The 113,156-nt window shown below is 49.8% G+C and carries 135 protein-coding genes, 2 tRNA genes, 3 pseudogenes and 1 CRISPR repeat array (2 of these 141 cut by a window edge); of the genes and pseudogenes, 114 read left to right on the plus strand and 26 right to left on the minus strand.

From position 1 onward, the window contains the following. Positions 1–1,325, minus strand: partial view of an alpha-glycosidase gene (locus tag QMK20_RS01890; RefSeq protein WP_283654343.1) — the 5' portion only. It extends 439 nt beyond the left edge of the window; only the first 1,325 of its 1,764 coding nucleotides appear in the window; its start codon is at positions 1,323–1,325; its stop codon lies beyond the left edge, outside the window. A 150-nt stretch (positions 1,326–1,475) separates the two neighbouring features. Between QMK20_RS01890 and QMK20_RS01895 the strand changes: the two genes are divergently transcribed. The 5 genes and pseudogenes from QMK20_RS01895 (at position 1,476) to QMK20_RS01915 (ending at position 5,960) form a co-directional block, all read left to right on the plus strand. Next, positions 1,476–2,150, plus strand: a complete 675-nt coding sequence (locus QMK20_RS01895) for a response regulator transcription factor (RefSeq protein WP_283654344.1) — start codon at positions 1,476–1,478, stop codon at positions 2,148–2,150. Beyond that, positions 2,150–3,542, plus strand: a pseudogene (locus QMK20_RS01900) (sensor histidine kinase). The gene QMK20_RS01895 and the pseudogene QMK20_RS01900 overlap by 1 nt, the downstream one beginning before the upstream one ends. A gap of 59 nt (positions 3,543–3,601) precedes the next feature. After that, a complete protein-coding gene (locus QMK20_RS01905; protein ID WP_283654345.1) occupies positions 3,602–4,519 on the plus strand; it encodes an ABC transporter ATP-binding protein in 918 nt (305 codons plus the stop codon). Continuing rightward, a complete protein-coding gene (locus QMK20_RS01910; protein ID WP_283654346.1) occupies positions 4,516–5,232 on the plus strand; it encodes an ABC transporter permease in 717 nt (238 codons plus the stop codon). The genes QMK20_RS01905 and QMK20_RS01910 overlap by 4 nt, the downstream gene beginning before the upstream one ends. Next, positions 5,232–5,960 (plus strand): ABC transporter permease, encoded by a 729-nt coding sequence (locus QMK20_RS01915; RefSeq protein WP_283654347.1) that lies wholly within the window; start codon positions 5,232–5,234, stop codon positions 5,958–5,960. The genes QMK20_RS01910 and QMK20_RS01915 overlap by 1 nt, the downstream gene beginning before the upstream one ends. A 728-nt stretch (positions 5,961–6,688) precedes the next feature. On the opposite strand, the gene QMK20_RS01920 is transcribed toward QMK20_RS01915, so the two are convergent. After that, on the minus strand, positions 6,689–6,940 hold the full coding sequence (locus tag QMK20_RS01920) for a hypothetical protein (RefSeq protein ID WP_283654348.1): 252 nt from the start codon (positions 6,938–6,940) through the stop codon (positions 6,689–6,691). Positions 6,941–7,087: 147 nt separating this feature from the next. On the opposite strand from QMK20_RS01920, the gene QMK20_RS27505 reads away from it, so the two are divergent. Continuing rightward, the gene (locus QMK20_RS27505; RefSeq protein ID WP_481857737.1) at positions 7,088–7,255 is read left to right on the plus strand and encodes a GHKL domain-containing protein; all 168 of its coding nucleotides are present in this window, start codon (positions 7,088–7,090) and stop codon (positions 7,253–7,255) included. A gap of 96 nt (positions 7,256–7,351) precedes the next feature. Here the strand turns inward: QMK20_RS27505 and QMK20_RS01925 are convergent, their stop codons facing one another. Then, complete coding sequence (locus tag QMK20_RS01925; protein ID WP_283654349.1) at positions 7,352–8,308, minus strand: L-lactate dehydrogenase; 957 nt, start codon at positions 8,306–8,308, stop codon at positions 7,352–7,354. 592 nt (positions 8,309–8,900) lie between these two features. On the opposite strand from QMK20_RS01925, the gene QMK20_RS01930 reads away from it, so the two are divergent. From QMK20_RS01930 to QMK20_RS01940, 3 genes are all read left to right on the plus strand, one after another. After that, positions 8,901–9,722: a MerR family transcriptional regulator gene (locus QMK20_RS01930; protein ID WP_283654350.1), complete on the plus strand. Its 822-nt coding sequence runs from the start codon at positions 8,901–8,903 to the stop codon at positions 9,720–9,722. Positions 9,723–9,894: 172 nt separating this feature from the next. Beyond that, positions 9,895–10,710: a serine/threonine protein kinase gene (locus tag QMK20_RS01935; protein ID WP_283654351.1), complete on the plus strand. Its 816-nt coding sequence runs from the start codon at positions 9,895–9,897 to the stop codon at positions 10,708–10,710. A gap of 140 nt (positions 10,711–10,850) precedes the next feature. Next, positions 10,851–10,949: a YjcZ family sporulation protein gene (locus QMK20_RS01940; RefSeq protein ID WP_412177974.1), complete on the plus strand. Its 99-nt coding sequence runs from the start codon at positions 10,851–10,853 to the stop codon at positions 10,947–10,949. Between the two features lie 169 nt (positions 10,950–11,118). Here the strand turns inward: QMK20_RS01940 and QMK20_RS01945 are convergent, their stop codons facing one another. From QMK20_RS01945 to QMK20_RS01960, 4 genes are all read right to left on the minus strand, one after another. Next, positions 11,119–11,301 carry a hypothetical protein gene (locus QMK20_RS01945; RefSeq protein WP_044646279.1) on the minus strand — a complete coding sequence of 61 codons (183 nt, stop codon included), beginning with the start codon at positions 11,299–11,301 and terminating at the stop codon, positions 11,119–11,121. 106 nt (positions 11,302–11,407) lie between these two features. Further along, positions 11,408–12,961: a gluconokinase gene (gntK, locus tag QMK20_RS01950; RefSeq protein ID WP_283654352.1), complete on the minus strand. Its 1,554-nt coding sequence runs from the start codon at positions 12,959–12,961 to the stop codon at positions 11,408–11,410. Between the two features lie 41 nt (positions 12,962–13,002). After that, positions 13,003–14,364, minus strand: coding sequence for a GntP family permease (locus tag QMK20_RS01955; RefSeq protein WP_283654353.1), 1,362 nt, complete (start codon positions 14,362–14,364; stop codon positions 13,003–13,005). A gap of 130 nt (positions 14,365–14,494) precedes the next feature. Then, a complete protein-coding gene (locus tag QMK20_RS01960; RefSeq protein ID WP_283654354.1) occupies positions 14,495–15,190 on the minus strand; it encodes a GntR family transcriptional regulator in 696 nt (231 codons plus the stop codon). A 215-nt stretch (positions 15,191–15,405) separates the two neighbouring features. On the opposite strand from QMK20_RS01960, the gene map reads away from it, so the two are divergent. Then, complete coding sequence (gene map / locus QMK20_RS01965; RefSeq protein ID WP_137061384.1) at positions 15,406–16,152, plus strand: type I methionyl aminopeptidase; 747 nt, start codon at positions 15,406–15,408, stop codon at positions 16,150–16,152. A gap of 488 nt (positions 16,153–16,640) precedes the next feature. Here map and QMK20_RS01970 read toward each other — a convergent pair whose 3' ends face one another. Both QMK20_RS01970 and QMK20_RS01975 read right to left on the minus strand, forming a co-directional pair. After that, positions 16,641–17,138, minus strand: a complete 498-nt coding sequence (locus QMK20_RS01970) for a CcdC family protein (RefSeq protein ID WP_283654355.1) — start codon at positions 17,136–17,138, stop codon at positions 16,641–16,643. 168 nt (positions 17,139–17,306) lie between these two features. Continuing rightward, complete coding sequence (locus QMK20_RS01975; RefSeq protein ID WP_283654356.1) at positions 17,307–17,783, minus strand: disulfide oxidoreductase; 477 nt, start codon at positions 17,781–17,783, stop codon at positions 17,307–17,309. A 239-nt stretch (positions 17,784–18,022) separates the two neighbouring features. Between QMK20_RS01975 and QMK20_RS01980 the strand changes: the two genes are divergently transcribed. Beyond that, positions 18,023–18,649, plus strand: a complete 627-nt coding sequence (locus QMK20_RS01980) for a nitroreductase family protein (protein ID WP_283654357.1) — start codon at positions 18,023–18,025, stop codon at positions 18,647–18,649. 93 nt (positions 18,650–18,742) lie between these two features. On the opposite strand, the gene mprF is transcribed toward QMK20_RS01980, so the two are convergent. Continuing rightward, positions 18,743–21,385 carry a bifunctional lysylphosphatidylglycerol flippase/synthetase MprF gene (gene mprF, locus QMK20_RS01985; RefSeq protein ID WP_283654358.1) on the minus strand — a complete coding sequence of 881 codons (2,643 nt, stop codon included), beginning with the start codon at positions 21,383–21,385 and terminating at the stop codon, positions 18,743–18,745. 213 nt (positions 21,386–21,598) lie between these two features. Here mprF and QMK20_RS01990 point away from each other — a divergent pair, with 213 nt between their 5' ends. From QMK20_RS01990 to QMK20_RS02000, 3 genes are all read left to right on the plus strand, one after another. Next, positions 21,599–22,360: an AAA family ATPase gene (locus QMK20_RS01990; protein ID WP_283654359.1), complete on the plus strand. Its 762-nt coding sequence runs from the start codon at positions 21,599–21,601 to the stop codon at positions 22,358–22,360. 393 nt (positions 22,361–22,753) lie between these two features. Further along, positions 22,754–23,129: direct repeats of the CRISPR family, unit length 32 nt; unit sequence GTCGCACTCTATATGAGTGCGTGGATTGAAAT. 444 nt (positions 23,130–23,573) lie between these two features. Next, a complete protein-coding gene (locus tag QMK20_RS01995; protein ID WP_283654360.1) occupies positions 23,574–24,773 on the plus strand; it encodes an MFS transporter in 1,200 nt (399 codons plus the stop codon). A gap of 220 nt (positions 24,774–24,993) precedes the next feature. Beyond that, complete coding sequence (locus tag QMK20_RS02000; RefSeq protein WP_283654361.1) at positions 24,994–26,052, plus strand: lactonase family protein; 1,059 nt, start codon at positions 24,994–24,996, stop codon at positions 26,050–26,052. A 121-nt stretch (positions 26,053–26,173) separates the two neighbouring features. Here QMK20_RS02000 and QMK20_RS02005 read toward each other — a convergent pair whose 3' ends face one another. Beyond that, positions 26,174–27,130, minus strand: a complete 957-nt coding sequence (locus tag QMK20_RS02005; protein ID WP_014279496.1) for an ArsR/SmtB family transcription factor — start codon at positions 27,128–27,130, stop codon at positions 26,174–26,176. A gap of 274 nt (positions 27,131–27,404) precedes the next feature. Then, complete coding sequence (locus tag QMK20_RS02010; protein WP_283654362.1) at positions 27,405–28,373, minus strand: flagellar export protein FliJ; 969 nt, start codon at positions 28,371–28,373, stop codon at positions 27,405–27,407. 144 nt (positions 28,374–28,517) lie between these two features. On the opposite strand from QMK20_RS02010, the gene QMK20_RS02015 reads away from it, so the two are divergent. The 3 genes and pseudogenes from QMK20_RS02015 to QMK20_RS02025 all read left to right on the plus strand — a co-directional run bounded on the left by QMK20_RS02015 (position 28,518) and on the right by QMK20_RS02025 (position 31,481). Beyond that, on the plus strand, positions 28,518–28,991 hold the full coding sequence (locus QMK20_RS02015) for a GNAT family N-acetyltransferase (protein WP_283654363.1): 474 nt from the start codon (positions 28,518–28,520) through the stop codon (positions 28,989–28,991). A 77-nt stretch (positions 28,992–29,068) separates the two neighbouring features. After that, positions 29,069–29,701, plus strand: a complete 633-nt coding sequence (locus QMK20_RS02020; RefSeq protein ID WP_283654364.1) for an NAD(P)-dependent oxidoreductase — start codon at positions 29,069–29,071, stop codon at positions 29,699–29,701. A 32-nt stretch (positions 29,702–29,733) separates the two neighbouring features. Then, positions 29,734–31,481, plus strand: a pseudogene (locus QMK20_RS02025) (NAD(P)H-hydrate dehydratase). On the opposite strand, the gene QMK20_RS02030 reads toward QMK20_RS02025, so the two are convergent. Beyond that, entirely contained in the window at positions 31,465–31,974 is a 510-nt protein-coding gene (locus QMK20_RS02030; protein WP_283654365.1) for a hypothetical protein, read from the minus strand. The pseudogene QMK20_RS02025 and the gene QMK20_RS02030 overlap by 17 nt on opposite strands. Positions 31,975–32,151: 177 nt before the next feature. Between QMK20_RS02030 and QMK20_RS02035 the strand changes: the two genes are divergently transcribed. Continuing rightward, positions 32,152–32,988, plus strand: coding sequence for an HAD hydrolase-like protein (locus QMK20_RS02035; RefSeq protein WP_283654366.1), 837 nt, complete (start codon positions 32,152–32,154; stop codon positions 32,986–32,988). A gap of 443 nt (positions 32,989–33,431) precedes the next feature. Here QMK20_RS02035 and QMK20_RS02040 read toward each other — a convergent pair whose 3' ends face one another. Next, positions 33,432–34,382: a beta-ketoacyl-ACP synthase III gene (locus QMK20_RS02040; RefSeq protein ID WP_283654367.1), complete on the minus strand. Its 951-nt coding sequence runs from the start codon at positions 34,380–34,382 to the stop codon at positions 33,432–33,434. Positions 34,383–34,628: 246 nt separating this feature from the next. On the opposite strand from QMK20_RS02040, the gene QMK20_RS02045 reads away from it, so the two are divergent. Together QMK20_RS02045 and QMK20_RS02050 are read left to right on the plus strand one after the other, a co-directional pair. Next, positions 34,629–35,309, plus strand: a complete 681-nt coding sequence (locus QMK20_RS02045) for a MarR family transcriptional regulator (protein WP_283654368.1) — start codon at positions 34,629–34,631, stop codon at positions 35,307–35,309. Positions 35,310–35,421: 112 nt separating this feature from the next. Continuing rightward, entirely contained in the window at positions 35,422–36,228 is an 807-nt protein-coding gene (locus tag QMK20_RS02050) for a patatin-like phospholipase family protein (protein WP_283654369.1), read from the plus strand. A gap of 83 nt (positions 36,229–36,311) precedes the next feature. Here the strand turns inward: QMK20_RS02050 and QMK20_RS02055 are convergent, their stop codons facing one another. Together QMK20_RS02055 and QMK20_RS02060 are read right to left on the minus strand one after the other, a co-directional pair. Beyond that, positions 36,312–37,343, minus strand: a complete 1,032-nt coding sequence (locus QMK20_RS02055) for a ribonucleotide-diphosphate reductase subunit beta (protein WP_134911418.1) — start codon at positions 37,341–37,343, stop codon at positions 36,312–36,314. Positions 37,344–37,366: 23 nt separating this feature from the next. Beyond that, a complete protein-coding gene (locus QMK20_RS02060; RefSeq protein ID WP_283654370.1) occupies positions 37,367–39,700 on the minus strand; it encodes a ribonucleoside-diphosphate reductase subunit alpha in 2,334 nt (777 codons plus the stop codon). Between the two features lie 529 nt (positions 39,701–40,229). Between QMK20_RS02060 and QMK20_RS02065 the strand changes: the two genes are divergently transcribed. The 14 genes from QMK20_RS02065 to QMK20_RS02130 all read left to right on the plus strand — a co-directional run bounded on the left by QMK20_RS02065 (position 40,230) and on the right by QMK20_RS02130 (position 51,588). Further along, complete coding sequence (locus QMK20_RS02065; RefSeq protein ID WP_283654371.1) at positions 40,230–40,577, plus strand: MTH1187 family thiamine-binding protein; 348 nt, start codon at positions 40,230–40,232, stop codon at positions 40,575–40,577. Positions 40,578–40,650: 73 nt separating this feature from the next. Further along, a tRNA-Thr gene (locus QMK20_RS02070) sits at positions 40,651–40,722 on the plus strand. 167 nt (positions 40,723–40,889) lie between these two features. Beyond that, complete coding sequence (locus QMK20_RS02075) at positions 40,890–41,948, plus strand: tyrosine-type recombinase/integrase (protein WP_283654372.1); 1,059 nt, start codon at positions 40,890–40,892, stop codon at positions 41,946–41,948. Between the two features lie 158 nt (positions 41,949–42,106). Next, the gene (locus QMK20_RS02080; protein WP_283654373.1) at positions 42,107–43,015 is read left to right on the plus strand and encodes a hypothetical protein; all 909 of its coding nucleotides are present in this window, start codon (positions 42,107–42,109) and stop codon (positions 43,013–43,015) included. Next, positions 43,012–43,431: a helix-turn-helix domain-containing protein gene (locus QMK20_RS02085; protein WP_283654374.1), complete on the plus strand. Its 420-nt coding sequence runs from the start codon at positions 43,012–43,014 to the stop codon at positions 43,429–43,431. Before QMK20_RS02080 ends, QMK20_RS02085 begins: the two co-directional genes overlap by 4 nt. Before the next feature lie 657 nt (positions 43,432–44,088). Further along, the gene (locus QMK20_RS02090; protein WP_283654375.1) at positions 44,089–44,952 is read left to right on the plus strand and encodes a DUF3102 domain-containing protein; all 864 of its coding nucleotides are present in this window, start codon (positions 44,089–44,091) and stop codon (positions 44,950–44,952) included. 1 nt (position 44,953) lies between these two features. After that, positions 44,954–45,586, plus strand: a complete 633-nt coding sequence (locus QMK20_RS02095; protein ID WP_283654376.1) for a hypothetical protein — start codon at positions 44,954–44,956, stop codon at positions 45,584–45,586. A gap of 131 nt (positions 45,587–45,717) precedes the next feature. Continuing rightward, positions 45,718–46,062: a hypothetical protein gene (locus tag QMK20_RS02100; RefSeq protein WP_283654377.1), complete on the plus strand. Its 345-nt coding sequence runs from the start codon at positions 45,718–45,720 to the stop codon at positions 46,060–46,062. A gap of 68 nt (positions 46,063–46,130) precedes the next feature. Further along, positions 46,131–46,310, plus strand: coding sequence for a hypothetical protein (locus tag QMK20_RS02105; RefSeq protein WP_283654378.1), 180 nt, complete (start codon positions 46,131–46,133; stop codon positions 46,308–46,310). 194 nt (positions 46,311–46,504) lie between these two features. Then, complete coding sequence (locus tag QMK20_RS02110) at positions 46,505–46,936, plus strand: hypothetical protein (protein WP_283654379.1); 432 nt, start codon at positions 46,505–46,507, stop codon at positions 46,934–46,936. 108 nt (positions 46,937–47,044) lie between these two features. Then, entirely contained in the window at positions 47,045–47,422 is a 378-nt protein-coding gene (locus QMK20_RS02115) for a hypothetical protein (RefSeq protein ID WP_283654380.1), read from the plus strand. Positions 47,423–48,731: 1,309 nt separating this feature from the next. After that, positions 48,732–49,142 carry a hypothetical protein gene (locus tag QMK20_RS02120; protein ID WP_283654381.1) on the plus strand — a complete coding sequence of 137 codons (411 nt, stop codon included), beginning with the start codon at positions 48,732–48,734 and terminating at the stop codon, positions 49,140–49,142. A gap of 98 nt (positions 49,143–49,240) precedes the next feature. Further along, positions 49,241–50,023 (plus strand): P-loop NTPase family protein, encoded by a 783-nt coding sequence (locus tag QMK20_RS02125; RefSeq protein ID WP_283654382.1) that lies wholly within the window; start codon positions 49,241–49,243, stop codon positions 50,021–50,023. A gap of 209 nt (positions 50,024–50,232) precedes the next feature. Beyond that, positions 50,233–51,588 (plus strand): DNA helicase, encoded by a 1,356-nt coding sequence (locus QMK20_RS02130; RefSeq protein WP_283654383.1) that lies wholly within the window; start codon positions 50,233–50,235, stop codon positions 51,586–51,588. 3 nt (positions 51,589–51,591) lie between these two features. Here QMK20_RS02130 and QMK20_RS27510 read toward each other — a convergent pair whose 3' ends face one another. Beyond that, positions 51,592–51,843 carry a helix-turn-helix domain-containing protein gene (locus QMK20_RS27510; protein WP_404580109.1) on the minus strand — a complete coding sequence of 84 codons (252 nt, stop codon included), beginning with the start codon at positions 51,841–51,843 and terminating at the stop codon, positions 51,592–51,594. Between the two features lie 94 nt (positions 51,844–51,937). Between QMK20_RS27510 and QMK20_RS02135 the strand changes: the two genes are divergently transcribed. Beyond that, positions 51,938–52,903, plus strand: coding sequence for a toprim domain-containing protein (locus QMK20_RS02135; protein ID WP_283654384.1), 966 nt, complete (start codon positions 51,938–51,940; stop codon positions 52,901–52,903). Between the two features lie 73 nt (positions 52,904–52,976). Here the strand turns inward: QMK20_RS02135 and QMK20_RS02140 are convergent, their stop codons facing one another. Further along, the gene (locus tag QMK20_RS02140) at positions 52,977–53,222 is read right to left on the minus strand and encodes a helix-turn-helix domain-containing protein (RefSeq protein ID WP_283654385.1); all 246 of its coding nucleotides are present in this window, start codon (positions 53,220–53,222) and stop codon (positions 52,977–52,979) included. Positions 53,223–53,323: 101 nt separating this feature from the next. On the opposite strand from QMK20_RS02140, the gene QMK20_RS02145 reads away from it, so the two are divergent. From QMK20_RS02145 to QMK20_RS02275, 28 genes are all read left to right on the plus strand, one after another. Beyond that, positions 53,324–53,926, plus strand: a complete 603-nt coding sequence (locus tag QMK20_RS02145) for an RNA polymerase sigma factor (protein WP_283654386.1) — start codon at positions 53,324–53,326, stop codon at positions 53,924–53,926. Positions 53,927–54,118: 192 nt separating this feature from the next. Continuing rightward, positions 54,119–54,280 (plus strand): hypothetical protein, encoded by a 162-nt coding sequence (locus QMK20_RS02150; RefSeq protein WP_283654387.1) that lies wholly within the window; start codon positions 54,119–54,121, stop codon positions 54,278–54,280. Next, positions 54,277–54,801, plus strand: a complete 525-nt coding sequence (locus QMK20_RS02155) for a hypothetical protein (RefSeq protein WP_283654388.1) — start codon at positions 54,277–54,279, stop codon at positions 54,799–54,801. Before QMK20_RS02150 ends, QMK20_RS02155 begins: the two co-directional genes overlap by 4 nt. A gap of 149 nt (positions 54,802–54,950) precedes the next feature. After that, on the plus strand, positions 54,951–55,748 hold the full coding sequence (locus tag QMK20_RS02160) for a hypothetical protein (protein ID WP_283654389.1): 798 nt from the start codon (positions 54,951–54,953) through the stop codon (positions 55,746–55,748). Positions 55,749–55,768: 20 nt separating this feature from the next. Then, positions 55,769–55,975, plus strand: coding sequence for a hypothetical protein (locus tag QMK20_RS02165; protein WP_283654390.1), 207 nt, complete (start codon positions 55,769–55,771; stop codon positions 55,973–55,975). Beyond that, on the plus strand, positions 55,965–56,162 hold the full coding sequence (locus QMK20_RS02170; RefSeq protein WP_283654391.1) for a hypothetical protein: 198 nt from the start codon (positions 55,965–55,967) through the stop codon (positions 56,160–56,162). The genes QMK20_RS02165 and QMK20_RS02170 overlap by 11 nt, the downstream gene beginning before the upstream one ends. A gap of 316 nt (positions 56,163–56,478) precedes the next feature. Then, the gene (locus tag QMK20_RS02175; RefSeq protein ID WP_283654392.1) at positions 56,479–56,619 is read left to right on the plus strand and encodes a hypothetical protein; all 141 of its coding nucleotides are present in this window, start codon (positions 56,479–56,481) and stop codon (positions 56,617–56,619) included. A gap of 71 nt (positions 56,620–56,690) precedes the next feature. Beyond that, positions 56,691–58,463, plus strand: coding sequence for a hypothetical protein (locus QMK20_RS02180; protein ID WP_283654393.1), 1,773 nt, complete (start codon positions 56,691–56,693; stop codon positions 58,461–58,463). A gap of 15 nt (positions 58,464–58,478) precedes the next feature. Then, the gene (locus QMK20_RS02185; RefSeq protein ID WP_283654394.1) at positions 58,479–60,302 is read left to right on the plus strand and encodes a DNA polymerase; all 1,824 of its coding nucleotides are present in this window, start codon (positions 58,479–58,481) and stop codon (positions 60,300–60,302) included. A gap of 92 nt (positions 60,303–60,394) precedes the next feature. Next, a complete protein-coding gene (locus QMK20_RS27515) occupies positions 60,395–60,580 on the plus strand; it encodes a DUF6440 family protein (protein ID WP_404580111.1) in 186 nt (61 codons plus the stop codon). Further along, positions 60,564–61,655: a DNA polymerase gene (locus QMK20_RS02190; protein WP_283654395.1), complete on the plus strand. Its 1,092-nt coding sequence runs from the start codon at positions 60,564–60,566 to the stop codon at positions 61,653–61,655. Before QMK20_RS27515 ends, QMK20_RS02190 begins: the two co-directional genes overlap by 17 nt. Continuing rightward, positions 61,656–62,003: a hypothetical protein gene (locus QMK20_RS02195; RefSeq protein ID WP_283654396.1), complete on the plus strand. Its 348-nt coding sequence runs from the start codon at positions 61,656–61,658 to the stop codon at positions 62,001–62,003. Beyond that, positions 62,004–62,333: a hypothetical protein gene (locus tag QMK20_RS02200; protein WP_283654397.1), complete on the plus strand. Its 330-nt coding sequence runs from the start codon at positions 62,004–62,006 to the stop codon at positions 62,331–62,333. Continuing rightward, complete coding sequence (locus tag QMK20_RS02205) at positions 62,334–62,951, plus strand: 3'-5' exonuclease (protein ID WP_283654398.1); 618 nt, start codon at positions 62,334–62,336, stop codon at positions 62,949–62,951. 222 nt (positions 62,952–63,173) lie between these two features. Beyond that, positions 63,174–63,983, plus strand: coding sequence for a hypothetical protein (locus QMK20_RS02210; protein ID WP_283654399.1), 810 nt, complete (start codon positions 63,174–63,176; stop codon positions 63,981–63,983). Further along, positions 63,984–64,286 (plus strand): hypothetical protein, encoded by a 303-nt coding sequence (locus QMK20_RS02215; RefSeq protein ID WP_283654400.1) that lies wholly within the window; start codon positions 63,984–63,986, stop codon positions 64,284–64,286. A gap of 12 nt (positions 64,287–64,298) precedes the next feature. Beyond that, a complete protein-coding gene (locus tag QMK20_RS02220; RefSeq protein WP_283654401.1) occupies positions 64,299–64,808 on the plus strand; it encodes a hypothetical protein in 510 nt (169 codons plus the stop codon). Beyond that, positions 64,786–65,331 (plus strand): crossover junction endodeoxyribonuclease RuvC, encoded by a 546-nt coding sequence (locus tag QMK20_RS02225; protein WP_283654402.1) that lies wholly within the window; start codon positions 64,786–64,788, stop codon positions 65,329–65,331. The genes QMK20_RS02220 and QMK20_RS02225 overlap by 23 nt, the downstream gene beginning before the upstream one ends. Continuing rightward, positions 65,328–65,543: a hypothetical protein gene (locus QMK20_RS02230; RefSeq protein ID WP_283654403.1), complete on the plus strand. Its 216-nt coding sequence runs from the start codon at positions 65,328–65,330 to the stop codon at positions 65,541–65,543. The genes QMK20_RS02225 and QMK20_RS02230 overlap by 4 nt, the downstream gene beginning before the upstream one ends. After that, on the plus strand, positions 65,540–65,770 hold the full coding sequence (locus QMK20_RS02235; RefSeq protein ID WP_283654404.1) for a hypothetical protein: 231 nt from the start codon (positions 65,540–65,542) through the stop codon (positions 65,768–65,770). Before QMK20_RS02230 ends, QMK20_RS02235 begins: the two co-directional genes overlap by 4 nt. Continuing rightward, positions 65,767–65,943 carry a hypothetical protein gene (locus tag QMK20_RS02240; protein WP_283654405.1) on the plus strand — a complete coding sequence of 59 codons (177 nt, stop codon included), beginning with the start codon at positions 65,767–65,769 and terminating at the stop codon, positions 65,941–65,943. The genes QMK20_RS02235 and QMK20_RS02240 overlap by 4 nt, the downstream gene beginning before the upstream one ends. Position 65,944: 1 nt before the next feature. Further along, entirely contained in the window at positions 65,945–68,224 is a 2,280-nt protein-coding gene (nrdJ, locus tag QMK20_RS02245; RefSeq protein WP_283654406.1) for a ribonucleoside-triphosphate reductase, adenosylcobalamin-dependent, read from the plus strand. Positions 68,225–68,238: 14 nt separating this feature from the next. Beyond that, a complete protein-coding gene (locus tag QMK20_RS02250) occupies positions 68,239–68,400 on the plus strand; it encodes a hypothetical protein (protein ID WP_283654407.1) in 162 nt (53 codons plus the stop codon). A 199-nt stretch (positions 68,401–68,599) separates the two neighbouring features. Further along, a complete protein-coding gene (locus QMK20_RS02255; protein WP_283654408.1) occupies positions 68,600–69,457 on the plus strand; it encodes a hypothetical protein in 858 nt (285 codons plus the stop codon). Then, positions 69,457–69,618: a hypothetical protein gene (locus tag QMK20_RS02260; protein ID WP_283654409.1), complete on the plus strand. Its 162-nt coding sequence runs from the start codon at positions 69,457–69,459 to the stop codon at positions 69,616–69,618. Before QMK20_RS02255 ends, QMK20_RS02260 begins: the two co-directional genes overlap by 1 nt. After that, positions 69,619–70,173, plus strand: coding sequence for a dUTP diphosphatase (locus QMK20_RS02265; RefSeq protein WP_283654410.1), 555 nt, complete (start codon positions 69,619–69,621; stop codon positions 70,171–70,173). Further along, complete coding sequence (locus QMK20_RS02270; protein WP_283654411.1) at positions 70,166–70,423, plus strand: hypothetical protein; 258 nt, start codon at positions 70,166–70,168, stop codon at positions 70,421–70,423. Before QMK20_RS02265 ends, QMK20_RS02270 begins: the two co-directional genes overlap by 8 nt. Positions 70,424–70,943: 520 nt before the next feature. Next, complete coding sequence (locus tag QMK20_RS02275; RefSeq protein WP_283654412.1) at positions 70,944–71,438, plus strand: hypothetical protein; 495 nt, start codon at positions 70,944–70,946, stop codon at positions 71,436–71,438. Between the two features lie 310 nt (positions 71,439–71,748). Here QMK20_RS02275 and QMK20_RS02280 read toward each other — a convergent pair whose 3' ends face one another. After that, the gene (locus QMK20_RS02280) at positions 71,749–72,165 is read right to left on the minus strand and encodes a hypothetical protein (protein ID WP_283654413.1); all 417 of its coding nucleotides are present in this window, start codon (positions 72,163–72,165) and stop codon (positions 71,749–71,751) included. A 50-nt stretch (positions 72,166–72,215) separates the two neighbouring features. On the opposite strand from QMK20_RS02280, the gene QMK20_RS02285 reads away from it, so the two are divergent. From QMK20_RS02285 to QMK20_RS02330, 10 genes are all read left to right on the plus strand, one after another. After that, positions 72,216–73,748, plus strand: coding sequence for a hypothetical protein (locus QMK20_RS02285; protein WP_283654414.1), 1,533 nt, complete (start codon positions 72,216–72,218; stop codon positions 73,746–73,748). 1 nt (position 73,749) lies between these two features. Next, on the plus strand, positions 73,750–73,965 hold the full coding sequence (locus QMK20_RS02290) for a hypothetical protein (protein WP_283654415.1): 216 nt from the start codon (positions 73,750–73,752) through the stop codon (positions 73,963–73,965). Then, positions 73,958–74,164 (plus strand): hypothetical protein, encoded by a 207-nt coding sequence (locus tag QMK20_RS02295; protein ID WP_283654416.1) that lies wholly within the window; start codon positions 73,958–73,960, stop codon positions 74,162–74,164. The genes QMK20_RS02290 and QMK20_RS02295 overlap by 8 nt, the downstream gene beginning before the upstream one ends. After that, entirely contained in the window at positions 74,161–74,784 is a 624-nt protein-coding gene (locus QMK20_RS02300; RefSeq protein WP_283654417.1) for a nucleoside/nucleotide kinase family protein, read from the plus strand. Before QMK20_RS02295 ends, QMK20_RS02300 begins: the two co-directional genes overlap by 4 nt. Next, a complete protein-coding gene (locus tag QMK20_RS02305) occupies positions 74,781–74,963 on the plus strand; it encodes a hypothetical protein (RefSeq protein WP_283654418.1) in 183 nt (60 codons plus the stop codon). The genes QMK20_RS02300 and QMK20_RS02305 overlap by 4 nt, the downstream gene beginning before the upstream one ends. Next, a complete protein-coding gene (locus QMK20_RS02310; protein WP_283654419.1) occupies positions 74,920–75,141 on the plus strand; it encodes a hypothetical protein in 222 nt (73 codons plus the stop codon). Before QMK20_RS02305 ends, QMK20_RS02310 begins: the two co-directional genes overlap by 44 nt. A gap of 168 nt (positions 75,142–75,309) precedes the next feature. Continuing rightward, the gene (locus QMK20_RS02315) at positions 75,310–76,515 is read left to right on the plus strand and encodes an HsdM family class I SAM-dependent methyltransferase (protein ID WP_283654420.1); all 1,206 of its coding nucleotides are present in this window, start codon (positions 75,310–75,312) and stop codon (positions 76,513–76,515) included. A 133-nt stretch (positions 76,516–76,648) separates the two neighbouring features. Next, on the plus strand, positions 76,649–77,677 hold the full coding sequence (locus QMK20_RS02320) for a phosphoadenosine phosphosulfate reductase family protein (protein ID WP_283656175.1): 1,029 nt from the start codon (positions 76,649–76,651) through the stop codon (positions 77,675–77,677). A 16-nt stretch (positions 77,678–77,693) separates the two neighbouring features. Continuing rightward, entirely contained in the window at positions 77,694–78,086 is a 393-nt protein-coding gene (locus QMK20_RS02325; protein ID WP_283654421.1) for a sigma factor-like helix-turn-helix DNA-binding protein, read from the plus strand. Between the two features lie 523 nt (positions 78,087–78,609). Continuing rightward, complete coding sequence (locus QMK20_RS02330) at positions 78,610–78,933, plus strand: hypothetical protein (protein WP_283654422.1); 324 nt, start codon at positions 78,610–78,612, stop codon at positions 78,931–78,933. A 43-nt stretch (positions 78,934–78,976) separates the two neighbouring features. Here QMK20_RS02330 and QMK20_RS02335 read toward each other — a convergent pair whose 3' ends face one another. Both QMK20_RS02335 and QMK20_RS02340 read right to left on the minus strand, forming a co-directional pair. Next, positions 78,977–79,195, minus strand: a complete 219-nt coding sequence (locus tag QMK20_RS02335; protein WP_149093404.1) for a hypothetical protein — start codon at positions 79,193–79,195, stop codon at positions 78,977–78,979. A gap of 81 nt (positions 79,196–79,276) precedes the next feature. After that, positions 79,277–79,471, minus strand: a complete 195-nt coding sequence (locus QMK20_RS02340; RefSeq protein WP_262384591.1) for a helix-turn-helix domain-containing protein — start codon at positions 79,469–79,471, stop codon at positions 79,277–79,279. Positions 79,472–79,629: 158 nt separating this feature from the next. Here QMK20_RS02340 and QMK20_RS02345 point away from each other — a divergent pair, with 158 nt between their 5' ends. Both QMK20_RS02345 and QMK20_RS02350 read left to right on the plus strand, forming a co-directional pair. Further along, positions 79,630–79,758: a hypothetical protein gene (locus QMK20_RS02345; RefSeq protein WP_283654423.1), complete on the plus strand. Its 129-nt coding sequence runs from the start codon at positions 79,630–79,632 to the stop codon at positions 79,756–79,758. Between the two features lie 110 nt (positions 79,759–79,868). After that, the gene (locus QMK20_RS02350; RefSeq protein ID WP_283654424.1) at positions 79,869–80,057 is read left to right on the plus strand and encodes a hypothetical protein; all 189 of its coding nucleotides are present in this window, start codon (positions 79,869–79,871) and stop codon (positions 80,055–80,057) included. A 253-nt stretch (positions 80,058–80,310) separates the two neighbouring features. Here the strand turns inward: QMK20_RS02350 and QMK20_RS02355 are convergent, their stop codons facing one another. After that, positions 80,311–80,517 (minus strand): hypothetical protein, encoded by a 207-nt coding sequence (locus tag QMK20_RS02355; RefSeq protein WP_283654425.1) that lies wholly within the window; start codon positions 80,515–80,517, stop codon positions 80,311–80,313. Between the two features lie 156 nt (positions 80,518–80,673). Here QMK20_RS02355 and QMK20_RS02360 point away from each other — a divergent pair, with 156 nt between their 5' ends. From QMK20_RS02360 to terL, 4 genes are all read left to right on the plus strand, one after another. After that, on the plus strand, positions 80,674–81,495 hold the full coding sequence (locus tag QMK20_RS02360) for a hypothetical protein (RefSeq protein ID WP_283654426.1): 822 nt from the start codon (positions 80,674–80,676) through the stop codon (positions 81,493–81,495). 636 nt (positions 81,496–82,131) lie between these two features. Then, on the plus strand, positions 82,132–82,533 hold the full coding sequence (locus QMK20_RS02365) for a phBC6A51 family helix-turn-helix protein (protein ID WP_283654427.1): 402 nt from the start codon (positions 82,132–82,134) through the stop codon (positions 82,531–82,533). Between the two features lie 605 nt (positions 82,534–83,138). Continuing rightward, entirely contained in the window at positions 83,139–83,381 is a 243-nt protein-coding gene (locus QMK20_RS02370) for a hypothetical protein (RefSeq protein ID WP_283654428.1), read from the plus strand. Between the two features lie 294 nt (positions 83,382–83,675). Continuing rightward, positions 83,676–85,256 (plus strand): phage terminase large subunit, encoded by a 1,581-nt coding sequence (gene terL / locus QMK20_RS02375; RefSeq protein ID WP_349361905.1) that lies wholly within the window; start codon positions 83,676–83,678, stop codon positions 85,254–85,256. Position 85,257: 1 nt separating this feature from the next. Here the strand turns inward: terL and QMK20_RS02380 are convergent, their stop codons facing one another. After that, on the minus strand, positions 85,258–85,578 hold the full coding sequence (locus QMK20_RS02380) for a hypothetical protein (protein ID WP_025365274.1): 321 nt from the start codon (positions 85,576–85,578) through the stop codon (positions 85,258–85,260). Between the two features lie 53 nt (positions 85,579–85,631). Between QMK20_RS02380 and QMK20_RS02385 the strand changes: the two genes are divergently transcribed. The 29 genes and pseudogenes from QMK20_RS02385 to QMK20_RS02520 all read left to right on the plus strand — a co-directional run bounded on the left by QMK20_RS02385 (position 85,632) and on the right by QMK20_RS02520 (position 107,805). Further along, a complete protein-coding gene (locus QMK20_RS02385; protein WP_283654429.1) occupies positions 85,632–87,227 on the plus strand; it encodes a phage portal protein in 1,596 nt (531 codons plus the stop codon). Then, on the plus strand, positions 87,227–88,042 hold the full coding sequence (locus tag QMK20_RS02390; protein WP_283654430.1) for a phage minor capsid protein: 816 nt from the start codon (positions 87,227–87,229) through the stop codon (positions 88,040–88,042). The genes QMK20_RS02385 and QMK20_RS02390 overlap by 1 nt, the downstream gene beginning before the upstream one ends. A gap of 72 nt (positions 88,043–88,114) precedes the next feature. Further along, positions 88,115–88,792, plus strand: a complete 678-nt coding sequence (locus QMK20_RS02395; protein ID WP_283654431.1) for a phage scaffolding protein — start codon at positions 88,115–88,117, stop codon at positions 88,790–88,792. Between the two features lie 57 nt (positions 88,793–88,849). Next, positions 88,850–89,968, plus strand: coding sequence for an SU10 major capsid protein (locus QMK20_RS02400; RefSeq protein WP_283654432.1), 1,119 nt, complete (start codon positions 88,850–88,852; stop codon positions 89,966–89,968). Positions 89,969–90,016: 48 nt separating this feature from the next. Continuing rightward, positions 90,017–90,223: a hypothetical protein gene (locus QMK20_RS02405; RefSeq protein WP_283654433.1), complete on the plus strand. Its 207-nt coding sequence runs from the start codon at positions 90,017–90,019 to the stop codon at positions 90,221–90,223. A gap of 14 nt (positions 90,224–90,237) precedes the next feature. Then, positions 90,238–90,636: a hypothetical protein gene (locus QMK20_RS02410; RefSeq protein ID WP_283654434.1), complete on the plus strand. Its 399-nt coding sequence runs from the start codon at positions 90,238–90,240 to the stop codon at positions 90,634–90,636. A 16-nt stretch (positions 90,637–90,652) separates the two neighbouring features. Continuing rightward, a complete protein-coding gene (locus tag QMK20_RS02415; protein ID WP_283654435.1) occupies positions 90,653–90,955 on the plus strand; it encodes a hypothetical protein in 303 nt (100 codons plus the stop codon). Further along, positions 90,956–91,429 carry an HK97 gp10 family phage protein gene (locus tag QMK20_RS02420; protein WP_283654436.1) on the plus strand — a complete coding sequence of 158 codons (474 nt, stop codon included), beginning with the start codon at positions 90,956–90,958 and terminating at the stop codon, positions 91,427–91,429. It abuts the gene before it with no gap. A 1-nt stretch (position 91,430) separates the two neighbouring features. Then, the gene (locus tag QMK20_RS02425) at positions 91,431–91,859 is read left to right on the plus strand and encodes a hypothetical protein (protein ID WP_283654437.1); all 429 of its coding nucleotides are present in this window, start codon (positions 91,431–91,433) and stop codon (positions 91,857–91,859) included. Between the two features lie 50 nt (positions 91,860–91,909). Then, the gene (locus QMK20_RS02430) at positions 91,910–92,956 is read left to right on the plus strand and encodes a phage tail sheath subtilisin-like domain-containing protein (protein WP_283654438.1); all 1,047 of its coding nucleotides are present in this window, start codon (positions 91,910–91,912) and stop codon (positions 92,954–92,956) included. Positions 92,957–92,973: 17 nt separating this feature from the next. Continuing rightward, complete coding sequence (locus QMK20_RS02435; RefSeq protein ID WP_283654439.1) at positions 92,974–93,414, plus strand: phage tail tube protein; 441 nt, start codon at positions 92,974–92,976, stop codon at positions 93,412–93,414. Between the two features lie 58 nt (positions 93,415–93,472). Then, entirely contained in the window at positions 93,473–93,847 is a 375-nt protein-coding gene (locus tag QMK20_RS02440) for a phage tail assembly chaperone (protein ID WP_283654440.1), read from the plus strand. A 256-nt stretch (positions 93,848–94,103) separates the two neighbouring features. After that, positions 94,104–96,080 carry a phage tail tape measure protein gene (locus QMK20_RS02445; protein WP_283654441.1) on the plus strand — a complete coding sequence of 659 codons (1,977 nt, stop codon included), beginning with the start codon at positions 94,104–94,106 and terminating at the stop codon, positions 96,078–96,080. 11 nt (positions 96,081–96,091) lie between these two features. Then, on the plus strand, positions 96,092–96,766 hold the full coding sequence (locus QMK20_RS02450) for a LysM peptidoglycan-binding domain-containing protein (protein ID WP_283654442.1): 675 nt from the start codon (positions 96,092–96,094) through the stop codon (positions 96,764–96,766). Beyond that, a complete protein-coding gene (locus tag QMK20_RS02455; RefSeq protein WP_283654443.1) occupies positions 96,766–97,896 on the plus strand; it encodes an XkdQ/YqbQ family protein in 1,131 nt (376 codons plus the stop codon). The genes QMK20_RS02450 and QMK20_RS02455 overlap by 1 nt, the downstream gene beginning before the upstream one ends. Next, complete coding sequence (locus tag QMK20_RS02460) at positions 97,893–98,357, plus strand: DUF2577 domain-containing protein (protein ID WP_283654444.1); 465 nt, start codon at positions 97,893–97,895, stop codon at positions 98,355–98,357. The genes QMK20_RS02455 and QMK20_RS02460 overlap by 4 nt, the downstream gene beginning before the upstream one ends. Further along, on the plus strand, positions 98,347–98,772 hold the full coding sequence (locus QMK20_RS02465) for a DUF2634 domain-containing protein (RefSeq protein ID WP_283654445.1): 426 nt from the start codon (positions 98,347–98,349) through the stop codon (positions 98,770–98,772). Before QMK20_RS02460 ends, QMK20_RS02465 begins: the two co-directional genes overlap by 11 nt. Further along, positions 98,772–99,848: a baseplate J/gp47 family protein gene (locus QMK20_RS02470; protein WP_283654446.1), complete on the plus strand. Its 1,077-nt coding sequence runs from the start codon at positions 98,772–98,774 to the stop codon at positions 99,846–99,848. The genes QMK20_RS02465 and QMK20_RS02470 overlap by 1 nt, the downstream gene beginning before the upstream one ends. After that, positions 99,845–100,417 (plus strand): putative phage tail protein, encoded by a 573-nt coding sequence (locus tag QMK20_RS02475; protein ID WP_283654447.1) that lies wholly within the window; start codon positions 99,845–99,847, stop codon positions 100,415–100,417. Before QMK20_RS02470 ends, QMK20_RS02475 begins: the two co-directional genes overlap by 4 nt. 3 nt (positions 100,418–100,420) lie before the next feature. After that, positions 100,421–101,749 (plus strand): pyocin knob domain-containing protein, encoded by a 1,329-nt coding sequence (locus QMK20_RS02480; RefSeq protein ID WP_283654448.1) that lies wholly within the window; start codon positions 100,421–100,423, stop codon positions 101,747–101,749. A gap of 18 nt (positions 101,750–101,767) precedes the next feature. Beyond that, complete coding sequence (locus QMK20_RS02485) at positions 101,768–102,076, plus strand: BhlA/UviB family holin-like peptide (protein WP_149093431.1); 309 nt, start codon at positions 101,768–101,770, stop codon at positions 102,074–102,076. A gap of 6 nt (positions 102,077–102,082) precedes the next feature. After that, positions 102,083–102,859 (plus strand): M15 family metallopeptidase, encoded by a 777-nt coding sequence (locus tag QMK20_RS02490; RefSeq protein ID WP_283654449.1) that lies wholly within the window; start codon positions 102,083–102,085, stop codon positions 102,857–102,859. 2 nt (positions 102,860–102,861) lie between these two features. Next, positions 102,862–103,047 carry a hypothetical protein gene (locus tag QMK20_RS02495; protein WP_283654450.1) on the plus strand — a complete coding sequence of 62 codons (186 nt, stop codon included), beginning with the start codon at positions 102,862–102,864 and terminating at the stop codon, positions 103,045–103,047. Between the two features lie 276 nt (positions 103,048–103,323). Continuing rightward, complete coding sequence (locus QMK20_RS02500) at positions 103,324–104,007, plus strand: hypothetical protein (protein WP_283654451.1); 684 nt, start codon at positions 103,324–103,326, stop codon at positions 104,005–104,007. A gap of 116 nt (positions 104,008–104,123) precedes the next feature. Further along, positions 104,124–104,327, plus strand: a complete 204-nt coding sequence (locus QMK20_RS02505; protein ID WP_283654452.1) for a hypothetical protein — start codon at positions 104,124–104,126, stop codon at positions 104,325–104,327. 171 nt (positions 104,328–104,498) lie between these two features. Continuing rightward, positions 104,499–104,556, plus strand: a tRNA-OTHER gene (locus QMK20_RS02510). 179 nt (positions 104,557–104,735) lie between these two features. Then, complete coding sequence (locus QMK20_RS27520; RefSeq protein WP_404519804.1) at positions 104,736–104,849, plus strand: DNA cytosine methyltransferase; 114 nt, start codon at positions 104,736–104,738, stop codon at positions 104,847–104,849. Positions 104,850–105,306: 457 nt separating this feature from the next. Continuing rightward, complete coding sequence (locus QMK20_RS02515) at positions 105,307–106,317, plus strand: collagen-like protein (protein WP_283654453.1); 1,011 nt, start codon at positions 105,307–105,309, stop codon at positions 106,315–106,317. A 461-nt stretch (positions 106,318–106,778) separates the two neighbouring features. After that, positions 106,779–107,805 (plus strand): annotated as a pseudogene (locus tag QMK20_RS02520) (IS630 family transposase). Between the two features lie 205 nt (positions 107,806–108,010). Here QMK20_RS02520 and QMK20_RS02525 read toward each other — a convergent pair. Further along, entirely contained in the window at positions 108,011–109,150 is a 1,140-nt protein-coding gene (locus QMK20_RS02525) for an IS4 family transposase (protein ID WP_283654454.1), read from the minus strand. A 219-nt stretch (positions 109,151–109,369) separates the two neighbouring features. On the opposite strand from QMK20_RS02525, the gene QMK20_RS02530 reads away from it, so the two are divergent. Both QMK20_RS02530 and QMK20_RS02535 read left to right on the plus strand, forming a co-directional pair. Then, on the plus strand, positions 109,370–109,654 hold the full coding sequence (locus tag QMK20_RS02530) for a DUF4183 domain-containing protein (RefSeq protein ID WP_283654455.1): 285 nt from the start codon (positions 109,370–109,372) through the stop codon (positions 109,652–109,654). Positions 109,655–109,786: 132 nt separating this feature from the next. Beyond that, a complete protein-coding gene (locus tag QMK20_RS02535) occupies positions 109,787–110,236 on the plus strand; it encodes a BclA C-terminal domain-containing protein (RefSeq protein WP_283654456.1) in 450 nt (149 codons plus the stop codon). Between the two features lie 139 nt (positions 110,237–110,375). Here QMK20_RS02535 and QMK20_RS02540 read toward each other — a convergent pair whose 3' ends face one another. After that, on the minus strand, positions 110,376–110,621 hold the full coding sequence (locus QMK20_RS02540; RefSeq protein ID WP_283654457.1) for a helix-turn-helix domain-containing protein: 246 nt from the start codon (positions 110,619–110,621) through the stop codon (positions 110,376–110,378). 426 nt (positions 110,622–111,047) lie between these two features. Here QMK20_RS02540 and QMK20_RS02545 point away from each other — a divergent pair, with 426 nt between their 5' ends. From QMK20_RS02545 to QMK20_RS02555, 3 genes are all read left to right on the plus strand, one after another. Continuing rightward, the gene (locus QMK20_RS02545) at positions 111,048–111,422 is read left to right on the plus strand and encodes a hypothetical protein (protein WP_283654458.1); all 375 of its coding nucleotides are present in this window, start codon (positions 111,048–111,050) and stop codon (positions 111,420–111,422) included. A gap of 72 nt (positions 111,423–111,494) precedes the next feature. Next, positions 111,495–111,728, plus strand: coding sequence for a hypothetical protein (locus QMK20_RS02550; protein ID WP_283654459.1), 234 nt, complete (start codon positions 111,495–111,497; stop codon positions 111,726–111,728). Beyond that, positions 111,721–111,855 (plus strand): hypothetical protein, encoded by a 135-nt coding sequence (locus QMK20_RS02555; RefSeq protein WP_283654460.1) that lies wholly within the window; start codon positions 111,721–111,723, stop codon positions 111,853–111,855. Before QMK20_RS02550 ends, QMK20_RS02555 begins: the two co-directional genes overlap by 8 nt. Positions 111,856–111,931: 76 nt before the next feature. Here the strand turns inward: QMK20_RS02555 and QMK20_RS02560 are convergent, their stop codons facing one another. Then, positions 111,932–112,585 (minus strand): acetylglutamate kinase, encoded by a 654-nt coding sequence (locus QMK20_RS02560; protein WP_404519800.1) that lies wholly within the window; start codon positions 112,583–112,585, stop codon positions 111,932–111,934. Between the two features lie 240 nt (positions 112,586–112,825). Between QMK20_RS02560 and QMK20_RS02565 the strand changes: the two genes are divergently transcribed. Beyond that, positions 112,826–113,156, plus strand: the 5' end (the start) of a protein-coding gene (locus QMK20_RS02565; RefSeq protein ID WP_283654461.1) for a DUF2935 domain-containing protein. Its footprint extends 485 nt past the window's final position; the window shows 331 of its 816 coding nt (coding positions 1–331); it begins with the start codon at positions 112,826–112,828; its stop codon lies off the right edge, out of view.

Here is a 113,156-nt window from a genome sequence, read left to right on the forward strand (position 1 = left end):
TGGAACAGAGCGGCCAGCCGCATCAGCCGCTTGTCATCGCCACACAGCGTCAGGAGGCGTGGCGTGTCGTGGCTATCCAGCAGATTGAAGGCCACTTCAGAGGCCTGCTGCGGATAGCGGGCCAGCTGCCGTCCGATGGCAAAGGCGAAGCTTTGGGCATCGGACTCTTTTTTGACGAAAAAATCATTCACCGCATAAGTGAACGGATAATTCATCGTCGCATCGAACTGGTCACCCTGTAGCCATTCAGACGATTCATTCCACATTTCACCCAGAATGTACGCATCCGGGTTGGCCTGCTTGACCGTAGTGCGGAACTCTCGCCAAAAGGCGTGATCCACCTCGTCTGCCACATCCAGCCGCCACCCGTCGATGCCAATCTCATCGATCCAATATTTTGCCACCTTCAGCAGGTACTTCTTCACCTCAGGATGCTCAGTGTTCAGCTTGGGCATCATCGGCTCCAGCCCGAAGGTATCGTAGGTCGGTGTATCATCCACCACTTCCAGCGGGAAGCTATGTACGTGGAACCAGTCCTTGTAAGGGGAGGCTTCGCCTTTTTCCAGTACGTCCACGAACGGCTTAAAGGTACGTCCCGAATGATTGAACACTGCATCGAACAGTACCCGGATTCCCCGGTCGTGGCAGGTGTCTACCAGTTTTTTTAACGTCTCCTTGTCCCCAAAATGCGGGTCCACCTCCATATAATCCTCGGTATCGTATTTATGGTTGGTCGTCGCCTTGAAGACAGGCGTTATATACAGGGCGCTAATCCCCAGCTCGTTCAGGTGGTCCAGATGATCTAGGATCCCCTGTAGATCGCCACCAAAAAAATTGTCGGTCCGCGGCGTGTCCCCCCATGTCTCGGCACCTTCCGGGCTTATAGAGGGGTCACCGTTCGCAAAGCGTTCCGGGAAAATCTGATAAAAAACCGCATCCTTCACCCATGCAGGTGGTTTGAGAATATCAATTGGATTCAAAAACGGGTATTGGAACAGGCCGTCTGCATTTTGAGGTTCTTGGGTGGTAAAGTCGTTCTCGTTCATCCATAATTGTTCTTCTTCGTCTTCCAGAAAAAATCCATATTTCAGTCGGCGGTGAGTGGGCTTTACGGTACATTGGTAGTAATCAAATCTGCCGTCGGTGGCGAATTTGGACATCGGAATGAGCTGTCGGGTACGATCCCAGTCGTATTTGTCCCCGGTGAGAGCGTGCACAGCGGTCAGGTCATTTTTCTTCACACGAAGCCGTAAAAATAGGGTTGCATCATCATAACCAAAAGCCCAATTGCGCTTCGGATGGTGGTATATCGCTTCCAGCAGCATATGGCATTCCTCCTTTTTGCGAGCCGTAGAATTTGAAATCATATAGCATATGTCGTATAAGGTAGTTATTAACCTTTTTACGCGGGTTATGTATCATAAATGCTATAATGCCCATTACATAAAAGAAAAACGATAAGTAGGTGTGTGTCAATGAAAACAAATGTGTTATATATCGAGGACGATCAGGATATCGGCGCTTGGATGCATCAGTATTTGGAAGAGCGGAATTACGCTGTGGTGTGGCTGCGCAGCGGGGATGGAGCTGTGGAAGCATCCCATACATGCCAGCTTGTGATTCTGGATGTGATGCTACCTGGTCTGGATGGATTTACGATTGGAAAACGGCTCAAGAAGGAGCGGCCGGAGCTTCCGATTCTTATGCTGTCAGCCCGAACCTCCATTGACGATAAGCTGCAAGGGCTGGATTTTGCCGACGATTATGTGACGAAGCCCTTTCATCCGGACGAGCTGATTGCACGTATGGAGGTTTTGCTGCGTCGTTCAGGTACGGTGCCCGAGGAATCCTTGCAGTTGGGACATCTGACAGTGTACCCTCCCGATAACCGTATTATGAACCGTGATACCGGGGAAGAAATTACGCTGACAGGCAAGCAATATCATATTTTTGCTTATTTGCTGCGCCATTTGGGCCAGATTATGACGAAGGAGCAAATGTATGAAGCCGTGTGGGGCGATCCATATATCGACGGGGACAAAACCCTAATGGTCCACATCCGGCATCTGCGTGAAAAGCTGGAGGTTGATCCCGCTACTCCCCGCATCATTGAGACGATCCGTGGTGTAGGCTATCGGGTGAAGGCATAATGAACGGACTGCGAAAGGGAACACGTTTCCGAAATTCGCTGTTGTTCCGTTATCTGATCATTATTGTGGTTGCCATGATGCTGTTGCCGATCATGTTGCCTACTATGATAATTGTAAGTAGTGTCTTGTCTGGTTGGGTTACGGATATGAAGCCTGCAAATCCACATTATCCCTCCAGTTCCCGGACCGAAGATAGCTGGCATCGTGAAGCCGTAGCCTTAAAAGAAGCCACACCGGAGCAAATTTCAATCCATTTACGCAAAATACAGGGAGATACTTTTCCCGATTCACAGATATTTTGGGTGGATGCAGCGGGGGAAAACAAGGCTGGAGCTCCCCGCACAACCTGACGTTCCAAAGCAATGGGATGCGACGCAGGCTGTTGTATTTATGAAGCAAGCCATGAATTCAGACTTATTTACTGTAGTTTCATTTATTGGCGATGGTCAGAAGAACGCCAATCAGGGCTATATGGTATTAAAAATTCCTCGCTCGTTCTTTGATCAGCAGCGTACGGACAATAGCATGATGCTGTACTACCTCTTTTTTATTTTACTGATACTTGCAGCTTTTATATTCGTATCTCTCCTGTTTTTTGGAGGCATTCGGCGCAGACTGGTGCGGCTTCAGGTAGCTATGTCACAACGGGGAGAGGATGGGTTGCCCATTCTTGTCAGCACTGGACGGCCGGATGAAATCGGCAAGCTGGAGGAAGCGTTCAATCAGATGGTCGAGCAACTGGCCGAGAGCCGGGGACGTGAGCGCCAAGAGGAAGAACTGCGAAAAAGGCTGGTCGCTGATCTGTCACACGATATTCGGACGCCGCTTACGGTCGTGCGTAGCCACCTGTACACATTGGAAGACGAAAACCTGAGTGGCAGGGGAAAACAGTCTATTTCATTGATGGAAAACAAGCTAAAAGACCTCGGAAGTCTGATCGACAACCTGCTCGCCTATAATCTTCTCTCCAGCGGCAAATACACGTTGAATAACGAATCGCGTGATATCCTGCGGCTGGTGCGGGAGTGTGCGGCCAGCTGGTATCCGGTTTGGGAAAAGGAAGGCTTTGAGATGGATATCGATTTGCCTGAGCATAGTATCGTGTGGAAGGTGGATGAGCAGGGCTTCCGTCGTTTGCTGGACAACCTCTTTCAAAATGTAGTTCGCCACGCCGCCTCAGGCCGATATATCGGTATCCATATAGAGGAACATAACGGGAAAGAGGCATTAGTCATTACGGATAAAGGACCGGGAATGGGGCAGCGATCCAGTGGACAAGGAGCCGGGATTGGCTTGGCGATTACTGAATTGCTGGCCCGTGAAATGAATCTGGAGAGGGACATTGTCAGTTCATCCGCCGGGACACAAATCCGTTTTTTAAACAAAACTTAAACTAAGAGTTCCCTTGGTCTTAAACTTGGCACGTTACGATAGGTGTCGAGGTGAGGAACTTGAACGAATACATTATTGAAACGAACGGTCTCAGCAAATTATACAAAGGACGTCCTGCGGTTAACCAGCTGGATCTGAAAATAGGGCGGGAAGATATTTACGGCTTTCTCGGCCCAAATGGAGCGGGGAAAACGACAACCATCCGTATGCTGCTCGGACTCATTCGCCCGACTAGAGGAACGATCCGCATATTCGGTAAGGATATCCGCAAACATAAGTTGGATATTTTGCGTAAAGTCGGCTCGCTGGTCGAATACCCTTCGTATTACGGTCATTTGAACGCAGTGGAAAATCTGGAGGCTATTCGTCGCATTTTAAATGTGCCCAAGGAGAACATTGCGGACGTGCTGGAAGTCGTTCGACTGACCAAGCATGCCAAACGCCCGGTCAAGGGCTACTCGCTGGGCATGAAGCAACGGCTTGGTATCGCCGCCGCGCTGCTAGGCAATCCGGAATTGCTTATTTTGGACGAGCCTACCAATGGTTTGGACCCGGAGGGCATTCAGGAAATGCGTGCATTGATTCAGGCGATGCCCAAGGAACGAGGAATCACCGTGCTGGTATCCAGCCATCTGCTAAGCGAAGTGGAGCATATGGCGAATACGGTGGGAATTATCCGCGAAGGAGAACTGGTTTTCCAGAATACGATTCACAATCTCCGTCAGGAATCCACAGGGGGGATTCGTATTGTGACGTCGGACCCTGAAACAGCCCAGCTCATTGCACGTGAGCAGGGTTATCATTCGGTGAGGGACGGGGCTGCTCTGGATTTTGAAAACATGAATGATGCGGCTGTAGCGCTGCTGGTCAGAAGGCTGGTCGAAAATACGCATGCTATATACCGGGTAGAGGAACGCCGAAAATCCCTGGAGGATATGTTCATGCAGGTCGTCGGCAAAGGAGGGACTTCCCTATGATGCTGCGAGCGCTGACTGCGGATCTGCTCAAAGCGCGCAGGAAGGGGATCTGGTTTCTGGTGTTCCTTGGCCCCCTTGGGCTGGTGGCGATGCAGGCGCTGAATTTCGGGCTTCGTTATGATTATCTGATTCCGCGCAGCAAGGGTCATCTGTGGGAAGCCTTGATGGATAACATCGCTGTTTTTGTTCCCATTGCACTGGTGTTAGGGGCCGCGATGGTCGCTTCCATGCTGGCGAATGTGGAGCATTCGTCCAACTCATGGAAGCAACTGCTGGCCTTGCCGATCTCCAGATTCAGCGTCTATATGGCCAAGCTGACGCTGGCTATCGGGATGCTGTGTGTATCCTGCCTGCTACTTACCGTTGGAACGTGGGGACTGGGCATGATACTTGGCTTCGGGGGAGAGCCTGCTCCGATAGGAGAATTGCTGCGGCTCGGGTTCTGGCCCTTGGGAGGTACACTGCCCATTCTCGTACTACTGTTGTGGCTAACAGTCACGTTTCATAATCAGGCACTGCCTGTAACACTGGGCATTACGCTAGGCATCGGCAGCTTGTTTGCTTCCCAGCTATCTGGGTATTTTCCGCTGGCTTGGCCCCGATTCGCATGGGCTGCACCTCAAGCGTGGATGTTTGCGTCCATTGGCTGCGGAATGGGTGCGCTTCTCAGTCTGCTGACGGCGGCTCATTTTAGCAGAAAGGATGTGGCGTAATGCTCGGAGGATATGTACGACTGCTTTCTGTCGAACGTTTGAAAATAGCCAAGTCGCCCGTCTGGTTGCTTGCGCTCGTCAGCCCGGCGATTGCCGTTCTGATCGGACTACTGTCGACCCCCGGAGGGAATTGGCTGGCATTGTTATCTAGCATGCTCACAGTGCATGCGCTGCTGTTCATGCCGATGCTGACCGCCGTATTTGCATCCATGGTCTGCCGATTCGAGCATGGGGGCGGCGGCTGGAAGCAACTGCTGTCGCTGCCATTATCCCGCACCAGTCTCTACGTAGCCAAGCTGACGATGATTATGGCTTTGGTAGGGCTGACTCAGCTATTGTTCGGGGGAGCGCTGCTGGGTGTCGGAGCTGTGCAGGACATGAACGGGCCGATCCCTTGGGCAATCATTGCCCAAAGTCTGCTCGCAGGCTGGGTAGCCTGTCTGCCGCTGGCTGCGTTACAGCTGATGGTGTCTTTCCTGTGGTCCAGCTTTGCCGCGCCGCTCGCTTTGAACTTTGTTTTCACAGTGCCCAATATTCTGGTCGCCAACTCACAGACTTACGGTCCGTACTATCCGTGGGTACAGCCTGTGCTGGCGATGATGCCTGCCGGAAGAGACAGCTTCGGGGCATTCATCGTACCAGCCGATACGCTGATTACGGTTGTCCTGGGCAGCTTTGCTGTGTTTGGGATTGCGGGCCTGACGGTATTCCGTCGTAAAGAAATATAGGACGGAATATGAGGGTTCAGCTCTATCTGTTTTTTCAAGGGCTCTATTAAAACAAATGACCCTCTTATGGGTCATTTGTTTTAAAGTTATCATTCTTCCGGGTCACATTTCAGCATGGGTACATAAAGATCAGTCAACTTCTAGCTCGGGAAGTTATTCTAAATGCGGCATAGGTCGTCAGGGCATAAATAATACCGTACATCGCCCATGCGTCCAGGTTAGATTTAAAGGTAGCAATATTTGTTGTGATAAACAGGAGGGGAAGTAAAAGAGCTACACCTACAGCCAGTAGAACCCTCGAATGGAGAATTGCGCACATAATTCCAATTATAATGGCGATTAGAGGGCAGATGAGCAGAGTGGGGACAAGGGGGTTCAGTTGGTGAAAAACTAAATAAATCATAAATACACCTCGCCTTGAAGGAGTGTGGCAACTTCGTAGCTAATTTGTGCCCAAAAAACGAACCATTTCTTTATCGGAATGATAGCTCAAGGGAATGACAGCCTCCTCGGAACCTGTCTCTAAACTGTAGCGTCGTATTTCTCTGACTCGGTCCAAAGGTTTTTTCTTAACAAAGTCATATAATATATCAATTGAATTTCCAGAAATATGTGTACCTGATATATATCCTCTTTCAGTCTCTTTTTTTTGAATAAAATCTTTACTCTGTTTTAATAGAATTTTTTTAACGTTTTGTAAGGAATCATCCCATACCATAATTTTATTATTATATGACAGGCCGATCCTGAATACCCGGACGATTTCCATCCAGCATGACGATTAAACGATTATGAAACCATTGAAGGGACGATCCGTTATTTTGCCCCACTGGATAATATGCTTGCTCCTGAGACTTATGATTTGGAACAGAATAATTATGAAGCAAACTATTTGTGTTTAGATCAATTACATAAATACCAACGTTTTCTCCATTCCCGTCTATGTATAGTACATAAGCCTTATTATCTTTTTCTACCACAGATTGGAAATATCCTGGCAACATTATGTGATGAAGTGTCGAATTATCGGTCTTTGAGTATACCAACTCATTAGAATATACCTTTGGCGAATATTGTGGATTGTTACCCACATTCATTGAGAAAAATTTATGAATGTTATTAACACGATGAAGAATTTCACATGTGGTTTTCGCACGAAGAAACAAGAGCCTGATTTTCACGGAAACGGATTAGCTAACATTCGAAGGGTTACGGAGAAATACGATGGAAATATACGTATTGAGGCTATGAACCACAGATTCAATATCATGGTCTCTCTACAGCTTTTAGAATGAAGATAGTGTATTGGATAAGTGGATTTTTTTTGAAGTACAAATCGCGCCGGATTGATAAAATATGATAATACATCTCAATCCGGCGTATGACACATTTTATACTAAGCCCGACATGGCACGGATATTATCGCTGATGAAGCGGCAGGAGGCGTCGAACTTGGCTTGTTCTTCCGGGCTTAGCTCCAGCTCGATGACCTCCTGAATTCCTTTGCTGCCGATGATCGCCGGAACACCTGTGCAGACATTCGTGTGCCCGTACTCGCCATCCAATACGGCAGAAACCGCTATAATTTTACCGTCATCATTTAAAATGGACCGGGTAATATACGCCAGCGCATTGGCAATACCGAAATAAGTAGCACCTTTGCGAGTGAAAATCTCCCAGCCTGCATCCTTCGTTTTGCGGGCGATGTCATCCAGATCGACGTGGCTGAACCGCTCCTGATGCTGACGCAGGATGTGCAGGATTGGCTTGCCGCCAATGGTAACGTGTGACCATGCAACGAATTGGGAATCGCCGTGCTCGCCAAGAGCATACCCCTGTACGCTGCGCGGATCTATGGAAAACACCTCGGAAAGTAGCGTTTTAAGCCGGGACGAGTCAATGGAGGTGCCCGTGCCGATCACCTTGTTGCGTGGCAGACCGGATATGCTTTGTACAAGATAGGTCACAATATCGACAGGATTAGCGGCAATGACGAAAATGCCGTCAAAGCCGCTCTCCATAATCGCCGTTACAATTTCGCGCGTAATGATCACCGCATCATCCAGTACGGACAGACGATCTTGACCTGGTTTGGGGTTAGCTCCAGCCGTAATAATGACAACGTCCATATCCGTGCAATCTGCATATGTTCCTGCATGTACCTTGGTACGTGTGGACGTAAAATCCATACAATGAGACAGATCCAGTGCATGGGCCAAAGCCCGGTCATATGTGCGGTCAATCATCATAATTTCGTCACAAATGGACTGATTGACCATTGAGTAGGCACAGCTCGAACCGACCATACCCGCGCCGACAATAGCTACTTTCCTTGCCTTCCCCTTCATTTATGTTTCCTCCTCGTTCCAGCGAACGTTAATGTGCTATAAATTATGTCTGAAACCCATTTTACGTTACATAACATAACATATTGCTGGGCTTTTGGAAATATCCATTGTTTTGCCTTCATTCCGAAAAATATAAAAACAACTATGACCAGAGGCACATATATATGCTGAAATATAGAGAATACGTGGAATACGCAGTGTTTTTGCAGGTGTGGATTGCAGGGAGTGAGTAGCTTCTCTTGAGGTGGTATCCGCATTGTTTGTACTTTGCGACGCATTGATGATAGGAATTATGCCATAGGATCATGTGAAGTGTGACATTTATGTGACGGTTCTAGAAAGACGCCCTATTGAATGGGGACTAGGCGAGGTACCACGTACTTTGTCATATTTTATGTTCAGCTGGTTTATCCGACTGTATATGGTTGATTTGAAGTCGCTTCTTGCATTTTTATAAAATATTCGCTTATGACAAAGGTTCCTAGCAGTCCGCAATATTAGAACATTTTTGCCAAAGGGTTTCCATTTGATTCCGCGAATTGTACATATACAAGCTTATTTCTTTCCATACCATCCGGGGAGGTAATGATCAATGGAAGAAAGCAGATCGACGACGGAAGCGGCAAAGCAGTTGGGAATCGGGGCCAGTACCCTTCGTAAATATGCGGCAGCGCTGGAGGAGCAGGGCTATGTGTTCCCGCGTTCCGCCAATCAATCGAGAATGTTCAGTCCAGAGGATGTAGAGTGCTTGAAGCTGATGCGAGGGGCGTTGCGTGAGGAACATTTGACGATGGAGCAGGCGGTTCAAGTGGTGCTTGAGAGGGTAACCGCACCCTTCCAGATCGAGGATGCAGGTGTCCGCTTGCCACCCGTATCGGATGGTGAGTCGCTGGCTGCAACCTGGGAGGAAATATTGGCTGCCGCAGAGGGCAGGGATGAGTCTGTAATGCAGGCGCAAGCCGCTGCTACTCTTGAATCGGCAGGATTAGAGGATGAAGTGAGCGTGCAGGAACAACAGATGCATACCTTGGCGCTAACGATTGAGCACAGGCTGGAGCAAACAAGGGAGAGGGAAAAAGAAGAACTGGAACAAACACCAGTGCAGATACAAACGCAGGAGCCTATAGAGTCCCAAGCACTGACGGAGATGCAGATTATGGTGCAGAGTGCTCTACTGGAGATGCGAAGTCGTTTGGAAGAGCTGGAAACTGAGCATAGCCGTTTGGTGGAAAAGAACATCAACCTTTCCAATCAGTTGGAGGACCAAAAGCGCTGGATGAAAGAACGGGTGGAAGAGGAACGGGATCGACAGTTAATTACCAATTTGCGCACCTATCAGGGCAGACAGCGTAAGTCCCGCGGTTCGCTGCTGTCCTGGCTCGGTTTGGCACCACGCAGACGTAGAGAGGCATAGATCATCCACAATAAGACCATCAGACCTTCCCGGTTCTGGTGGTCTTATTGTGGATGGTATAATAGCGGAACAGACCGGAGTGAATGGATTTAGGGCACCTGGCGCATACAAGAAGACTAGAGCAAGCCACATATATAACATGCCGCAGGGTGAATAGGAAAGGGTTATTAGAATGTTTACTTGGTTACGGAATGCTTACGAATCTTGGATAGATTACCCGAAACAGCCTGGCGATCTGCTGGGTGGACGTTATCATATTCTTTCGCTGCTGGGTATGGGAAGCTATGGTCTGACCTACCTCTGTCTGGACAAGCATAATGGGCAGGAAGTAGCGGTCAAGCTACCCAGACCGAGCAAGCGGGCGAAAGGTGTTCAACTGTTGCAGCGTGAGGCCGACATTATGCGACAAATGGAACATCCCTATATCCCGAGGCTGCTCGAAAGTGCGGAGCATCGGAATGAACTGTACTTGGTCATGGAATATATCTCCGGTATGACGCTGGAGGAGCTTATATTTGAACAGGGGCGTTCTTTTACCGAACAGGAATGTATCGTCTACACCCTGGAGCTAATGGAGCGGGTTCTGCATGTGCATGAACAGGGCTACATCCATCGGGATATCCGCATTCCCAATGTGATCCACCGCGAAGGGAAACCGTACCTGATCGACTTTGGCCTTGCACTGGCGATGGGCGAGCAGCAGGAGGATGTATTTACCCAATCTATGCTGGAAAAGCGTGCACCCGAACGACAGGATGTCGCCATCTACAGCGATTTGTACGATGTCGGGCATTTGATGCTTTTTATGCTGTATAGCAGTTACGAGCCTCAACCGGATCAACCGCCGGGAAGCTGGCAGGAAGAATTGAAGCTGAGTCCACCTGTACGCCATCTGCTGGAACGTCTTTTTCAGATTGGCCCAAGGTATGAACATAGTCGCCAGTTTATGCTGGAGCTGGAGAAGGCGTTGGTGCAGCAGGAAGGCTAGTCCATAAAGATCATCCATAAAAATAACGGGCATTCGCCGTAAAAATGGGGTAATGCCCCCCTTACGCATCTGACCGTATCTACATACAATGATCCTGTAAATGAGCGAAAGGAGTGTTGTAAATGAGTCATATGTGTGGGATGGGCGGTATGGGGTACGGCGGAGCCTGGACCTCTGTAGGAGCGATTCTGGTTCTGTTTATTTTGCTGGTAATCATATCCAAAACTCTGTTTCTGTAATTTTGTTAATAGACGATTTCTTGTAAAATGCACAGATGTTGCCCTGCATAACGCCGGGCGCACAACAATAAAGCGAAGGCCCTTGATGAGAAGGGTCTTCGCTTTATAAGGTTTGAAGGAGCCACTGGCTTCCTTCCTATGCCTGGTTTCATTCGTCGCAGCTCTTTACTTACGAACTGGAGTAATGACGGCGTTTGTCCTTATAATATTGGTGCCCGTTATGGCTGTTCTTGTATCCTAAATCGGATGAAGAGCGGCGTTTACGTTCGTAATAACGGTCCGAGCTGCTGTATTTCCGCTTATGAGAATGAGAGGTGGAATGTAGCAGGCGGTGCAGTAATTTTTTGAGCATCGTCTAATCCTCCTTCTTATCCTGTCCAACTGATTTTTAGATCGTTTTCTGACATAGACAGGTTCTTATGAAACGGTAATACGCAGCGGTGTTGGGACGGGTTCCACTATTTTAAAGGTTTTAAGGATTTGGCCTGAAACTCGGCAATATCCTTGAACTCATCTTCAAATTTACGCGAAATACGGATATAGATCGGCAGTAAATCACGGTAAATATCCACATGCTCTGCCACGGGCTTATGCTGGTGAGTGGTGCCGATCATACCGGATACAGCGTCCAGCGAATCAATCCGTCCCAGTGCGTACAAGCCCAAAATAGCTGCGCCAAGGCAGGAGCTTTCCAGACTTTCCGGGATAATGACCTCCTGATCGAAGATATCCGCCATGAGCTGTCGCCACAGCTCCGAGCGTGCGAATCCGCCAGTGGCGTGAATGACCGAAGGTCTGTCGATGACCTCTTCCATGGCCAGCATAACCGTATACAGGTTGAACAGCACACCCTCCAGAGCGGCGCGGATCATATGCTCTTTTTTGTGACGCAGGGACAAGCCGAAGAAGGAGCCGCGGGCATTCGGGTCCCACAGGGGCGCACGTTCACCGGACAGATACGGGAGAAAGAGCAGGCCGTCCGAGCCGGGGCGTACCTGTTCCGCAATTTGGGTCAGCACATGGTACGGATCAAGCCCCAGTCGTTTGGCGGTTTCCACCTCGGAGGCTGCAAATTCATCGCGAATCCAGCGGAACACAATGCCGCCATTGTTCACCGGGCCGCCGATCACCCACAGCTTTTCGGTCAATGCGTAGCAGAAAAAACGTCCCTTGGCATCGGTCAACGGCTTATCGACCACGGTACGGATGGCTCCGCTGGTACCGATCGTGACAGCGACAACCCCCGGTTTGATGGCATTCACACCAAGGTTGGACAAGACACCGTCACTGGCTCCGATGACAAAAGGAGTCCTCTCCAGCAAGCCCATATCATGTGCACAGGTAGCGTCCAGTCCCTTCAGGACATGAGTTGTCGGCACCAGCTCAGACAACTGCTCCTTCGTCACACCGGCAATACGCAGTGCTTCCTCGTCCCAATCCAGTTGCTCCAAATTCATGAGGCCGGTAGCGGATGCAATCGAATGATCCACGACATATTGCTGGAACAATTGGACAAATACGTATTCCTTGATAGAAATATATTTGTACGTTTGTGCAGCAATATCCGGCAAATCCCGTGTAATCCACATCAGCTTCGTCAGCGGCGACATGGGATGAACGGGGGTCCCGGTGCGCAAGTAAATGTCATGTCCGTTGTATTCATGCTTGAGCGCTTCAGCCCACTTGGCGCTGCGGTTATCTGCCCACGTGATGGAGGCGGTCAGCGGCTTGCCGTTCTTATCCACCGCCAGAACGCTGTGCATGGCCGAACTGAAGGAGACAAACAGCACATGCTCGGCTGCTACTCCGCTTTGTTTCATGACCTCCTGCACCGTTGTCACGACGGCTTTGAAAATATCCTCCGGGTCCTGTTCCGCCGCATCCGGCTCAGGTGTGTGCAGCGGATAGCCTACATGATGCTGGGCAGCAATATTGCCGTTTTCTTCGAAAAGTACCGCCTTGGTACTGGTCGTACCGATATCAACGCCGATCATATACCGAGTGTCTTTCATATTCAATCTCCCCTTCACTTACCGTTATTAGCTCATTATCGTTAAATTAACACACTCAGCAGCATAATCAAACCGAAGGCGACCAGGGAGAGGATGGTTTCCATCGCGGTCCATGATTTGAGCGTCTGCGGAACCGTCATGTTGAAAAATTCTTTGATCATCCAAAAACCGGCGTCATTCACATGCGAAAGGATCAGCGATCCCGCCCCTGTAGCAAGGACAACCAGCTCGACATTCACGCCGGGTGTAAGTGCCAGCACAGGTGCGACAATACCGGAGCCTGTCGTCATCGCGACCGTAGCGGACCCGGTGGCTACACGAATGAGCGCAGCGACCAGAAAAGCAAACACGATTACATTCATATGCGCCCCCGTAGCCACCGCTGCAATGGCCTGACCTACGCCGCTGTCGATCAATACCGTTTTAAATGCACCGCCGCTCCCGATAATTAAGATAATAGAGGCTGTGGGTGCCAGACATTCACTGGTAAAACGGGACAAATCCTCTTTCTTTAAACCACGTGCATAGCCTAGCGAGAAAAAAGAAAACACAGCCGCAATCAATAACGCCATGACCTCATCACCGATGAATTTGAAAAATACCGTAAGTGAATGCATATTGGACGGGTCCACAATTTCAGCGACCGATCCGCTGAGCATCAGGATAACAGGCAGCAAAATCGTAAACAATGTGATCCCAAAAGGTGGCAGCGGCCGTCCTGTTGTATTTGTAAACTGCTCGTCCAGCTTCTCGGAGGGTCTGACCATAATTTTTTTGCCAATCCAGGCACCGAAGACCGGACCTGCAATAATAGCGGAAGGAATACCGACGATGAGCGCATACCCTATCGTGCGTCCGATATTGGCGTTAAAGGCTTCAATCGCGATCATCGGAGCCGGATGGGGCGGCAAAAGTCCATGTACCGTCGATAGCCCCGCCAGCATCGGAATACCGATTTTCAGCAGAGACATATTCATTTTACGGGCGACCGTGAACAGAATCGGAATTAATAAAATAATGCCAACTTCGAAAAATACCGGAATACCCACGATAAAGCCTACGATCATCATGGCCCAATGGACACGTTTTTCACCAAACCGGTCCATAAGTGTGGTGGCAATACGCTCGGCACCGCCGGATTCTGCCATCATTTTACCGAGCATGGTGCCCAGCCCGATGACGATGGCGATGGACCCAAGCGTGCTGCCAAGGCCCTTGGTGATGGAGGCAGTAACTTCATGTCCCGGCATCCCGTTAACCAGCCCGAGAAATACGGAGGAAAGCAGTAGTGAAACAAAGGGATTCCATTTAAACTTGGCAATCAGCAAAATCAAAAGAATGATGGTAATTAGCGCCCACGTAAGTAGTGAAGCGTTATGGCTCAAGCCGAATAGGGTGTTCATGAAGTAGTGCCTCCTTATGCGTTAATGTGTAGTACATGTATACTTGTCGACAACTTTAGTCTAAAAGGAACTGCGCCAGCTTAGAACACATAAAGCGTGGTGCAGCGGCTCTTTTTATACCTTTTGCAGATTAGGACAGACTCTTGCGGTAAGGGGACAGAACGCTGTCGTTTACCGCGTTGCGGGTGTCCCGGTAATGATCCTCGATAAATTCGGACAGCTCCTGAGCGCTCCCTTGGTTTAAAGCGTTTGCAAAGGTACGATGTTTGTGAATCGTGACTTGGGATTCTTCAATCTTGGACGTAAAGCGTTGTTCTGTGGCAGCCAGCATGACCGTCAGGATCAACTGCCTCATTCCGTTCCAGGTGTGGAGAATACGAGTATGGCCTGCTTCCAGCACCAGAGTCTCATGAAAATTGAAGTCCTGAAGAGAAAATTCAACGACGTCTCTGTGCTTGAGAGCGACTTCCATTTTATCAATCATCCGGTTTAAAGCGGTCACCAACCCTGCATTGTCTCTATGTACAAATCTTTGTACAACAAAATGCTCAATCAGCATTCGCACATCGAAAAGCTCCTCCATATCAGCGGGCGTCATGCCTATGACAATCGCTCCCATGCGTTCCAAGCGAAGCAATCCTTCACTGGAGAGCACTTTTAACGCTTCACGAACAGGAGAACGGCTGGTGCCAAAATCGGCAGCAATCTGATTTTCAGATAATACCGTGCCGGGTGCCTGCATACCACGGATAATCTGAAGTCGAAGCTCACAAGCAATCCTTTCACCAAGCGATGCACCCTGTAGCCAGACTGACGGATATTTCATGTGCATACTCCTATCTGGAAATTTCGGTTGCCTCTTTCGGGCATACTTGTATACAAGTTATGAAGTATTATATACCCCGTAAAAGATACTTGTAAACGGTGTCAATGGACATCGGTTCCATTTCAATGCTTTTAGCGTTACAATAGAGGCAGAAAAGAAGCAGAAAAAAGCAGCAGTGAAAGTGGAACGAACACGGAAAAGAAGGAGACCGTTTAATGATTATTATTAAAACCAAAGAACAAATTGAAAATATGAAGAAAGCTGGCGAAATTTTAGCTGCTTGCCACCGGGAAATTGCCAAAATGATCAAGCCGGGTATTACAACATTGGAAATTGATGCCTTCGCGGAATCGTTTATGAAAAAGCATGGCGCAACGCCGGAACAAAAGGGGTACAACGGTTACCAGTTTGCGACTTGTGGATCGCCTAACGATGTCATTTGCCACGGTTTCCCGAACAAGACACCGTTGAAGGACGGGGACATTGTGACGATTGACATGGTTGTAAACCTGAACGGCTGGCTGGCGGATTCCGCCTGGTCGTATGCAGTGGGTAATGTTTCCGAGCAGGCACAAAAGCTGCTGGACGTTACCAAGGAATCCCTGTACAGAGGGATTGAGCAGGCTGTAATCGGTAACCGGATCGGCGATATTTCCCATGCGATCCAAACCTATGCGGAAGCGGAAGGCTTCTCGGTTGTACGCGAATTCATCGGTCACGGCATCGGAGAAGATATGCATGAACAACCGCAGGTGCCGCATTATGGACCACCGCATCGCGGACCGCGCTTGAAGGAAGGCATGGTCATTACAATTGAGCCGATGCTGAATACGGGCACCTACCGCAGCAAAGTGGATGCGGATGGTTGGACGGCGCGTACAATGGACGGCGGTTTGTCGGCGCAATACGAGCATACGCTGGCGATTACAGCGGACGGCCCGATCATTTTGACACAGCAATAAACCAGGTAGGCGTATTACAGAAAAGGGGCTGTCCAAAGGGCAGTCTCTTTTAGCATAGGCACCTCGCTGTTATGTATATTCGCCTTTTCTCGCCTTGTTTAAGGGAGATCATTTGGGCAAGGTGCTAGTCAAAGTAAGTGATGCTGATATGTAACTCTCCGAGCGTCAGAGTCAGTGCGAAGAGCTGATCGAGCAGGCGGATCGGATGCTGTATACTGCGAAGACGGAAGGGCGCAATCGGGAAGCTTTTTCCGGGCAGGTGTGATGCAGCTCTATAACAAGCCCAAAAGACACGACTCCTGTTGGAAGATCGTGTCTTTTGGGTTCAGCATTTTGTAACATTCGATTCCCAACGCTCGAAAGTACAATAGATAGACGAACTAAACCGTTTCGATCTATACATTGCTGATTTGAAATCGCTCTTGGGATTGTTGCAAAATGCTCGGGTGTATGCAACAACATGCTTGCAGCACGCGAGTATCTGTTTGTCAGATTCGGACTTCTGCCTCATTCGGATTAAGCTGACGATATTGAAAATACATACGAAGTCGCCAGTGCAGCAATGTCCCGAAGGCGAGGATGAAAAATAGCCCCGCCGTCTGTGGAATGGTAATGTAGCGCTGGATAAACTCATGCAGCAGCAGGCGAACGATCAGCAGACTGATCAGGATAAAAAAGAAGGTGCGTGAGCGTTGTACAAAAACTTGTCCTTCTTGCATCTCAAACTTGGTGCTGCGGATCAGCGGATACGAGAAAATAAACCAGCCGACCAGAAAAGCACCCATTGCCCAAAGCCAGGGAACTCGTACCTCTGGCACGATAAACATCATAAAGCCAGTGCTCATACCGAGCGGAGGGATGATAATCTTTTTGGCATTAACCGGGCGATGACCTGTCTTCATACGGATGAAAATAGCCGAAACAGCGATCAAGATCATGCCGAAGGTTGCGCCATATTGCAGAATTGGGGTGCTGATATGAATCATGGACTGGGCCCCCTCTATAAGAAATGTAAGCGTTATTGGCCAGACTGCAAATCTTGTTCATTATACCACATATGTAATGGATATATTTAGTTACAGTCTTTCCTCCGGCAAGCGGATTATACGCTCGATTGTGGTGACTGACCCCACGTCCTTGGGCCTCTATCATACTTATGCAAGATTCTCTGCTTGTACCTCTCCTTGCGCCGATTTTTTCTCCTGACGCATGATATACCCCATGGCTGCAATAATAAGGATAAAAGCGATGAGTGCGAGAAAAGGAATGGTAATAAAATCAAACCAGTTCAGATAATCCTGTTCACAGGATACTCTGCCACAGGAGGTTGAAGCCTGCGTAGCCGCTTTGGCGGCTGCATGGATACGCTGAATCGTAAAGTGATAGGCCGAAATGGCGCCTCCAATAATAGCCAGCGGCATGACATAACGACGTATTCCCGTATCTCCCCGAAAATAAGCGATTCCGAGCAAAAGGATTAGGGGATACATCAGAATGCGTTGAAACCAGCACAGCTTGCAAGGCTCGTACCCCAAAATCTCGCTGAGATACAGACTGCCTAATGTGGCCACACAAGCCACAACCCAGGCGGCAAACAAAGCTATATCTGTTTTTTTAAACGATCCAATCATAGTAACGCTCCTTTTTGGATTCAAATAAGAACAAAATGAACTCACCGTGTCTTGTCCGATCAGCAGGCATCTGCTGATATGGATGTCTTATCCATATTGTACTGTATTTTGAGTGCAGGGTCATACTTAAACATATTGACATCATTCACTATCGTTTTTATAATTACAATAGTTTGGGAAGTTAATAAGGATTCAAGATCAGATATATATAATATGAGAAACTTGGGAGTGTGTCCAGAATGTCGAGTATCCAAAAAAACGAAACTCTGTCTGTCATTAGTGAAAGACATGCGGTAAAAAGTTATGTTAAGGATTTTAAATTGCCAGAGGAAGACCTGGAAGCTATTTTGACAGCTGCGATAGAAGCTCCTTCTGCCTGGAATCTTCAACACTGGAAATTCCTCGTGATTGAAACCGAAGCTGACAAGCAAAAGTTGCTGCCTATCGCTTACAATCAGGGGCAAGTAGTGGAAAGCTCTGTGACCATTGCCGTTTTGGGTGATCTGGAAGCGAACCGTAACGCTGTGATTTATGATCAAGCGGTAGACGCTGGTACAATGCCCGCGGAAATCCGTGACGCATTGGTAGGTCAAATCAACGGTGCTTACCAAAACGCACAAGTAGCTCGCGATGCAGCGGTCCTGAACTCTGCTTTTGCGGCACAAAACATTATGCTGGCTGCTAGATCGCTTGGTTATGACACTTGCGCTATGGGTGGTTTCATTCCTGCGCAATTGATCGAGCAATTCAACATTCCTGCACGTTACCTGCCAACCATACTTATTTCTGTAGGTAAAGCACAAGTACCAGCACGTCCATCAGGACGCTTCCCATTATCTGAAGTTGTTGTAAAAGGGAGCTTCTAAGAAGAATTTTTAACATAAAAAGGGTGTTCCTGCAACCGTCGTGGTTGGGGGAACACCCTTTTGTTATGCTTTCGTTGCAAGAAATGCTTCTACCTAATCCGAGCGTTTGGAGACCATATATACCAGCTCCAGCGTCAGAATAGGCAAAAAGACAGAAGCTGGATAGGCCAGATAGCGTGGCTCCCATTGCGGCTTGAACTTATCCTTGAAGCGGCGAAGCCCTTGAAAGCCGTAAAAATGTCCTCCGTATTGAAAAACGAGCCGGGCCAGTTTTTCCTCGCGCAACGCTTTTTCGCTTTGTCCTACTTGGGACAGCGGAGCCATGCCCAGATTGAATGTTGTATACCCGCTGTCTTTGGCCCACTCGATCACTCGTGTGAACAAGTAGTCCATCGTGCCATTCGGTGTATCGGGCAGATGACGCATCAGGTCTATGGAGACCGTCTGTCCACGGTCATAGGCAGGGGCCATCGTCGCGAAGGCGATGATCTTTCCTTCAGTGTCCTTTAATAGCGCAATCGGGGCTAACTGAAGATAAGGCTCCTTGAACCAGCCAAGCGAATAGCCCTTCTCCTTCCGTCCATCCAGCCAGATATTCGAAATGTGACGAAGCTCCTCAATTAATGCTCCATCCAAAGGCGGTTGGATCATCTCGAACGTGTACCCCTCGCGGTCAAAGCGGTTTTTGGCGCTGCGCAGCACCTGATTGCTTTTACCTGTCAGTGTAAAGGACACCAGCGACACCAGCGCTTCCTCGCCCAGCTTGAAAAACCGATAGCCGTTCTCATGGTAGATGGACAAATACTCTGGTGATGCCTGATAAAATACAGCCGTTAACGCATATCGGTCTGCGAAGCGCTGAAATTCCTGAATCGCTTCGCTCACACGTTCCTTCGGACCGAGGGGGTCACCTAACACAATCAGTTTGTCCCGGCTGCGGGCATAGGGAATAACCACTTGTTCGTTCTTGGTCCAATACAGATATTTATCGCCGAGAAAGAGCATATGAGAAACCAAATTGCCGCCCTGCTTTGCCAGAAATTCTTTTAGCTTATCCAGCTCTTGCGAGTCAGGTAGATTGCCGATTCCACGCTGGGGACGGAGGAAGAAATACACCGTCAGGAACACCCACGCCAAAATCAGACTGAACACCGCTGTAACCCCGTAATCGCTGCGATTCATAAAAAAGTCCAGATGGACCTTGGCGTGCAGATTGCGCATAAACGCAGTATTGGAGCCTGCCCCAATCATAAAGTAAGCACCGGTCACGAGCAGAGACAATCCGCCCCAGATTAAAATATTGTGCCGATTCAGCGGCGCACTAACCCGATAAAACCGAGAGCGCGAGATCCACAGCATCAGCGCTACGAACAACAGGAATAGAGCTTCCTCGAAATCCAGACCTTTAATGAAGGTGAAAATGGCCCCTGCAAGCAGCAGTACCAGCGTCAGCCGCAGGGCTCTGCGAATGCGCAGGGATATTCCGTGAGACAGCACCATGAGCATAATTCCGATGATGACGGAGATTTCATGCGACAGGCGCATGACGGGCAGACTGAGCAAATGCTCGGCAAAACGCAGCCGATATAGCAGACCAGGCGTAGCCGCCGACAGAAGGAGCACTACACCGGAGATGAGTACCAGCTTGCCAAGTGCCCATACCCCCAGGTCGGCCAGAAAGCGGAATTGACCAGGCCAGCCCCATACCTTTTGCCAAGCGTTGAGAGAGGTTTCCCAACTTGTCTCTGCCAGTTGACTCAGGCGTTCGCTGCGCGGAATCATTTCCAGCGCAGCCAGCACGAGGCCGATCAACCACGGAATGATGTAATAAAAGACGCGAAAGGCCAGTAGCACAGCCAATGCTCGATCCGAGTTGGCGCCTGCCATTTGCAGCCCGAGCAGGGCAATAATATCGAAGGCACCGACTCCTCCCGGCGCGAGACTGATCAGCCCGGCAATCGCGGCAATTACATAAATGCCGAACACGGCATTCATCGGCAGCTCATGCAACAAGTGCGAGCCGATCCATGCAAAGGTAAGGCCAGCCAGCAGCCATTCCAGCAGCGAAGCGCCGATGGAGGCGGAGATGGTGAACCAGGAAAGCTGGCCTGCTCCCTTGTTGAACCATGTGGCGTACCGTTTGGATCGCTGCATAATCAGGAACAGTGGCAGGTACAGCGCCATTCCCCATAACGCCCAATGAAGCCACGGATGAGCATCCAGCACGGGCTGTACCGGATATAGATGGGCAATCCCGCCCCAGGCCAGCAAAGAAAGCCCGGTAATGACTACAGGCGAAAGGAACACCACCGCAGAGGTGATGATTCCCAGCGGCACGCCGCTTTTTTTGTACAGCACCGTGCGCAATCCCGCTCCTGTAAAGCCAGCGAAGCCAAAGACGTTATTGAAGGTGTTCGAAATCCAGGCGTACCGGAATGTCGCTGCGGGCTTGACCTGTAGCTTGAAATGATGCCTGATCACGTAATCGTATGCGCTCATGGCGGCCACGGCTATCAGTGAGAACAAGCCGATTTCGATGAGAAAGGTAGCATCCATTCGCCGCAGCTCATGAAGCATACGTGCCAGATTGAAGCTTTTCAGCTCACGTCCGGCCTCCCATATAATAAAAGCCAATACAGCCAGCGGAAGCAAAATACGTGTCAGCCGCTGCCTGTAGATGGTCATCATGAACTGTACGATTTTAAAGGATTGGATCGGTTTGTGATTTGAATTCATAGATTCACCTGCCTGAAAAATAATGAAATAGATTCTGAATGATACACGGAGATATCATGCCCATGAACAGGCTACTATATATTATACCTGTATTAAACGCTTGAATAACAACAGAAGGGTTACGAAAGCTGGATTTTGGATTGATTGCCGTAAATAATTCCAATATAATGATGGAAAACCTAGTCATTTACTTGGTAATGGAGCTGAACGGAAATGAGTATGTGGGATCGTGATCTTTTTGTACGTCGATTGGAGCTGATGTGGCCGCAGGATGCTGACGAAAGCCGGTATCCATTTAACTTAAAAGCCATGCATCAATGGAATGAGCTGAAATTTCACCCGTCTGTTACCTATATTGTTGGAGAAAACGGTGTGGGTAAATCAACGCTTATGGAAGCGATAGCGGTCGCGTGGGGATTCAATCCGGAGGGCGGCACCAAAAATTTTAATTTCTCTACACAGGCCACGCATTCCTCGCTGCATGAGTATGTCCGGCTGGTGAGAGGGGCCCGCAAGCCGCGGGACGGTTTCTTTTTCCGTGCAGAAAGCTACTACAATCTGGCGACTCATATCGACGAGCTGGATCGGGAAGGAGGGGGCCGGCCCATCCGAGACTCCTATGGAGGAAAATCGTTGCATGAGCAGTCGCATGGCGAGTCTTTTTTTGCCGCATTTTTGCATCGGTTTGGAGGTCAGGGGCTGTATATTCTGGATGAGCCAGAGGCTGCGTTATCGCCCCTGCGCCAGATGGCCATGCTTGCACGTATCCACGAGCTGGTACAGCAGGGCTCGCAGTTCATCATTTCTACGCATTCCCCGATTTTGATGGCCTATCCCGACTCCGTCCTGTACCACCTGACACATGAAGGAATAGACACCCGGACGCTGGAGGAAACCGATCATTTCATCATCATGAAACAATTTCTGAACAACAAGGAAAAGATGATGCAGGAGCTATTCGAAGATCCCCAATAAGGAATGGGTGAACCTCAAGAGAGCTATCCATACTCGTACAACTTAGACTTTAGCTACAAGAAGGTGACCTATACGTTGGTCCAAGCAGATGAGATTGAAGTTTTGTCTTTTTGCTCAAATATTCACCGGATCTGCACCTTATTATTGGTTATCATGCTCATTTATGGTATATGTATAAGGGAAAATAAAATGAGTATACTGCTCTTTTGATGAGGTGCGAATGTGAAGCTCACATAAAAACCCCGGATCCTTCGCACCTCGAAATTTGTCGAAAAACATTAAATTAGTTTTCTTCAGTAGAAGTCAATGGTTGATTCAAGCCTTTTTGGCATCGTTTTTTGCTAAAATGTATGGAATTTATATCATTAAGGTATGAATTACTGCATTTTCGCTGTCGCACTCTATATGAGTGCGTGGATTGAAATATCTTAGCGCTACCGTGTTCATGCACCCCTGCAATCAGTCGCACTCTATATGAGTGCGTGGATTGAAATCGTGTCAGGATGGTTTGCCCGGTGCATCGCGATAGCTGGTCGCACTCTATATGAGTGCGTGGATTGAAATGTATGTGCGTAATAGTAATTGTTAAGGTCTATAGACAGTCGCACTCTATATGAGTGCGTGGATTGAAATGGGTTAGGTCGAGACAAGGCAGAAACGGAACGAGGTCGCACTCTATATGAGTGCGTGGATTGAAATTTTGACTGCATCCCCGACTTTATCAAGCTGAAAGGCCCGTCGCACTCTATATGAGTGCGTGGATTGAAATGCCAAGTGGAACTAAAAAGAATGGAATGCCTGTAGTCATAGTCAAATATGTAAGCTGAATTAAAAAATGTACATGGAAAACTTAATGGACGGAATGGCACGATAGGTAACTTTTACGAATTGCATATAGCAGATTGGGATCAAGCGCCTTTGCATGAAATTTAAAATTAGGGTTCTTCCAGTATTATCCTGGTAGTTCCTTTTTTTGTGCATTGTATATAGAACGCATGTTTGTATATAATTAATGCAGAAGAGTTATCTACCTGCTCCACGATGCCAAATGCAAGCTGCTAAGACTATTTCAGATTATTGATAATATTTAAGTGTGATTTATGATTGTTATTTGCTCGTGGGTCTATTAATATAGTGAAGAGTTTTGAACTAATAGTTGCAAAATAAGATTTTCGTATGCGAAATAAATAACCTTAGGAGGACAACACGCAACATGTCAGAATCACAATTGAAAATGGGGCCGTTGGTCATTTTAATGATTAATATGTTTATTGCCATGCTGGGAATTGGCCTCATCATTCCGATCCTCCCCAAATTCATGGGTTCCCTCGGAGGCACTGGTGAAACGGGAGGCTACCTGGTTGCCGTATTCGGCTTGACCCAGTTTCTGTTTTCACCGTTGGCTGGTGAATGGTCCGATAAATATGGACGCAAAAAAATGATCATTATCGGTTTGGTGATCATGACGATTTCTTCAGTATTATTTGCCATAGGGCATTCGTTGACGATGCTGTATATATCCCGTTTGCTCGGAGGCGCAGGGGCTGCCTTTATGATTCCTCCGATGATGGCTTATATTGCCGACATTACGACGGTACACAATCGCGGTCGGGGAATGGGTTTGTTGGGCGCGGCCATGTCTCTCGGGTTTGTTATCGGTCCTGGTGTGGGCGGCTTGCTGGCAGATATTTCGATACGCACGCCTTTGTACGTTTCGGCTGGAGTATCGGGTGTAGCTGCCCTGGTTTCGTTGATTTTGCTGCCCGAAACCTTGTCGATGGAGAAACAGTTGAAATTCCGGAATGCCAAAGTCAAACGCGACAATGTCATTAAGCAGTTTGCACTTTCTTTTCGCAAGCCGTACTTCATGCTGTTGATTATGATTTTCACCCTAACCTTTGGGCTGACGCATTTTGAAACGATGTTTCCTTTCTTCGTGACAGGCAAGTTTCATTACAATGAGCGCGATATTGCTATCATTATTACGGTAGGGGCACTGGTCGGAACGATAATTCAGGCGGTTGTGATCAGTCCGTTGTTGAATCGTTTTGGCGAAAAAGGTGTTATTATCGGCTCTTTTCTGTTTTCCGCGATTTCTCTTGTGCTTATGCTGCTCTCTGGCAACTTTTATTATGTACTCGGGGTATCGCTCATCTTCTTTACTGCAACGTCGCTGCTGCGACCAGCCATTAATACGGCTTTATCCAAAATGGCCGGGGATGAACAGGGAGTTGCAGCCGGGATGAATAATGCCTATATGAGTATCGGTAACATTTTGGGACCTGCGCTGGCGGGTACGTTGTTTGAGGTGCATATCAATCTGCCGTACATTTTCGGGGCGGTTATTCTCATCCTTAGTTTGGGACTGGCTGTAAAATGGAACAGCAAAGGTACACAAACGACAGCGGTTTAATGTTATTTTTCCTGTAAACATAGTCTCTTTTGGTGCGATCTGTGACGTTCTTGTGAACCACGGGTCGCGCCGAAGGAGACTATTTTTGGTATACATAGAGAAATGGTTAATGAAACGACTGCTTCGTGGGTAATAATGCATGGTAAGTTTACAAGGAAGACACAGAAATGAGATATAGCTCGAAAAAATCTGGGCAACAGCCCAAAGGAGACGAGAGCCGATGAAAGAGTGGAATGAACAGCTATTTTATACAGGAACTTATGCGCCTCGCCATGAGAGAGGAATTTATGTATGCGCTTTACATGTTGAAAACGGTGATTTGCGTATCATTGGAGGCGTGGAAGGAATCGAGCGGCCTTCATTTCTGGCGTTGCACCCGGATGGGACCAAGCTGTATGCCGCCAGCGAGACAGAGGAAGGCGAGCTGTATGCATATCAGGTACATGCGCAGACGGGAGAGTTGCACCCATTGGATCGAAAAGGGAGCGGAGGGGCGCACACTTGCTATGTCTCAGTGACAGCGGATGGACGGTATGTGCTGGCTTCCAATTATTCAGGCGGCAATGCCGTGGTATTCCCGGTGACGGAAGCTGGCGGGTTGGCGGAAATGTCGGGGCAGGTCCAGCATACCGGCTCAGGTATTCGCCAGGACCGTCAGGATGCGGCACATCCGCATTCGATTATTCCTGATCCTTCAGGGCAGTACGCAATGGTATGTGATTTGGGGCTGGATCAGATTGTGGTATACCGTTTGACGGAAGACGGGAAGCTGGTGACCCATCGTGAGGCAGAGTTGCCGCCCGGTTCCGGTCCGCGTCATCTGGTTTTTCATCCTTCGCGTCCCTATGCCTTTGTGGCTAACGAGCTGAATAATACTGCCGCTGTATTTAGCTACAACGAACGCAACGGGGAGCTTCAATTGCTGCAAAGCTTGTCCACGCTGCCGGAAGGCATCATAGATGTGGAAAATACAGCCGCAGACATTCGGATTACGCCTTGTGGACGCTATCTGTATGTGTCAAACCGAGGGCATAACAGCATCGTGCTGTACCATGTCGATCTGGACAGCGGCAAGCTGGAGACGGTTGAATGGGTGGAGACTTTTGGCAGCACGCCGCGTAACTTCAACATCCTGTCCGGGTATCTGGTTGTCGCGAATCAGGACGGAAATAACATCGTATCCTTTGCTATTCATAGCGAAGACGGACGATTGACTCGAACAGGATATGTGCTGGAAGTTCCTTCACCCGTGTGTATTGAGCCTGTGCGGCAGTCATAGCGTATGGCAAAAAGGCACGTTAGAAGAAGATAAAAAAATAAAAACACGGCGCTTTGCTTGCCATGAACGCATGGGGCAAAGGGCAGTGTTTTAGGGTCTGAGAAGAACAGGCTCTGAAAGTTTATTTGCTGCTGTCGCCAGCTTCTACTGTTGCTGTTTTCGTATGGTTTTCCGCAGGCTTGTAGTACAAGCGGAACAGAATGTCCTGATTGTAGTTACCGAATCCAGTACCGAACAGGGTAACTCCTCCAACATGCTGGGCATCATCCAGAATGGCAATTCGGAATTTCCATTGCTTCTGGTCAATCAGCAGCTGGCTTAAGGTCACATCGGATATTTGCTTGCCGTCCATAAAGGTACCCTTAGACGTAACGCGAAGTCTTTTGAGCAGACCGTATTGGTTGATAAAATCAGGCCACCATGCAGGTGTGTATTTCCCACGGTTATCGCCGAAATCTCCCGGGCTGGTCCAAGTCCCCAGATTCACATCGTTCAGGAAAAAGGTAATGTCCGAAGGCCAGTTGTCGTTGGTAAAAGGGGCCTCGGACGATAGTTCCATCGAAATTTCCAGCTCCTCGGCCTTTTGGCTGGACAGGAGGAAATTTGGTACTTTATAATCCATATATCCTTGACTAAACCACAGAATTTTGGAATTGAAGCGCTCAGGGTCCAGGAACGAACGAGGCTCGTCGAATTCTCCGATAATTTTCTCGACGGTAGCCAGCCCGCAGGTCGGCTGAATTTCAAAATCCGTAAAGTGCCCGACGGAAATCTCCGTCTGATGAAATTGCCGTACATCCTGCTGATAGCGGGGCATAGCTATTTCAATTTTGTCCGTAGCCAGTGAGCATACTTTCTGAACGCCACCGCGCCCGGGCAGCATTTTGGTCGAAATAATGGACGCTCTCTCCAGCTTTTTGACATGCATGGTCATGATGGCACTGCTTAGTCCCAGTGCTTCCGCCAGCTCGCGTATATTCATAGGCTTCTCCGCAAGCAGAACAATCATGTTCAGCCGAACCTCACTGGCCAGCGCTTCATATACGGGAAGTGATTTTTCAGAAATGTCCAGTTGCATAGTTCCTCCAATTCTAACGCACATCAACAATTGATGATAGTTTAACATATATGGATTTTTTTCAAATATTCATACATAAAAAACGATATGATTTACATTTATATAAACAATATACCCTTTCCTTGATTGCTGGCACAAGCTTAACCCTTCAAAAAGTCTAAAATTGTTCAAAAAACAGGACACCCCATAAAACCATTCGGTGTCTGTCGGGATGTCCTGTGATGGGATGTGGTTTTAACGTTCATGCTGTAAACGATCTTGCATCGCTTGCCGTCTAGGAACGGCTATGTTCCTCCGCCAAAGAAGAGTCGGACGTGTTGTCTTTGTCTGTCGTGTGCATTTCCTGATGTTGAGAAGGATCGGCCTTCATCAAGCCAGGATGACCGGCATAAGGGCGATCACTCCGTGAGCGGCCCCGGGTGAGCCGGAAGCCGATCAAAAACAAGACAAGCTGCACAGCCAGTATGTAGGGAGAAGCTTCCGGTCCGATCCATTGAAACAGGGCAACGGCGGCGATCACCATGGACAACAGGCTCGTTGGAAAATGGGATGCCGTCACATCCAGATCATTTTGTCTGCGCAGGGTCATCAACCGATATACGTACAGCAGGGCGATCAAGCCGGAAACAAATCTCATCCATGTACACCCTATGAGCCATGAGGCAGATGGCACGGCTTCGGGCAGACCAGGATAGATAGTACTATACGACATTAGTTCCACAATCAGCCGTGAGATTAGCCACACTATACCCGCCAGCGCCAACGGCCCGGCTGCGGGACGCAGCAGCTTCCATAAAGCCGTACCCCAGCCCGGAGCATGCGATTCCAGCAGAACAAGCCGACGTTCGTCGATCAATTTGCTCATTTCGCGCTCCAGTGATTTGAGAAGCAACTCCCTGCGGAATGCGTCACATTCTCTTAGAGATGCCTGAACCTGTTCCTGAAGGTGAGGGGTTAAATAGGGAGCAGCCTTCGCTTCCTGAAGGGCATGAATCAGTCCACTCTGATGCTGGCGTGTTTCGTTGCTGCTTAAGCTGTACTGAGTAGAGGTTTGGAGATAGCCTGCCAACCGTCCGTAGATACGTAGCGATTCCTGTAATTCATTCAGCCGCTGCTGACGCGAATTTCGAAGCTGGGCTGCGCTGTGAACATACAGCCATACCAGCAAAGCCAATGCCAGCAGGACGGCAATCAGACCGGGTGAGATATATGCGGCCAATGCCGCGAAGTCCGTCGGGGACACCCGCAATCCCTCCTTCCATTGTTCTTTCTACACTATTGCACAGACTACACAGGCATTTCAAGGGCTTGGTCACGTCTGACAGAGATATATGAAGTATTTTTTGGTAAAATAGACAAGATTACAAGCAGGGAGGGGAGATTCAGCATGAACGAGTATATAGAAAATACCGCAGAACAACATAGAGGATCGAATCACCCGGACGGACAGCTTCGCGTGGAGTACGTCATTCCATCTGTAGAGGAGTATCGGGCACTGCGAAAGGAGGCGGGTCTGACGCAGATTACGGAAGCAGCAGCAGCCAAGGGCCTGCCGAACAGCCTGTTTGCGGTGACGCTGCGGATCGGGCAGGAATTGATCGGCATGGGCCGGGTGAGCGGTGATGGCGGTGTTTTCTTTCTGGTTACGGATATTGCAGTCAAGCCCTCCCATCAGGGAAAAGGTTACGGGCGTATGCTTATGGAAGAGGTTATGTCCTATTTGAAACGTGAGGTTCCGGCGGGTAGCTTTGCGACGCTGATCGCAGACAAGCCAGCCGACCGCTTGTATGCGCAATATGGCTTCCAGTTGGTCAGTCCTGGATCGGAAGGAATGTACTGGCGGCAGCCGGGCGGGCTGTAAGAGAAGCAGGTTTAAGCTGAGGCTAAAGCGGATAAGTAATAGTAAGTAAATCATAGACAGGAAGAAGGCAAGGACAGATGAAAGTCATTATTTTTGGAGCAACAGGAACCATTGGTCAAGCATTGGTGAAGGAGGCCATCAAGCGCAAGTACCAGGTGACGGCGGCGGTGCGTGATCCGCAGCGTGTAACGGATCAAAGTGAGTATTTGAAGGTTGTTCAAGCGGATATTCTGAATCCTGATTCCGTAACAGCCGTGGCCAAAGGACATGATGCCATGATCAGCGCTTATGGTCCCAAGTTTGGAGCTGAGGAAGAATTGCTCGAAGCAACCCGTTCTTTACTGGAAGGAACCCGGCGTTCCGGCGCAGAGCGCATACTGGTGGTTGGCGGAGCCGGTAGCCTGAAAACGGAAAACGGTGAACGTCTGATGGATACCGCCGAGTTTCCGGAGGAAGTCAAGCCACTGGCAGCCGCACATGCCGATGCACTGGAGCTGTATTGTGCTGCGGATGTGGACTGGACATATTGCAGTCCTGCCGCAATCATTGAGCCGGGACGGCGTACAGGGCAGTTTCGCATTGGCTTGGACCATGTAGTTGTTGATGAATTGGGTCACAGCCGCATCTCGGTTGAGGATTATGCAGTAGCCCTGATTGATGAGCTGGTAGAAGGGGAATTTGTAAATTCTCGTTTTACGGTTGGATATTAAAAAAAGGATGGCACTACGGGAGGCGAAGAAGTATGTATATTGTGACCGCCGAAGAAATGCGGCAACTGGATCGGTATACGATTGACAAGCTGGGCATCCCGGCCCTTACCTTGATGGAAAATGCCGGGCGTGCGGTAGCTGACGAGGTATTGAAGCTCTACGCTCTGGAAAGTGGATGGAGCCATAAGGGCTTCTCGGAAAGCCACGTGGATTCAGCATACGGTATGGAACGCAGATATATAGTGGGGCAAGATGCTGCCAAGCAAGGATATGATGAAGGTCCAGCCTATGGTGAACAGGTCGCCCACTCAGGTCCTGGGGATACGCCGGGACATGGTGGTGTTATTCGGACGGAGCCTTGGAGCCACGGGCGACATGCCGTGTGGGAACGGGAGCATTGGTATATTCTCGTAGGCAAAGGCAACAACGGCGGTGACGGACTGGTGGCGGCCCGTCATTTGACGGATGCGGGTCTGCGCGTCACCGTCGTGTACGCCGAGTCGCCGGACACGCTGCGCAGCGAAGCAGCAGCGCAACGCGATACCATCGCGGCTCTGCACATCCCGGTCCTTGTCTACGGCCGGGATGCCTTCGACCTGCGCGACGCCTCCGGCATCGTCGATGCCCTGCTGGGCACGGGCACACAAGGCCCGCCGCGCGAACCCTACGCCTCGCTGATTCGCGAGGCCAATGCCAGCGGCGTGCCGCTTGTGTCGGTAGATGTGCCCAGCGGCCTCGATGCCGACACAGGTGCACTGTACGAGCCGTGCATTCGCGCACGCGTCACCGTATGCCTCGCCTGCCTGAAGTGTGGGCTCGTCCAATACCCGGGCGCCGAGGCCGCAGGCGATGTAACGGTACGCTACATCGGCGTTCCGCCCGGGCTTGCCCGTGAGCGCGGCGTACAGCTACGGCTCCTGACCGCGACATGCTGCGCGAAGCGCTGGGCGTGGACGTGAGCCGCAGCCGCGTGCCGGACGGGCACAAGGGCACCTACGGGCACGTTCTCGTCGCCGCGGGAAGCCTGCGCATGAGCGGCGCGGGCCTGCTGGCCGCACGTGCCGCCCTGCGCATCGGCAGCGGCCTAGTGACGTGGGCGGTGCCCGAGGCGCTGCTGCCGCGACTCATCGGAGCCGCGCCGGAGCTGATGCTCGCTGCCGCAGCCGCAGGTGGAGACGGCGAGTGGAACGCCGGCTCCGCGGATGAGCTGCTTCAGCTCGCGCAGGCGCGCGATGTGCTGGCCGTCGGCCCCGGCCTCGGCCGCTTCGCGGGAGACACCGGCTGGCTGCGCCGCCTGTGGGAAGAATACGGCGGCCCGCTCGTACTCGATGCGGACGCCCTGAACATCCTCGCTGCGGCGGGGCCAGAGCTTGAGGCTTGGAAGCCGAGAGGCGCGGCGGTTGTACTGACGCCGCACCCCGGCGAGATGGCTCGTCTGCTGGGCCTATCGACGGCCGAGGTGCAGCGTGACCGCATCGCTCATGCCCGGCAGTATGCCCGGACACGCGGGGTCACGCTGGTGCTCAAGGGAGCGCGTACCGTCATTGCGTGCCCGGACGGTACGGTTTATGTCAACACGACAGGCCACGCCGGGATGGCGACAGGCGGCGCGGGTGATGTGCTGACAGGGATCATCGCAGGCTTGCTGGCGCAGGGCTTGAACGCTTCACAGGCAGCAGCCTTTGGCGTGTACTTGCACGGCGCGGCTGGAGAAACAGCCGCGCGTCATCGCCAGCATGCCGCCTCGGTCATTGCGGGTGATATTATTGAAGCCCTATAGACCATAACAGCAAGGGCAGGAGGAAGGCCAGGATGATCTGTACCCCAAATCCACTACTCAGCCGGGGTCTTCCCGCATAATGCCTTCCCCGATAATACAGTAATGTAATCACGGTACCCGCGATGCCGTTGCTCCATGAGATGCCCGCTCCTTCAGGGGATATAAAAGAACCAAGCAGGAGGAAGATACTGAATCCTGCGGCAAGGTACAGGATGAGCCGCTCCGGCTTTCGCAGCCAGGGCAAGAGGTCGTGCAGCGCATCGGCGGCAAGAGCTGCCGGTAGGGCAAAACCATATGCCCACAGCTGCGCGGTCAGCTCACCGTTATTGCCTGCTATGGCTACAGGAATCCCCGTCATCGCCTCTGCTATATAGCAATAGGCCCATATCAGGCCAAACACCAGCCCTCCGCAAGCCAGTTTATTCAGCGCATAACAACCCAGCTCCATCCGCCAAGGCATCTTGGGATTATATTCATTCCATGGATGTCTCATGTTGCGATTCCTCCTTAGTACACTTCATTACAATCAGTAATCTGCAACCAATCAAGGAATTTATTTTCAATTACACTCCGCTGACGCTTTATGGCATTTCATTTTACGTTAGCTGTGTATCATGGTCCTAAGAAATAATGACAGCGGATAGCCGCGTTACGGAGAGGCGGGGATTGCATGATACAAGCGGTTATTTTTAATCTCGAAAGTACATTGTTGGACCCCGGAGGACGAGGCTTAATCCAGGGAATACGTGATATTTTCAGATGGAAGGGTGTTCAGGTAACCGAAGAACAGGCATCTTATGGGCGAGGATTACCGATCCGTGATCATATTGCGAATGTGCTGGCACTTTCAGAGGTTCGGAAAAAATGGCTAGATTGCTTCGGTACGCATCCCGGGAGAACGGATATTGAGCATATTTATCTTGAGCTTGTGCCTGTTCTCCGTTCTTTGATCCAGGGAGCTGAGCCCACTTTCGGTATCGATAAAGCGCTGAATGAGCTGCAGGATCGGCGGATTCAGTCAGGCGCTACCGCATCTTGCCCGATGGAGATGCTGGGCAACGTTTTTACGCCTGCACAGTCCCCATATGCACTGGATTGCACAGTAGCTCCCTGTGAAGTTTCGCAAGGGCGTCCTTATCCATGGATGATCTATGAGATTGCACACCGCTTACAGGTTTTCCCGCTTAGCGATATTGTGAAAGTAGGAGATACGGCAGCTGATATGCAAGAGGGCAGGAATGCCGGTGTGTGGACAATAGGTGTGTTGAATCATAGCGAAGGTGCGCTGACCACGTCGCAAGCAACTAGCCGTGAATCCGACGACAGAGTGGCTGAGGAACGGCGCAGACAGAGCGTATACGGATTAAAAAGGGCAGGAGCCCACATCGTCATGAACTCGGTCGCTGACTTGCCGCGTATTTTGCGTGAAATCGAAATGCTCCAGCATACGGGCGGCTATCCTTCCTATACAAAGCAAGTGAAAACAGCGTTAATGCCTCCATCGTGAGCAGCGTTGATACACTGTGGAGCTATGGATTGGATTATACGGTTCTAGGGTATATGTATGCACCATATCGGACGAAAGTGAACTTCTCAGGTTCTGGGCATGCGACTATTTTAAAATTGTCAGACAGGATCGTCAGATTGTGGGATACTTCGGACAACTCTCTTATTTTCATCAGCTTGGCGATGTTGGTCACGAGAGCTTCGTTATTTTGCTGCAAGGTGGATAAGGATGCGTTCTTGATGGAATGTTTGGTGGTCCATAAAATAAAGCCGCTGATGACAATCAAAGGGATAAGCAGAATGAACTAAAAATGAATAGATAATCATATATTTGATTGATTTTTTTATGCAAAAAAGCCTTAGCCCGTTTCTGTTGAACCCATCCCCAAAGGGCGAAGCTGGTTCATAGAACTGGGCCAAGGCCTTTTCTGTTAAGTAGAGAATTCATGCGATCTGAATGACTTGTACGCCCCATGCCAAACCCGCGCCGAATCCGACCAGCATCACAATATCACCGGCATGAATGCGCTGTTGTTCCATGGCTTCCGCAAGCGCAATGGGAATAGAAGCCGCTGACGTATTTCCGTAATTTTCGATATTCACAAAAAATTTATCCAGAGGAATATTCATCTTGCCAGCGGCACTCTCGATGATTCGAATATTGGCTTGATGTGGAATGATTAAAGCAATATCATCAATGCTTAATTTCAATGTTTCCAGAGCTTTAGTTAGCATAGATTCCACAATACGCACCCCAAACTTGAAAACCTCTCGACCTTGCATGGTGATGGGGCCTGTAACCGGGGATGTCAGCGCTTCTGCCCCACCTTCTTCCGAGCCTAACAAGGAGAAGCATGGGAAAGCACCAGGACGAGATTGAAGGACGACAGCGCCTGCCCCATCTCCAAACAGGACAGCAGTATTACGGTCCTGCCAATCTATGATTTTGGAGAACTTGTCTGCTCCAATCACCAGAGCGTTGTGGTAGGCGGCCGATTTCATCATGTCGCTGCTGACCGAAAGGGCGTACACAAAACCGGAGCAGGCTGCCGATAAGTCGAATGCAGGTGCGCGGCTTCCGAGCTTTTGCTTGACCAGCATGGCTGTGGAGGGGAAGGCATAATCAGGAGTTGAAGTCGCCACAACAATGAGATCCACGTCTTCCGGGGATAATTGGGCACGGCTTAAAGCCTGGGTTGCAGCAACGACGGCAAGGTCAGAGGTGTCCGTGGATGCTTCTGCAATATATCGCTGACGGATGCCTGTTCGTTGGCTGATCCATTCATCGGATGTGTCCAGAGATGCGGCTAATTCCAAATTGGTTACCAGGGATGTCGGAACGTAGAATCCGGTACCTGTAATTGTAACCCCGTTCAGGTTGAGTGCTGATTGCATTTATGTTTCCCTCCAATGAAATAATCACACAAAAGACCGTAAAGACCAAAAAAACCAAAAAACAGTATGGATAAAAATATAACACAGGCGAATGAAAAAGAAAATATGCAAAGAGCAGCTTGCTGTACGGAGGAATCTGGAGTGATCCTGCTGCTTGATTATATAGATATTCAGTGCTAAGATTTAGACACAAAAAACCCAAGAACCTATTCGCAGGGGATACACAGGGAGGTATACAACGCTACCGTGTCACTTACTAAACGTCGTCTGCAATTTCTGCATACATTAGTGGATTTGTATCAAAAAACGAATTTACCCATTCATTACGAAGCCTTGGCTAAATCATTAGGCGTTAGCAAATGGACGGCCTATGACATGCTGAAAGAAATTGAAAAGCTTGGTTTTATTACGCGCAGCTACGAGGTGAATGCCAAGGTAACCGGACGATCTCAGGTTGTATTTGTGCCTACAGATAAAGCTTCGGATTTGTTCAACCAGTCCCGGAATGAATTAGTGGATCTGGTGGATTGGAAAAAAACCGTCGAGAATATCTCGGGACTGCTCAAGGATTTGAACAACACAAGTCCCAATGAGGCGGTCCGAAAAATTTGGGCTGAAATTCCTGAAGCCAGTGTCAGAATCAATTTTTGCGCCTATATTATAGGGCTGCTTTTGATGTACTTGAAGAAGCTGGGAGGTAAAAGAGGTCCCTGGATTCAGCAGATTGTCCTCACAGCGCCAAGCAAGGAAATGGGCATGACCATGTTTGTTGGCAGTGTGTTGGGTATGGCCGTACAAACGATGAACGATGAACTGGGCCTTGAAATTACGGAGCTGGTTTCCCGTTTTCTGCAATCCATTTCGGATCTTTCTGACGAGGAAAAAGGGTTGCTTTCCGATTTTCTAAGCGAGGCTTTTCATTTTTGAATATAACAGGAATGAATCATTCGTGGGGAGAGGAAGCTGCCTCCTTACGTTTAGTTTTTGGGTCTTTTGTGTATGTACGCATACAGTAAATACATGTAAAGGGGTTGCGCATATGCCGAAGGCAGGATTGGTTTTGGGTGGGGGAGCAGTCAAAGGACTTGCTCATTTGGGGGTACTGAGAGCGTTCGAAAGACACGGGATTCAGGTCGATTGTATCGTCGGTACGAGTATGGGCGGCATTGTTGGCGGACTTTATGCGGCGGGTGTTCCTGCGGATGCTCTTTTGGATTGTATTAAAAAGACACCTAAATACCGTCTGTTGGATATCGGCATACGCCATCGTGGTTTAATTGCCGGTAACAGCATGAATACGGTGGTGAATGAGCTGCTGCAACAGCATGGACAGCATACGCAGAAGATCGAGGATCTTCCTATCCGTTTTAAAGCTGTTTCTGTCGATTTACTGGAAGGCAAGCAATTCATTTTTGAACAAGGTGATTTGGTGACAGCACTGCGGGCTACGATGGCGTTTCCCGGCTTATTCGCTCCTGTGATGCATGAAGGCAAGATGCTGGTCAACGGAGGGGTATTAAACAATTTGCCTGTAGAAGAGATGAGTCGGGAAGCAGATTGTTTAGTGATTGCTGTTGATGTGGCACGGGGACATGAAAAGAAGCCGCCGCGCAATATGGTGGAAGTTGTATACCGCTCTTACAGCTTGATGACCGCCGAGCGAAAGTATAATAGTCTCCGGCTTGCAGACGTTGTCATTCGCCCTGAAGTCGGACATATTGCGGCGTTTGATTTTACAAAATGGCCTGAATGTGTCGAGGCTGGCGAGGAAGCGGCCGAATGCATCATGGATGAGCTGAAGCTGCAAATAGCCAATCACGGACAACCAGCACAGATGCATGTTTAGTAGGTAAAAGAAAAGAAGTGCCTCTAACCATAGATGGCCTGTGAGACACTTCCTTATTTTATACTTATGATCTACAGCTATTCTTACAAATCGTCAAATCCGTTGTCGTCTCCGACCTTGCCGTAATTGCGCGATTTTGCTTCAAAAAAGTCTGTTTTTGTCGCGTTCAGCGCTTCATCCGAGAACGGCTTGATCCAAGGCATACAATTTACGTCTACTCCTTCGTAGGCTTTGTCCATACCGAGCAGTCTCAGGCGCATGTTCGCCATGTACTTGATATAATCGCCCAGCTCGTTCAAGTCGATGCCGCGAACCTCTTTGAGCGTGTAATGCGCCCAGTTTGTTTCCAGCTCCACTGCGCGGTCAATCATGCGGTAGACATAATCCGTATTTTCCTTCGTGTCCAGCTCAGGGAAATCAGACAGCAATTGCTTGAACACTTCGGCAAAAAAGTAGCAATGCTGATTTTCATCCCGCTGAATATACGAGATCATTTGGCTGGTCGACATCATCTTCTGGTCACGGGCCAGATTGTAGAAGAAAGCGAACGTACTATAGAAGAAAATGCCCTCCAGAATCAGGTCCGCCACCATCGCCTGGAAAAAGGTTTGCGGATTTTGCTCATCACGGAACTCCTGGTAAATGTCCGAGATGAATGTATTACGCTCCAGCAATACAGGATCATTTTTCCAGTATTCAAAAATTTCCTTCTGCTCCTGATCCGATACCAGAGAGGACAGCACGTAGGAGTAGGACTGGTTATGCACGACTTCCTGCTGCCCGATAATGGCCGACACAGCTTCCAGTGAGGAATCGGTAAAGTAGCGTTTTACATCCCCGACAAACATCGTTTGCATGGAATCCAGCACGGCCAGCAGGCCGATGTTGATTTTGAACGTGCGCTGTTCTTCGGCATCCAGTGTTGGGAATTGGGATGCGTCCTTGGACATCGGGATTTCATCCGGAATCCAGTGGTTGAGCAGCAGCACCTTGTACAGCTTGTACATATGCGGCATGCGAATATCGTTCCAATTCAGAATGCCGGAGTTTTCGCCTTCAATAATGCGGGTAGAGCGGTTAGGTGCTTCCGTGTTAAAAATCTTTTGTAACTGCATGGGAGATTCTCTCCTTCTTTATATTAGGATGCACAGCTATCGCATTCTTCAATCGTCAGTGCGCGACTGCGTACATAATAGGTTGATTTCATACCTGATTTCCAGGCATGGATGTGCAGTTCCAGGAATTCAGTAGCTTTGATATCCGGGCGCACATACAGATTAAAGCTTTGGCCCTGGTCAATATGACGCTGACGGGCAGAGGCCATGTTGATCGAAGCATGCTGATCCAGCAGGAAAGCCGTTTTGTAGTACCAGATCGTTTTTTCGTTTAAGTCCGGTGCAGGGTTAGCGATCTTGTAGGTTGTTTTCTCTTCATAGGAAAGCAGCTCATACAATGGATCAATGCTGGCCGTAGAACCTGCAATGATGGACGTGGAACCGTTAGGCGCAATGGCGAACAGCCATGCGTTGCGGACACCGTTTTGTTTGACTTCTTCCGCAAGCTCACTCCACTCGGACGTGGTGACAAATTTGCCTTCACGAGTACCGTCTGTATAGCCACGGGACGTGAAATAATGCCCGGTAGACCAGTCGGAGCCTTCAAATTTGGCATAACGGCCTTTTTCCTTCGCCAGCTCCATGCTCGATTTTACAGCCAAATAGTTAATTTTTTCGTATAAATGATCGTTATAGGTTACCGCTTCATCGGATTCCCAACGGATGCCTTCGAGTGCGAGCAGATGATGCAGTCCGAATGTACCCAGACCGACTGCGCGATATTGGCTGTTCGTATATTGTGCTTGCAGCACCTCAATGTTGTTGATATCAATGACGTTATCCAGCATGCGTACCTGAATCGGTACGAGACGATCCAGCACACCTGCCGGAACAGCGCGAGCCAGATGGATGGAGTTCAGGTTGCAGACGACAAAATCGCCAGGAATTTTTGAAATGACAATGCGTGTTTGTCCATCCTTGGTGACTAATTCCTCTTTTTCCACCACGGTCGCCGATTGGTTTTGCATAATTTCCGTGCACAGGTTGGAAGAATATACCATACCGTGGGCGCGGTTCGGGTTCGCACGGTTTACAGTATCGCGGTAAAACATGTACGGAGTACCTGTTTCCAACTGCGATTTCATCAGGCGCTTCATGATGTCGATAGCAGGCACCGTAATGCGGGAGAGAATTGGATGCTGTGACGCTTCCTCATACTTCTCGCGGAAGGAACCTGTACCAAAGCCTTCATCGTAAAAATCCTCCAGCCCCAGTGGACGGCCGTTGTCATCTTTCCAGCCCATGACCTTCTTCACTTCATGCGGGCAGAACAGGTTCCATTCGCCACGTGCTTCCACCCGCTCCATGAACAGATCGGGCAGACATACGCCATGGAAAACATCATGTGCACGCATGCGCTCGTCACCGTTGTTCAGCTTCAGATCGAGGAACGCAAGAATATCTTTGTGGAATACGTCCAGATAGACGGCAATTGCGCCTTTACGTGTACCCAGTTGGTCTACGCTGACCGCTGTATTGTTTAGCTGGCGAATCCACGGGATGACGCCGGAGCTTGTATTTTTGTGTCCACGGATGTCGGAGCCACGTGCCCGTACTTTACCGAGGTATACGCCAATGCCGCCGCCCATTTTGCTGAGACGGGCTACATCGGTGTTGGAATCGAAAATGCCTTCCAGCGAGTCATCTACAGTGTCGATGAAGCAACTGGAGAGCTGTCCGGCGACCTTTTTCCCGGCATTGGACATGGTTGGCGTAGCCGCCGTCATGTACATGTTGCTCATCGCCCAGTAAGCTTCCTTCACCAGCTCCATACGCTTGTCGGCAGGCTCCTTGTGCATCAGGTACATTGCAATGATCATATAACGTTCCTGCGGCAGCTCCATCACCCGTCCGTCAAAATCGTTCGCCAGATAACGCTCGGACAGCGTCAACAGCCCGATATAATCGAACAGCAGGTCATTTTTCGGCAAAATGGATGCACCCAACTCGTCAATTTGCTCCTTGGTGTAGTAGTCGAGCAGCTCTTGACGATAGATGCCTTTCTTGACCAGCTCGGTAATCAGCGGATAAAAAGCGCCGTAAGGCTCGTCCGCATAGGATTTGTAACGGCGGTGAGTAGCCGCTTTTTTATATAAGGAAGTGAGCAAAGCGCGCGCAGCGGCGAATTTCCAGTCCGGTTCTTCCTTGCTGACCAGTTCAAGCGCAGCCATCGCAAACGCGTTGCTGATTTCGTCGCCCGTGACTTCGTCCCGGCGCAGCTTGCTGACCACACCGCGAATCAGGCGATCTTTATCCAGCTTGTCCAATCCGCTGAGCACACGGTCGGCATATACGGAAATGCGTATTTCATCAAAAGCCAACTGGCGGTTGTTTGGTTTCGTTACGAGTTGTGGCATGGGATTAATTCCTCGCTTTCCTGACTTGGGAGATAAACTTGAAAATAAATGACAGTGAAAATGAAAAACGACGCTGAAAATTCCCGGGTTACTTGCTTGGTTCAGACAGCATTTTGGGGCTGTATGTAATCCAATAACATAGAAATAGCGATGCGCTTGCCAATGAAGGGGGGGAAGATGGTTCCCGTACGATTTATCGGCTACATCACTACATTTAGACGTCTTACAAATATTTAACCCAACATGTTGTGTCGAGAAACTTAAAATTTCAAATAAGCGCAAGGAGTATTATAGCAACATTTGAAGCCATACGTAAAGGAAAAGGAATGGAAACTCAAAATTTGCAGAGAAGTCGCGGGCTGCATTTGAATTGAGGCTTTGTGAACGGTACAATGAATGATAAAGATGTTTCCTACAGAAACAAGCAGCATACATATGGACTGTTTTTATGAAATAAGGTTGCTTTATCGGACAGAGGTTTTAGATTTTTAAAGAAGTGAAGATTTTAAATTAAAGGAGGAACTTGGCGATGACCATTGCAGAAGTGACAGTGATCCCGATTGGAACGGGGAGTACGAGCCTGAGCGACTACGTTGCCCAGATGCAAAAAGTGTTGAAAACGCAAAAAGGAATTACCTATGAGCTTACCTCCATGAGTACGATTATTGAAGGTTCGTTGGATGATGTGTTCACCGCTATTGCTGCGCTGCACGAAGCGCCATTCCTGTCAGGAGCCAAGCGCGTTTCCACCTCGGTCAAAATTGATGATCGCCGTGACAAGCCTTCCTCCAGTCGCCAAAAGCTTCGTTCCGTCGCAGATAAACTGTCTGGCACCGCAACAGGAAACGTTACCGAACTAAATCCAAATCCTAGTTGAAAAAGTGGATGTAAGTGATTGATTTTTATGTAAGTAAGAGTATAATAGTTTTTGTTGTCAGTTACACTGACCTGCTGGTGTAGCTCAGGGGTAGAGCAACGCACTCGTAATGCGTAGGCCGGGGGTTCAATTCCCTTCACCAGCATTCTTCGTTAGAATTTCCCGTCATATCAACGTTTGTCACTCGTTGAATGTTCCGGATAGGCAGACGCTAGGTCAACGTTTTCCTAGCGATAAATCAGACGAACGTCGGCGCTGAAATGCGGTATACACGGAGCCTCCTACGGTATTTTGTAGGAGGTTTTTTTTGCTATGTCGATTGATCCGCGTAAGGGTAAGGCGGTCACCGCTAAACGACGTAATGGGCGGTCTGAAAAAGGAGCCGGTGTCATCGGGCTTGAGTTGGGGTTCGACTTATTCTACAACGCTAAACGAGCGGAGAAGTTACGGAAGCGAACACTCGAAGACTATCAAAGCTACTGGCGTTATTTTCGGGAGTGGCTTATAGGGAGCCATTCGGAGATAAATGAAGTAGGGCAACTTGATACGGCTCTTTTACGCGAGTATATGAACTACATGTCCTACGAACGGACAAAATATGATGGGGTCGCAGAACGGCGAGTAGAAGGGTGCAATCTTTCACCCGTCACAGTAGCGTCAAGGCTCCGCGCGTTGAAAACAATGTGTAAATTTTGGATGTCGGAAGGATTAATGAAAGAGGACCCGGCGGAGAAGCTGAAGTCACCGCGCAAGGATACCGAGGAGAAAAGTGTAATCGTCGACGGACAACTCCGAGCTTTAATCGAAGCTGCCGACGTTGATACATTTGCGGGCTTCCGCGACCGTACGCTTATGTTGTTACTTGCGGATACGGGGTTGCGAATTAACGAGGCTTTGCGGTTAGAGTCGGCCCACCTGGACATCGCTTCACGTTGCATTCGATTACCCGGCCATATGAACAAGAATAGGAAGCCGCGAATTGTTCCGGTTTCGTCGAGTGTTTTACGTGAGTTGATTAAGCTCATGGAAGAGAACCGCGCTTACTTTGATACGGACTTCATATTTCTGGCGAATTACGGTGATCCGTTAAAAGCTGACCAATTCCGAAAGAGACTAAGCCAGTACGCGGACAAAGTAGGTATTGATCGGAAAGCAACACCGGTGTCTCCGCACCGATTCCGCGATTACTTCTGCACAAATTACCTACTTAACGGCGGAGACCTCTTCACATTACAGCGGATCGTAGCGCACGCTGATATTAAGACCACGCAGGGGTACGTCAAGGTAAACGAGGGCGCTATGCGTGATAGTCACGCGCAATATTCCCCACTTTCACGACTCGGAATGTCTCGCGTAGGAAAGAGACGTTAATAATACGGACGATAACGCCCATCTCTTCGGAGGTGGGCGTTATTTTTTTTTAAATGTGCGAAACGTACTTCTCATCCGTTGTAGTAACTGAAGGCGGAATTATTACGAAGTTGTGCGGGATTACTTTGATGGGGAAAAACGTAGTGAGGGGCGATTAAATGGGTGGTAAGGAGCGAGTGCTTTCAAAGATCGACGAGTTAATAGATCGCGGAATCGACGTTACCAACATTTCGAAGGAACTTTCCGCAAAGGAGTACGGCAGCATCCGCAAGCAGGCGCTGCGTTCGTTCGGGAGCTACACGCAAGCGCTTCGTGAATACGGACTATACGAATGCAACGGAACACCTAGCGAAGTCGAGCTTCAACGGTGTTTTGAAATAACCGACGATTTCCGAGTAGTAGAAACGGCTGATGTTACGCATGTGTGCGATATTTACAACTTAGACTACTTCACTTTTCGTAAAGTATCGCAGGAGATTAAGGAACGAGTAGAGATTGACGCGCTAGACGATTTCTACCGTGAACACTACCCGTTTGATAATCTACCTACGCGAGTTTTGCGGGAGACTTATCCGAAACTTTACGGGTACCTGCGTAAGCACTACGGAACATATAAGAAATTTCTTGCGGCGTACAAAGTCTCGTACAAATACGCACTTAGTCAGAGATACAAAGGCCGCGACTCCATCCCGCTCGGACACGAATTTGAACGAAGACTCGGCGAGATATTACGTGCTATTTATCCAGACGTCAGATATCACGTCAAAGTAGGCGTGTGCATTCCGGACTTCATCGCTAATGAAACGGAGTGGATCGACGCCAAGCTAAGCGCCAATTCGATACTCGACCCGAGGTGTAGGACGCTCGAGAAGTACGCAAAGGAGACGGATAACCTAACCGTATATTACGCAAGAGGCGAGCCGGTAGCGGAACAAATCGGGATTGCGACAGTTGTTCATGTAACAGCGTTATACCCACCTCTGAGAAGCGTGGGACGTACGGATTTAATTGCGGATATGGAGGCGTTTATAGCTTCGGTATCCTACAGAAGGGAGGACGCAGCATGACCGATACACAACGCCTCGTCAGCGTCGAATCACAAACGGAATATTCCATCACATCCGGCGCAACCGAAACGCGTATCTTCGTTAAGATGTACGTCGACGCAGCTAAAGCGGGACTCATCGCAAGCATGGGTGCGCAAAATTGGACGACGCTATGCGTAATTGCTTCGTTTATGGATGCGGCTGGCAACTGTTACCCTACGCAGGATCAGATCGCGAGGTATCTCGGAGTCAATCGGCAGACAGCGAATAGATACGTTAAGAAGCTGACGGAATATCGCTGGAACGGACGCCCAGTTATCCGAGCAGTACGCGAGAGGTCGCCAACGGGTACGTGGCAGAATACGCGGTATACGGTGCTTCCGATTAGTCAGCTTGCGATATTCGATGCGGAGCCGGACGTACTTGACACCGGCTAGATGCGTCCATGTCCGCGAATACCGACATGGTGATTACCGACATGGCTATCGAAGACACTAACTATAACCACCTTTAGCAAGAGCCACTAAGAACTAGATAAAACATACGCTTCGCTATTCAGTCGGCGTTGCCTCCTTTCATACTACGCGGCGTAAGTTAATAAAAAGATTATCACGCGTAAAAGATGTACGGAGACGAGAGTCGACGGCGAGAATGAGCGAAGCGAATTACGAGCTTAGTGCAGTAGAAGAGAGAAAAGACCCTATCCAAAGAGTCTTCGGATAAAGGGTCTCGCGGCTAAACAACATGCGAAGTGACTGACGTACCCCAAGGTAGAGGTAATAACGTCAGCGTCTAACCAAAAGGTAAGACCCGCCGTATGTATTAGCATTCTCTCGCCTCCTCTCACGCAAACTGAAATTAGGGATTCAGGCATGATCACTAATTCGTCCACGGTTCGAAGGTTAGGTAAATTATACCACAAATTAGGAGGTTCGTACAAATGGTTATTGTCGCGTCGGAAGAAGCCGCTACGTGGATCAGTATCACTCTCGGAATGTGGGCGCTGTATCTCATTATTGCTACGGTCAAGGCGTATCGCGATTTTCGATGACCTGACGTAATCACCGCAAACTAAAACTAAAGGAGGAGTCAACGTGAGTGAAGTCGCAACTCTATCAACGGATTTACCTACGATAACTGCGGAAATCAACGCATACAAGCGCGTCGCAGGCGAAGCTATCTTCGAAATCGGACGCCGATTAAAACACGTTAAAGAAACCAAACTTACTGAGTCACACGGTGGCTGGACAGTATGGTTACGGCAAATCGAAATGTCATCTTCACAGGCAGACCGATTTTTGAAGATAGCTGAGCGTCTTGGAGATACAAAGTTCCCGACGTCGGGAAGTATTTCGATGGGAATACTGGATGAAATTTCGAGATTGCCATCCGACATCGACCGCACATCTTTTGTATCGTCTCTACACACTGTTCCGTCAACTGGCGCGACTAAAACCGTCGACGAAATGACCGTCCGTGAACTGCGCGAAGTCAAAGCCGCGCTGAAGGTCGAACGCGAGGCACGAGAACAAGCGGAGGCGCGCGCTGAGAAGGCGGAGGACGATTACGGCCTTATGTGCGATACGCTCGAAGCTGTGCGTGCGCAACCGCCAAGAACGGAGTACGTGGCCGATCCGAACATATCCGAACGGCTACGAAAGTACGAGGAGAGGTACGGAGACATTGACGATTTGGGGCGGGCCGCGTTCGCTACCAACACGCAGGACTTAACCGCGTCAGTAATGTCGTTCAGCCGAGCCGTACGCGACTTTGCGAAAAGGTACGCTTATATGGCGCAGTACAATAGCGCTATTGTGACATTAGACCCGCTAACTGCACGTGAGTATACGGAAGCGGTCAGTGCGTTACGAGACCTAGTATCCGTGTTCCCGAATGGGCAATACGCCCGGACTGACGTTATTGACGCTGACTACAATATTATCGAGGGGGAGTGTTAATATGGAATTTTTTACGGGAAATAAAAGAGAGATTACGGAACTGTCGACTAAGGTAGGGACGCTTATTCAGGAGAACGAAGTTTTGCGAAGTATCGTAGTTCGGCAGGAATCGCAATTTGTCACGTTTCATGATGACCTGTCCGAGATGCGTCGGGAATTATTTGAAGCTACTTCTATTTTAAAGTCCATGCAAGACGGAGCTACGTCCTTTAAGTTCACCGCTACAGGTGAGTCAGGCATTAAGGGGTACAAAGTAGAGCCCCATTATGGAGCTCCGGACAACGTTGACGACTTGAGTCCTGAAGATCAAGTCAGAGAAAAGAGCAGATGTAAAGTAGCGAGGCTTCTTTATAAATACGCCGATGTCCGCAACCTAAGTACAGATGATAAGAGCTTCGGAGTAGTCTATAAGATTATGTTCGACAAATTAGAAGCCGCTACAGGCTACAGACCTCGTGAGAAAACTGTTTTCAAATATCTTCACCCAGAAGGTCGGAAAGTCTATACGCTAATAGAGGATGGGTACACAGAGGCGTTCGTAGAGGTTATCCAACGCGAGATAGACAAGGCGGCATCAATGGGAACGGCTATACGGAAGTCGAAGCGGTCGCGCAAACGTTCTAAGTCCGCGTAAACGGGGGTAATCGCGTATGAAAATAACCGCCGTATTACTCGCATCCGTAACGTTATCTTTCTTCTGTCTCGTCGTGTGTGTACTCGACGCGTACACGTTTCCTCACAATAATCTCGGAGGTGTTTTACTTAATGAACGTACAACTAACCGCTAATTTCGCACTACGCTCAGATGGAACGCAGTTTATCGTCAGTCAACGCAAGCTCGTCGACCCCACGAAAGCGCCCGGTTATAAAGCGGTCGAAGGCGCGCCAGCTCCGGAACTCCGCGAACGTTGGGACGACGTCGGCTACTATCCGTTAACGTCCGGCGGCTTGGCGGCGTTACTCGATTCGGTCCGTATGCGTACTGTCGCAGCTTCAGGCGCGTCCAGCCTTGCGGAAATCGGCAGCCTTTTGCGACAGACTACGCAGGAGCTTGCCGATGCGATTAACGCTGGATTAACGCCTGAGTTTAACGTCAGATTAGGCGCGTAACGGTCAGGCGAGGGTATTCGGTAGGGTAACGGGTAAAGGCGCTAATTTAACGTAAAGGAGACGTGTAAATGATACGCGTAGGAAAACCGATGGCACCGGGCACGTTCGTAGTTTACGTAGGGACCGAGATCAAGGAGGTTGTTTACGCCGAGTCTCGTAGGCAGGCGGGAGAGTGGGCGCAACGTAAATACGGCCCGCAGGCTTATATATTCGAGAACGTACAGGCGCTTGATATTACGTGGGGGTGACAGCGTGGGTTGGGAGTACGTTGTTTACGAAATGCGGAAGGGGTTATTCGGACGTACAAAAGAACGAAAATTACGTGTTTTTAGTGACCGAAGTGACGCGGATAGGTACGTAGCTAACTACCTTAAACTAAACCCGGACGCTGTTACTCGTATTCAACGACGGATACCGTGGTGGGACTAGGAGGCGAATGTTGATGAAGAAAGCGGAGTTACTCGCAGAACAAGCGCGGCTCTTTTCGATCGCGAACGAGTTAGCGCGCAAGCATTGGGGCGTTGATTATACGGGAACTCTCGTATTGGTTAATCGTCCTTGGCGGAATAGGTGGGCGTGCTTTAGATCTACCACCGAGGATGACTCCTTGCGTGAGGTACGCATGTCAGCCGTAGTAAATGCGTCTCGATCCGAAGAAGCCGTAATCGGGTCACTATTACATGAGCTCGTCCATTGGCGTTTGTGTACGTCGGGGCTTCCATATAGCGACACGGATTACGGATTTATTGCGGAATGTTTGCGGGTAGGTGCGCCGATATCCCGCGCTCGTAGCGCTCAGGAGGCGTACCAGCGCTTTAAGCAACGGCAGGCATTTGAGGAACGGGCAGGATGTAAATTTGACGAAGCCGTGTGATTTTATAACGAAAGGTTGATCGCAACATGAATAACGCAAAATTCGAAACGGTCGACGATATCCTCGAATGGTATCGCGGCAATAAAAATACGGAAGGGGATAGCGTAAATGTCAAACGTCAATAAACCAGTAATACCCACGGAGGTTGCGGATGCGATCGAGAAAGTACGAGGCATACTTGGCGCAGATAATACGGAAGGGCTCTTGCGTGTGGTACTGGATGAGAAGGTGTTCAACGGTCCGTCTATCGTTACCCTCCGCTCGATTCCATTCACAACGATACTGACCGCGCTGGTGAACGGGTATGAGTGTGAGATAACGGAAGAGCAAGCACGAAAGCAGATGTGGGCGGAGATCGCGCGCACTCACCAACGGCATAGCGAAGGTACCGGAAGATACGACACGTTTCCCGAGGATTACGCGTTCGCGGACGGCATCAAGTACACACTCGATATGCTTGGTATTGACGTCCTGGAGCAGTCGTGATAAAGACCGATTTCTACCGTCATTTTACCGTGATAATTTATGCAAAATGAAAACGTGAGAAAACGGTAGTATGGCGGAGAATTTTACAGTAAGAGGCTAACAAACAGTGAGCACAAAATACCTATTTTCGATGTAATTAGGTACGCTTAAGGAAACATATGTATATTTAAGTATACATAAGTTCGCTTTTGCGTACATCCCGAGCTTGTAGTTATTTTTCGGTAATCGCTGAATTTGCGGTTTTACTAGGATTACCCTATCAATCTATAATACGGAGGCGGTAACGAAATGCGAGACTTAGACGCAGACCTGACGCTTTGTGAGGCAACAACGGAGGGTCCTCTGTATGCTGTTCCGCACGAATGGCCTGGTAACGATAAACTTCGCTTTTGGGTCGACAACCTAACGGACGGCATCGGATGCTTTGTTCGTCGCAAGGACGCAGTTTTCCACGCTGAAGCTCGCGAAGGCTGGCCGGAAGCAATACGCAGGGCGATCGCGGCAGAAAAGGAGAACACGGAATTACGTGATCGGTTGATGAGCGTGTTCCAAAAAGCACGAAATGACGTCGCAAGATGGGACGGGGGACAATGCGTTGGACTTCCGGTTTTTCAGGATCGCGTTTATGCTCGGAGGTTAGTGAAGGACCTTCAACCAATACTATTTCCTGTTCAAGATGAGTAGGTCTATAAACTCATTTATCCGGTGTGTAAATAAATAACAACGTCTAACAATGAGTTAATGACAACATCTAATAAAGAATCTAGAAGTCGCTGTGCTTACAGCATTAGGCAACTAAGAAAAGGAAGCTTCAAGAGAGGAGGGGGACGGGTGAAAATACTTGATATTTGCTCGAAATGAAAATGTGAGAAAACTAAAGCATTAACGAGTTTAGATAATAATTACTATATAATTCCATAAGGAACTTAATTTAAGTCTGTATACGAATCAGCATATGCACATCTCATCGCTAGTATGATTTTTCATAATCTGCTTCCTTATAGTTAATTACTAATTTAATTGCTAGCTTTTTGTATACAAAAATAGATTAAGATACGTAATAACACTAGAAGTGTATACAAACTTAATTTAAGTATTGGAATTTCCTTCTAGTCAAAAAACAGAAAATCAGCGATTTTGCGGTTTGTGTCTGACTTACATCCTCAAGTTATAATGTAGGAGCCATGTGGAGGAAAATGTGAAATTAGTTCATTTATAGAGGCAGCCCCCTGACGGGATCTTCTTTAAAATCGCGTATTCTACACTTCTCTCAGTTTTCCTAAATATACAAAATAGCAAAGGAGGTGCTATGGTGGTTACTAAAGCAAAGAAGCAGAAAATCGACCGTACAGCCTGGCGCACACTACCGCACTCACAATGGAACGTACGAACCGTCCACGCAATGTTCGCCGATTTGAACCGCGAGCACTTCGGAGTCGAGACGTACCTACCGATGCGTAACTGGGGTTTCGAGCAGGGCGCAATTAAACGTGCTTTGGCAGAGCACGGAGCAGACGTTTTGCACGAAGCTTTCACGCAGATTTTCCGTGAATATAAGCCCACGCCGGACTATCCGATACTTACGGCAGGATTCGCGATCAGCTACCGTTTAAACACGGTAATTCCCCGTATCCTTGCGGACAGGCAGCGCAAGGAAAAAGCGGAGATGACCGTAGTTAATGGCGGGATGGCTGCGGAGGAACTCGCCGAATGGCTTTAGCACATTTTTATTCATAAGTCAATAAATATTCGTATCATATGAATAGTTGCGGACAAATTCTTAAAAGATGCTAAACTAAATATGTGAGGAGGAACGCAATGTCTAACGCAGACAAGTGCATACTTTCTACGCATTGCTCTCAGGCAGGTGGAACAAGCTGTAATAACCTCTGTTCGTCCTGGATCGCAGTTCACGGATTCAACGGAACAGGTGGGCGAATCGCAGCGGCAGGTGTCCCGAAAGAGTACGCAGGCGTAACGCTCCAAAACTCTCCGGCAAGAGAGGATCAAGCGGGGGCTTATAAGGTCATCGACGCGTACGTTAACACGTTCAAGCGGCAATTCGATGTTGCAACGGAGCGTATAAAATCGCTATACCTCTATTCGGAATCTCCTGGCACCGGAAAAACTACGTCGGCGAGCGCGGTTTTACACGAGTACGTCGTGCGCCACTATATCGGATCGCTCCAGCGGGACAGGCAGCCGCTGGAAAGGTGCGCATACTTTCTCGATGTTAACGCTTGGCAAACGTTATTCCTCGGGTTCAATCGATCACACGTGCCAGCGGAAACAGCGGAACGCCACGCAGCCGAATATTACGCAATGGAGTTATGCGCCTGCCGCACGCCATTCGTAGTATTGGACGATATAGGTGTACGGTCGGCAACCGATGCATTTCGCGCAGATTTACACAGCATCGTCAATTACCGCACGGCGAACGGCTTACCGACGATATACACGTCTAACGTAACAATCGACGACTTGAATACGGTGTTTGACGCAAGACTAGCCGATAGAGTACAGGACATGTGCGTAGTGGTGCCGTTTGTAGGCGGGAGTAAACGCGGGTTAAGAAACGTAAACGTGAGAAAAACGGCGTAAATACGAGTTACATTAATCTTCCAAGCCTTATTTCGACACGGTTTGTCGAAAGATTACACATGTTTGCACATCTATGTATGCGTCTTTACCTAAATGTGTCCAATTATTTACGTATAATTACTATTTTGTCGAAGTGGTAACATAGTAAAATCGTCCCAAATCGACTTTGACGTAGGGTTAAGGATGTTGTAAAACAGGAGGTGTGAGTAATGTCAATAATTAGTCAGCAATTTATGTCGCGGTTAATTGATTCGGGAAATTCGTTAGCTATCGAGAAATACAACGTAAAGCGCACGGATTTTCCAACGCAGAGCGAGCGTCAGGCATTCGACTTCATCAATGGGTTCGCCGTGGAGAACGAAGGGAAAACGCCTTCATATGCAACCTTTGTCGCGAATTGTCCGGACGTTGAGTATATACCCGGAGTTACCGACAGTTACGAATATCTAGTCGGGAAGATGAAGGAAGACGTAGGCAATCGCGAGTTTGCGAAAATGATTAACGATGAATTAGGCGAAAAGTTTGGGAACGTCCCATTCACAGAACTAACGGAGTGGTTGACGAAACGGGTCGAACGGATTAAACTGGAAACGGGAACAGGTGTTCGTAAAACGGCGGGGAATACCTTCGATACCCTCGCCGGTGCGTTTTCGGAAGAGTACCAAAAAAGGAAGGCCGGGAAGTCGTTCACACTTTGGCGCACCCCTTTCGAGTCACTGAATGCGGAGATTGGCGGTCTGTACTCCGGGGACATTTACGGGATCATGGCGGAATCGGGCCGTGGGAAAACGTATCTCTCCGCTGTCTTTGTTGACGAATTACTTCGACAAGGTGCCAATGTTCTCGTGAAAACATACGAAGTAAAGTGGTATCCCTGGTTCTCTCGCCTACTTTCAATCATTACTGCGCGCGAGGAGGCAATATCTTCCTCAGAGTTTATAGTGAAAGTTGGAGTTCCGAATAAGGACATACTTTCGGGCAGACTCGAAGGTGATGTCGAGGAGTATCTGCTAGAGATGGCCGCAAAAGTGAACGACTACTATCCGGGTAATTTGATTCTACAGGCAAAGGGCGACAATGATTTAACGCGTACTTTGGACGAGTTAGATCGGGAGCTTACGGAACATCCAGAAATAAACGCCGTAGTCGTTGATCCGTTCTACGGGCTCGCGGATGTTTACGGTCGCAACTCAAACAAGACCACAGGCGGCGCTGCGGAACAGGCTGCGCGTAGACTTGAGGCGATCATTGGCGCACATGACGTTGTGGGTATATACACGATCCAGGCGCGTTCAGAGAAACAGGAAGTCGAGGCAGGCGAGGATCGCGAGATAAAGCTACCAAAACGCGACCAAGTAAAGACAACGGGAGCTGTACTGGAGATTGCCACGAACCTGTTTGCGTTCGATGCGACGAACGGCAACGGCAAAATCGGAGTTGAAAAGGGGAGGAACGGCGGCGAAGGGTTTACGATAGACTTAATAGCGCTAATGGATTACGGAGTTTTGCGTGAGCCTGATCGCAAGGCACTGACGGAGCAGTTTGCGGGAGTGGCCGGGTTTTAGCGCCTACTTCTCGTCAGACAATCCGAGAAGGAAGTCGGTACTCACGCCGAACATGTTAGCGAGGATACACAGGCCCTCAACAGTTGGTAGTCTTTTTCCGGACACGTAGTAACGTACGGCCCGCTCTCCTATATTCAAAGCGTTCGCGACATCTTGGTACGAGAGATTCATTTCTATCCTAAGTTGTTCAAAACGTTCTGAGAATTTATTCATTATTTTTCCTCCGAAGGGTTGACTTTGAACTTTAAGTTCCATATGATGTAGCTATGAACTTAAAGTTCAAAAAATGCTTTATGCAAAGGATACAACAAATGAGAACGAAAAGCAATAAGAAAGGAGGACGAACAATGTGCGCGCCATAAACGCCGACACGTTCTTATCCGCAATTTGGTCCTATGATTGGCGCAGTATTCAACCGAATAATCGCGGACGCCTCAACGCAACATCACCTTTCGGCATGCGTGAAGATAGCACGCCGTCATTCTCGCTTATTACCGATCCAGAATCGCCCGCTTTCGGATGTTGGACGGATCTTGGCGCAGAGGACGCGGAGTGGTCGCGCGGTGGTCCAATCAAGCTGTACGCGTTTATAAGGAATATTACGTACGAGGAATCCCGCGAGGAGCTTACGACCGGAATCGTGGAAGAAGCAGGCCCGCCGAGACTGCGCCTAAAGCTAGTACCATTGGAGCCGCCGCCTAAACCGAAACCGATTGATCTGTCGCTGTACCGCACGGAGGAAATCCCGTACTTAACAGGCCGAGGCATATCGCCAGAAATACAACGTATGTTCGGTTGCGGATTTGATCGCGCGAAAAATGCGGTGGTTATGCCGTGGCACTCTCCGGACGGGACGTCAATAAACGTGAAATGGCGAGCGACGTGGAGTAAGGCGTTTTGGTATGCGCGTGGCGGCGCTCCAGTCCGGAATATGATATACGGGATACACATCGTTTATTCACGTATGATTGAGCGTGTGTTACTCGTAGAATCGGAAATAGACGCGTTGTACGCATGGAGCTGCGGCGTACCGGCGATAGCAGTCGGAGGGTCTGCGTTTACAGATGCGAAAGCAGAATTGTTGCGCAGGTCTCCGGTAAAGACACTGTTAATCGGGACGGATAATGACGCGGCGGGCGTAAAACTACGCGAAGAGGTAGCTGATAAGATGCGTGGGTATTGTGAGTTATACGATGTTTACGTACCAAACCCGGCCAAGGACCTAAATGAGATTGGAGATACTGCGAGGGTTAACGCATTATGTGAGGGCGCCACTAAGCGCGGCGTCATCGCGAAACTAAAAGAGTCAACATAGTCACTGGACCGGGGAAGCTATACGGGCGACAAGTCGGACGTGAATCACGTCCATTTACGGCACACAGATCGAATTAATCGTCTGTGCGCCCGCTCGGTTGACCGTTATTCCATTCGTACAGATCGTAAGGGTTCTCTACACCGAGAGCTTCCGCTATACGACGTGCGTGTGCAATTTCCATGCTTTTATTGTAGCGCATGTTTATATACGCACTAATCTGGCTTTTGTGGATACCGGTCCGTCGCGATAATTCCGCTTGTGTCATTTCAACATCATCAAGCAAGTTTCCGAGCAGGCATTTAATGACTGTATAAGCCATAAATGCCTCCAAATAAATTTAAAAGTTTTTCTTAAAAGTGTGCGAAACGTATTTCTCATCCGTTGTAGTATATGTAAGCCATAACTAAGGAGTGAGTAACCTTGAGTTTTGAAAAACTAAATAAAAAAGCCAATGAGTTCTTTGTCTCCAAGACCCCGGAAAACTTCAATAACGTATATCAAGAAGTTATTGAAGAATTTCAAAGACAAAATAGACGAAGGGTAACCTCAACGGGTCTCGGTAGTATAGATGATGCCGACGAGATACTTGACTCGGTGATCTTAAAACTAACAGCTAGAGACGGAGCGTTAAATTTTGGTAAGTTGGTATCCAGATCATTGAAAAACGCAAGGATAGATTTTCTCAGGTCTGAACTTCGCCGTTCCGAGAGTTTTGAATTAAGCATTGATTCATCCGAAGAGAGTGCGCTAACACTCAATATCGCGGATAGTGAGCTAGTTGAAGACAGAGTATTAAAGAAAGAAGACGATCAGCGTCAACTGATCGCCTATCTTTCGGACCCTACCCAGGTCGATGATGTTACGACGCTAATCGTAACGAAGTTTTCGCAGTACGATTCCATCACGGCGCTCGCTAAAGCGCTAGGAATACACCACGAGACTGTTAGCCGCAAATTACGCAAGCTATCACGACGATACGACGCTAATCGTTTCGGTGAGATAGGCGAATATTTGGCGGTATAACAGAGGGAGTCGGAGCTTCAGGCATGAGGCCCGACTATCCCTTAAATGCATTATAACACAATGAATCATTCACTAAACAAAATCGTTGTATATGCATTATGTATTTTTTCTGGTAATTCGCTTACCACACATTTAGCATAATACCAGCATTGATAACGGTTGTCAACGTTATTATACCCGGAGGTGTTTAAAATGAAACGCAAATATGACCGTAATTTAAATACGTATAACAACGTAAATTCGCAATATAAACGATTTCCAAACGTTTTATATAACGGAAACGTCTCGACTTACGAAGATTTTTCGGACATTTTCGATATCCATCCGCTGCTAAAAGGCCGGGTGATCGCGTGAAAATTTCCGTAAGTCAGCACGCGATTGATAAAGCGATATCTGCGTTTCGCGTAGATAAACGCATTGCCGAGGAATGGATACGGAGCGGCTTACGTCAAGCTCGTTTTGTGGCGTCGGTTGTTTCCGAGGAGGGTAAGCCGTCACGATTATTCGCGAAGAATCACGTTACATTTATTGTTGCGCCAGATCAAGACGCAGTCATCACGCTTTACCCAAGCGATCAGGTCGCCGCCCCAATCCGGAGTAAAGTTGAAGCGCTTGTAATGCGGGAGCTGCGTAGGATTGAGCGCAAAGAGGTCGCGACGATGAAGCGCAATACAATCGCTAAGCTCGAATTGGCAGTCGAACGGGCTTCGTGTTTATTGCGCGCTGAGAAGTCTCGTAGCCAATCCGTCAAGCTCGCAATGCAGGCTCGTGTTTCTGCAATAGACGAATACTTTACGCAAATTGACGCGGATATCGAAAACATCCGCCACGAGAAACGCAAGGTAGCGAAGGCGGTCGCAGCTTACGTTGCATGACTACGCTATTTAATAGGAAGAAAGCCGGAATTTCTTACGCCGGCTACGCGGTATTGACGTACGGGGTGGGGCCCGTTGCCAAATACGTCGGTGCCGTGTAGCGGACGTAAGAATACAGTCCGAAAATTAACCGAGGGGAACGTGATTGGATGTCCATTTTCACACGTAAAGGCGAAGCGGCTGCGGCAGCGACGAATAACGATGGAGGCACGCAAGAAAGCCCGATTGTATCGTTCAAGTCCGGTACGACGTTCAAAGTCGGAGTCAAGTCCGTCAACGACGTCGCGGAGTATTACGGTTACAGCGTGTTCAAGAAGGTAAACACGTTCGTTCCGAAAAACGGAGCTGTACGTAATGCTCGCGGATACATCGAGTCCGGTGCGACGGTTTGGGATCAGGCGGCTGAACTACTGTATGCCGACGCTAAAACTGCGAAAGACGGCGGCGCGAGCGAGGACGCAGTCAAGAAGATCACGGATGAAGCGTATCTGTATCGCGGTAAACAACGGTTCCTGCGTGCATTTTTCGACTTGACGACGGGCAAGGACATCGTAGTTGACCTGAGTCCGAAGCAAGAGAAAACGCTCAAAGCCGTTATCGAAAAGTACGCAAAGAAACTCGGCACGATCGCGTTCGAACTTTCGAAGACAGGTACGAGCACAAACGCAGTCGTTGCGTTGTCTCCGATTATCGACGCAGACGAAGACCTGACGGACGAGGAACGTAAGAACTTCGAAAAGCTGGCGGACGCACCTTTCGATATGGAATCGTTCGAGACGTGCTTGTACGTAGCCGACGAGGAGGAACAGATAAAGAACCTCGTTATCGCGGGCTTCGATATCTCACGCTTGGGCTTGTCTATCGGAGCAGCCGCACAAACTCCGCCGACCGAGCCGCAACAAACGGATGCGCCTATCGATATCAGCGAAGAGGACTTGCCGTTTTAATTACGAAGGGAGATGCGTGTATGGGCAATGTTTGGTTAATCGCGGACAAAAATGACGGCAGGCAACCGGTCGCGTACCGAGTAACGGAGCAGGACGCGGAGGGCTATACCAACGCACTTCGCGGCAGAGGTTACGTCAAAATTACCGTAGCTCGTCCGACGTTAGAGATTGACGACGTTGTGGGCACGGTAAATTATCCGGAAAGGGGCGCGGAATATGCTCAGTAAACTCGGTCCGTGGCAAGCGTTCTTACTCATGATCTTGCTGACACTCGGAGCTTACGCCTTTCTTTCGTGGGTGCTGGCGTTCCTAATTTCGTTCGTATTCGGATTTAGTTTCGGATTTCTGAACGCGGCTGGCCTTATCGTCATCATCACTATTGTCGGCGGGTTGTTACGTAAAGGAGGTGAGTAATACGGCACATCAAACGGAAATTACCGGCAAGTATTCGGAGCTGGCGGCGCGTCTTGCGCTGTTGGCTAACGGGTGGACCATCCACACGTCGGAAACAGCGGAAGCTTACGACGTATTAGCGACGGAGCCACTTACGGGCCGCCACGTTAAGATCCAAGTCAAGACGGTGCGTCGACGTTCGGATCGCGAGCGCAGTGACGGAATCGCGGACCTCGTAGTTTACGCGAAGAAAGGCAACGGCACGACGTACGATCGAGCCGACGCTGACTATATCGTTGGCGTGTGGGCGGTCGATGGCGAGACTCCGCGTGTGTTCATGTTCGAGAACCGATGCCTGAGCGAGTATTGGTGCAGCGAGGCACGGGCGTCCGAGCGTTGGGTCGAGTTGTCCATCGCGTTGAATCGGAATCTTGACGAACCCGAGCCGGACGCGCCAGCGTTAGCACTCGTAGCTTAGTCGTAGTTTACGGAAGATTACGCAAGTCCAATAAAACGCGGGCCAACGAGCCCCTAAAGGAGACCGATTAAATGGCGAAATTGAACGTAACTGTACCGGCTGTGGACGTAGAGGTAAATGGCGTTAAGTACCGTAAAGTCGACCGTGACGCGCAAGTTGGCGATATCATCCGATACGACGACGAGGATGACTACGTTACGAAAGGCGCATTTTACGCGGTGACAGAGATTGACGGTTGCGGTGACCCGCAAATTGAAGATAACGACGGTGACAACCACGACCTTTGCGGCGAAGAGTTCAAAGTGTATGCGAAAGTATCGGAGATCGGCACTGCCTATCGCGAGGTTAAACGTTACGCCAAAGTAGGCGAACGTATCCGTATCATCGATAGAATGCGAGCGTCCGATCCGTACGATAATGGCGCTGAGCTTACGGTAGCTGAGGCCGATCCGAAGGATGGGCGCGTGTGGGCGGTTATTAATGGGGAGCGTGCGGTCATTGCTCATCGGGAGTACGTCGTGCTTGAACCCGTAACAGCCGAGGAACCCGCACCTAGATGGCTGACCGTTGGGGATTACGCTAAGATCACGGGCGAGATTCGCGGGCACGGATTTAAAATCGGCGAGATCGTAAAAATCGTAGAGGACGACGAGTCTGAGTTCCTTCCGTACCGGGGCGAAACCGCTGACGATCGTGGCGTATCCGGGGACTGGTTCGGTCCGGACGAGTACGAGCCCGCAACAGAAGCGGAGTTCCTGGCGCAAACTCGACTAAAGGTCGGAGATCACGTGAAAGCTACATCCGGAAATGGCTTCGCAATTATCGGCGGGATTTACGTAATCGAAGAGGACGACCGCAGCCCAGTCCCGTACAAACTCGCATCATTATCGGGAAAATACGCAGGGTGGTTGTTTGCGAGCAGCGTAGTCCGCGCAACCGACGAAGAGGTAACGCAAGCTAAACGTAAACTTGCGGCTGAAACGACTACTACGGACCCGCGGAGTCAGTTCGCAGTAGGCGAGAAGGTGCGTTTGATTAGCGGTGGCGGTAAACATCCGCTGAACGGATACGACAACGGAGGAATTTACGAAGTTGATACGCCATTTTGCGAAACGCACGGTCACGCGCCTGTCATTCAGCTTGTCGGCGGTGATATCCCTTACGGTTACGCAAAACCGGAACAGCTCGCAAAACTCACGATTGAAGTCGGTTCTACCGTCCGCCTTACGATCGAAGAGGGCAAGACTCCGCGCTACAAATGGGGCAAGGTAAGCAACGGAGATATCGGCACAGTACGTGATATTGCAGCCGGTTTAGCTTACGTGGATTTCCCGGCGCAAAAACGCTGGATCGCACTACTAACCGAATTGACTCTCGTTTCTGACGGGGAGAAGGAGCAGCCACAACCGGAGCCCGTACGTTTCAAAGTCGGCGAATATGCGCGTACTCTCGTTGCGAAAGCCTGCATTCCGACGGGCTCTATCGTGATGGTCGTGCGAGATGACGAGGATTGTAATCCGTTTAGGTCCGTAGTAGTTGGCGGAAGTGCGCACCATTACTACACGCAGGACGAACTCGAACGCGTTGACGCAGAGACTGCGAAGTGGGCTGCGATTGGCCGTAAGGTGAACGAGTTTAAGGCGGGCGATGTTGTCGTCGTAGATAGACCGTATGGAGCGCCGTTGAAACGTGGACAGCTTGTGACTGTACGTCGAGACAATGGGGGTGCTGAGTCGGTTAGCGTAACCGAAGTCGGTTGGCTCGTATCAGTATCGGCGCTAGTCACTCCGGTCGAACAACGCTTTGACCGGATGGAACTTGAGGCTACGAAAGCCGCAGCGTAAGGAGGTGTCGCATTCATGGCTGACGTTAAATTAACGCTTAATCTCCGCCAGCCAACCGCAGACCCGGACATAGCCGAACGTGTAGCCGACGCAGCCAAACGTAAGAAAGCCGCAGAAGAAACGCCAGCCGAAGCAGTCGAACGTATTAGCGCAATGTCGTTGACGGAGCGCGAACGTAAGGCAGTCGAGGCGGTAAAAGTAGCGTTGACGAGGGAAACAGGCAAGTTCCCGTCTTTCCGCTCTAGCGGAGGGTCTATAACGAAGGCTGACGTAGTTGCAGCGGGCGAGCGTACCTTGGCGGATACGCATCGGAGGGAAAGGGCGGAAAGGATCGCGGAGACGTTACGGACTAAACCGGATAACTTTCATATACTTACGTGTGATTCCGAGTTGCCAGCGTTCGTTGAGCGGTTACGTGAGGAGTGCCGCCGTCAGATGCGCGAGTGGCCGGACAGGTGGGCGAAACTTGGCGTAAAGTCCATGACCGCGAATGACTTCGAGGGTACCGGCGTCGATACGTACATTGACGTTTCGATCGGTTACTCCGTGTGGCTTCCGTTACTCAACGAAGGTTATTACATTCCGTATGGTCACGTCGACATGCGCGGCGAAGCCGGCTTCGAATTTCTCGACGATATGAGTGCGCACAAATCTACGGACAGTCAACTAACGCGTTCGAAAGTGCTTGCGGCGATTTCTCCGTATTTATCGCAACCTAACCACGGCAAATCGTTTCATATGGGATCGGCGCGTTACGATTTACACGTTGCTATTAAGGACGGCTACGAGATTCACGGCTGTGTATGGGACTCGCTAGATGCGATGCGAATGCTTAACGAACACGAAGAGTCATTCGGCCTCAAGCCGCTAACCGCAAAGTACGGAAGATTCTTCGGAATTAACGGACCTATCTACACGTTCGAGGACATGTTCGGAAACCGTTCGCCGGCTCCATTTAGTATCGAACTTGTCGGAATCTATGCGATAAAAGACGTTCTGTACGGATGGGCTCTTACGGAGTGGCAGTACAAGCAAATGACGCAAGCAGCTTCCGCAGATGGTTCCGGTAAGCTACTCGATTGTTACGCGATGATTGACTCCAAGCTACCGGAAACAGACGTATTCTTAGCGCGGTCCGGGTTCGTCGTTGACCTCGACGGGCTTGCGAAGCTCGAAGCGGAATTTACGCCGTTACTCGAGCAAGCGCGTGAGGACGTAATTACTTCGTATGATATCGGACCTGAGTTTGTACGTAAGATGGACCGTACGTTAAACGCAAGTAAGATTACGGACTGGATCGAAAAGCAACGTCGGCGGATCGCACGTAATAAGGAAGCGACCGAGAAACAGCGTGCAATTATCGCGGAATGTAAAGCGGCAGGGAAAACTTCGCTGAAGAAGTACACGAACGCAGTCGCACGTCTCGCGGAGTTAGAGGCGGAAGAGTTAGCGCCGGCAGATGAAGAACACGCGCCTTTGTTCGTTACGGAGTTTTCAATTACGAACGGTAATCATCTGGCGTATCTCATCTATGACCATCTCGGTATACGTGATCGGACCGGACAGTTCAAGCGCGGTAAAACGCGGAGCACTGCGGCCGACGTTATGGAGGCGTATTACCAGGAAGAAGAAGCGTTAAAGCCGCTCGCGACCGTGGCTGCTTATGAGAAGCTTCTAAATACGTACGTGATGAAAATACCACAAGCTCTTGAAGCAGACGGTCGGATTCACACGGAGTTTAAATCAGGAGGGACCGCGACCGGACGTTATAGTTCGTCGGGTTATAGCGGACGTCCAGTCGATATATTACGTGAGTTTGAAACGGAGGAACGAATATGAAGAAGATGGTTTTCGGGTTAGTAGCGCTATTACTAACGTTCGGACTGACAGCTTGTGGCGAGAGTACGGATAGCGTTAAAGAAAAAACTGCTATGAACATACGATTCGAGTTTATAAGTCGGGATTTTATAGATACAACTACCGTGATAACTACTGTAAGAGATAAGGAGACGGGCATTTATTACGCAGCGCTAAGTTCTAGTACTACATCGAACGGAATAGGAGGCATGTCACCACTCTACGATAAGGACGGTATGCCATTTGGTCACGATAACTGATGCAAATTACCACGCTATCGTCCGTAAGCTCATCACTGACGAGCGCAAAGTCCCTAAAGGCACGAATTTGCAGAATATGCCGTCAAAGGGCGCAGGAACCTCTGTACGTAATCAGTTTATACCCCGCCCTGGCTCTACGTTCGTCGGCGCTGACCTAGGGCAAATAGAGCCTAGAATAATGAGCCACATCATGTATACGCGATATGGCGATAACTCCATGCGTCAAATCTTCGTTGACGGCGTTGACCTTTATACGACGATGGCGATGATGACTTTCGATTTGCCCCAGGAGTATTGCGTAGATAAGGCGTACGACCCGACGCACACATTCCAACCACGCAGGATGATGAAGACAGGTCAACTCGCGGTATCGTACGATCAGTCGCCGAAGTCATTTGCGAAGAAGATGGGCGTTAGTGATGACGTAGCTGCGATGTTCTTCGAAAATTTCGACCGTACCTTTCCGTCGTTTAAAACGATGGTTGCGGACATCCGCGAGTTTATGCGTAAACACGGTTACGTCGAAACGTTGGACGGACGTAAGCGGAGATTTCCGGATTACAAGAGTGCTGCGGCGGCTGCGGCCAAGAATGAGCAGCGCCTGATCCGGCTATATACGGAACGGAAAGCACTTCGGAATAAGCCGAAACTCAGTGTGTTAGATTCCGCGAAGATGCTGCGGATTCAGGACGAAATCGACGTGTTGTCCGAGAAGCGCGGGCTTATCGGATATTGGGAACGCGCGTCATTTAACGCCGTGATTCAAGGGACTGGCGCGGATGTGCTGAAACGAATCGGTATCCGTAACGCCCAAGAGTGTCGAGCGCGGGGTTGGGAGTTTAATGCGTCCATTCACGATGAGATCAAAAATTCGATACCTAACGAACAATTAACGCGAGAGACGATCGCGCTTATCGACGAGATTATGACGCAGACAGTTACGTTTAGTGTACCGCTCGTGACGGATATCGTGATTGAACCGCGCTGGATGCAGGAGTACGGGCCGGACGAGTGGGATTACAAGAATTGCTGTCCGCTACCGGAATTTGCGAATAAGTACGAGGAGGCTGCGTAAATGGAAAACGTAATTGAGAAGCTGCGTGAATTGATCGGAAGCGAGTACGAGGGTGAGGCGTGGGACGAGACGCACGAAGAAGTTGACACGATCCTCGACCGCTACAAGCCGGTAGGGTACGTGAGTGAGAAAATCGATTCTTCGTTTGAAGACGGTGGTCGCTGGACTAACTACCAAACGGACGTATACCGCGTTACGCAGGACGACGGAAAGGTCGCGTACTTCTCCGTTTGGCGTGAAGTTCCCGCAACTGAAATGCAGGATGGCGGAGATTTTTCGGTCAACATCGAGGAAGTCGTGCCGCAGGAAGTTACGACAATTCGATATGTTTCGGGGAGGGCTGCGTAGGTGGCTAACGGCAAGATAAACATTCTCATGTGCCCTGAGTGCGGTAACGAGGATGAGCGCGGATATTGCTACGATTGCCGCTGTTACTGTCGCAAGGCTACAAGAGACAAACGCCAAGTTTTCGGCGATTTCACGGTTGTTGACTGGCTCAGTTCGAGATCAAGTGCGGGGCTTATCGTAGAGGATACACGATCCGGCCAGCGTTATCCGCTATATATGTCCGATGTGTTTGATTTTATTAACGGGTTTCAGTTGACGAGTCGTACGCTAGAGGAGACGAAGAAGGGCTCCGCTTACGGCTGGAAGGTAATAACGAAGGAGGTTGCGTAAATGAACGAAATCGTAACGGTAATTGACATAGAAACAACGGGCCTTGACGCCACCACCGATCACATTACGGAAATTGCCGCTATCCGAGCGGAAGTTGGGCCCGGCGGTTATATCCGCGAAATTGGACGATTCCAGACGTACGTTGCGCTGCCGCCTGGTGTGGAGATTCCGGAGTTCATCACGGAGTTGACTGGGATTAAGACAGAGGATTTGCGCGGTGCTCCTGACGTAGCTTGCGTTAGAACATCGTTACGCCGGTTCCTAATCGAGTCGACCGCCATCGTGCATAACGCTCCGTTTGATTTATCCTTTGCGCCGTTGCCTATGTTTACGCTAGGGTTCGCCTGCACTCGCGCCATGTCCCGCTTAGTCGATCCAGACGAATCCGCAAGTCTCGCGGATGTATGCCAACGATATGGCGTTGAACTAAACGGCCACCACCGCGCTATGAATGACGTGGAGGCTACGTTGCAACTTTACGCAATCCTGCGAGAGAAGGCGGAAGTTAACGGAATCACATATAGTAATGTTGTGATTGACAGCGAGGAAAGACCGTTGACTTACGTACCGCCTGGTGCGATTGTACGGACGATTACGAAAACCAAGGAGGCGGTTTGACTGTCGCAAGAACTCGCAAATAAAATCGCGCAAGACTTCACGCTTCACCTTAACGCCTGGCATAAGAGTCCCGAAGTATACGACGATGCTCTCGTCGCACAGATTCATCGCTGGTATGCGGATTTCCTTACGGATAAATCCCGCAAGCTGTGGCCGCCGCGAGGTATTCCGTATTTCTCTCCTTCGTCAGCTAACGCGGATGCTCGCGGCCTCTACGAAAAGATGCGCGGGGCCAAAAAGGAGAAGACGGGCCAGCCCGCGCACCAAGGACGATGGACCCGCATAGGTACAGCGATCGGAGATACGATCCAACGCGATATCCTCTTCGCAGATAAGCACAATCCGCAGCCTCCGTCAAAGTTTTCGTTTGAATATAACGGTCGCGGCGAGCCGATGTTCGAGGACTTCGCAAAGGTTAGTCGCGTAATCGAACACGGAGGGAAGACGTTCGCACTCTACGGTACATGCGACGGCATTATGCTCTACGTTTCCGAAGATGGCGAAATAATGCGTGTCGGTCTCGAAATCAAATCGAAGCAGACAACGTATTCGATGACGTCCGGGTTCTCTGCACGGAAAGGTCCGAAGGAGGACCACGTTAAGCAATGCATCTGCTACTCCGTAATGTACGACGTCGATTATTACGTCATCCTCTACGTTAACGGTTCGAAGAAGTCGTGGAATATGACGGAAGATGAGTTCGCGAAGAACCCGGATATCCTGGCGTTCGGTTTATACATTACGGACGAGATGCGTAACGACGTACTCGACCATTTTGCGGGCATTGTTCACGCAGCCGAAACGGGCGACGCGCCAGCTCTCGACCTCGATAAGTGGCTTTTTAACGACTTCAAGCGCACGATCGCAGTTTCTCTTACCGAAGCAGAAATCACGAAACTGGAACGCAAGGTAATCGCGCTGAATCATTCGTCATTACCGGACTGGAAGAAGCGCGGACCGAGCGAGGCGTTGGCGGATATTATGCGGATTCGTGCGGAAGTGACGGAGGGTCAAACGAAGGAGGCTGCGTAAATGGGATACAGTACGGATTACAGCGTTGAGTTAACTCCGGATTTACCCGAGGTTCGACAGGCGATCGAGGACGAAGATGACCTCGCGTTCGCTATCGGTGAATGTGCTGACTCGTGTAAATGGTACGAACACGAGGCGGATATGCGCGTATTCTCTAAGCGGTTCCCTGACGTTCTTTTCCAATTGAGCGGCGATGGTGAAGAGGCTGGCGACATTTGGCGTAAATACTTCCGCAACGGAAAAATGCAGAGCTGTCCCGGACAGATAACGTTTGAGCCGTTTGATGAATCGAAATTACGTTAAGGAGATGACGCAATGAATTACGGACGAAGAATCAGCAACGGAGTTATGTACGTAGGTGTGGTGTTCTCGGTGTCGCTCGGCGGATTGCTCGCCTTAGCGTTAATTTTCGGAGGGGACTCGGACTGGTGGACGCGTATCATCTTCGCACTGCTTGCGATTTGGGCATTCGCAGCGGGATTCGTGGAGGGGAAGTCCGAAGAGGAGCCAAAGAAAGACGGAGTATTCAGGGCTACACGCCAGGATAAAGAGGACGCACGTAAACGTCTAGAAGAACGCAAGCAGATTGAGCGTGCTTATGACGCGCGTGATTATATCGTCCTATCTGCGTTACTGATAGCGTTCGCTAAGCACGGGGGCGTCTTACGAGGGCTACTGCCCGACGAGGATGCAAGCGTGCTCTACGATATGGGTGAGCGGTTAGAGTACGAGTTTACGGCCGACGAGCAACTGGCGATGATGGCGGAGATCATCCGTGAGAAATCAGCGGAGGTGTTGCGAATTGGCGAAGACGACGCGGCCTAGGCCGTTACGCGTACTCGGACTCGACTTATCGTTATCGCCTGGCATTGCTGCGATTGAGGTACGGAACAGGCAACCGTATCTCGTCGCTTGTTCTTCCGTTGCAACGTCGACCGACGACCCGGACGCCGTACGTAATTACATCGTTGAGTCGTTCGTAGCGCAATTTGTACGCGAGCATCGTCCGTTCGACCACGTTGTTCGCGAGGACTTTACGGCTGGCCGGAATAAGCGCGCTACGCAAACGATATTCAGCTCGTGGGCTGCGGCAGATCGTGCGTTGTACTCCTACGGATATCAGGCGGCGGATTTAAAGCCTGCGTTAGCGCCTACGTCAGTTAAGCGACTAGTCGCTGGAAATGGCAAGGCAGAGAAGGCGGAAGTAGCGGAGGCTGTGCGGAGATTGTTGCGGCTAGATGAGGACTACGTATTTAAAACGGGATATGACGACTCGGATGCGTGTGCGGTGGCGCTGGCGTATTTGATACGTGAGGGCTTAATAGATACGGAGGGAGTTGCGGCGTGAGTGCGAGAATTTACGTTACCGAGATTGACTACGATATCGTCGAAATGTATTCAACAACTGTGCAACGTGTCGCGACGACAGGCACTCGAATAGGGGCGAAGGTGTATACAAGCACCGGCGGTTACTTGGATGTGTATGTCCGCGTTCCCGGCCGTGTTGAGGATGCGGAGGAAGCTGTACGTAATTTACTACGGGAGGCTGTTGCGGAATGAGTAACGTAATATCTGACGAAAAATTACACGCGTTGATTATTTGCGGAGCGTTATCGTCTACGCTTCAGGACGTAGGCGGCGACCCGTCCGAAGTCCTTACCGAAGCTGAAATCGTAAGATTCGAAGAGTTGACGGACACGCCAGAGCTGAACGCAATGGCTGACGAGGATATTGCGCGAGTTATCCGTCCGTTAGTGCGGAAGTACGCGGATGTGGCGCTGTCATGACGGAGGAAGAGGACGTTTACGTACGCTATGCACTTAGCCTACACCAGCAGATCGGCAGGCTTACACACGCGCTTGTTTATAAGAGACTCGACGTCGCGGAGTACGAGCGCCAACTGGCGGAGACACGCGCAAAGCTTGCGGAAGTAGAAAAGAGAATGGGAGAGATGCGCTAACATGCAATTATTAACGGATGAGTTTATTGGACGATACCCGGACTTTCCTGCGGAAATGAATCCGCTCGGCCATTTCGTTTACTTACGAACATACTCGCGCTGGCTCCCGGAACAAGGCCGACGCGAAACGTGGAAAGAAACCGTCAGACGCGCTACGGAATATAACTTCGGCCTCGGCGTTAAGCATATGGACCAAATCGGATACGGTGCGGCCATCGAGTGGCATCGTAAAGAAGCCGAGCTACTATTCGAAAATATGTTCCATTTGCGGCAGTTCCTCAGTGGGCGGACGTTGTGGGTCGGAGGCGCGGAGAACGGTGTCGCCGAGAAGTACCCATTGGCAAATTTTAACTGTTCGTTTATTAATATTGCATCGTGGTCGGACCTTGGCGACATGTTTTACTTGTTGCTTGTCGGCACCGGTACCGGCTTCAAATGTACAAAAGAAATGGCCGACAATCTCGCACCTATCCGTTCTAACACGACGCTACTTCATTCGGAGTATGAGCCCGTTCCGAAGGCCGCGCGCTACGAGCATACGCAGCTTCGTGATATGGCGAACGGCTACGCGAAGATTTACGTAGGCGACAGTAAGGAGGGGTGGGTCGAGTCCTTGCGCCTGTACCTCGATATCCTTACGAAGCCGGAATACGAACACATCCATACGATTAAGATTTCGTATAATTCCGTACGGCCAAATGGCGAGCGTCTGAACACTTTCGGAGGTACGGCGTCCGGTCCGGAGCCTTTACGTGAAATGTTCGCAGGGATTGATCGCGTACTCAAAAATGAGATCGACCCGGGACTGGCTCCGCTAGATGACGTAATGGCTCCGTTTGATCACGAATCAACCGGATATACGCTACAGCAAGCTGATCCTCGCGGATACCAGCAGGTACGCCCGATTCACATCCTCGATATCGGAAACCTCATCGGTAATAACGTAGTGGTCGGGGGCGTGCGACGTACTGCGGAAATCTTCCTTATGGACGCAGATGACTACGAATGTATCTTCGCAAAGTACGGACTCAACGGTATTTGGGACGCAGATAAGCACGCGAAGGTAATCGAAAAGACTCGCGCGCTCGGTCTCGAAAAGGAGGCGCGATTCCTGGAGAGCTTACCGACGTTCGATCCGAATGCCCGTCCGTTGCATCATCGCCGGATGTCGAATAACTCGATCGCATTTACGGAGCAACCTTCGCGTGAGTTCCTTAACCTTGTATTTACGATGATGCAAGCGGAAGGCGAGCCGGGCTTCGTAAATCTGGAGGAAGCGCGTAGACGTCGTCCGAATGCGGAAGGTCTAAACCCATGCGCGGAAATCCTTCTCGATTCGTACGGCGTATGCAACTTGACGACCGTTAATCTGACGGCGTTTGTCCGCGCAGATGCAACGTTCGATTGGGACGCGCTGAAGGAGGCGCAAGCCTTGTCCGCTCGTTGTGGTATGCGTATGACTCTTGCGGAGCTTGAGATTCCGCATTGGAATACGGTTCAGCAGCGCGACAGACTACTCGGCACGTCGCTCACAGGCGTTAAGGATGCGTTTGCCGCAGTAACGCGAGAGGTCGGCGGGTACGAGGCGGAAACGTTAGAAGAACTAGGCGCAATCGCGCGCTCAGAAGCGGACCGTTACGCAAAAGAACTACGTGTGTCAGCACCTCTTCTCGTTACAACGGTTAAACCGGAAGGTACGATTTCGCAGGTGGCGGGTGGAGTCTCATCCGGCTTGCACTGGTCGCATTCTCCGTATTATATTCGCCGTATCCGTATTAACGCGGCCGATCCGCTCGCAAAAGCGGTTATCGACCTCGGCTGGACGGTAAATCCCGAAGTCGGTACGCCCGGCGAAACGTATTTAGAGTGTATGGAAAACGCACGTACGTACGTCATCGACTTTCCGGTCGCTTCTGGCGCAGCGCGTACGAAGGACGACGTCAGCGCGGCCGAACAACTCGATACGTATTTCGATTTTCAGCGGTATTACACCGAACACAACTCGTCGAACACGATCACGGTGCGCCCGCACGAGTGGGAGATCGCCGAGGAAATCGTATATTCGCGTTGGGACGAGTTTACAGCGGTGTCTTTCCTTGCGCTGGACGGCGGTTCGTACGACCTTGCGCCTTACGAAGCGATCACACGTGAGAAATACGAAGAGCTGGCCGCGGCTATGCGCCCGTTCGATATGGCGCTGCTACAACGTTATGAAACAACGGGCGAGTCCGATCTTGACGGGATGGATGGATGTGAAGGCGGCGCGTGTCCGATTAGATAAACGGAGGTGTACGTATGTCTTCGGTAGTTATGTGCGAGATGTTACGGACGTTTCGGCTACACCCGTTTTTGCGCCACGCTTCGGAGTTCGGTGATTTGACGGACGCTGAGCTGCGGAAGATTGACGCGCTAATGCGGATGGTACCAGCGAGAGCACCGGATAAGCGTCGGAAGTAAACGGAGGGCCTTCGGGCTTCTCCGTTTTTTTTTTATTTTCGTAAAAGTGTGCGAGACGCATTTCTCATCCGTTGAAGTAGATGAAAGGCGGAAAACATTACGCTCAACTGTGCGAAATACATTCCGCTGGAAACAAACGTAGTGTAAGGCGGAAACAACCGCCGAGTAACGCAAAACTAAAACGGAGGCGATTCGCATTATGACGAATTATCGTGAGGTTAACCGCATAGCAAACGTAGGGGAACGAATTAGGATCGTTAATCCGCAATTCGCGTACGGCTACGGAGAGGGCGCTGAGGGAGCTGTCCTTCAAGTCGATGGTAGCGGAGTATACGCCGACATCAACGGAAACAGACCCGGCGTCTTTCATCGGGAATACGTCGTACTCGAACCGGTAGCGACGTTAGGTTCTGACGAAGCCCTAGCCGACGCTTTTACGCAATTCATTCGAGACAACGCCGATACGATTCGCACTATTCTCGGAGACAGCGCATCTAACGTAACTAAAACGGAGCCGGCCGAATTAACACGCGCAGCCGTTATCGAAAAAGCACGCGCTGACGTAGCGGAGTTGGAGCGTATAGGACGCGATGTTGACTCGCGCTTACCCGAACTTTCTCCATTTCACTCGAATTTCTATCGCGTAAAGTTTTACGTTAACTGCGAAAAACGCGCAGTAACCGCGTGTATTACGTATCGAGGCGGAAGTGCTGTCCGCGCAAGGGGTATCGCAAAAGCCGCACCTGATGACGTATTCCACGCAGAAATCGGCAAGGCGATTGCACTCCGCCGCGCGTTGGGCCTAATGGTGCCGAGCGAGTATACGGATGCTCCGAAACCGGATGAGCCGCGAGTAGGTGCGATCGTAATTGACCGTTACTTTACCAATACGTGGGAGACAACGTTAACAAGTCGCATACAGCAGTACGACGCAAGTGGTCACGGCAAAGCGTGGAGACATACGCACGATCTCGGATGGATAGGCGAAGATCAATTCGCAATTATCGACGACACTGACGTTGACTACAGCGTTGTTACGGAAGGGGCGGCGGCCTAATGGCTATACGTGTACTAAACTGGATGTGCGCGCTTTACTGGACGGGTGTCCTTATATCGGTAATTGCCGGAAGCTATACGTTGGATCGCGTTGACTCGATACTGGCGTTACTCATCGTAATTATAAACTTCGTAGGATACGGAATCGAGGGGGACGAGTAAATGAACGTTAAAATCAAGCGTCTACATCCGGACGCAAAAGTCCCGCAATACGCAACGCCCGGCGCGGCCGCCTTCGACCTCGTAGCGGTTGAGGGCGTAATCATTGCGCCGGGCGAGACGAAGAAAGTACCGCTCGGCCTCGCGTTCGAAATTCCGGAGGGCTACGTAATGATCGTAGCGATGCGGTCAGGAGTCGCGCTGAAGACGAAGCTGCGGCAACCAAACGGAATCGGCGTGATTGACTCGGATTATCGCGGTGAGGTTGCGATGATGTTCGATAACAGCCATACAGATTTGCCCATCGACGAATATTGCGAGTGGCCGACGTTTATTGACGGAAGCGAGGCCGTTGGGGTGAACCTGCTCAGTGGCGAATGTATCATCCGTAAAGGTGACCGCGTAGCTCAGGCGTTCATCTTACCGATTCCTCGCGTCAATCTCATCGAGACGGATGGCGAGCTTTCGGAGACGGAGCGCGGGGCGGGCGGATTCGGACATACGGGGATTACAACGGAAGAAGGACTGCGTCAATTGGAGGTGGCTGCACGTGCCTAAATACCGGAAACTACCCGTTGAGGTAGACGCAATCCAGGTAATCTACGGCAAGACAACGATCGGTGACGTGATAGCCGCGTTAGGATCAAATCCGCTTGAATGGGACGGTTCAGAACACTTCATCCAAACGTTGGGAGGACGTATGGTCGTATGCGACGGAGATTTCGTTATCAAAGGAGTAGCGGGCGAGTTCTATCCACGTAAGCCGGATATCTTTCACGCAACTTACGAGGAGGCGGCGGTTAATTGAAACGGATATCAGTCGGATTCATTCTCGGAGTCTGCGCGTTGTTTTGGACGTTCGTAATTCACAAGGCTATACGCTAAACGGCTCCGAATAGATAGAGTGGGGGTTTATCGAATGTGTCCGTAACAACTCCGTAATACTGGTAACGAGTTCCTATGTGTCCGTATAGGTACGTAGCGTCGGGATTCTTTCGCGACTCGCCGTGCTTTGAGAAGACGAAGGTTTCACGTTTGTTGGGGAAATAATCTAGTGACCCTACTAGGATACATGAATTATTAGGCACTTCGGATACTTTAAATATGATTCGGAGAGAGAAGGGCTCGCCATCAACTCCGAAAGATTGTCTAGTGGCCTTTGACATGTACCATGTACAGTCTTTATTTATTCGAAGATATAGGTTTGAGTCGCATGGGTTTATAAATTTCATAGTGGTAGAGCACCTCCTGCAATCAAAGGGTATCACGAAGTCTGAGATTGAGGAAGGGCGTAGGGCTGTCTGGAAGCACGAAAAGGAGGGCGCTGCATGAACGAAATAACGTTAACAAGCGCACGGTACAAAATCACAGCCGTTAAGCGCAAGACTCGCGCTAAGACTTTCGCGGACTGGCGTGTCGGGGATGAAATTCAGCTATCAACGGATATTGAATACAAAGGCGGAGGTTACGCGTCGTATTTCCGAGCGGAGAACCTTACGCAGGGTACGTCAGTGCGGAAGTCACAGTCGGAGTTGTCGTATTTATTGCGTAGCGTGTTCGAGCTTGAGCCCGTAACCGAGCCGCAACTAGCCGAAGTCATCCCGTTTCCCAACGCCGTCGCCGACGTACTCGAAGCTTGGGCGGCCGCAGCTCGGCGCGGTGAGATTACCGGCGTCATTATCGCAGGACTCGGGTCAGACCGACTCGAAGGCGATACGTTAACAGCGGCGGTCAACGTTAACTCGCGTGAGTATGGCGTACTTGTCAACGATTTGAACGATTCGCGGATTATCGAAACGGTCGACGTAAATTTATTCGAATAGGAGAGTGGCGTAGTCTCGCGGACATTTATCGAACTCTTCATCGCGGTAATAGTCGCACTCAATCCTCCGAATGAGCCGACGCCAACGCCCGTAGTAAAGACGGAGAAAACAGGCAATTCCCCGTCTTCTACTTACGTGGTCACCGCGTACGCACTCGGCGATGGATTCACGCCAACACACGGTATTACTGCGTCAGGTAGGCGCGTCAAGAACGGAGTAACCGCAGCTTGTCCGAAGTCCATCCCGTTCGGTACACGTGTCGATATCGAAGGCGTCGGAGTCCGCACGTGTTGGGATCGAGGTGGTCGGATTACTGACGGACATATCGACGTCTACGTAAAGGATATTCGGCGGGCGGTTGTTTTTGGGAAGCGACGGCTAAACGTTCGCGTTCTTCCATAACGAGTTGGATCGCGCGTAGATTTGTGGCGGTCCTCCAGTGAAGCCCCGTTGCAGCTACCAGGGTACCGGATACTCCTAAGAAGTATGCAGCGGCTATGGAAATCGCAAACCAATCTCGCCCGTCACCTAGGAGCTTATTCACGGTCAGTAAGACTAGCGGTATCACGTAGGCTATCAACGAACCTAACAACGACATTTGTTTTGCGTTATCTTCCTCAGCAAGGTAATACTTTTCGAGAACCTTTAAGTCTGAATCACTCGTCGTTTCATAGTTCTTACAAATCAATTTAATCCTATTAATTTTCTCTTCTTCTTTTTCATTCATTGCTATTCCCCCTTATTTAATATATCGGAAACCATAAAGGAGCGGATTATATGACGAAGTATTTGCGTTGTCACACGGCTGGTGTAGCTGGACAAACGGTAGGTGAGCGGTACGAGGTTATTCACGAAGATGACCGTTTATATACGATCCGCGGTTTCGGGGGCTACACGAAGCTTCCGGACTCCGGTGGGGACAGTTACCGTAATTGGTTCATTCTTGAGACGGACGATAACAGCGAGAATATCACCGTACTTCCCGACGAATCCCTCAACGGTACGGAACGCGAGTACCGCGAAGTCAATCGGAAAGCAGCCGAAGGTGAACGTATTAAAATCGTCAAGCTAGAGGGATCTTTCGGTGACTACGAGTTGGGAGATGTGATGTCGGTCCATGCTCGGGACACTGGCGGAGTCCGGACGGTTGAAACGGCTGGAGGATGGGGCGGAGACGGGCATATCCACGTATTTGACGAAGAATACACAGTCTTGGAACCGACGGATACCGTTCACCTTCCGATTAAGGGGCGTATCAGCGGTACGGAACGATTCCGCATGGTCGACCGTAAGGCCACGATAGGCGATCGCGTAATCGTGACGGATGCAACTGGAACGAGATGGGAAGGCAGTCGTCATGTTCCCGATTATCATAACGGAGACATTTTCGAAATTGCGCAGGTAAACGATGGCGTGGATTTGGCGACTAGCACTAGCGGAAAGCTGTTCTATCACCGAGAGTACCGCGTACTCGAACCGCTAACCGCCGCGCCACTCCTATCCGAACAGTCTGCGCAAGACCAAGCGGCCGCTACGATCAGCGCGTTAGCCTTACGATTGGAGACGTTAGAGGAAACGGTCCGGCGTATGGGCACCGACATACGCGTAGCACAGGAGGACATCGACATCATGGACGAGAGTATTGCGTACGATGTCCGCAAACTCGAAGCGGAGGTTGCTGCGCTGAAGGAAGCGGCGACGACGTATTCAAGGACGCGACCCGTGACACCTACGGAAGTTATCGCATCGCTCAAACGTCACAGAACTACGCAGCAGAACATAAAAGCTGCGAGACAGCAACGTCGGGACGATATCGTTGAGCGTGCGAAGGCTGACGTTAAGCGGTTGGTTACGGAAGTTGGCGGACTCGGTTGGGAAACTAGCGATATACCTGCGTTTGAAGATCACGGACCCTTGACGATTCGGTTCGTAGTCAGTCGTGACAAAAGGACCGTTGCAGCTCTTGCAGAGTGGGCGTGCTTTCCCGGTGAAGTATGCGAACGTGGAACCGCAAAGTGCGCACCAGGCGACGTATTTAACGCACACATCGGAAAGGCAATAGCGCTGTATCGTGCGCTTGGTCTCGAAGTGCCTGCGGAATATCTGACCGTTCCGAAGCCTACGGAGGTTCGGATGTACGATCGCGTTAAGTATGAGGGAGATATTTATACGATAACTCCGGGTGAATGGTGTGAGCATACGCATGGGACCCAAGAGGCATGCCTTGACTCCGAGGTTGCAAGACACGGAGTAATCGTAGATGATTCGGGATTAGTCATCGACGACACCCGCGAGGAGGTGGCGGCTTAATATGACCGACAAACTCTACGCAATCATTGACCGCGAAACTAGCGAAGTCATTTACGACAAGACGTATAAGCACGTTTCACACGCTAAACGAGCGCTGCGGTATCATTTCGGCCGCCGACTCGATCACTACGGAATCGGCGTTATTGAGAGAAGCGCAAAATTAGCGTGGTACGTCGACGAAAATGATAAATGGACGGAGGTGCCAGCAGATGAGTAAAAAGCTCGTAATAAGTGCGTCGGCCGAGTGGGTACTGGACGCAGAGGGCGAGGAAGTATTCGCGGCTTTGTCCGATGGCGAACTCACGGAGCGATTCTCGCAGATGTCTCAAGACGTCCGGGAATTACTCGTCGATAATATGGACGAGGGAGCCAGCGCGTCCGCAGTTGTCCGTATTGTGGAGGTGTCCGCCGAATGACTACGCTACCCAACATCGGACTTCTTGGCCGTCTCCGCAGCGGAAAAGACGAAGTAGCTCGTTATCTTACGGATAACTACGGTTACATGCAATTTGCGTTTGGCGACGAACTAAAACGTTACGCCCACGAGTTATTCGGTGAGCCTGCACCCGATGAGAAGCCGCGCGAACTTTACCAGTGGTTGGGGCAGACGATGCGTGAGCGCGATCCGGACATTTGGGTGCGGAAGTGTTTCGAAGCAATCGAATGGGACCGCGACAGCATCCCGGAATATCTGCGGCGGGCACATGGGTACGTAACGAACGGTGAGGTCGTACTTTCCGTACCTGCTCGTCCATTCCGCGCAGTCGTTTCCGATGTACGCCAGCCAAACGAGTACGACGCACTCAAGTCCGCCGGTTACGTACTCATCCGCGTCGAGGCTCCGGACGCCGTTCGTATCGACCGCGCAATCAAATCCGGCGACGTGTTTAACTACGCTGACCTCGTGCACGATACGGAAACGGCGCTCGACGGGTACGCAGCGGACTTCACCGTAGACAATAGCGGAACACTCGAAGCCCTCCACGCGCAAATTGACGAGATCCTCGCTTATTTGTCCGGGGAGTGGCAGGAATGACTACGTTCGACGAGCGTGTACGCAAAGCCGTAGAAGAAGCGGCTAACAACGGTTATTCACGTGGATATGACGCAGGGTATGGCGTGGGTTATGCGGCCGCCCTGCGAAGTGTTTACGGGAAGGAGGGCGGCGAGGATGACGTCGATGGATCGGTTTCGACCGCCAGGCCCGCGCGATGAACCACGCATTTCCGCTCACTGCGCTTGGTGTGGCGGCGAGATTTACGTAGGTGATTCGGTTACTAGCGTATATGACCCGGAGCCTATCCTCGTGCATGATTCGTGTGAGCACGCTTGGATCGAGTGTAGCGTAGTACACGAACGCGGCGTTGTCGGAGATGGCGGAGAAGTCACGTAAAGTATTCGCAAAAATCAACGTATGAATAATTCACAATAGACTGGCGGCGGCTTCGGCATACTTAGTGACCTAGCGTAAGTACGTTGATGCTGCGCTCAATACGAAAAAGGGAGGCAGATTTCCATCGGAAAAGCATCGCGAGCAAGATGGGACGGAAACGTCCGAAGTATGGCAATTGTCGCGAAGCCGCGCGAAGAAATAACGGAGGAGGACGTTCAGTTTCTCCGCGATAACTACACGTCAACGGGAGGGTTATTGCCGAACGCATACGCAGGCGGTGCGTTTTACACGCCGACACACGTTGCGCGGTTTATAGTCGAGGCTCTATGCGGATTATCCGGCGGGTCATTCTCTCCCGGCGTGCGTTTTCTTGAGCCTTCCGCGGGCTCCGGAGTATTCATCGAACATATGCCGGAGTATGCGGAAATAACAGCGCTGGAGCTGGACGAGACGAGCGCGAAAGTTGCATCGCTTATTTATCCGCACGCTAACGTAATCCAGGGTGACGCGTTCATGCACGCCCAGCGCGATTATTACGATTATGTGATTGGTAATCCCCCGTACGGAGTCAATCTCGATATAGCATTGGACGACTTACCGGATACCTTCGAGACGCTACGTGTCACGAAAGGCCGCGCGAAGGGAAAGTCGGAGGTCGCGTTTATCGAACTCGCAATCAAGGCGACCAAGCCCGGCGGCTACCTCGCGTTCGTGCTTCCGCTGGGCCTCAACTACGCGAATTATGCGGAAAAGGTGCGTCAACTACTCTATAAAACGTGCTGGCACGTAGCTACTATCGGGTTGCCCGGCGAGACGTTCGCATTGACCGGTACGACGATTCCGACGCAGGTATTAATCGTACGGAAAGCACCGCCAGGAACTCCGCTTATCCCTGCTGCGACAAACCGTTGGGGATCGAACTTCAGGCGCGGCGGGTACGAGGATATCACGCAGTTTAACGCAAAGTTTCTCGCAGGACAGACTCCCGCCTATTTCGCGCAAGTTACCGATATTGGTTACGACAAACAAGGCAAGAGTACGGATAAGTGGGGCGACGGCCTCACGCAACTTGATGAGCTACTCGAAGACTTTACCGACGAATACTTAATACGCTCTAACCTATACCCGCATATACCTTCGTGGCACAGCGTCAAAGACGTCTCCGCGTTTATGTTCCAGCACGCCAACAACGACGGGGACGGCTATCGTGATGCAAGCCGAACATATGCAGAAGGCCCGTACCGATGGAACGAGCTTACGCTTGGGGCTGGCGAGGAAATTGACGGAGTAAGTACGTTTGATTTCACGTGGCAGGATCGCACTGTTAGCGAATATTACAACGGACTGGCGCAACACACAAAGGAGGCGGCGTGACTTGGAAGATTACGGCGCATTAACTACGGTAAATACGCGACTCCTTAAAGCGTCGATTGTGGGTGCGGAGGAATGGCACAAAACGGCCACACTCGGGTGGAAAGAGGAACGCGCGCTCAACCTCATCCGGACAGTGCTACGTAAGGGGATCGAAGAGTACGGAGACGCATTGAGGGTAGTTGTATCATGCTCGTTCGGAGTCGATTCACTATTGACACTTCATCTCGTTCGACGTGTGTCGATGGAGCTTGGCATCTCGTTCGACACTGTCTGGAACAATACGCTGAATGAGTACCCTCAGACACGTCTATACGCGAAAAAGCTAACGGAAGAATGGTCGCTTAACCTCGTTGAAGCACGTCCGGACACTACGATTCGGAAGATATACGAGGAAAACGGAGTCGATACACTCCTGAAGCGCAAGGGCGATCGGAGCGGCGGCGTGGGCAATAAGGAGCCCGTAGTTGAAAAGTGCTGCGGATCGCTCAAACATAAGCCGATGCGTAAGGCCATCAAGGAAAACGGCTGGCACATTATGTTTAACGGAGTCCGCGCAGGTGAGTCTCGCCAGCGTTGGATGTCCGCCCGCCGTGATGGAGATTATTTCTACTCGTCCCACACGTGGAAAACGTGGGTGTGTCGCCCTATCCTTTGGTGGACCGCGCTTGCTGACTCGTTTAACTACGGAAACAACCGACAAGAGGACGTATGGAACTACGTCCGTAAGCACGACCTTCCTTACAACGCTATCTACGATATGAACGCCGTAATTGACGACGCCTACACAGGAAAAGACGTCGTTGTTGACCGAGTAACAGCGGAATATCTAGTCGCGAAAGGACTAAACGTATTTATGCCGCGTACTGGTTGCATGGCGTGTCCAATTCCGATACGGCGGGGGTACTTACGGTATCTTCGTGAAGTATTTCCGAAGGTATATCGCTCCATGCTGTTTCAACTCGGATTTGCCCGCGTCTTGATCGCAGAGATGGCGGAGGAACAGCGGGCGGAGTTACTCGAAGAACTCAACGGATTCGGAGTTATAACGGAGAAAACGGAGGAGGCAGTCCTCGACCGCTTGGAGGACGTTATCGAAATGAAACCGTGCGTATTTGACGGCGTGGGCGTTGATAAGCGAAAACAGCCGAAGAAATCGGCTTAAAACGGAGGTATATCGAATGGGGCACGTTAAAGTAGACATCGCAAAATCTGACCGCAGTTATGCGGTAAAATACGCTCTAAACGACGCAGCGGGGGTACGTTCCCTCCTCCGCGATCGTCACCGGATTAGTTCCGCACGCTTCCGCGGCGATACGGCGGCCAGCGATATCCTAATCGACTTGCATAGCGCTATTAATTCCGCAGGCTTGACGGATCGGCAAACGGAAGCTATTGCGTGGGTTTATGGCGTAGACCTTACGCAGAAAGAAGCGGCGGCTATTATGGAGATTACGCAGCCGACCGTTAAGCAGTCCGTGGATGAAGCAGTGGAGAAAATTGCGGCGGTATATCGGCGTTGGGATTATGGCGAGGTTGTCTGTGAGCATACCGAGGAAGGGGTTGCAGCGTAGTGATTAGCGATCAAGAAAGACTGTGGAGGGAACGGTCAATAGAAAAACAGCCAGTCTACTACGATTACCCAAAAGAAGGTTTCGACGGTGTTATCCTGTACGAAGAGGACGGAGTTACTCTCATTCAAATCAACGAGTATGCGGCTAAGAGGAAAAAGTATTACGTCTCGGGGGAGTCTGGACTTATTATAGCTACCTACGTCCGGGCGGACGCGGATGCCGAATATCAAAAAGCCATACAATCGCAAAGGAGCGGTGAGGCATGTCAATAGTCGATGTGTTTACGGAGGAATACAAGTCGCAATTCGAGGAGTACACCACCTTACTATTACACCTAGCCGGCGCGTCTGTGACGTCGTACGAAGATAGGGCAAGAAAAGCCGAAAACATAATCGATGCCTATATAAAATACACGGGAGTCCGCCCGGACCACATTCAGCTAGACCGAATTAGCGACCTGATTCTTTTCGACGACCTGCGGGATAGTAACCCTCACAAAACTAAACATAACGAGTATCCCATTTTGAGCGGTACGCAGTTAGACCGTAGGCGCTACGGCGGACGCGGGCAAGATTCTAATATGTCGGGAGAGACATCGTTAGAAGCGGCTCAGTGCGTCGGAGCCGACGGCAGGGACTACCGATACCCAAATAGACGTACTCGGACCATCGACGAGTTAATGTACGTTGACGAGAACGCGAAGATTCGTAATAAAGTACGTGCCGTACAATACCGCAAGGATACTGCGCCCGGTCCGGTCATTACGTACAACCTTAACGATACCTACGGAGAGCTAACGGAGGAGTTTACGCAAAGTACTACGATCCTTAATTTGTACGCAGCGTAGTCGTACTATAAAGAGCGCCGTTTTTACGCGGCGCTCTCGTTGTTTACCCTTGCTTCGTTTTGATAACGTAGAGATCACGATCGTGTTCGCCCATTTTGTGGACGAGGAAGTCAACGCTACCCTTTACGTCTGCTAATTCTTCCTTCGCGCCTTTTACTTCGCCTTCCAACGTGGATAGACGCATTTCGATACCGTCTAGTTTGGCGTTCGTTACGTCAGCTCTTTCGATTAAGGCTGTTAGTAATTGCTTTATCTCTTCCATTGTATAACTTCCTTTCAAAAGTAAAATTAACTTCATAAGTCAATTATACACTATACACAAGTGAATAGTCAATAATTTATTCTATTCGTTTTCTATATCAAACAACTCTTCAACTGACACATCTAACGCGCGGGCAATGGCGATAATGTTTGCGTATGCTCCTTGGCTGGCTCGGTCGAACCTAGATATAGCTGCCTGCGGGATTCCCGCTGCCGTTGCTAATTCAGTTTGCGTGAGTCCGCGTTCTTTCAATATAGTGCTTAGCTTGGGGGTCACCTTAATCAATTATGCCACTCCTCCGAACATTTTTATATACCTAATATAAAGGAAAAATAAACTTTTGTCAAAACTATTGACTAATGATTATACATTAGTGTATAATGTGTGTATAAGGATGACACATACGAAGAGTCATCGGAAAGGAGAACTTCAATATGAAAGATTGGGTTAATCTTGTTACGGCAATCCTACAACTGGCTACAGCACTTGCTATCTGGAAGACACATCGCCGTAATAAAAAGAAAAAAGGAACCAGTAAACGACGCGTGCGGCGCAGACGTTAAGGATTCCTTGGTAGAGGGCGGCTTACATAGCGCCTTCTATACCCAATCATAGCATACGAGGTTAACATATACAATTGGCGGCGGCCTTACGCGGGTGAGAGGTAGTTAACATGAAAAAGTGGCAGGTAATAGCTATAGCCGAGAACACACTATTTGCACTAAAAGGACAGATACCCGATTCAGAGTACGAGTCGTTCTGGCAGGGAATTGAACGGCGCAGCACAAGAATGAAGAAGGCGGAGCTTTACGAGATGTTCGCACCGATTCATAAGCGCTACTTCGAAATTAGAGAGAGATAAAACGGGGCTACGGCCCCTCTATAGGAGGTAATCGTATGGATACGTTAACGTGGATCGTGAGTATTGCGGCTTTAGTCGCTTCGATAATTGTCGCGGTTATTGTATTCCGAAATAAATAATACGCGGAGGTGCTTACGCAATGAATAAACGTAAATTCTGCGCAGGACGCTACGCAAATGGCCGCTTGTACGTGCGCATCGCTGGCGGGAAGTGGGCGGAGCTTTCAACGCTAATATAACGCACTAGGCCGGAGCTATTCCGGCTTTTTTCGTGCGCTCTCGGCCTTAAATACGTATTCTCCACGCCTAAAATACGTTCCCGCTATCTTTACGCTTTCAGGCGTATACTTTTCGATCACACCTCCGTAATCTGCAATTCGTCCGTCCTTTTCGTAAACTGTAACACGTGCTTGTGTGAGTGCTGCGGTGAGTAATTCTACGTCAGTAATTAGCGTTTTCATACGTGAGTAATTCGACGGATTTGCGTAAATTCCTCGTCTTTTTGTGTTGTATACCTATATTTTTGTTGATTTCATGACTATATATATTGAGGAAGTAGAATGTTGCGGGTACACTCCGCACACCCTTACGTTATTCCACGTAAAGGAGCTACGAATATGGCCGAATTCAAAACGCTAATTGACCCGGAAACGGGCGAAGTCTACGATAATGTACCGCTGCTCAACGAAGGTGACCGCATTACTACCGCAAAACAACGTGAATCTTACGCAAAAATACAGACAAACGGACGCGCTCCGGAGTTTACCGTTACAAATATGCATAATATCGACGAAGTAACCGAGAAGGTATCCGATAAGAATTGCGGATACCTTCTTTATTTGCAATGCTTCGTCAATTATGACGCAATCCTTGAGAATCCGGACAAGACCGCAATGAGCCGCGCGGACATCATGCGTACGCTGAAGCTCGGACGGACAGCGCTACATAACTTTCTTCGTGAGATGACCGATCACGACGTCATTTACGAGTGTGGCGACCGTTATCGGCTGAACCCGCGTTACCATTTCCAAGGTAAAACGGACAACCTCGCGGTAGTCAAAACGTTCGTCGCGAAGGTGAAGGAGCTGTATACGGAGGTTAATGCAAAGGATCTCGGCTTCGTGTACAAATTGCTCCGCTACATACACCTCGAAACGAATACGATATGCGCGAATCCTTACGAAAGAGACGTTGAGAATACGTTACCGCTTACGAAAGAGGATATCGCTACGGTTACGGGGGTTTCCGCTAAATCCGTTTATACGAAGCTGCGTAATCTTAAATTCGGGGATCAGTGCGTATTTGCCGAAGTGTCCTACGGAAAATATCGTTACTACAAGATCAATCCATTCGTGTTCTACCGGAAGAACGGGAAGCCAGACGCGACGTTGCGGGAGATGTTTTCCATCCGAAATAACTTCGCGAAACGGGCTGCGTAATTCCTCATCGGTAAAAACGCGAACAAAAACGGTCTTTCATCGGTAAAAACGCGAACACTAAAAAAGCGGCTTCCGCCTTAGAGCGGCGCGGGTTTCAGCGTTTTAGGGGGTCAAATTTATTCTTAGTCTTTGATACCGGACTTCGTCCGACACTGCGGAACTTCGTTCCTTGTGTATCACGCAGAAAAGTATATTGATAAATAATCTCTATACGCGTTCGGAGCCGATAGGCGACGGCAAGGAGCGAAGCGACGCGCAGTATCTTTTATAAACGGTAAGCGAACGTACAGTGAGCGGAAGGAGGGCGTACATGGTTACGTTATTAATCGTTTGGTTATGCGTTCATACTGCGTTAGTTTTAGCGGGGTTACTTATGCTTACGTACGTAGAAATACGGAGTGATTCGAAGACTGACGCAATAGAGCTCGCAAAGGCAGCCGCGTTTATAATCGCACTTCCTGCGTTATTCTGGTTTATATACGTATTACTGCGCTTCAATCGCGGGGGATTAGGCGGATGGATTTAAGCGTTAGATTTACGTGAAATTAACCGTCTTACTCTACGCCTTGCCTGAGCGTAGGAGAGGCGGTTCTTTGCGTTATTTACACGTTAAAAACACGGAGGGAGGGCGTAAGTATGGCGAAGAAAATAACGGCTGAGCAGTACGTAGCTATCGAGTGGTTATCTATTCCGAATAAGGGTGGTAAGACATTCGAAGAGATCGCAGCTATCTGCGGAGTTACTGCGCGTACGTTGGAGAACTGGCGTAAGACACCGACATTTGATGCGGAGCTAAAGCGTGCGATCATCCGTAACAATAGCGCTAAGCTACCGGAAGTAGTCGAATCTATGGCGGAATGGGCTATCCGTGAGGGTAACGCAGCAGCCGCTAAACTCGTGCTTCAAATTAACGGGATGTTGACGGATAAGGTCGAGGTTGAAACGAAGGATGCGAATGCTACGGATGTAGAAGCGCTGAGGGCACGGATTGAGGCGTTTAAGGTGCGTAAGGGGAACGATTCCGAAGATACGGAATAGGCGCGTATATATAAGAAGCGATTTATGCGCGGTGCCTTCGGATACTTTCGGATCGGGTGCGTTTTGCCTACACGAAGCTCCCGACGCACGCCCTCCCCGAAACTTTCCGAATTCACCCGTACGCTTCACCGTAACACCGCGTTACACTACGAATATATCACCGTATCTCGGACGTTCGTTCGTTGAATAAGCGGTGCATAAACGCGATAGGGGATACGGGAAATACACGTATAATCTTCCAGTATGTAACGGGGCTAATCCGCATAGCAACGCGGGTTATCCGTATTATGCGCTGGAAATGTATATGCAATGTATAACGCGGATTTATGCAACGAGATTGAACGCAGTAACGGCGCGGGTTCCGAGCGCAGACATTTACACATAACGCGTATTTTGTGAACATGTACGTGCATACTCGGTGTATATCGGAGTCTTTACGATTAGAGAACGAAGAAGGGGAACGGCGCAGAAATTGCGGTGATTTAACGCTGTGTTACGGTGAAGAAACGACGTACCCCCAAGCGCCCCCTCGCGCGGCCCGGAATCTGGTGCGCAAATAATCCACGTATCAAAATTAACTTTTGACTTTTACGGAGGTGCAACGTATGGATTGGTTCGAGCTTAGAGGTATGTCACCGCAAGATCGCGCTAAATTGTTCGCTGAACACTTCGAAAGTTTGGCGGAGGTGCTTACGCTACATCCGAAATCCTACGTTACTTACGATCAAGACTGGCAGGTGTATTACGCGAGAGTCGGCAAGTCGGAGCCGTTTCATTTTGCCTACGGATATGCGGCAGACCCCAATGACGCGCTTATGTTCGCAGCACTTGCCTATAAATTGACGTGAAATTAGCGTTTAAACACGTTGACCCTAACGAGACTATTCGGAAAATACGAAACGGGCTAATTTCACGCTAAATCTACGTCAAAACTAAGGGAGGAGGCGGTATCTATCGCTTGGGTTAACGGAAAATGGATCGGTCGGGAAGAACGGGAAGCGCAAATAGACGAACTGGCCGATCTAATTGACGCACTTGATGGCGTAGATATCGCCGCCTTAAGTGCCGAGGATCAAAGCGAGATAGAGACGCAGCTTTCGGAGTACGAGCGGTTAAGCGTAATCAACGAAGCTGAAACGGACTTGATTGCGTTCGCTCTCGAATACTTCTCGGAAGCTAAAAATCCGGGCAACGCGGGTAATTGGGACGGATTCGACATAACAGACGTAGACGATGCGCCTGATTTTCACCGTGAAATTAGCGTGATAATGGACGATGTATCTAACGTTAATACCAACGATAAGGTCGCAGTCGCTGCGCCCCGTTCTCACGCTAAATCTACGTATCTTTCCAAGGCGTTTCCCCTACGCGAAATAGTGTACCGGAAACGTAAGTACGAAATTATCATATCGGAGACGCCGGCAGTATCGAGCGGTAACCTGGACTGGATATCAATGCAGCTCAAGCATAACGAGAAGCTGCGGAGGGACTTTGGTCCTTTATTGTCTCCGAAACAACAGGAGAACCCGAAGGATAATTCCTCGGAGTTTATCGCGTGGGAGCCGACAGACAACGGCGTACCGAAAATGCTAACGAAGGTTGAAGCGGCATCGACCGGCCAGGCGCTTCGTGGACGTAACTGGAACGGTGTCCGTCCGGATTTGATCGTATGTGACGACTTGGAGGACATCAAGTCTAACGCGGCCACTCCGGAACTACGCCAGAAGATGCGTGACTGGTTCGCACAGACTGTCGTTCCGCTCGGTGACCCGAAAGGTAAGCGTACAGCCTTCGTATACATGGGAACAACGGTCCATCACGAGGCGCTACTCGTAAACGTACTGTACAAGCGGTCAGACTTTAAGTCACGAGTCTATCGCGCGGTTATCGAATGGCCTGAGCGTATGGATTTATGGGAAGCGTGTCGCCTCGTTTATACCGACCGAGATAATCCGAATCGAGCTGCGGACGCAAGGGCGCTGTACAAGATGAATCACGAGGAAATGGATCGCGGAGCTACCGTGCTGTGGCCGGAAGCGCAGCCATTGTGGAAGTTGATGACGTGGAAATGGGATAACGGGACAAAGGCGTTCAACACGGAGTATATGAACAATCCGGTCGATTCGGAGTCGATGATTTTCAATCCGGAAACATTCACGTATTGGGACGGAAAACTTGACGAAGTATTTTCGCAATATCCGCGTCCGGTTTCCGAGTACGACGTCTATCTCGGAATCGACTTCGCAATGGGCAAAACACGGGGCGACTACTCTGCGGTTGTTACGATTGCACGGCACAAACAGAGCGGTACGAAGTACGTGATTGATGCGTATGGGGAACGCGTTAAGCCAGACGAGTTTATGCGCGTGATAGTCGAGAAGACGCTGAAATACCAGCCGACAGCAATCGCGGCGGAAGCGCAGGCTGCGCAGGAGTTTTTCGTCCAGAAGCTAAAGGAAGCGTTAAGGACTGCGGGCTATCCCGCTCAGACCCGCGTTAAGGAAATACATCAACGGTCCCGTAAGGACCTCCGTATAGAAGCGCTGCTCCCGGATATCGAGAGCGGCGCTATTCAGTTTTCGCGGAAACATTCGTTATTACTGGAGCAATTCGAGTTGTACGGGTCCGGTAGCCACGATGACTTACCGGATGCGCTCGAAATGGCCGTAAGTATTGCGAAGACGGGGCGGAAGAAGCTCCGGAATAAGCCGAAATGGATGTAACCTAATTTATTTTTGAAATAATTATATTCTCGATAGCTGACTTAACCTCAGTGCCTTGGTTCTCTTTAAGGTTGTGCATAACCTCATCAGTGAATACAGCAAAGGAGCGACCTTGATATTGTACGAACCAAGTGGTATCGGTACCTAATGCTGGTGGTGTGACGCTAAAATCCGCGTTTTGGTTTGCAGCCTCCTCTCGCAATTCTTGAAAAGCACTTCTGATTTCACTTAAAAGGTGTTTCCTGTCTTCAATCGCTTGTTTTCTGTCTTGATCACTTTCAATTTCTTCTATTTTGCTGTCCAGTCTATCAAAGAAGCTCAAAAATATCCCTCCTCTATATCATAGGGAAATTATACCACGAAAGGAGGATCTTTGTGACGGAGTTTTATGACGCAAGAGAAACGAAACTATTTTATACCGGAGCTCAATATCCGCCGGTTTATGAGATTCCTCGCTTGGCGAAGTATGATCGCGGACGGGCTATTTACCAAGGGCGCCACGTTGAGATATACGATCGCGCCTCCGGACTCCTAAAAGATACGCCGTTTGCGCCGCAGCTCAAAACGTTATTTATCGCGGTCAACCTTATGGACGTATTACTGACGAAGCCCGCGGATTTGATGGTCGGTGAGGCGCCCACGTTTGAGACCGGAGATGATCCGGAATCCCCCGAACAAACAGCGCTAAGTCGTATCGTTGAAGAGAACGACCTAACGCAGATGATCCACGAGATCGTAATCGGAGCAGGCTTTCGGGGCGATTCGTTTCTCAAGACGTACTACGGACAACGTGCGGACGTATCTGAGACGCTGCAACTCGGTTTGGATGCGCCGGACGCACCGCTGGAGCCGATTATTGAGCCCGTAGACGCTTCAATTGTATTTCCGGAGCTGTCCCGCGGCTCTAAGAAGCGATTTAAGGCGGTAAATATCGCATGGGTAGAGTGGGAGATAGAGAATAGCAGCCGAATTATGTCGTTCTTATCCGGAATCCCGACTACAGAGACGCCGTACCTAAACGTGGAGCGTCATATACCGGGCTATATCGTGTACGAAAGGTATGAGCTTACGGAACGGGGCGTCGATGACCGATGGGGAGCGCCTATTCCAACGTATAACATCGGAGAGTCAGTTCCGACGGGACGGGAGCAGGACGTTGTGCCGACAGGCATGCCGGAATTGCTTGTCGAGCATGTCCCGTATAAGACGACAGACGCAGATTGGCGCGGGGAAAGCGGTACGGAAAAGCTGGAGAGCGTTCTGGCTGCGATTAACGACCGATTAGTACAGATTGACTATATCCTGTGGAAGCACAGCGACCCAACCGCGTATGGACCCGATTTTCAGGAGGACGACGACGCGACAGTACGCAGCGGCGGGCGCTATATTCCCGTAACCAAGGACGACGCAACACCTGGTTATATGACGTGGAATTCTCAACTGGAGGGCGCGTTTAAAGAGCTCGATATTCTTCTTGGCCTTGTTTACCAAATCAGCGAGACGCCGCAATGGCTGTTTGGGACGACGCTTGCCTCTGATAAAGGCGGAACAGGAACATCACATACGGACGCTGGCGCGATTAAAGCCCGGTTTATGCCGATCTTGTCCAAGGTAAAGCGCATTAGAGCGCATGTTGATCGGGGCCTACGTAATGCGTTGTGGAAGGCGATGAAACTGGAGAACCACGCCAACGACGGCGTCGACGATTTCACAGCGTACGAAGCAGTGTACCCTACGATTACCTGGCGCGATGGGATTCCGCGTGACGAGAAAGAAGCGGCAGAGGTCGCTAACCTGCGCACTGGTGGTAAACCTACATGGTCGGTTACTGACGCAATCAAAGATTTAGACGGCGTAGATGACTCGCAGGCAGCCGAGCTTGTCCGTCGAATTGACGAAGACGAGCAGCGCGTTTCGGGCACTGTTGACGCTTCTATTTTTAATCACGACGACCCAGGTGGTGACGCCTAATGGACGATCCGAATTACGATGGCCCCGTGTCTAAACTACTCGGGGCTTTTCGGCGTGCTCGTTCGGCTATTGGTTCCGCCGTCAGTCGCTTATTTACGCGGGGAGCTAACCGCAAGACAGCGGATGCAGCCGCGAAGGAAGCTTCAGAAGCTCTCGCGAAACTGAACGCGGAATCTAAGGAATGGGTGAAGGACAATCTTACGAAAGCCGCGCAGGATGGCGTAAAGCGCGCATTAATTGATCTTGGCGCTGCTAAAACGCTACTTGAAGCTGCGGAAAAAGCGAAGCTGAACCGAGCTAATCGCGATATGTTGGCGGCTGCAATACTAGACACGCACGCGGATGTGCTCGCCGTAACTGCGAATATGGATCGCAAAACGAAAGCGGCTATACGCCAGGCTCTTGCGGAGTCGCTTCGCGCGAATCTATCGCAAGGAATAAACGGAAACACGACGCTTCAGCATGACGTGCTCGATCGAATGCGTAAGGTACTCGGCGATGCGGTCGATACCGGGATCATTGACGCAAAAGGTCGCCGCTGGAAACCGGAAGCCTATGTCGATATGCTTGTCCGTACGAAAATGGCGGAAACACAGCGCCAAGCTACGATAAACGAAGCGCTTGGCCGCGGTGTTTATTATGCGCAGATATCAAGCCACGGAGCAAAAGACGCGTGCCGTAATTGGGAGGGGCGGATTATAAAGCTAACGCCGGACGCCCCCGGTGATTACCCGTATTACGGTGACCTACCTCGGCGTGAGATATTTCATCCACGTTGCCGACACGTCTTAATGCCCGTACGAAATCCGAAATAATAACGGACCTACGATACGTCCTAAAACTGACGGATACTATGCGCTACGCGGCGCTTAAACGCGGGGAGACATATGAGTAAAACAATCAACGTTAAGTATCCGCTAAATCTACAACTGTTTGCGGAGGGTGATCCAGACCCAACGCCGGACCCGCCAGCCGATCCGACGCCTTCGAAGACCTTTACGCAGGAGGAGCTCGACCAGCTAATTGCGGATCGTATCGCCCGTGAACGTAAGAAGTACGCAGATTACGACGCGCTTAAAACGAAATTGACCGAGTTAGAGCTTGCTGATGAAGAACGGCAGAAGGCGGAAATGACCGAAACTGAACGCCTTGAGGCGGAAAAAGCCGAAGCACTGAGGGCTGCGGAGACTGCGAGGGCTGAGCGTGACCAAGCGCTAACAGCCGCTAATCAACGCCTCATTAAGGCTGAATTTCGCACGTTGGCGCGTGAGTTAAACGTTAGACCAGACGCGATTGACGACGCGTATGTACTGGCGGATTTGAGCACTGCGTCCGTTGGGGATGACGGAAGTATCAACGGTGTCAAGGACGTAGTAAATGCGTTAATCGCGAGTAAACCGTTTCTGGTTGAGCAGCCGAAAAAAGAACCGTTGCCAATCGGAGGCCCTTCCGGTGGAAATCCGTATGACAAGGAAACACGTACACTTGAGCAGCAACTTGCGGAGGCAAAACGAATCAGAGACTTCGCAAAGGTCGTCGAGCTATCCAATAAACTTACGCGCTAAAGCTTCGGAAAATCCGAGGCTTTTTATTTTGCCCAAATATAAGGAGGAAGTTTATACATGTTGAGAACTTACGATTTTCAGGACCAAGTGCGCCAACTCGAAGCGGGTATTTCCCTAATTATCGAGGACGCACCAAACTTGCTCGGCATTGTGGGGCTAGGCTCCAACTCTCTGTATCAAACAAAGTTCGAATGGATGTCCGATAACCTCAACTCTAACCGCGCAACTGCTGCTTCTGCTGCTGCGGTAGGTGCTACGGCAATCACTGTCGCTGAAGGTGACGGACTCAAATTCCGCGTCAATGCGATCGTAGTTTCTGGCGAGGAGTATATGCGTGTTACTGCCGTAGCTGGTGACGTCATTACCGTTGTCCGTGGTTACGATGGCACAAACGCAGCAGCGATCGAAGCCGGCGGAGAGATTCGCATCGTTGCCCGTCCGCAGTTGGAAGGTGCGCTGCCCGGTGTCGATGAAGGTCATGACCGTCTCGTAGATCACAATGTGACGCAGATCATCGAGCGTTATGCGCAAGTGTCTGGTACACAACAGAACGTGCGAACTTATAACGTTACGGATGAGCTGAACTACCAAGTACAATTGCGTCTAAAAGAAATGCAACGCGAGATGAATGACTGGTTGATTTATGGTCGCCGTATTGGTGGTGCCGCTGGTATGCCTCGTACAACAGGCGGATTGCTTTATTTTGCGGACAAGAAAGGCGCTGCGAAAAAGAATGCCGAGGGTAAGGAAGTTACCCCTGCGCTTCTGAACGACCTGTCCGAACAAATTTACTTGCGTGGCGGATCGGTAAACACCATCTTGACTAACACCGCGGGGGCTCGTCAAATCACGAAATTTGCTTCCGATACGATTCGGACTGAGCGCACGGACACCGCTACCGGCCATAAGATCCAAACGTTCGTTTCTGATATCGTGGGCGGCTCCGTAGCAACCGTCATCGTCGATCCGAACTTTCCGAAAAATAAAATTGCACTGTTTGACCGCGATATCCTGTCCATCGACGCACTGAGCGGCCGTGCGCTGCATGACGTGGACGCTACTGTACCGGGCGCTGACTTTGTTGCTCGTCAGATTCGCGGCGAGTACGGTGTAACAGTCAAGAATGCGGGCGAGAAGATCGCAATCCTGGATAACATTAGCACAGCGGTGTCTTAATTGGGGAGCTTCGGCTCCTCTTTATATTTAACGGAGGTGACTACGCGAATGGCGAAGTACCACGCAAGCCCTCATTACTCCCTTGACGGCATCGAGTTTGACGTATGCGGAGTTTATGTAACCGAGGATGCCGGCGAGATAGCACGTTTGGACGTGCTCGTACCTGTTTGGATTAGCCGTATTGACGAAAAAGAACCGGAGGAACCGAAGAAACCACGCGCTAAGAAGGCGCAAGCGGAAACCTCCGACGAATAAACGGAGGTGTTACCGTGGCAACTACGATATTAGCGGCAGATGCGTACATTAACGCGTCTTGTCTTGACGTAGAGGATTGGCAAGCGAGTGACGCTGCGAGAAAACAACGAATGTTAAACGTCGCAGGACGAACGCTCACAACAGCTTATCCGAAATACGTCATTCCGGACGCGGCGACATACGAGTTTGCGAATGTACTTTCGATACTCTACAACGATACCGGGCGTCTCCAGCGTCAGGGCACCGCATCATTCGGCTTGACCGGCGTGTTTAACGTGACGTTTAAGGACGGAAGTACGACGATGCCCTACGACGATCTACGTAAGTTTATACCGCAGACTGCACTCGACCTTATCGGCGCGGAAAATGGCGTTAAAATATCGAAGCGTTCCGCGAAATGGACGGTGATGTGACGTGCCACTCGTATCCATGCGGCAAACAATAACGATAACGAAGGCTGCGAAAGGCAGCGGGTGGGGGCACTCATCGGCCGGAGCGGAAGTAACAGTATCCGCACGCGTTTCCGAGCAGACGAAGACAGTTACGAATCAATTCGGAGACGAAACGGTATCAAGCATGACGATATTAATCGACAAGCTGGCGGACGTATCGTACGACGACGAGGTTACGTACACAAACGAACTCGGCGTAACGATTAAGCGCAAGCCAATCGCAATCCAGCCTAAACGCGGGTTATCCGGTAAGGCGCTAATAACGGAGGTGAACGTATAGATGGCGGTAAACAGACTTGATTTTGACGCCACACGCGGGGCTCCGTTCATTAAGCGCGTTATCGGACGATTCTTCAAGGGCTACGGTTCGCGACTGGAGAACGCGGTGGCCGACGGTTCGAAGCAAGGCGTTCAAGACGTTATGGACGAGTGGCGGCGGGAGTCTACGGACATTGCTCCGCTGAAGACCGGTACGTTGCGGCGGTCTATATCGACGGACGTTACGAAGCAGGGCGATAAATGGGTAGGCGAGATCAGCGCGTCTGCGATCGAGGTTAAAGGTAAACGTAAGTTCGATTACGCTACGTATCTTAACGACGAGTTTCCGAAAAAGCACGGCGACTCCTTCCGCAATCCAACTACGCCGGGAACTGTTCCGGGGTTTTTGGATAAGCCTGCGGAAGAGAATGAGCGCGAGTGGCAGCGTATGATCGAGGGCCAAATTAAAGCGGCTATCAGGCGAAAGGGGCTGTAATATGGCGCTGATTAGCGAGATTGAAGCGATAGAGGCGTTCATAAAGCGGAAATACACGACCGCAACATACGAGAAGCAGACAGTCCCGGAGCAGCCTACGCCGGGGCTTTTTGTTGTCCGCTTTTTGCGTGATGGTCGGACGCTTGAAACCGGAATGCATTACCGAATCGACCGCGATTACCAGATCATCCATTTCGCAAAGTATGCGGAGGAGACGCTGCCGATTATGTCCGAGTTGAGCGCGGCTATTTACGCAGAGGGCGGACTGCCTGACGTGCATATGCGCTTTGAGGGCTTCGGATTCAGTCAACCGGTTCTGACGGAGAACAAGATATACGCGACGGTCGGTGTTTTGCAGACGACGGTACGCGAGCAGAAGCCGCAAAAGCAATATGACAAAATCAATCACATACATCCGCGTTACGTGTAAGCAGGGCGTCCCAATGGGCGCTCTTTTTTATTTCCAAAGGAGGTTTTTAGATGTCCGGAGGTTCGTGGGATCCAACTGCATTAGAAATTCAGCCGGGGCTGTACATCAATTATGTCGAAGCGGCCGCAGCGCAGATTAACGGAGGCGCACGCGGTACGGTCGCAATTCCGCTGCTTAACTACGGTGCGAAGGCGACCGCCAAGACGTTTTACACGGTCGAAACGGAGAAAGCCGCATCCGATACGTTCGGGAGCGCTAATATCCAGTCGATCTTATTTGCGTTGCAGGGCGGTGCTAAAAACGTGCTCGTCTATACGATGCCGAAAACGCCAGTCGCCGAGGACTACACGGATATGCGTGCGGCTTACGATGCTCGCGAATTTAACGTGTTTGTTTTCGACGGTGAATTTAACGCGGACGAGCAAGCGTTAACCAAGACGTGGACAATCCGTAATCGGACGGAGGGCAAGCACTTTATCTCCGTAATCGGAGGCGATGCAGCAACAGACGCCGATCCTGCGCTTGGTAATGCGCGGTCCGTACTTAACGCGGACAACTACATCGTCAACTTGATTAGCGGAGTGGTTATCGGCACCAAAACGTATCTTTCGTCCGCGTTCGCTCCGTGGGTGGCCGGCTTGATTGCGGGAACTGCGATTAACCGCTCGACTACTTACGCGCAAGTACCGGCGGACGACGTGACTCGGCGCTTGACCAAGACGGAGTTTGACGCAGCGCTTACAGCCGGTTCGTTTGTTTTCGTTAACGACGGTACTCGCGTGAAGGTTAAGCAAGGTCTCGTTACATCGAAGCAAAAAGTCCGCAATATGCGTGCACGTCAGGCGATTTCTACGGACATTACCAAAACCGCGGAAGACAATTACATCGGCAAGCTCAATAACAACGCTGACGGTCAGGCCACGTTGATGGTTGCGATTAAGGCGTACCTGGAACGCTTGGAAATCTCGGGCGTACTGTCGGGACCTGCGGTCGGACTTGATCCGAATTTCCCATCCGTAGGCGACCAAGTATTCCTCGCAATTAGCTACGTAGAGGTCGATTCAATGGAACGTATCTTCATCACGGTGAACGTATAAAGGAGCGTGAAAAATAGATGGTACTAGATGCTACACGCGTCATTTCTGGCGCGTACGGAGCCGTAAACGACGCGGACGGTAACTGGATGTCCAACGTTTATTCGTGCGAGGCGAACATCGAGATCGGTTTCGAGGACGTTAAGCTCGCGGGTACGCGTTGGATCGGTAATAAGGTAACGTCGCTGAAGGGCTCCGGCTCAATCGGGAGCTACATGGTTACGTCGGAATGGATCGAGAAGATGGCGCAGGTTACGGACGATAAGAGCCCGGCATTTACTACGGAACTCGTCATCAAGCTGGACGACCCCGAATCGTTCGGAGCCTATCGGGTGCGGCTGAAAAACGTCACGTTCGATAAGATTCCGATTATCAATTACGAGGTCGGTTCGATCGTTGAGCAGGAGCTTACGTTCTTGTTCAGCGGCTACGAGGTTATGGATAAAATTCGCGCAGCTTAATATACGGAGGTCCTTCGGGACCTTTTTTAATTTCGAAAATAAACGGAGGTTGACATAGATGGCTAAAGGACTTGAAGCGTTACTCGGAGCGACGACGGATTTGAAGGAAGAGATTTATATTCCGCGACTGAAAACGCATTTCACGATTACGGCGCTCGACGGAGAGACAATCGAACGGGCACGTTCCCAGGCAACGACTGGTAAAGACGGTTCGGTGGATAGTTCGTTATTCGACCGTCTTTTGATCGTAAAAAGTGCCGTCGATCCTGACTTTAACGACAAAGCGCTGAGAGACCATTACGAAGCTTCCGACGCATCCGATTGCGTAAAGAAGGCGCTATTACCTGGTGAACATTCTCGATTGATCCAGTCTATCCTAGCGCTTTCCGGTTTCGTAGAGGACGCGGAGCTCGTTGAAGACGCAAAAAACTAATTAAGTCGGGCGACATAGAGGCGATGATGCTACATGAGATATTTCAACGCCACCATATAGCGCCCGACGAGCTATACGCGAAAGATCGAAGGCATCGGTTTTTTATGTACGCGTCGATGCTGATTCAGATAGAGAAGGAACAAAAACCTAAGTAAATCACCGCAGGAAGGAGGTAATTGCGATTTCATTCGATTTAATCGGACACTTGCGGCTGATTGACGATATGTCCCGCCCGTTACGTAAAGCGTTCGGTAATATGACGAAATTTGGTGTAGCAGCAACGGGGATTGGCGTTGCTACTACAGGGATCGCGTTCGCGGCGGACTCCATCAAAAAGGCGATGGATTTCGAGGCTCAAATGAAGACAGTACAGGCGTTAACGGGCGCGACCGATGAGCAGACGAAAGCTATGCAACAACTCGCGCTCGAACAAGGCGCTGCAACGAAATATAGCGCGCTTGAGGCCGCTCAAGGGATCGAGGAATTACTCAAAGCAGGTATGAGCGTCGAACAGGTCGGTAAGAAGGGCGGACTTAACGCGGCGCTCAACCTCGCAACAGCGGGCGGTCTCGGATTGGCAGAGGCTGCGGAGATCATGTCAACCGCGCTCAATTCTTTCAAAAAAGATGGGCTAAAGGCGGCGCAAGCTGCGGATATTCTCGCCGGTACCGCGAACGCATCCGCGACTGACGTACACGATTTGCGTTATTCCTTGGCTGCGGTTGGTTCCGTCGCTGATGGCGTAGGGATGTCGTTTGAGGATACGAATACAGCGTTAGGTCTGTTCGCGAATAACGGATTAAAGGGCGCAGACGCGGGTACATCGCTGAAGACGTTCCTGTCTAACTTGGTTCCAGCAACGGACAAGGCGTACGGCATGTTCGAAGACTTCAACCTCTTGACCGTAAATACTACGGATGCACTCGCTTTTATGAGCAAGAAGGGCATTAAGTCAACGGGTACTTCCGTCCAAGCGGTCACCAAGGACATCGAGAAATACGTCGCAGCGCAGACGGGACTCAAGGTCGGAACGTCCAAGGCCACGAAGGAAACGAAGAAATTCCTGACAGCGAGCAACCTGATTCATTCCGCTTTCTACGATAATAAGGGCGAGATTAAAGACCTAGCGCAAGTAGCGGACTTGTTAAAGAACCGATTCGGGAAGCTTACGAACGAGCAACGTCAATACTACTTGCATCAGATATTCGGGTCCGATGCGATACGTGCCGGTAATATTCTCTTCAAAGAAGGCGCGGCTGGCGTTAAGAAGTTTCAGCAGGAAATGGCGAATGTAACCGCGCTTTCAGTAGCAACTAAGAAGATGGACAGCGCAGCGGGTGCGGTCGAGCAGTTCCAGGGCGCAATCGAAACGTTGCAGATTTCCGCGTTGCTTCCTACGATGCCGATCTTAAAACGACTGGCGCAGGCGGCTTCGGAGTTTGTCGTTAAATATACACCGCGAATTACTGCCGCCATGCAACGTGCAGTCGATACGTCGAAAGCGTATTTGAAGACGCACTTTATAAACAATCCGGAGTTCAACAAGCTTCCGGATATTAAGAGTAAAATCGCGTTCGTTTTCGATGACGTTAAAAAGACTCTATCCGATTGGTGGAACGGAGGCGCGTCCGAAAAGTTTGCGCAATTCGGGAAGGACTCCGCAATGGCTATCGGAAAGAACTTTGCGAGCACGATTGTCAATAATCCGGAGTTTGCGTTTATCCTCGGTTTGTTTATCGCAGGTAAGGCACCTAACCCGATAGGGCTTACCGTAGCGTTAGGTATCGCTGCCAGTCCGTGGGTTAAGAGCACAATCGACTTTCTGCGGACAGGGTTACGTGAAGTTAGCGGCGCGGCGGGTGGAGAGCGTCTGCTGGAGTATAATGCGCAGCTTAATAGCACGCCGAAGGGAACGCCCGTAATAAAAGGACCTACGGAGCTGAAGGCACCGTCGAGTAAAGTAGACCCTAACGATACGAGCCTGTGGGCGGGTTTCCGTAGAGCGACCGGCTTTGCTGGCGGTATCGACACCGTTCCGCGTAATGACATGCCTGCGCGTCTCCACAAGGACGAAGCGGTGCTCACGAAGCACGAGGCGTCCGAGTGGCGCGACCAACAGCGCGGAAAAGGCGGAGCGGGCGGTGTCGTAATTAACATGTACGGTACGACGATACGCGAGGATGCAGATATTGATAAACTAGCGCGTCAACTAGCGTTTCAATTAGCGAGATAGGAGGCGGTGTTTTGCAGTTTTGGCTCAAGTATAACAACGGAGCGGAAGTCTTATGGCTTCCCGTCAACCCCGAGAGTATCCAAACAACGATGACCCACGGGTTTGAAGACGTTGAGATTTCGAATCTCGGCGAGTACACGATAATCGGCAATCAACGCCTCCGTGAGTTCTCGATGTCTTCATTTTTCCCGCGGGACTACAACGCGGGCTATTGTTCGTACACGAATCTGAAGGCGCCGCGCGAATATGTCGCGATAATCGAACGATGGATGCGCAGCGGTAAGCCGGCCCGGTTTATCATCACCGGAACATCCGTTAATTTCGCGGTTACTATCCGAAGTTTTGAGTACGAAGAGCGCGGCGGTGAGCCGGGCGATATCTATTATACGTTGTCGCTGAAAGAACACGTTTTTATCGACATCGCAAAGAAATCGGACAATAAAAAGCTTACGGGCTCCGCGTCGAAAACAATGCCGAAGCTTACTTCGGCGGCAAAGCGTCCGAACGCAACCGTTAAGGCAAAGTCGTATACGGTCAAGGCAGGTGACTCGCTATGGAAGATCGCGCAGCGAGCGGACGTACTTGGCAACGGCGACAGGTGGCGGGAACTGTACGCGAAGAATAAGTCCGCAATCGGGCCGAATCCAAACGTACTTAAGCCGGGGCAAAAGTTGGTGATTCCGTAATGGCTACGCAAATTAAGCTGTTATACGACGGAAAGTATTGGATCGAGCCGCTCGTCAAGTCCGCAACATGGTCTGGAGATGTAGCGCAGCCTCACCGCACGTTGTCTATCTCGTATTCCAATACACTAAATGCGGACGACAAGCGGATCGCGTTTGAACTCGGGAAGGAACTGCGTTTTTACGTAGATGATGTCGGTCTCTTCCGCGGCGTTATCTTTACGTACGATATTGACGATAGAGGTGACACGACGATTACTGCGTACGATGAAAACGTATATCTCACGAAAAATGTAGATACGCAGAAATTCGTCGGCAAGACGGCTGGTGCGATCGTGTCCTCGCTTTGTAAATCGTTTGGGATTCCGGTTGGCACCGTTGCAAACACGGGCTACGTTATCCCGAAGTTGATACTACGTGACATGTCGTTGTGGGATATGATTACGACGGCACTGACGGAAACACGTAAGCAAAATAATCGTAAATTCTTCGTTTACTCGCGCGAGGGTAAGCTTTTTTTGCGTGAGAAGAAGGACGAAATTGTCCGCTGGATGTTGGAAGATGGCGTTAACATTACGTCAGCGCGACGGTCTCAGTCGATTGAGGAGATGCGGACAGCGGTCAAGGCGCAGGGCGGCACGGACGAAAAGCCGATTACGTCTACGGCCAAGGATGCCGCGCTGATTAAAAAATACGGAATGATGCAACACGTAGAGTCCGCAGATTCGGACGCAACCGCCAGCCAGATCCAACAACTTGCGAAAGCCAAACTAAAGGAACTCGGCAAAGTCGGCGAAGACGTGTCCGTAGATGCGCTAGGCATTACGCAAGTCGTCGCGGGAACTGCCGTTTATGCCTTCGAGAGCATGACGGATATTGTTGGCGGCTATTACGTAAATGCGGATACTCATACGTTTACAAACGGTACACATATGATGTCGCTAACGTTGAGCAAAACGGACGATTTGCCGAAATTAGAATACGAAGAATCGGAACCGAAGAAAGAAGCGGCCAAGAAGAAGAAAAAGAAAGCGAAGAAAAAGACCACAAAAGCAGCTTCAGGTGGGTCAACGCTGAAAGTTCTCGATACCGTAGCGGAGATGGAGTCAATACGAGGAGGTGCGAAGAAATGATCGAACGAATAGACGGAGGCGGCGTATCGCAATTCCGCGACGTTATTAAACAGCTCGGACACAACGTAGAGGTCGATATCGAATACGCGACGATCATCGCCCCTCCGCCAGCTCTCCGCGTACAAGTCGATAACATGAAAATCGAACTCGACGGAGACGACGTAATTGTTCCGGAGCACTTGCGTGAACACACCCGGAAGGTGTCCGTTAAAGCGGTGGAGCCGACTACGCTCGAATTCAACCGCTATACTCGTGTAACGAAGGAAACGGAATCGTCTGCGCCTGTTAATTCGAAGGCGTTCAGCGACGTATTTAACTTCGGGTCATTCACGTCCGGCGAGTTCGAGATTACGTTTCACGATACGCTGAAGGCGGGCGATCGCGTGGCCGTTGCGTCGTTTGGCGCGGGACAACGTTATATCGTGTTGGGGCGGATTGGAGGTGCGGCCGATGGCGCTTAGTCCATTATCGGCGGTTGACGTTGATTTGAGCGAGGACCTTGACGTAGTTACGGAAACTGACGTGGAACCGAGCCGGACGTACGCGTTGGATTTAGATAGCGGAGCAGTCGGCGGGATAATCGACGGGCGCGAGGCAATCCGCCAGTTTATCCTCAAAGCGATATTGACGTCACGATTTCATTTCTCGATTTACGATGAGGACTACGGGTGTGAGCTCGAAGACTTGATCGGTCAAGACGTTCCGATGGAGCTGCTTGAAACGGAGATTCCCCGCGTCATAACCGAAGCACTTATTTACGATGACAGGATCGACGATGTATACGGATTTGACATAACGAAGGAGGCGGACAATTTGTTCGTCTCTTTTTACGTTGACGTGGACGGAGAGGAAATTCCGATGGAGGTGACGGTGTAATGTACGAGGATCAAACGAAAGAGGCGATATTGCAGCGGATGCTCGACGCATCTCCGGAGGATATCGACAAACGGCAGGGCTCGGTTACGAACGATTTGTTAAGTCCGCCTGCTATCGAAATGACCGGACTTTACACGGAGCTGGACACGGTCCTCACGTTGGGCTTTACGGATACAACAAGCGATGATTACCTCGACCGTCGCGCAGCCGACTATGGACTTGCGCGTAAACCTGCTGTAAAGGCGACGGGTACATTGACGTTTTCGGGACCGGATGGGACGGTTATTCCTGCGGGTACTATTACGTCAACAGGCGCGACCGTTCCGGTTTATTTTGTAACGACGGCTGACGTAACAATCGCGAGCACCAATGCAACGGTAGCAACTACAGCAGAAGAGGCGGGCGCATCCGGTAACGTAAGTATTGGCGCAGTCAATACGATGGTGGGCGATCTTGTCGGAATTGTAACGGTTACTAATCCGGTAAATTTCGAAGGCGGAGTCGATGGGGAGACGGACGGTGCGTTCAGGGATCGCTACTACGAGAGGGCTCGCCGCCCGGTCACGTCGGGCAACGCAAATCACTACAGACAGTGGGCTCGTGAAGTCCCAGGCGTTGCGGATGCGCGAGTTTATCCGGTCTGGAGCGGAGCTGGTACCGTTAAAGTCGTGTTACTCGGAGACGATAAGACCGCACCTGACGCGCCCATTATTACCGCCGCGCAGACGTATATTGATCCGACACAGGACGGGCGCGGCGAAGGGCAAGCTCCGCTCGGTGCGGTAGCTACCGTTGTAGGCGCGGAAGAGGTGCCGATTAACATCGTAGCAGACGTAGATTTAGCGCCGGGCGCTACGCTGGACGAAGTGAAAGCGTTGGTCACCGCGGGATCTCGCGCGTACCTCGAAACGCTGGCTTTCGCGGACCCGATCGTCCGTATTAATCAGATCGGCAACGTGGTCATCGACCTACCTCCGGTCAGAGATTACGCGTCACTAACGCTTAACGGTACGACCGGCAATATCATCGTCGCCGACGGACAGGTTGCGGTGCTTGGGACGGTGACAATTACGTGACGAAAACAGTAGCGGAAACTCGCCAGTTCATGCGCGACTCTCTCCCGCGTTATTACGACGAATCCCGTATCGCTGGAAACATTATCGACCGAGAAGCGGAAGAACTGGCGCGTATAAGTGCGTCCGCTTCCGACGTACTCGACCAGTTTTACATCGGCTCGGCTACGTGGGGGCTTACGCGTTGGGAACGCATATTCGGGATTACAACGGACCCAACGAAGACTTACGAGCAGCGGCGCGAGGTCTTGCGTGGTAAACTTCGCGGCGTCGGCCGAGTAAATGCGGAGTTAATTGAAAACGTTGCGTCCGCGTATGCGAACGGAGAGGTAGACGTAACACCGAATATCGCAAGTTACACGCTTACGATTACGTTCGTAGGCGTTTTTGGCGTGCCTGCGCAGATCGACATTTTGAAAGAGACGTTACGCGAGATTATCCCGGCGCATCTCGCAATCGACTACGTGTTCCGTTTTTTTACGTATGCGGAGCTGCTTGCAACGGAGAAAACGTACGGAGAGGTCACCGCAACGGGAAAAACGTACGATGACATATATAACCGGAGGTTTTAGACAATGGCAAATACGGATAAACTCGACCTGCCACTAATCGAATCGAATATGACAGCGGACGTTCCCCGCGACATGAATGCGCTGGCCGAGGCGGTGGACGCGAAGGTGGGCGTTGCGGGTGGGCTTGCGGTGCTTGGTGCGGACGGAAAGGTGCCTGCGGATCAGCTTAACGTAAAGGACCCGGTTGACGCGAGTCTAACACAAAAGGGGATCGTGCAGCTCACGAACGCCACGAATAGCACGTCTGAAACGTTAGCTCCGACGGCCAAGGCGTTGAAAACTACGTATGACTTGGCGGCGAGTGCTTACAGACATAGAGGAAACGCGCCAAACGACTGGAACACCGCAATATTATCTGGTAACTATGCCGTGGCGGTTGCTAATTGGGCGGGATATTCTAATTACCCCGCTGGATCGTACACTTACGGAAAGCTTGTTGTTCACGGGGACTATGGTTTGCGTGTTCAAATTTACTATACACACGACAACCCCGGACGTGTATACACTCGCGTATCATTTAACGATACGGATTGGAGGGCGTGGACGGAGGAAATCACGAGCAACACTGCTTCGAATTGGCAAAAGCATAAGTTGACAGGAGACGGCGGTATTAATACTCAACTCTCTGCTGGCACAGACCTCAACAATGTTATTAAAAACGGGTTTTACACTGGGGAGGGTTTGCTCAACTGTCCAATAGGCTCGGCTTTAGGTAATTGGGCATATATTGAAGTTATGGCGCTCAGTACTGATGGGGCTCACGTTATCCAGAAATTATACAGTCTATTCGGTGACGCTACGTTTTATATGCGTACGAGGAAGTCAGGCACATGGGGTCCGTGGTCACAAGACCTTTTTACGTCTGTCGTTGACGGTAAAGGCGCTGTTGCTGGCGCAATCAACGGCAAGGGCGGTAGTGCGAATGCAAGCAACTCATTCGCTGAATTGGCTGCGGCAGTAACGAATCTTCCGGTCAAAAGGTTTGCCAGCGGCACGTTCAACGGACAAAGCGCACAGGCGACGAGTAACGCTGTCGGAGTGGAAATGACCGTATCCGTTAGTCTGCCGTTTACCGTTACTCGCGTGTTTATACGTGTTGTGTTGGCTGAAACGGATGGTACGCGACATATAGACGCCATCTTAATGACTTCCAGCGTATTTAACGACAACAAGTCCGCTAAAGGCTGGCGTAATAACTACGTCAACGCCGGGTACCTTGAACCTCCGATACAAGGGTTTAGCGTAAAACTATCCGGTAGCAGGATAGACGCGTACGCCGGCGGTTCTCCAATCGCCAAAATATCCGCCTATGAATGGTGGGCTTACGAATAAAGGACGGAGGCTTAACGAATGGAACAAACGTTAATAAACGCAGCACTCAAGGACGGTATCTTCGCCGTCCTTTTTGTTGCGCTCTTTTTATATCAACTCCGCGAATCCCGGCGCATTCAGGACGACGGCAAGGCCCGTGAATCCCGCATCCAAGACGAAGCAGCCGAGCGTGAGCTTCGCATCAATTCGGAAGCGCGTGAACGAGAGGACCGCCTACTGAAACTCGCGGAGGGCATTACGAGTCAATTTGAAACGTTGGCGCAGCAGTACGAGACGCTTGCGATCGACGTTAACGATATCAAATCGGCAATTAAACGGGAGGGATAACTTAATATGGCGAACAATCTAACGCTAGAACAAGTCCGTGTCAAATCCGCGAAACGGCTCGAAGGCGTAGCGCCCGTAATCAAAGCCGCCGCCGAAGCGCTTATCGACCGTTGCTATGCGCGCGGCGTGTGGATCGTCATTACGCAGGGGTTGCGGACATATGCGGAACAAGACGCGTTGTACGCGCAAGGACGTACGGAACCCGGGCAGATCGTAACGAAAGTACGCGGAGGCTATTCGATTCACAACTTCGGATACGCGGTAGACTTTGCGCTACTACTTCGCGATGGGCGGTCCGTCTCGTGGGATACGTTGAAGGACGACGATAAGGATTCGTTACCAGACTGGGACGAGGTTGTCGAAGAAGCGAAGCGGCTTGGCTTCGAGTGGGGCGGTGATTGGCGTAAATTCGTAGATATGCCTCATTTACAGATGGTCTTCGGATTTACTACGGATCAATTCCGCGCAGGCAAGCGCCCTAGTCAGACGCAACTTAACGCAGCGTTGACGAAGATTGACGCACTTAAAACGAATAAATCGGAGGATGATGACGAGATGTCAACGGAAGAAAAAGCCGCATTTAAGGCGTTGCAGGATCGTGTAATCGCGCTGGAATCTACGAATAAGCTTGCAAAGGTGCCGGCGTGGGCGGAGCGGGCGTGTGTTAACGCAAAGGCGGCGGGGATCTTAGATACCGCAAACGACGGTTCTTACGATTTCTACCGGATGGTTACGATACTCGATCGCGCCGGTGTATTTGGCACGAAGGGAGGTGCGGCGTAATTATGAAACAACGTTTAACTAATCCGTTATTCATCGCAGCCGTCGTTGGACTTGCGTATCAAGTCCTCGAAAAGTACGGAGTTGCGCCGGATTTCGGAACGTGGCAAATCGGAGTAGACATCGTTTCGTACGCGTTAATCGGGACTGGTGTGTATTCAACGTTTAAGACGGAAGAGACAACGAAGTAAGACGAGTATATGCGGACTCATTTGCGCGATACTGCGTAGGTGGGTCCGCTTTTACATAGTTCTATAGACTTGGTAAAAAAGTTTCATTTAGAACGTACGTTCCGAAGGTATATCCTCCCAATTTGTCGAAATAGTGAGCAATTTGGGGGAGGTGTCTATATGGCAAAAGGAAAGAAAAATGTTCAGCAGGTTTCGTATGACCTTACAGGGCGAAACGAACTCATCCTCACGGAGAGTAAGTCCATGCGGGATGATTTGGTTTTTAAGGACGACGTCATGGATAAGGTAAAGTTTGTTACTCTGCTAGAGGGAACAGCGGAGGCTACAATTAAACTTGCTGCGGAGTATTATGAGGTACTACCTACTACGATAGAATCAGTAATTAGGAGAAACAGAGCGGAATTTAATGAGTACGCAGAGGTCCGCATACTGAAGGGGAAGAGTTTGAACGCACTCAAGACGCTCATGCAGGATGACGGAGCGTTTAAAGGTATAAGCTCTCTGACGTTAATTAACCGGCGCGGCCTTCTCCGTATTGGTATGCTCCTTACGGAATCGGAAGTCGCGAAATCTATCCGCAACTACCTCCTCAACGTGGAAGAAATTGCGGACGCCGATCAACGCCAATGGGCGATCGAGCGTGAGATATCTAAACGAGAACGTCGTCGTCTCACGGACTCGATCCAATCGTTTTATAACGGTAGCCTCAAGAACGATAGAGGACTTGAGTACGCAACATTCACGAATCTCGTGTATAAGGTCTTGTGGGATACGGACACGGTCGGACTTCGTGAGATGTACGGATTGGAAAAAGGCGAGGCAACCCGCGACGCTCTTAGTACCGAGGACTTGCGAAAGGTTGTAGACGTAGAGACTGCGATTAGCTCACTTATACGTCTTAGGAAGGATTACCGAGAAATACGTGATGAGTTGATCGCAGGGAAAGACAATTTCCGGTAAGAGCGGCGGACTTGCCTTCGGGTGGGTCCGCTATTTTTCGTTTATTCGTAGTGACAACGGACTAGTCCGATGGTATTATTTAGGTAAACGTGAGATAACGGAGGGGGAGGATCAGTTTGAAAGATCAGGAATCCGCAGTAGCGGCGAAAGCAGCCGAAGAAGAGGACGACGGCGATCCGAGTTTTTGGGACATGTTTCCGTTTAAAGTCGATAAGCTATACGCAAGACTAATTTCCGGTTTCATAATTGGCGGCATCATCCTGTGGTTTTTGTACGGACTATTACGTTACGGACTTGTATTCAATGTAACGATAAATTAGCGCTTGTCTCTTCGGAGGCGAGCGCTTTTTCTTCGTTTTACGGACGCGTTGCTCGGACAATATCCCCGTGGTATAATCGTCATGTACTAAAATACCAAACCGTAGGGCTTCGTACAATCCGTAGGTCATCGTCTGAATGTCCGTCATAGGCTACGTCTAGGTTTCGGGACGATAGCGGAGATTAAACGCACTCGTAATGCGTAGGCCGGGGGTTCAATTCCCTTCACCAGCATTCTATGAAACTCAAGCACAGCACGGCTTCCAAGCTTTTTGGAGGCCGCGTTTTTTTGTGATTTTGGACAATCTTCTAACATTCTTCTAACCTTTAGTCTAGTAAAGTGGGTTCTTCGGTGTTCATAGACTCCCCTGCAATTGAATCCCCAATGTTTCTTAGGTTTCGTCAGTTTGGTGCTGTCTCGCTTTCGAGAGATTGGCTACAGGCCGCAGCTATTCTTTCTCAACTCAGCCACGATAGGCGTTCCTCAAAAGCGGGAGTGCGTTTTCTTCATCGCAGCCCCGTGAGGATTTACCTTCTCCACCTCCATGATTGGAGTACAGCGAACCGCCCCGTGTTGTACAGGAACATTCGTAGCGGAGAGGGCAGGCCAATCAATTCAGACAGCCTAACTAACGTTGGCACAAATAGCGTCCACCGGATATGAACATGGGTGAATATTGCGGAACGCGAAGAAGGTGTGGACATTGTAATGTATTCATGGGCCATCCTCTCAGGTTTATAGCCTTTTTTCTAGATATATGTTCCAGTCTAGTAAAAACTAGTTGTTCGTCCATGTCTAAACCTAACAATATGCATACACTGAACTATCTTTATAGGGAGGTGTACGCATTGAGTTGTTCAGACAAAAAAAAATGTCGTAAAGGAAAAATAGAAACTGTATTCCCTTGGAAAAGAAAAAGAAAAGAACAGTGCCGAAAAGTTATTAAGAAGATAGTAAAGGTAAAATGTCCCCCACCAGAAGTGAATATTACTACTCCGACAGTTATTGGTCCTACGGGCCCACAAGGCATACAAGGCATACAAGGTTCTCAAGGAGTACCTGGACCGGCTGGAGCTATAGGCCCACAAGGCTTTCCTGGCGCTACAGGAGCAGTAGGGGCGGCTGGGCCATCCGGAGCTACAGGTCCAACTGGTCCAGCGGGCGGTCCAGTCGGACCGACAGGAGCCACCGGCGCAACAGGAACAGTAGGTGCGGCGGGACCATCCGGCGCTACAGGAGCAGCAGGGGCGGCGGGACCAGCGGGAGCCACAGGACCAACTGGTCCAGCGGGCGGTCCAGTCGGACCGACAGGAGCCACCGGCGCAACAGGAGCAGCAGGGGCGGCGGGAGCAGCGGGAGCCACCGGCGCAACAGGAGCAGCAGGGGCGGCGGGAGCAGCGGGAGCCACCGGCGCAACAGGAGCAGCAGGGGCGGCGGGAGCAGCGGGAGCCACTGGCGCAACAGGAGCAGCAGGGGCGGCGGGAGCAGCGGGAGCTACCGGCGCAACAGGAGCAGCAGGGGCGGCGGGAGCAGCGGGAGCCACTGGCGCAACAGGAGCAGCAGGGGGAGTATTGGGATTTGCAGATTTTTTTGCCTTGATGCCTCCTGATAATGCAGCAACTGTTGCTCCGGGTACAGACGTAAGTTTTCCGCAAAATGGCCCTACCAGCGGGACTACTATTACCCGAACCGGTCCTAGCTCTTTTAATTTAGCAGCAATAGGGACTTATCAGGTGCTCTCTCAGGTTAGCGTAACCGAAGCTGGACAACTCATCTTGACACTCAATGGCGCGGATCTCGCCTATACTGTAGTCGGACGTGCAACAGGTACATCGCAAATCGTAGAAATGGCTATAGTGCAAACGACGGTCATTAATTCCATACTGACTGTTCGAAATCCTGCTGGCAATTCCACTGCACTTACTATTACTCCACTCGCTGGAGGAACAAGACCTGTTTCAGCACATCTTGTTATCACACAATTAGCATAGCAAGATATCTTGCATATAAATAATCGAGAAATTTGCTATCTTTTACTGGACGGCTTTTCATATGATCATAATTAAAAGAAGGACGTACAAACGTCCTCATCTTCCTCCAGAGTATCCCTCGGCAGAGATAGCGGCCCGTCACGCGTGGCATTTTGCAGAAATCCGCTATCTAGTATTTCATTAAATGGGAAATCCGAGGGATACGACAATGGGAACAGCATACGAACAACAAAATGCAGCACTACAACATGAAATCGCGGTAATGGAAAGTATCCTGGAAAGCAAGGAGCAGTATCCCAAAATAGTTTCGTGTTGCGTCGTCATTCGGATCTCCACCTTTTTGGGGCTCTTAATTTTACGAGTTCAATCTATATAAGTTCAACTAAAGTTTCACGAATCTTGGAATGGATTTCCGATTCGCACGTCGAATAGATTAAGGAAAATCAACGAGACGAGTGATGATGATGGAAATTCAACCAACGGATCAACAAGAATTGGAAAGGCGGCTGGGTCAAGAGAAAAACCGTCGGATGTATGAACGCTATCAGACGATCTACTTACATGCTGTGAAACAGATGTCGGTGACCGAAATTGCGGAGATCATTCGCAGAAGTCCTGTAACGGTGAACACCTACATCAAATCCTATCAAGAGAAAGGACTGGATGGCTTGGTGACGGGCGTCTCCACAGGCGCTCCCGAACAGTTGACTGCCGAGCAGCAACAGCAGCTCAAGCAGCTCATTATCACAAAACTTCCGCATGAAGTCGGGTTTCCCGCCAAGCACAATTGGACCCTGCTCTGGCTGCCGCTTATGTGAAGCGTGAGTTTGAACGAAGCTACACCATTGCTGGCATGGCCAAACTGCTGCACCGACTGGATCTGCGGTTTACCAAACCAACCTATACTCTGGAAGCAGCCGATGAAGTGAGGCCAAAGGAGTTTGTCCACGAACGGTTCCCCCAGTTAAAAACAGACTCATGAACGACGAAATCCATCATTTGTTGCATGATCCGGGACTATCAAGCCTTACAGCGAACCTGGTTCGAGAAAGGCAAGCAACGGGTCATTCCGACCATCGGTAAACATCGCGGCGTGAAATTGCTCGCGATGTGGACTACATGACCGGGGAAATCGTATGGCAAGAAGATGAGCAATATACAGCTGAAACGTTTTTAGCCTTCCTGAAATACCCTACAGGCAAAATGGTGATGGTGATGGACAATGCCCGCATTCATCATGCGAAATTACTGCAACCTTTTCTGGAAGAGCAGAAAGATCGGTTGAAGTTCTCCTTTTTGCCCCCGTATAGCCCGCAGTTTAACGTAGTCGAAGGGCTATGGAAATGGCTAAAAGCCGATGTCATCAACAATGTGTTTTATCATACGGTGGCCGAGATCTCCAAAGATAGATGGGCCATCATTAACCGTTTGTGCGTCCGCATGGAATCTTCCTTACGAAAACTCATTAAGCCTAAAATCATTAGTTGAACTTATATAGCTCTTATTGTTCGAAAAAAATAAAGTTGTAGAATAGGAAAATAAAGTATTAAACTGACGATGCGTCATTAAGCGCCCACGGTATGATTTGGTTTTCTCACAATCACCGTCAACATAATAATGTTAGATAGTCCAGCTTGTTTGAGTCAAAGGCTGTACTACTAACATTACATTGATCTAATTCCACGTCTGTTGATTAACCAGAATAAGTAATTTGATTAATAGAAGCAGAGACACGCTTAGGAAGAACATGCTGAATCTGGATCAGCCATTCCACCGGTAGATTTTGCAGAAGAAAAAGACGAGAAAATCGAGCAAAGGAAAGAATGGCATGTTTGGGCCACGCCCCTTGAGCGGCATCAAATAACCATTTAAGCAGGACATAAACGATGAGCGCGCAAAAGAGTTGCCCATAGACCGCATTTTCGGTTCTCCCAAACAGCGTTGGAATATTCAAATGTTGCTTGATCCAACGGAAAAAGACCTCAATCTGCCATCGAGCTTTATACATCTGTGCGATTTGTTCCGCTGTGACCTGCATTAAATCGGTAACGACTCGGATGACTCGACCTTCAAAATCTCGAAACATCACCACACGATGACGTTGCTTGGAACGACACTGCGGTGTCCCCAACTGGCAGGTGATATCCCGAATGACAGAAGAATCTGCTTTTTGGAGACGGGAAAGGGCATGAGGTTTATCCAAATGGACGTTGTCGCGAAGCCGAATGACAAAGGATTGTCCTTGGATTTTGAAGTCGTCCAGACGCTCCAGTTTCCCATAAGCACGGTCCATCACCACAATGTAGTCCGGTTGAGCCAACGTTTCACTCATGGGGCCATCATGCTTGGAACCCAGCGTTTCGACGACCTGAAGCGGTTGCCCATTTTGGGCTCGCAAAGCGACATGAAGTTTAATGCCAGAACGCTCTCCGTGATAAGGAGCCCAGGGTAGTCGTGTTTTTCCCACTGTTATGGTGGTCGAATCGATGAGGAGTAATTCTTTGGAAAACGTAAGTTTTCGGCGTGTTTCTCGGCTACACTTGTGAATGACTCGATGAAGAAGTTCCTTAAATATAGCAAAGGGGACTTCGGCCTCTTTGGTGGAAAAACACGAATAATGAACCATAGGTAAGCCACTGCGAGCGGCATGATCCACACCGGAACGATAACTGTCCCATTGTTCTAAGGCAGCTACACACCAGTATTGAAGTAAGTGGGTTACTGCGAATTTACGGGCTTTGTCTTCATAATCTGCTCCCTTGGCAACGCTTTGCACTTCTTCCGGTGTCAGAATGGATTGAAGGATCAATGGGATCGTGATAGACTTTTTCATGGAGTCGTCACCTTTCGGTTAAGTTTGTAGGGGTACAAACATTTTACCGTGTTGACGGCTCTTTTTCTACCATTTAGTGGTTAATCAACAGGTGTGATCTAATTCAATTCTTTGCTCAAGTAACCTTTTAAAATGTGCAATTAACCACATGATTAGCCCTTCCCTTTATTCAATCTCTGACATTTACTAATAGAGATTCAGGAAAGAGAGGTGATATAAATGCCAATTACAAAACCCTTTATGGCTTCCCGAAGGTTTACTACTACAGCAGGAGCCGGAACAGGTGTTGGCATTGCATATAATATTCTTGCAACAGCCACCACCAATGACACCGGTGTTGCTGCCACAGCCTTCCCAACTGCACCTGCGTATTATAATCTTTACATTAATGCACAGATTCAAACAGGTGATACTTCAACCGCTACCACCACTGCGATCACCATTCCTGGTGGTGACGCACTCGATCCTGCGACTCCAATTGTAATCGAATTTGTTGTAAACTAATCCTTCCTTATTGATGAGATGCCGACAATTCTTATTGTTTTGGATTTTCGGCATTTTCATTTTAAACGCCCTTGGGGTATTAGTTTCGTATATATCTACTAAAACATACAAATAAATAGGGAAGTGAATCTAATGGCGATCATATACCCTATCTTTCCCCCAATAGTTTCCGGAATTGTTTATAATGTAAGTGCTCAAACTGTTCCTGTAGAGACTGATGTTATTTTTGATACAAACGGTAATCTTTCACCTGGAATCACACATACCCCCGGAACCACTCAGATTGCAGTTAGCAATCCGGGCAAGTATGAGGTTACTTTTTCCGTGACGGGTGTAGAACCCAACCAATTCGCACTATTTTTAAATGGCGCCCTGGTTATAGGAACCGTATATGGTTCAGGTGCCGGCACTCAGCAAAACAATGGGCAAGCTATAATCGCTCTAGCGGCCGGCGATGTTCTTACTCTGCGAAATCATAGTTCAGCTGCTGCGGTTGGCCTTCAGACTTTGGCTGGTGGCACACAAACAAACGTAAACGCTTCTGTTATTATCAAAAAAATTAAGTTAGATTCTAATAATTAATGATGAAATGTGAATTGGTTCAGCTTAAAGTTTATCTGACTATCGACAAAATGTCCTTTTCGATAATATATCGCTCTATATTAATAGAAACTCTGTCCCAACGTAAAAAGGACCCTCAGCATCTGCGGTCCTTTTTGGGTTATTCAGTACTTTCTTTGGCATTTGATATGTAATCAATTTCAATAATTTCTCCGATATCTGTAATTTCAAGTACCTCAATAATCTTTGCCAGATGGTCTTTATTCAAAACACTACGAGAGCCACGGACAATTTCACTAATGGTACTTGGGCGTAATCCTGTTAACTGAGATAAAGTCCCTTGTGTCATTCCTTTTGACTCCAGAATCTTTCCAAGCTTGACCACGATTATAGCTTTTTTTGACATATAACCGACCGTTCCTTCCCCTTGATTCTTGCTTAGTTATGCTTGTGTTGATTTTAAGTGAAACTAAAAGATAACGCAAAAAGATGTTGACAATAACGTTATATGGTTATATTATTAATAACGAAATAACGTTAAATTGTTATGTTAATTCATGTCATGGAAACAATTTCGTTATTGACATAGTTGATGATAAGGCAGTACGAAAATTCGCATCTAATTAGAGTGGTTCTTCATTATTGTACAGCAAGTTAATCCGCAATTCTACGCGAGTGAACATGAAGCAGTCCTATCACAACTTATTGAAATCATAGGTAAGAAGGGAATTTGGGATTTTGCTATTGAGAGGGCAGTTGAGGCTGCCACAATTTGATGGTCAGGAGCCCTTACCAAGTTGGACGGATAAACACTAAGAAGGAGCGCATAAAAATGGAGACTAAATCAACCATACTAGAATGGGTGGCAATGGTATATGGACCTTTTGACCATTTACAAATGTATGAAATATATGAAGGTGTGCTTTATGATGGACGCTACTTCTTTCACATTGAGGACGGATGTTTGTGGATGCGTCATGTGCGGAGGTTGGAGCATCCCGAACATACACACTTATTCGTCGATGGTGACAGTGGTGGGCTGCAACTGGCAGAAGGCATTCAGCGTGATCTCATGGAGGTTGTTTCAGAAACCATTGACCAGCTACGCTCTATGGATGGCATGACTTTTTTGCTTAATGAACTGTTATGGTTGGAAGGGGAGGGGCGCTGTGACATCCAGTTGAATCTCGTAAGGAACAAGGGATAGCATTTACAGGGATTTTTGTCGTAGAAGGAATCGTTATATTGTTCACCGAATGAAATATTCGAGGTGATCGTCTTGAAGCATACATATAAAATGTTGAAAACAGACATGGAGCTATTTGGAGCGGCTTTAACCCAGGCACATGTATACGTTGTATCCGTCGATGAAGAATTACGTGTGACATTTGAGGATTATGGCGGAGTGGTGGAGGAGATTACGCCGGAGTCGGTTAAGATCGCCAGTAAAGATTTTATACGAGAACAGTTTGAATTCCGGGCAGACCTCATAGGAGGAGAACAATTTGAATGATTTTAAAATCCCGATTTTAAAAGAAAGATTAAAGCACATGGAGAGGTTAAAGGCAACGGTTCCACTCCCCTCCAAGGCAGACGTAGGCTTTAAATTCAGTGTTACGTTCGGGACTCGTTTTGCATAAAGCTGGGCGGAGGCATGGGTACAGCGTGACTCCCAAGCTTTTTGGAGGCCACGCTTTTTTATTGAAATGAGTGTAATTACACAAATATTCCAGGGAATTGTTTAGCGATTGCGTCAGTGATCGTATCCGCCATCTCTAACGCTTCCGCCTCGATTTTATCATATATCTGAACACTTGTTTCATAATCCTTGGTGATCATGGAGACAGCCTCTGACTTTGTTAAAGCTAAGTGTTCGTAGAACATTTTCCTAAATTCTTCTTTAGGTAGATAGGGATTGATACGGCTTAAAAACTCGGAAATTTCATCGGCGTTGGAGTACCACTTTTTTTCTGTAGCTGCAACCAGATTTTGATCTCCTGCTATGGCTGCTTTAACAAGATCCGCAGCAAGCACTAAATGTTCCCTAATTAAGTTACCGTATGTTTGAGCTACATGATCACCATACAAAGGTCGAAGTGAATTCCCCATATCTGTTGCATTTTGAAGAAGCCGGGCGGTAACCACGTTCACATCAGGTAGATGAAAGACCAAGCTAAGGATGGTCATCCTGGTCCAGGCTATATGTTGTTCCCACAGCATACGCATGAAGCTTTTCAATTCAACCTTCGCCTTGCTTACACAATGAGGATTTTTGGTCATTAGATGAGCAGGTGTTACTTGATCCGATCGCCAATAATGATCGTATGGTTGTATTACATAAGGAAATACACCCGTTGAATAAGGAAACATAATATTTCACTCCTTTTTTCGATAAATTTGTATACCACATGTATTTGCATATATAGTGCTACATTATTCGAACTCATATTGTTGGGTGAATGTCCAGTAAAAAAGTCATCTTCTAGCAGAACTTCTAAACAACCTCGGAATTAGATTAGTATGAGACGCGGGACTTCGATAATCATAATGACAAGGCATATTCCATATGACTAAGTAAGTACTTTTTGCTCACATAGAGGAGGGATATGATTGGATGCATTTGTTGCGCGCTCATTAGATGAGATACGATTTTGGTCCAGGATCATGAAGGAGCATTCATTTTTTCTGGGGTTAGGTTTTAGAGCTGAAGATACTCAACTCATTACAGAAGCCAATCAGTTTCATGCTATTTTTGAGGATATTGAGAGAAGATCACACGATTTTAATATCGATACTGACCCTCACACAATCAAAGAGTTTAATACGGAGGTCCAGAATGCAGCGACTCATATTTGGGCGTTTAAGAGAATGGTATTGGGCCTTATATTGCAATGCAAGCTTCCCGGACAAACCAATTTCCCTTTACTGGTAGATCATATAA

The sequence above is a fragment of the Paenibacillus sp. RC334 genome (genome assembly GCF_030034735.1).
GTDB classification, from domain to species: Bacteria; Bacillota; Bacilli; order Paenibacillales; family Paenibacillaceae; genus Paenibacillus; species Paenibacillus terrae_A.

Bases quoted from the DNA above. Each gene is read 5' to 3' on its own strand.
- QMK20_RS02525 (WP_283654454.1), bottom strand. From the start codon at position 109,150: ATGAAAAAGTCTATCACGATCCCATTGATCCTTCAATCCATTCTGACA.
- QMK20_RS02310 (WP_283654419.1), top strand. From the start codon at position 74,920: ATGACGTCGATGGATCGGTTTCGACCGCCAGGCCCGCGCGATGAACCA.
- QMK20_RS02300 (WP_283654417.1), top strand. From the start codon at position 74,161: ATGACTACGCTACCCAACATCGGACTTCTTGGCCGTCTCCGCAGCGGA.
- QMK20_RS02285 (WP_283654414.1), top strand. From the start codon at position 72,216: ATGACGAAGTATTTGCGTTGTCACACGGCTGGTGTAGCTGGACAAACG.
- QMK20_RS01975 (WP_283654356.1), bottom strand. From the start codon at position 17,783: ATGATTGGATCGTTTAAAAAAACAGATATAGCTTTGTTTGCCGCCTGG.
- QMK20_RS02175 (WP_283654392.1), top strand. From the start codon at position 56,479: ATGTTCGAGAACCGATGCCTGAGCGAGTATTGGTGCAGCGAGGCACGG.
- QMK20_RS02255 (WP_283654408.1), top strand. From the start codon at position 68,600: ATGACGAATTATCGTGAGGTTAACCGCATAGCAAACGTAGGGGAACGA.
- QMK20_RS02540 (WP_283654457.1), bottom strand. From the start codon at position 110,621: ATGTCAAAAAAAGCTATAATCGTGGTCAAGCTTGGAAAGATTCTGGAG.
- QMK20_RS01910 (WP_283654346.1), top strand. From the start codon at position 4,516: ATGATGCTGCGAGCGCTGACTGCGGATCTGCTCAAAGCGCGCAGGAAG.
- QMK20_RS02220 (WP_283654401.1), top strand. From the start codon at position 64,299: ATGAATTACGGACGAAGAATCAGCAACGGAGTTATGTACGTAGGTGTG.
- QMK20_RS01915 (WP_283654347.1), top strand. From the start codon at position 5,232: ATGCTCGGAGGATATGTACGACTGCTTTCTGTCGAACGTTTGAAAATA.
- QMK20_RS02295 (WP_283654416.1), top strand. From the start codon at position 73,958: ATGAGTAAAAAGCTCGTAATAAGTGCGTCGGCCGAGTGGGTACTGGAC.
- QMK20_RS01980 (WP_283654357.1), top strand. From the start codon at position 18,023: ATGTCGAGTATCCAAAAAAACGAAACTCTGTCTGTCATTAGTGAAAGA.
- QMK20_RS02545 (WP_283654458.1), top strand. From the start codon at position 111,048: ATGGAGACTAAATCAACCATACTAGAATGGGTGGCAATGGTATATGGA.
- QMK20_RS27510 (WP_404580109.1), bottom strand. From the start codon at position 51,843: ATGGAACTTAAAGTTCAAAGTCAACCCTTCGGAGGAAAAATAATGAAT.
- QMK20_RS02195 (WP_283654396.1), top strand. From the start codon at position 61,656: ATGGAAAACGTAATTGAGAAGCTGCGTGAATTGATCGGAAGCGAGTAC.
- QMK20_RS02275 (WP_283654412.1), top strand. From the start codon at position 70,944: ATGAACGAAATAACGTTAACAAGCGCACGGTACAAAATCACAGCCGTT.
- QMK20_RS02315 (WP_283654420.1), top strand. From the start codon at position 75,310: ATGGCAATTGTCGCGAAGCCGCGCGAAGAAATAACGGAGGAGGACGTT.
- nrdJ (WP_283654406.1), top strand. From the start codon at position 65,945: ATGCAATTATTAACGGATGAGTTTATTGGACGATACCCGGACTTTCCT.
- QMK20_RS02415 (WP_283654435.1), top strand. From the start codon at position 90,653: ATGCGGCAAACAATAACGATAACGAAGGCTGCGAAAGGCAGCGGGTGG.
- QMK20_RS02060 (WP_283654370.1), bottom strand. From the start codon at position 39,700: ATGCCACAACTCGTAACGAAACCAAACAACCGCCAGTTGGCTTTTGAT.
- QMK20_RS01925 (WP_283654349.1), bottom strand. From the start codon at position 8,308: ATGAAGGGGAAGGCAAGGAAAGTAGCTATTGTCGGCGCGGGTATGGTC.
- QMK20_RS02030 (WP_283654365.1), bottom strand. From the start codon at position 31,974: ATGAGACATCCATGGAATGAATATAATCCCAAGATGCCTTGGCGGATG.
- QMK20_RS02260 (WP_283654409.1), top strand. From the start codon at position 69,457: ATGGCTATACGTGTACTAAACTGGATGTGCGCGCTTTACTGGACGGGT.
- QMK20_RS02040 (WP_283654367.1), bottom strand. From the start codon at position 34,382: ATGCAATCAGCACTCAACCTGAACGGGGTTACAATTACAGGTACCGGA.
- QMK20_RS02485 (WP_149093431.1), top strand. From the start codon at position 101,768: ATGGAACAAACGTTAATAAACGCAGCACTCAAGGACGGTATCTTCGCC.
- QMK20_RS02495 (WP_283654450.1), top strand. From the start codon at position 102,862: ATGAAACAACGTTTAACTAATCCGTTATTCATCGCAGCCGTCGTTGGA.
- QMK20_RS02180 (WP_283654393.1), top strand. From the start codon at position 56,691: ATGGCGAAATTGAACGTAACTGTACCGGCTGTGGACGTAGAGGTAAAT.
- QMK20_RS02465 (WP_283654445.1), top strand. From the start codon at position 98,347: ATGGCGCTTAGTCCATTATCGGCGGTTGACGTTGATTTGAGCGAGGAC.
- QMK20_RS02395 (WP_283654431.1), top strand. From the start codon at position 88,115: ATGAGTAAAACAATCAACGTTAAGTATCCGCTAAATCTACAACTGTTT.
- QMK20_RS02390 (WP_283654430.1), top strand. From the start codon at position 87,227: ATGGACGATCCGAATTACGATGGCCCCGTGTCTAAACTACTCGGGGCT.
- QMK20_RS02140 (WP_283654385.1), bottom strand. From the start codon at position 53,222: ATGGCTTATACAGTCATTAAATGCCTGCTCGGAAACTTGCTTGATGAT.
- QMK20_RS02035 (WP_283654366.1), top strand. From the start codon at position 32,152: ATGATACAAGCGGTTATTTTTAATCTCGAAAGTACATTGTTGGACCCC.
- QMK20_RS27505 (WP_481857737.1), top strand. From the start codon at position 7,088: ATGAAGAATTTCACATGTGGTTTTCGCACGAAGAAACAAGAGCCTGAT.
- QMK20_RS02210 (WP_283654399.1), top strand. From the start codon at position 63,174: ATGCGCGGGGCCAAAAAGGAGAAGACGGGCCAGCCCGCGCACCAAGGA.
- QMK20_RS01895 (WP_283654344.1), top strand. From the start codon at position 1,476: ATGAAAACAAATGTGTTATATATCGAGGACGATCAGGATATCGGCGCT.
- QMK20_RS02290 (WP_283654415.1), top strand. From the start codon at position 73,750: ATGACCGACAAACTCTACGCAATCATTGACCGCGAAACTAGCGAAGTC.
- QMK20_RS02535 (WP_283654456.1), top strand. From the start codon at position 109,787: ATGGCGATCATATACCCTATCTTTCCCCCAATAGTTTCCGGAATTGTT.
- QMK20_RS02355 (WP_283654425.1), bottom strand. From the start codon at position 80,517: ATGAAAACGCTAATTACTGACGTAGAATTACTCACCGCAGCACTCACA.
- QMK20_RS02280 (WP_283654413.1), bottom strand. From the start codon at position 72,165: ATGAATGAAAAAGAAGAAGAGAAAATTAATAGGATTAAATTGATTTGT.
- QMK20_RS02235 (WP_283654404.1), top strand. From the start codon at position 65,540: ATGAGTAACGTAATATCTGACGAAAAATTACACGCGTTGATTATTTGC.
- QMK20_RS01970 (WP_283654355.1), bottom strand. From the start codon at position 17,138: ATGATTCATATCAGCACCCCAATTCTGCAATATGGCGCAACCTTCGGC.
- QMK20_RS02115 (WP_283654380.1), top strand. From the start codon at position 47,045: ATGTCAAACGTCAATAAACCAGTAATACCCACGGAGGTTGCGGATGCG.
- QMK20_RS02480 (WP_283654448.1), top strand. From the start codon at position 100,421: ATGGCAAATACGGATAAACTCGACCTGCCACTAATCGAATCGAATATG.
- QMK20_RS02205 (WP_283654398.1), top strand. From the start codon at position 62,334: ATGAACGAAATCGTAACGGTAATTGACATAGAAACAACGGGCCTTGAC.
- QMK20_RS02500 (WP_283654451.1), top strand. From the start codon at position 103,324: ATGGATAAGGTAAAGTTTGTTACTCTGCTAGAGGGAACAGCGGAGGCT.
- QMK20_RS01955 (WP_283654353.1), bottom strand. From the start codon at position 14,364: ATGAACACCCTATTCGGCTTGAGCCATAACGCTTCACTACTTACGTGG.
- QMK20_RS01995 (WP_283654360.1), top strand. From the start codon at position 23,574: ATGTCAGAATCACAATTGAAAATGGGGCCGTTGGTCATTTTAATGATT.
- QMK20_RS02005 (WP_014279496.1), bottom strand. From the start codon at position 27,130: ATGCAACTGGACATTTCTGAAAAATCACTTCCCGTATATGAAGCGCTG.
- QMK20_RS02215 (WP_283654400.1), top strand. From the start codon at position 63,984: ATGGGATACAGTACGGATTACAGCGTTGAGTTAACTCCGGATTTACCC.
- QMK20_RS02360 (WP_283654426.1), top strand. From the start codon at position 80,674: ATGGCCGAATTCAAAACGCTAATTGACCCGGAAACGGGCGAAGTCTAC.
- QMK20_RS02350 (WP_283654424.1), top strand. From the start codon at position 79,869: ATGAAAAAGTGGCAGGTAATAGCTATAGCCGAGAACACACTATTTGCA.
- QMK20_RS02110 (WP_283654379.1), top strand. From the start codon at position 46,505: ATGAAGAAAGCGGAGTTACTCGCAGAACAAGCGCGGCTCTTTTCGATC.
- QMK20_RS02435 (WP_283654439.1), top strand. From the start codon at position 92,974: ATGGTACTAGATGCTACACGCGTCATTTCTGGCGCGTACGGAGCCGTA.
- QMK20_RS02170 (WP_283654391.1), top strand. From the start codon at position 55,965: ATGCTCAGTAAACTCGGTCCGTGGCAAGCGTTCTTACTCATGATCTTG.
- QMK20_RS02095 (WP_283654376.1), top strand. From the start codon at position 44,954: ATGGAATTTTTTACGGGAAATAAAAGAGAGATTACGGAACTGTCGACT.
- QMK20_RS02420 (WP_283654436.1), top strand. From the start codon at position 90,956: ATGGCGGTAAACAGACTTGATTTTGACGCCACACGCGGGGCTCCGTTC.
- QMK20_RS01990 (WP_283654359.1), top strand. From the start codon at position 21,599: ATGAGTATGTGGGATCGTGATCTTTTTGTACGTCGATTGGAGCTGATG.
- QMK20_RS02085 (WP_283654374.1), top strand. From the start codon at position 43,012: ATGACCGATACACAACGCCTCGTCAGCGTCGAATCACAAACGGAATAT.
- map (WP_137061384.1), top strand. From the start codon at position 15,406: ATGATTATTATTAAAACCAAAGAACAAATTGAAAATATGAAGAAAGCT.
- QMK20_RS02160 (WP_283654389.1), top strand. From the start codon at position 54,951: ATGTCCATTTTCACACGTAAAGGCGAAGCGGCTGCGGCAGCGACGAAT.
- gntK (WP_283654352.1), bottom strand. From the start codon at position 12,961: ATGAAAGACACTCGGTATATGATCGGCGTTGATATCGGTACGACCAGT.
- QMK20_RS02055 (WP_134911418.1), bottom strand. From the start codon at position 37,343: ATGCAGTTACAAAAGATTTTTAACACGGAAGCACCTAACCGCTCTACC.
- QMK20_RS02365 (WP_283654427.1), top strand. From the start codon at position 82,132: ATGGCGAAGAAAATAACGGCTGAGCAGTACGTAGCTATCGAGTGGTTA.
- QMK20_RS02325 (WP_283654421.1), top strand. From the start codon at position 77,694: ATGGGGCACGTTAAAGTAGACATCGCAAAATCTGACCGCAGTTATGCG.
- QMK20_RS02000 (WP_283654361.1), top strand. From the start codon at position 24,994: ATGAAAGAGTGGAATGAACAGCTATTTTATACAGGAACTTATGCGCCT.
- QMK20_RS02050 (WP_283654369.1), top strand. From the start codon at position 35,422: ATGCCGAAGGCAGGATTGGTTTTGGGTGGGGGAGCAGTCAAAGGACTT.
- QMK20_RS02305 (WP_283654418.1), top strand. From the start codon at position 74,781: ATGACTACGTTCGACGAGCGTGTACGCAAAGCCGTAGAAGAAGCGGCT.
- QMK20_RS02065 (WP_283654371.1), top strand. From the start codon at position 40,230: ATGACCATTGCAGAAGTGACAGTGATCCCGATTGGAACGGGGAGTACG.
- QMK20_RS01930 (WP_283654350.1), top strand. From the start codon at position 8,901: ATGGAAGAAAGCAGATCGACGACGGAAGCGGCAAAGCAGTTGGGAATC.
- QMK20_RS02075 (WP_283654372.1), top strand. From the start codon at position 40,890: ATGTCGATTGATCCGCGTAAGGGTAAGGCGGTCACCGCTAAACGACGT.
- QMK20_RS02100 (WP_283654377.1), top strand. From the start codon at position 45,718: ATGAACGTACAACTAACCGCTAATTTCGCACTACGCTCAGATGGAACG.
- QMK20_RS02265 (WP_283654410.1), top strand. From the start codon at position 69,619: ATGAACGTTAAAATCAAGCGTCTACATCCGGACGCAAAAGTCCCGCAA.
- QMK20_RS27515 (WP_404580111.1), top strand. From the start codon at position 60,395: ATGAACATACGATTCGAGTTTATAAGTCGGGATTTTATAGATACAACT.
- QMK20_RS02240 (WP_283654405.1), top strand. From the start codon at position 65,767: ATGACGGAGGAAGAGGACGTTTACGTACGCTATGCACTTAGCCTACAC.
- QMK20_RS02185 (WP_283654394.1), top strand. From the start codon at position 58,479: ATGGCTGACGTTAAATTAACGCTTAATCTCCGCCAGCCAACCGCAGAC.
- QMK20_RS02345 (WP_283654423.1), top strand. From the start codon at position 79,630: ATGAAAGATTGGGTTAATCTTGTTACGGCAATCCTACAACTGGCTACA.
- QMK20_RS02125 (WP_283654382.1), top strand. From the start codon at position 49,241: ATGTCTAACGCAGACAAGTGCATACTTTCTACGCATTGCTCTCAGGCA.
- QMK20_RS02460 (WP_283654444.1), top strand. From the start codon at position 97,893: ATGATCGAACGAATAGACGGAGGCGGCGTATCGCAATTCCGCGACGTT.
- QMK20_RS01945 (WP_044646279.1), bottom strand. From the start codon at position 11,301: ATGCTCAAAAAATTACTGCACCGCCTGCTACATTCCACCTCTCATTCT.
- QMK20_RS02165 (WP_283654390.1), top strand. From the start codon at position 55,769: ATGGGCAATGTTTGGTTAATCGCGGACAAAAATGACGGCAGGCAACCG.
- QMK20_RS02455 (WP_283654443.1), top strand. From the start codon at position 96,766: ATGGCTACGCAAATTAAGCTGTTATACGACGGAAAGTATTGGATCGAG.
- QMK20_RS02560 (WP_404519800.1), bottom strand. From the start codon at position 112,585: ATGTTTCCTTATTCAACGGGTGTATTTCCTTATGTAATACAACCATAC.
- QMK20_RS01935 (WP_283654351.1), top strand. From the start codon at position 9,895: ATGTTTACTTGGTTACGGAATGCTTACGAATCTTGGATAGATTACCCG.
- QMK20_RS02445 (WP_283654441.1), top strand. From the start codon at position 94,104: ATGACGAAATTTGGTGTAGCAGCAACGGGGATTGGCGTTGCTACTACA.
- QMK20_RS02405 (WP_283654433.1), top strand. From the start codon at position 90,017: ATGGCGAAGTACCACGCAAGCCCTCATTACTCCCTTGACGGCATCGAG.
- QMK20_RS02430 (WP_283654438.1), top strand. From the start codon at position 91,910: ATGTCCGGAGGTTCGTGGGATCCAACTGCATTAGAAATTCAGCCGGGG.
- QMK20_RS02015 (WP_283654363.1), top strand. From the start codon at position 28,518: ATGAACGAGTATATAGAAAATACCGCAGAACAACATAGAGGATCGAAT.
- QMK20_RS02250 (WP_283654407.1), top strand. From the start codon at position 68,239: ATGTCTTCGGTAGTTATGTGCGAGATGTTACGGACGTTTCGGCTACAC.
- QMK20_RS02080 (WP_283654373.1), top strand. From the start codon at position 42,107: ATGGGTGGTAAGGAGCGAGTGCTTTCAAAGATCGACGAGTTAATAGAT.
- QMK20_RS01960 (WP_283654354.1), bottom strand. From the start codon at position 15,190: ATGAAATATCCGTCAGTCTGGCTACAGGGTGCATCGCTTGGTGAAAGG.
- QMK20_RS02470 (WP_283654446.1), top strand. From the start codon at position 98,772: ATGTACGAGGATCAAACGAAAGAGGCGATATTGCAGCGGATGCTCGAC.
- QMK20_RS02020 (WP_283654364.1), top strand. From the start codon at position 29,069: ATGAAAGTCATTATTTTTGGAGCAACAGGAACCATTGGTCAAGCATTG.
- QMK20_RS02120 (WP_283654381.1), top strand. From the start codon at position 48,732: ATGGTGGTTACTAAAGCAAAGAAGCAGAAAATCGACCGTACAGCCTGG.
- QMK20_RS02490 (WP_283654449.1), top strand. From the start codon at position 102,083: ATGGCGAACAATCTAACGCTAGAACAAGTCCGTGTCAAATCCGCGAAA.
- QMK20_RS02105 (WP_283654378.1), top strand. From the start codon at position 46,131: ATGATACGCGTAGGAAAACCGATGGCACCGGGCACGTTCGTAGTTTAC.
- QMK20_RS02370 (WP_283654428.1), top strand. From the start codon at position 83,139: ATGGATTGGTTCGAGCTTAGAGGTATGTCACCGCAAGATCGCGCTAAA.
- QMK20_RS02335 (WP_149093404.1), bottom strand. From the start codon at position 79,195: ATGGAAGAGATAAAGCAATTACTAACAGCCTTAATCGAAAGAGCTGAC.
- QMK20_RS02530 (WP_283654455.1), top strand. From the start codon at position 109,370: ATGCCAATTACAAAACCCTTTATGGCTTCCCGAAGGTTTACTACTACA.
- QMK20_RS02130 (WP_283654383.1), top strand. From the start codon at position 50,233: ATGTCAATAATTAGTCAGCAATTTATGTCGCGGTTAATTGATTCGGGA.
- QMK20_RS01940 (WP_412177974.1), top strand. From the start codon at position 10,851: ATGGGCGGTATGGGGTACGGCGGAGCCTGGACCTCTGTAGGAGCGATT.
- QMK20_RS02440 (WP_283654440.1), top strand. From the start codon at position 93,473: ATGGCTAAAGGACTTGAAGCGTTACTCGGAGCGACGACGGATTTGAAG.
- QMK20_RS02150 (WP_283654387.1), top strand. From the start codon at position 54,119: ATGAAACGCAAATATGACCGTAATTTAAATACGTATAACAACGTAAAT.
- QMK20_RS02425 (WP_283654437.1), top strand. From the start codon at position 91,431: ATGGCGCTGATTAGCGAGATTGAAGCGATAGAGGCGTTCATAAAGCGG.
- mprF (WP_283654358.1), bottom strand. From the start codon at position 21,385: ATGAATTCAAATCACAAACCGATCCAATCCTTTAAAATCGTACAGTTC.
- QMK20_RS02400 (WP_283654432.1), top strand. From the start codon at position 88,850: ATGTTGAGAACTTACGATTTTCAGGACCAAGTGCGCCAACTCGAAGCG.